Origin of the sequence: Phormidesmis priestleyi BC1401 (assembly GCF_001650195.1) — a bacterium.
Lineage (GTDB): Bacteria > Cyanobacteriota > Cyanobacteriia > Leptolyngbyales > Leptolyngbyaceae > Phormidesmis_A > Phormidesmis_A priestleyi_B.
The window spans coordinates 1-112,647 of record NZ_LXYR01000013.1; the positions used below are offsets into that span (position 1 = coordinate 1).

The 112,647-nt window shown below is 49.1% G+C and carries 99 protein-coding genes, 1 tRNA gene and 3 pseudogenes; 64 read left to right on the forward strand and 39 right to left on the reverse strand.

What is annotated here, in order from left to right; translation table 11 throughout:
• Positions 1 to 339 (forward strand): annotated as a pseudogene (locus A8707_RS29015) (IS110 family transposase); the annotation flags it as partial.
• Positions 340 to 342: 3 nt separating this feature from the next.
• On the opposite strand, the gene A8707_RS26770 reads toward A8707_RS29015, so the two are convergent.
• Positions 343 to 507 (reverse strand): 2Fe-2S iron-sulfur cluster-binding protein, encoded by a 165-nt coding sequence (locus tag A8707_RS26770; protein WP_331711694.1) that lies wholly within the window; start codon positions 505 to 507, stop codon positions 343 to 345.
• A 409-nt stretch (positions 508 to 916) separates the two neighbouring features.
• A complete protein-coding gene (locus A8707_RS09235) occupies positions 917 to 1,504 on the reverse strand; it encodes a hypothetical protein (RefSeq protein ID WP_068816526.1) in 588 nt (195 codons plus the stop codon).
• Between the two features lie 154 nt (positions 1,505 to 1,658).
• Between A8707_RS09235 and A8707_RS09240 the strand changes: the two genes are divergently transcribed.
• The 4 genes from A8707_RS09240 to A8707_RS09255 all read left to right on the forward strand — a co-directional run bounded on the left by A8707_RS09240 (position 1,659) and on the right by A8707_RS09255 (position 6,182).
• Positions 1,659 to 2,687, forward strand: a complete 1,029-nt coding sequence (locus A8707_RS09240) for a LysR family transcriptional regulator (protein ID WP_068816527.1) — start codon at positions 1,659 to 1,661, stop codon at positions 2,685 to 2,687.
• A gap of 72 nt (positions 2,688 to 2,759) precedes the next feature.
• Positions 2,760 to 4,184, forward strand: a complete 1,425-nt coding sequence (locus A8707_RS09245) for a serine/threonine-protein kinase (RefSeq protein WP_068816528.1) — start codon at positions 2,760 to 2,762, stop codon at positions 4,182 to 4,184.
• 130 nt (positions 4,185 to 4,314) lie between these two features.
• Positions 4,315 to 5,724 carry an ABC transporter substrate-binding protein gene (locus A8707_RS09250; RefSeq protein WP_068816529.1) on the forward strand — a complete coding sequence of 470 codons (1,410 nt, stop codon included), beginning with the start codon at positions 4,315 to 4,317 and terminating at the stop codon, positions 5,722 to 5,724.
• Between the two features lie 176 nt (positions 5,725 to 5,900).
• Positions 5,901 to 6,182 carry a hypothetical protein gene (locus tag A8707_RS09255; protein ID WP_068816530.1) on the forward strand — a complete coding sequence of 94 codons (282 nt, stop codon included), beginning with the start codon at positions 5,901 to 5,903 and terminating at the stop codon, positions 6,180 to 6,182.
• Between the two features lie 18 nt (positions 6,183 to 6,200).
• Here A8707_RS09255 and nadA read toward each other — a convergent pair whose 3' ends face one another.
• Positions 6,201 to 7,160 (reverse strand): quinolinate synthase NadA, encoded by a 960-nt coding sequence (gene nadA, locus A8707_RS09260; protein ID WP_068816531.1) that lies wholly within the window; start codon positions 7,158 to 7,160, stop codon positions 6,201 to 6,203.
• 187 nt (positions 7,161 to 7,347) lie between these two features.
• Between nadA and A8707_RS09265 the strand changes: the two genes are divergently transcribed.
• A complete protein-coding gene (locus tag A8707_RS09265; protein ID WP_068816532.1) occupies positions 7,348 to 9,789 on the forward strand; it encodes an endonuclease MutS2 in 2,442 nt (813 codons plus the stop codon).
• 28 nt (positions 9,790 to 9,817) lie between these two features.
• Here the strand turns inward: A8707_RS09265 and ilvN are convergent, their stop codons facing one another.
• Positions 9,818 to 10,336: an acetolactate synthase small subunit gene (ilvN, locus tag A8707_RS09270; RefSeq protein WP_068816533.1), complete on the reverse strand. Its 519-nt coding sequence runs from the start codon at positions 10,334 to 10,336 to the stop codon at positions 9,818 to 9,820.
• Between the two features lie 222 nt (positions 10,337 to 10,558).
• On the opposite strand from ilvN, the gene A8707_RS09275 reads away from it, so the two are divergent.
• Positions 10,559 to 10,930 carry a phospholipid-binding protein gene (locus A8707_RS09275; RefSeq protein ID WP_068816534.1) on the forward strand — a complete coding sequence of 124 codons (372 nt, stop codon included), beginning with the start codon at positions 10,559 to 10,561 and terminating at the stop codon, positions 10,928 to 10,930.
• Positions 10,931 to 10,987: 57 nt separating this feature from the next.
• On the opposite strand, the gene A8707_RS09280 is transcribed toward A8707_RS09275, so the two are convergent.
• From A8707_RS09280 to A8707_RS09320, 9 genes are all read right to left on the reverse strand, one after another.
• Positions 10,988 to 11,626 carry a DUF6391 domain-containing protein gene (locus A8707_RS09280; RefSeq protein WP_068816535.1) on the reverse strand — a complete coding sequence of 213 codons (639 nt, stop codon included), beginning with the start codon at positions 11,624 to 11,626 and terminating at the stop codon, positions 10,988 to 10,990.
• A 105-nt stretch (positions 11,627 to 11,731) separates the two neighbouring features.
• The gene (locus A8707_RS09285) at positions 11,732 to 12,586 is read right to left on the reverse strand and encodes a hypothetical protein (protein ID WP_068816536.1); all 855 of its coding nucleotides are present in this window, start codon (positions 12,584 to 12,586) and stop codon (positions 11,732 to 11,734) included.
• A 238-nt stretch (positions 12,587 to 12,824) separates the two neighbouring features.
• Positions 12,825 to 13,601 (reverse strand): RNA polymerase sigma factor SigF, encoded by a 777-nt coding sequence (locus tag A8707_RS09290; protein ID WP_068816537.1) that lies wholly within the window; start codon positions 13,599 to 13,601, stop codon positions 12,825 to 12,827.
• Between the two features lie 490 nt (positions 13,602 to 14,091).
• A complete protein-coding gene (gene psbO, locus A8707_RS09295) occupies positions 14,092 to 14,919 on the reverse strand; it encodes a photosystem II manganese-stabilizing polypeptide (protein ID WP_068816538.1) in 828 nt (275 codons plus the stop codon).
• Between the two features lie 248 nt (positions 14,920 to 15,167).
• Positions 15,168 to 17,798, reverse strand: a complete 2,631-nt coding sequence (locus A8707_RS09300) for a phospholipid carrier-dependent glycosyltransferase (protein WP_068816539.1) — start codon at positions 17,796 to 17,798, stop codon at positions 15,168 to 15,170.
• Positions 17,770 to 18,240, reverse strand: coding sequence for a GNAT family N-acetyltransferase (locus A8707_RS09305; RefSeq protein WP_068816540.1), 471 nt, complete (start codon positions 18,238 to 18,240; stop codon positions 17,770 to 17,772). Before A8707_RS09305 ends, A8707_RS09300 begins: the two co-directional genes overlap by 29 nt.
• 82 nt (positions 18,241 to 18,322) lie before the next feature.
• Entirely contained in the window at positions 18,323 to 19,936 is a 1,614-nt protein-coding gene (locus A8707_RS09310) for a CocE/NonD family hydrolase (protein WP_068816541.1), read from the reverse strand.
• Positions 19,929 to 20,390 (reverse strand): cupin domain-containing protein, encoded by a 462-nt coding sequence (locus tag A8707_RS09315; protein WP_068816542.1) that lies wholly within the window; start codon positions 20,388 to 20,390, stop codon positions 19,929 to 19,931. The genes A8707_RS09310 and A8707_RS09315 overlap by 8 nt, the downstream gene beginning before the upstream one ends.
• A 92-nt stretch (positions 20,391 to 20,482) precedes the next feature.
• Positions 20,483 to 21,328 (reverse strand): cysteine hydrolase family protein, encoded by an 846-nt coding sequence (locus tag A8707_RS09320; RefSeq protein WP_231947995.1) that lies wholly within the window; start codon positions 21,326 to 21,328, stop codon positions 20,483 to 20,485.
• 340 nt (positions 21,329 to 21,668) lie between these two features.
• On the opposite strand from A8707_RS09320, the gene A8707_RS09330 reads away from it, so the two are divergent.
• Positions 21,669 to 23,867 carry a BamA/TamA family outer membrane protein gene (locus A8707_RS09330; protein WP_068816545.1) on the forward strand — a complete coding sequence of 733 codons (2,199 nt, stop codon included), beginning with the start codon at positions 21,669 to 21,671 and terminating at the stop codon, positions 23,865 to 23,867.
• A gap of 151 nt (positions 23,868 to 24,018) precedes the next feature.
• Here the strand turns inward: A8707_RS09330 and A8707_RS09335 are convergent, their stop codons facing one another.
• Positions 24,019 to 24,429, reverse strand: coding sequence for a GNAT family N-acetyltransferase (locus A8707_RS09335; RefSeq protein WP_068816546.1), 411 nt, complete (start codon positions 24,427 to 24,429; stop codon positions 24,019 to 24,021).
• Between the two features lie 169 nt (positions 24,430 to 24,598).
• On the opposite strand from A8707_RS09335, the gene A8707_RS09340 reads away from it, so the two are divergent.
• From A8707_RS09340 to folE, 8 genes are all read left to right on the forward strand, one after another.
• Positions 24,599 to 25,153 carry a diheme cytochrome C gene (locus A8707_RS09340; RefSeq protein ID WP_068816617.1) on the forward strand — a complete coding sequence of 185 codons (555 nt, stop codon included), beginning with the start codon at positions 24,599 to 24,601 and terminating at the stop codon, positions 25,151 to 25,153.
• A gap of 214 nt (positions 25,154 to 25,367) precedes the next feature.
• The gene (secA, locus tag A8707_RS09345; RefSeq protein WP_068816547.1) at positions 25,368 to 28,172 is read left to right on the forward strand and encodes a preprotein translocase subunit SecA; all 2,805 of its coding nucleotides are present in this window, start codon (positions 25,368 to 25,370) and stop codon (positions 28,170 to 28,172) included.
• A gap of 95 nt (positions 28,173 to 28,267) precedes the next feature.
• Positions 28,268 to 28,486 (forward strand): hypothetical protein, encoded by a 219-nt coding sequence (locus A8707_RS28005; RefSeq protein WP_156518463.1) that lies wholly within the window; start codon positions 28,268 to 28,270, stop codon positions 28,484 to 28,486.
• A gap of 151 nt (positions 28,487 to 28,637) precedes the next feature.
• Positions 28,638 to 29,141, forward strand: coding sequence for a phosphate-starvation-inducible PsiE family protein (locus A8707_RS09350; protein WP_068816548.1), 504 nt, complete (start codon positions 28,638 to 28,640; stop codon positions 29,139 to 29,141).
• A gap of 198 nt (positions 29,142 to 29,339) precedes the next feature.
• A complete protein-coding gene (locus A8707_RS09355) occupies positions 29,340 to 30,551 on the forward strand; it encodes a hypothetical protein (protein WP_231947996.1) in 1,212 nt (403 codons plus the stop codon).
• A 140-nt stretch (positions 30,552 to 30,691) separates the two neighbouring features.
• The gene (locus A8707_RS09360; RefSeq protein WP_068816550.1) at positions 30,692 to 31,672 is read left to right on the forward strand and encodes an acetyl-CoA carboxylase carboxyltransferase subunit alpha; all 981 of its coding nucleotides are present in this window, start codon (positions 30,692 to 30,694) and stop codon (positions 31,670 to 31,672) included.
• A gap of 334 nt (positions 31,673 to 32,006) precedes the next feature.
• Complete coding sequence (locus A8707_RS09365; protein ID WP_068816551.1) at positions 32,007 to 32,732, forward strand: SDR family oxidoreductase; 726 nt, start codon at positions 32,007 to 32,009, stop codon at positions 32,730 to 32,732.
• A gap of 59 nt (positions 32,733 to 32,791) precedes the next feature.
• Positions 32,792 to 33,493 carry a GTP cyclohydrolase I FolE gene (folE, locus tag A8707_RS09370; protein ID WP_068816552.1) on the forward strand — a complete coding sequence of 234 codons (702 nt, stop codon included), beginning with the start codon at positions 32,792 to 32,794 and terminating at the stop codon, positions 33,491 to 33,493.
• Between the two features lie 223 nt (positions 33,494 to 33,716).
• Here the strand turns inward: folE and A8707_RS09375 are convergent, their stop codons facing one another.
• Positions 33,717 to 34,379 carry a phosphoribosylanthranilate isomerase gene (locus tag A8707_RS09375; protein WP_068816553.1) on the reverse strand — a complete coding sequence of 221 codons (663 nt, stop codon included), beginning with the start codon at positions 34,377 to 34,379 and terminating at the stop codon, positions 33,717 to 33,719.
• 123 nt (positions 34,380 to 34,502) lie between these two features.
• On the opposite strand from A8707_RS09375, the gene A8707_RS09380 reads away from it, so the two are divergent.
• From A8707_RS09380 to groL, 5 genes and pseudogenes are all read left to right on the forward strand, one after another.
• Entirely contained in the window at positions 34,503 to 34,781 is a 279-nt protein-coding gene (locus A8707_RS09380; RefSeq protein ID WP_156518465.1) for a photosystem I reaction center subunit PsaK, read from the forward strand.
• Positions 34,733 to 35,950, forward strand: coding sequence for a site-2 protease family protein (locus A8707_RS09385; RefSeq protein ID WP_068816555.1), 1,218 nt, complete (start codon positions 34,733 to 34,735; stop codon positions 35,948 to 35,950). The genes A8707_RS09380 and A8707_RS09385 overlap by 49 nt, the downstream gene beginning before the upstream one ends.
• A 23-nt stretch (positions 35,951 to 35,973) precedes the next feature.
• Positions 35,974 to 36,974: pseudogene (locus A8707_RS09395) on the forward strand (patatin-like phospholipase family protein).
• A gap of 436 nt (positions 36,975 to 37,410) precedes the next feature.
• Entirely contained in the window at positions 37,411 to 37,722 is a 312-nt protein-coding gene (gene groES, locus A8707_RS09400) for a co-chaperone GroES (protein ID WP_068816558.1), read from the forward strand.
• 68 nt (positions 37,723 to 37,790) lie between these two features.
• A complete protein-coding gene (groL, locus tag A8707_RS09405) occupies positions 37,791 to 39,428 on the forward strand; it encodes a chaperonin GroEL (RefSeq protein ID WP_068816559.1) in 1,638 nt (545 codons plus the stop codon).
• Positions 39,429 to 39,708: 280 nt separating this feature from the next.
• On the opposite strand, the gene A8707_RS09410 is transcribed toward groL, so the two are convergent.
• Positions 39,709 to 40,275, reverse strand: coding sequence for a hypothetical protein (locus tag A8707_RS09410; protein WP_068816560.1), 567 nt, complete (start codon positions 40,273 to 40,275; stop codon positions 39,709 to 39,711).
• A 110-nt stretch (positions 40,276 to 40,385) separates the two neighbouring features.
• A complete protein-coding gene (locus tag A8707_RS09415) occupies positions 40,386 to 41,633 on the reverse strand; it encodes a DUF4912 domain-containing protein (RefSeq protein WP_068816561.1) in 1,248 nt (415 codons plus the stop codon).
• 361 nt (positions 41,634 to 41,994) lie between these two features.
• Here A8707_RS09415 and A8707_RS09420 point away from each other — a divergent pair, with 361 nt between their 5' ends.
• Positions 41,995 to 42,783, forward strand: a complete 789-nt coding sequence (locus A8707_RS09420) for an LmeA family phospholipid-binding protein (RefSeq protein ID WP_082906300.1) — start codon at positions 41,995 to 41,997, stop codon at positions 42,781 to 42,783.
• Positions 42,784 to 42,927: 144 nt separating this feature from the next.
• Here A8707_RS09420 and A8707_RS09425 read toward each other — a convergent pair whose 3' ends face one another.
• The 3 genes from A8707_RS09425 to A8707_RS09435 form a co-directional block, all read right to left on the reverse strand.
• Positions 42,928 to 43,797, reverse strand: a complete 870-nt coding sequence (locus A8707_RS09425) for a phosphatidate cytidylyltransferase (RefSeq protein ID WP_068816562.1) — start codon at positions 43,795 to 43,797, stop codon at positions 42,928 to 42,930.
• A 149-nt stretch (positions 43,798 to 43,946) separates the two neighbouring features.
• Positions 43,947 to 44,546 carry a precorrin-6Y C5,15-methyltransferase subunit CbiT gene (gene cbiT / locus A8707_RS09430; protein WP_068816563.1) on the reverse strand — a complete coding sequence of 200 codons (600 nt, stop codon included), beginning with the start codon at positions 44,544 to 44,546 and terminating at the stop codon, positions 43,947 to 43,949.
• A gap of 778 nt (positions 44,547 to 45,324) precedes the next feature.
• The gene (locus A8707_RS09435) at positions 45,325 to 46,791 is read right to left on the reverse strand and encodes an aminotransferase class I/II-fold pyridoxal phosphate-dependent enzyme (RefSeq protein ID WP_082906301.1); all 1,467 of its coding nucleotides are present in this window, start codon (positions 46,789 to 46,791) and stop codon (positions 45,325 to 45,327) included.
• A gap of 38 nt (positions 46,792 to 46,829) precedes the next feature.
• On the opposite strand from A8707_RS09435, the gene A8707_RS29020 reads away from it, so the two are divergent.
• Positions 46,830 to 46,982, forward strand: a complete 153-nt coding sequence (locus A8707_RS29020; RefSeq protein ID WP_197484708.1) for a hypothetical protein — start codon at positions 46,830 to 46,832, stop codon at positions 46,980 to 46,982.
• A gap of 30 nt (positions 46,983 to 47,012) precedes the next feature.
• The gene (gene ychF / locus A8707_RS09440; protein ID WP_068816565.1) at positions 47,013 to 48,104 is read left to right on the forward strand and encodes a redox-regulated ATPase YchF; all 1,092 of its coding nucleotides are present in this window, start codon (positions 47,013 to 47,015) and stop codon (positions 48,102 to 48,104) included.
• Between the two features lie 76 nt (positions 48,105 to 48,180).
• Here the strand turns inward: ychF and A8707_RS28010 are convergent, their stop codons facing one another.
• From A8707_RS28010 to A8707_RS09455, 4 genes are all read right to left on the reverse strand, one after another.
• Positions 48,181 to 48,324 (reverse strand): hypothetical protein, encoded by a 144-nt coding sequence (locus A8707_RS28010; RefSeq protein WP_156518467.1) that lies wholly within the window; start codon positions 48,322 to 48,324, stop codon positions 48,181 to 48,183.
• 157 nt (positions 48,325 to 48,481) lie between these two features.
• Positions 48,482 to 48,841 carry a pentapeptide repeat-containing protein gene (locus A8707_RS09445; RefSeq protein WP_068816566.1) on the reverse strand — a complete coding sequence of 120 codons (360 nt, stop codon included), beginning with the start codon at positions 48,839 to 48,841 and terminating at the stop codon, positions 48,482 to 48,484.
• A 100-nt stretch (positions 48,842 to 48,941) separates the two neighbouring features.
• Positions 48,942 to 49,259 (reverse strand): RNA recognition motif domain-containing protein, encoded by a 318-nt coding sequence (locus tag A8707_RS09450; RefSeq protein ID WP_068816567.1) that lies wholly within the window; start codon positions 49,257 to 49,259, stop codon positions 48,942 to 48,944.
• Between the two features lie 245 nt (positions 49,260 to 49,504).
• The gene (locus A8707_RS09455; protein ID WP_068816568.1) at positions 49,505 to 49,795 is read right to left on the reverse strand and encodes a YkvA family protein; all 291 of its coding nucleotides are present in this window, start codon (positions 49,793 to 49,795) and stop codon (positions 49,505 to 49,507) included.
• A 110-nt stretch (positions 49,796 to 49,905) separates the two neighbouring features.
• On the opposite strand from A8707_RS09455, the gene A8707_RS09460 reads away from it, so the two are divergent.
• Together A8707_RS09460 and A8707_RS09465 are read left to right on the forward strand one after the other, a co-directional pair.
• Positions 49,906 to 51,093 (forward strand): anion transporter, encoded by a 1,188-nt coding sequence (locus A8707_RS09460; RefSeq protein ID WP_068816569.1) that lies wholly within the window; start codon positions 49,906 to 49,908, stop codon positions 51,091 to 51,093.
• 96 nt (positions 51,094 to 51,189) lie between these two features.
• The gene (locus A8707_RS09465; RefSeq protein WP_068816570.1) at positions 51,190 to 52,059 is read left to right on the forward strand and encodes a 6-carboxytetrahydropterin synthase; all 870 of its coding nucleotides are present in this window, start codon (positions 51,190 to 51,192) and stop codon (positions 52,057 to 52,059) included.
• Positions 52,060 to 52,277: 218 nt separating this feature from the next.
• Here the strand turns inward: A8707_RS09465 and A8707_RS09470 are convergent, their stop codons facing one another.
• The gene (locus tag A8707_RS09470) at positions 52,278 to 53,195 is read right to left on the reverse strand and encodes a class I SAM-dependent methyltransferase (protein ID WP_068816571.1); all 918 of its coding nucleotides are present in this window, start codon (positions 53,193 to 53,195) and stop codon (positions 52,278 to 52,280) included.
• Between the two features lie 208 nt (positions 53,196 to 53,403).
• On the opposite strand from A8707_RS09470, the gene lexA reads away from it, so the two are divergent.
• On the forward strand, positions 53,404 to 54,027 hold the full coding sequence (gene lexA / locus A8707_RS09475; RefSeq protein WP_331711695.1) for a transcriptional repressor LexA: 624 nt from the start codon (positions 53,404 to 53,406) through the stop codon (positions 54,025 to 54,027).
• Positions 54,028 to 54,087: 60 nt separating this feature from the next.
• Here lexA and A8707_RS09480 read toward each other — a convergent pair whose 3' ends face one another.
• The 6 genes from A8707_RS09480 to A8707_RS09505 form a co-directional block, all read right to left on the reverse strand.
• Positions 54,088 to 55,263, reverse strand: a complete 1,176-nt coding sequence (locus tag A8707_RS09480; RefSeq protein WP_068816572.1) for an alpha/beta fold hydrolase — start codon at positions 55,261 to 55,263, stop codon at positions 54,088 to 54,090.
• A gap of 12 nt (positions 55,264 to 55,275) precedes the next feature.
• Positions 55,276 to 55,848, reverse strand: a complete 573-nt coding sequence (locus tag A8707_RS09485) for a DUF924 family protein (protein ID WP_068816573.1) — start codon at positions 55,846 to 55,848, stop codon at positions 55,276 to 55,278.
• Positions 55,849 to 55,999: 151 nt separating this feature from the next.
• Positions 56,000 to 56,485, reverse strand: coding sequence for an allophycocyanin subunit alpha-B (locus tag A8707_RS09490; protein ID WP_068816574.1), 486 nt, complete (start codon positions 56,483 to 56,485; stop codon positions 56,000 to 56,002).
• Between the two features lie 171 nt (positions 56,486 to 56,656).
• Positions 56,657 to 58,066 (reverse strand): class II fumarate hydratase, encoded by a 1,410-nt coding sequence (gene fumC / locus A8707_RS09495; RefSeq protein ID WP_231947997.1) that lies wholly within the window; start codon positions 58,064 to 58,066, stop codon positions 56,657 to 56,659.
• Between the two features lie 67 nt (positions 58,067 to 58,133).
• Positions 58,134 to 58,709, reverse strand: coding sequence for a Uma2 family endonuclease (locus A8707_RS09500; protein WP_068816621.1), 576 nt, complete (start codon positions 58,707 to 58,709; stop codon positions 58,134 to 58,136).
• 177 nt (positions 58,710 to 58,886) lie between these two features.
• Positions 58,887 to 61,010 carry a S8 family serine peptidase gene (locus tag A8707_RS09505; RefSeq protein ID WP_082906302.1) on the reverse strand — a complete coding sequence of 708 codons (2,124 nt, stop codon included), beginning with the start codon at positions 61,008 to 61,010 and terminating at the stop codon, positions 58,887 to 58,889.
• Positions 61,011 to 61,207: 197 nt separating this feature from the next.
• Between A8707_RS09505 and A8707_RS09510 the strand changes: the two genes are divergently transcribed.
• The gene (locus A8707_RS09510; protein ID WP_068816575.1) at positions 61,208 to 61,792 is read left to right on the forward strand and encodes a hypothetical protein; all 585 of its coding nucleotides are present in this window, start codon (positions 61,208 to 61,210) and stop codon (positions 61,790 to 61,792) included.
• A 38-nt stretch (positions 61,793 to 61,830) separates the two neighbouring features.
• Here the strand turns inward: A8707_RS09510 and A8707_RS09515 are convergent, their stop codons facing one another.
• Positions 61,831 to 62,718, reverse strand: coding sequence for an alpha/beta fold hydrolase (locus A8707_RS09515; protein ID WP_068816576.1), 888 nt, complete (start codon positions 62,716 to 62,718; stop codon positions 61,831 to 61,833).
• A gap of 106 nt (positions 62,719 to 62,824) precedes the next feature.
• Between A8707_RS09515 and A8707_RS09520 the strand changes: the two genes are divergently transcribed.
• Positions 62,825 to 63,490: a CIA30 family protein gene (locus tag A8707_RS09520; RefSeq protein WP_068816577.1), complete on the forward strand. Its 666-nt coding sequence runs from the start codon at positions 62,825 to 62,827 to the stop codon at positions 63,488 to 63,490.
• Here the strand turns inward: A8707_RS09520 and A8707_RS09525 are convergent.
• Positions 63,480 to 64,283 (reverse strand): hypothetical protein, encoded by an 804-nt coding sequence (locus tag A8707_RS09525; protein WP_068816578.1) that lies wholly within the window; start codon positions 64,281 to 64,283, stop codon positions 63,480 to 63,482. The two genes, A8707_RS09520 and A8707_RS09525, sit on opposite strands and share 11 nt — an antisense overlap.
• A 178-nt stretch (positions 64,284 to 64,461) precedes the next feature.
• Here A8707_RS09525 and A8707_RS09530 point away from each other — a divergent pair, with 178 nt between their 5' ends.
• The 5 genes from A8707_RS09530 (at position 64,462) to A8707_RS09550 (ending at position 69,090) form a co-directional block, all read left to right on the forward strand.
• Positions 64,462 to 65,751, forward strand: a complete 1,290-nt coding sequence (locus A8707_RS09530) for a DNA methyltransferase (protein ID WP_231947998.1) — start codon at positions 64,462 to 64,464, stop codon at positions 65,749 to 65,751.
• Positions 65,752 to 65,814: 63 nt separating this feature from the next.
• Positions 65,815 to 67,299: a S10 family peptidase gene (locus A8707_RS09535; protein ID WP_068816579.1), complete on the forward strand. Its 1,485-nt coding sequence runs from the start codon at positions 65,815 to 65,817 to the stop codon at positions 67,297 to 67,299.
• Between the two features lie 84 nt (positions 67,300 to 67,383).
• Complete coding sequence (locus A8707_RS09540; protein WP_068816580.1) at positions 67,384 to 67,647, forward strand: hypothetical protein; 264 nt, start codon at positions 67,384 to 67,386, stop codon at positions 67,645 to 67,647.
• Between the two features lie 312 nt (positions 67,648 to 67,959).
• Positions 67,960 to 68,032 (forward strand) — tRNA-Thr (locus A8707_RS09545).
• A gap of 134 nt (positions 68,033 to 68,166) precedes the next feature.
• Complete coding sequence (locus A8707_RS09550) at positions 68,167 to 69,090, forward strand: lysophospholipid acyltransferase family protein (RefSeq protein WP_068816581.1); 924 nt, start codon at positions 68,167 to 68,169, stop codon at positions 69,088 to 69,090.
• 184 nt (positions 69,091 to 69,274) lie between these two features.
• Here A8707_RS09550 and A8707_RS09555 read toward each other — a convergent pair whose 3' ends face one another.
• Positions 69,275 to 69,619 (reverse strand): hypothetical protein, encoded by a 345-nt coding sequence (locus tag A8707_RS09555; RefSeq protein WP_197484709.1) that lies wholly within the window; start codon positions 69,617 to 69,619, stop codon positions 69,275 to 69,277.
• Positions 69,620 to 69,767: 148 nt separating this feature from the next.
• Here A8707_RS09555 and A8707_RS29630 point away from each other — a divergent pair, with 148 nt between their 5' ends.
• The gene (locus tag A8707_RS29630) at positions 69,768 to 69,995 is read left to right on the forward strand and encodes a hypothetical protein (RefSeq protein ID WP_068816583.1); all 228 of its coding nucleotides are present in this window, start codon (positions 69,768 to 69,770) and stop codon (positions 69,993 to 69,995) included.
• A 95-nt stretch (positions 69,996 to 70,090) separates the two neighbouring features.
• On the opposite strand, the gene A8707_RS09565 is transcribed toward A8707_RS29630, so the two are convergent.
• Complete coding sequence (locus A8707_RS09565; protein WP_068816584.1) at positions 70,091 to 70,909, reverse strand: SDR family NAD(P)-dependent oxidoreductase; 819 nt, start codon at positions 70,907 to 70,909, stop codon at positions 70,091 to 70,093.
• Between the two features lie 676 nt (positions 70,910 to 71,585).
• On the opposite strand from A8707_RS09565, the gene A8707_RS09570 reads away from it, so the two are divergent.
• From A8707_RS09570 to A8707_RS29025, 4 genes are all read left to right on the forward strand, one after another.
• Entirely contained in the window at positions 71,586 to 72,761 is a 1,176-nt protein-coding gene (locus A8707_RS09570; RefSeq protein ID WP_068816585.1) for a BMP family ABC transporter substrate-binding protein, read from the forward strand.
• Between the two features lie 53 nt (positions 72,762 to 72,814).
• Positions 72,815 to 73,264, forward strand: a complete 450-nt coding sequence (locus A8707_RS09575; protein ID WP_068816586.1) for a GlcG/HbpS family heme-binding protein — start codon at positions 72,815 to 72,817, stop codon at positions 73,262 to 73,264.
• A gap of 286 nt (positions 73,265 to 73,550) precedes the next feature.
• Positions 73,551 to 75,284: a PAS domain-containing sensor histidine kinase gene (locus tag A8707_RS09580; RefSeq protein ID WP_068816587.1), complete on the forward strand. Its 1,734-nt coding sequence runs from the start codon at positions 73,551 to 73,553 to the stop codon at positions 75,282 to 75,284.
• Positions 75,285 to 75,467: 183 nt separating this feature from the next.
• Positions 75,468 to 75,677 (forward strand): alpha/beta fold hydrolase, encoded by a 210-nt coding sequence (locus tag A8707_RS29025; RefSeq protein WP_068816588.1) that lies wholly within the window; start codon positions 75,468 to 75,470, stop codon positions 75,675 to 75,677.
• Positions 75,678 to 76,141: 464 nt separating this feature from the next.
• Here the strand turns inward: A8707_RS29025 and A8707_RS09590 are convergent, their stop codons facing one another.
• Together A8707_RS09590 and A8707_RS09595 are read right to left on the reverse strand one after the other, a co-directional pair.
• The gene (locus tag A8707_RS09590) at positions 76,142 to 76,981 is read right to left on the reverse strand and encodes a PIG-L deacetylase family protein (RefSeq protein ID WP_068816589.1); all 840 of its coding nucleotides are present in this window, start codon (positions 76,979 to 76,981) and stop codon (positions 76,142 to 76,144) included.
• Between the two features lies 1 nt (position 76,982).
• Positions 76,983 to 77,912 (reverse strand): glycosyltransferase family 2 protein, encoded by a 930-nt coding sequence (locus A8707_RS09595; RefSeq protein WP_068816590.1) that lies wholly within the window; start codon positions 77,910 to 77,912, stop codon positions 76,983 to 76,985.
• 1,808 nt (positions 77,913 to 79,720) lie between these two features.
• Between A8707_RS09595 and A8707_RS09605 the strand changes: the two genes are divergently transcribed.
• The 25 genes from A8707_RS09605 to A8707_RS09725 all read left to right on the forward strand — a co-directional run bounded on the left by A8707_RS09605 (position 79,721) and on the right by A8707_RS09725 (position 111,005).
• On the forward strand, positions 79,721 to 80,617 hold the full coding sequence (locus A8707_RS09605; RefSeq protein WP_197484710.1) for an exostosin domain-containing protein: 897 nt from the start codon (positions 79,721 to 79,723) through the stop codon (positions 80,615 to 80,617).
• Positions 80,618 to 80,713: 96 nt separating this feature from the next.
• Positions 80,714 to 81,649, forward strand: a complete 936-nt coding sequence (locus tag A8707_RS09610; RefSeq protein WP_068816593.1) for a glycosyltransferase family 2 protein — start codon at positions 80,714 to 80,716, stop codon at positions 81,647 to 81,649.
• Entirely contained in the window at positions 81,615 to 82,667 is a 1,053-nt protein-coding gene (locus A8707_RS09615; RefSeq protein WP_082906304.1) for a glycosyltransferase family 2 protein, read from the forward strand. Before A8707_RS09610 ends, A8707_RS09615 begins: the two co-directional genes overlap by 35 nt.
• Positions 82,668 to 83,466: 799 nt before the next feature.
• The gene (locus A8707_RS09620; protein WP_068816594.1) at positions 83,467 to 84,348 is read left to right on the forward strand and encodes a glycosyltransferase family 2 protein; all 882 of its coding nucleotides are present in this window, start codon (positions 83,467 to 83,469) and stop codon (positions 84,346 to 84,348) included.
• A gap of 36 nt (positions 84,349 to 84,384) precedes the next feature.
• Entirely contained in the window at positions 84,385 to 85,296 is a 912-nt protein-coding gene (locus tag A8707_RS09625; RefSeq protein WP_068816595.1) for a glycosyltransferase family 2 protein, read from the forward strand.
• 111 nt (positions 85,297 to 85,407) lie between these two features.
• On the forward strand, positions 85,408 to 86,385 hold the full coding sequence (locus tag A8707_RS09630; protein ID WP_068816596.1) for a glycosyltransferase: 978 nt from the start codon (positions 85,408 to 85,410) through the stop codon (positions 86,383 to 86,385).
• A gap of 80 nt (positions 86,386 to 86,465) precedes the next feature.
• Positions 86,466 to 87,479 (forward strand): glycosyltransferase family 2 protein, encoded by a 1,014-nt coding sequence (locus tag A8707_RS09635; RefSeq protein ID WP_068816597.1) that lies wholly within the window; start codon positions 86,466 to 86,468, stop codon positions 87,477 to 87,479.
• Between the two features lie 158 nt (positions 87,480 to 87,637).
• Positions 87,638 to 88,885 carry a glycosyltransferase family 4 protein gene (locus A8707_RS09640; protein WP_068816598.1) on the forward strand — a complete coding sequence of 416 codons (1,248 nt, stop codon included), beginning with the start codon at positions 87,638 to 87,640 and terminating at the stop codon, positions 88,883 to 88,885.
• Positions 88,886 to 88,980: 95 nt separating this feature from the next.
• Positions 88,981 to 90,072, forward strand: coding sequence for a DUF6625 family protein (locus A8707_RS09645; RefSeq protein WP_068816599.1), 1,092 nt, complete (start codon positions 88,981 to 88,983; stop codon positions 90,070 to 90,072).
• A gap of 183 nt (positions 90,073 to 90,255) precedes the next feature.
• Positions 90,256 to 91,230, forward strand: coding sequence for a glycosyltransferase family 47 protein (locus A8707_RS09650; RefSeq protein WP_068816600.1), 975 nt, complete (start codon positions 90,256 to 90,258; stop codon positions 91,228 to 91,230).
• Between the two features lie 78 nt (positions 91,231 to 91,308).
• Positions 91,309 to 92,199 carry a glycosyltransferase family 8 protein gene (locus tag A8707_RS09655; protein WP_068816601.1) on the forward strand — a complete coding sequence of 297 codons (891 nt, stop codon included), beginning with the start codon at positions 91,309 to 91,311 and terminating at the stop codon, positions 92,197 to 92,199.
• A 72-nt stretch (positions 92,200 to 92,271) separates the two neighbouring features.
• Entirely contained in the window at positions 92,272 to 94,131 is a 1,860-nt protein-coding gene (locus tag A8707_RS09660; RefSeq protein WP_068816602.1) for an ABC transporter ATP-binding protein, read from the forward strand.
• Between the two features lie 37 nt (positions 94,132 to 94,168).
• Entirely contained in the window at positions 94,169 to 95,551 is a 1,383-nt protein-coding gene (locus A8707_RS09665; RefSeq protein ID WP_068816603.1) for a hypothetical protein, read from the forward strand.
• A gap of 202 nt (positions 95,552 to 95,753) precedes the next feature.
• The gene (locus tag A8707_RS09670) at positions 95,754 to 96,941 is read left to right on the forward strand and encodes a glycosyltransferase family protein (protein ID WP_082906308.1); all 1,188 of its coding nucleotides are present in this window, start codon (positions 95,754 to 95,756) and stop codon (positions 96,939 to 96,941) included.
• Positions 96,942 to 97,012: 71 nt separating this feature from the next.
• Positions 97,013 to 97,897: a hypothetical protein gene (locus tag A8707_RS09675; RefSeq protein ID WP_068816604.1), complete on the forward strand. Its 885-nt coding sequence runs from the start codon at positions 97,013 to 97,015 to the stop codon at positions 97,895 to 97,897.
• Between the two features lie 164 nt (positions 97,898 to 98,061).
• Positions 98,062 to 99,117, forward strand: coding sequence for an NAD-dependent epimerase/dehydratase family protein (locus A8707_RS09680; RefSeq protein ID WP_068816605.1), 1,056 nt, complete (start codon positions 98,062 to 98,064; stop codon positions 99,115 to 99,117).
• On the forward strand, positions 99,118 to 100,647 hold the full coding sequence (locus A8707_RS09685; protein ID WP_068816606.1) for a GMC oxidoreductase: 1,530 nt from the start codon (positions 99,118 to 99,120) through the stop codon (positions 100,645 to 100,647).
• 22 nt (positions 100,648 to 100,669) lie between these two features.
• Complete coding sequence (locus A8707_RS09690; protein WP_068816607.1) at positions 100,670 to 101,668, forward strand: DUF6625 family protein; 999 nt, start codon at positions 100,670 to 100,672, stop codon at positions 101,666 to 101,668.
• Positions 101,669 to 101,693: 25 nt separating this feature from the next.
• On the forward strand, positions 101,694 to 102,644 hold the full coding sequence (locus A8707_RS09695; RefSeq protein ID WP_068816608.1) for a glycosyltransferase: 951 nt from the start codon (positions 101,694 to 101,696) through the stop codon (positions 102,642 to 102,644).
• A 59-nt stretch (positions 102,645 to 102,703) separates the two neighbouring features.
• Positions 102,704 to 103,912, forward strand: a complete 1,209-nt coding sequence (locus tag A8707_RS09700) for a glycosyltransferase family 4 protein (protein ID WP_068816609.1) — start codon at positions 102,704 to 102,706, stop codon at positions 103,910 to 103,912.
• Between the two features lie 399 nt (positions 103,913 to 104,311).
• Entirely contained in the window at positions 104,312 to 105,592 is a 1,281-nt protein-coding gene (locus A8707_RS09705) for a glycosyltransferase family 4 protein (RefSeq protein WP_068816610.1), read from the forward strand.
• A 133-nt stretch (positions 105,593 to 105,725) separates the two neighbouring features.
• The gene (locus A8707_RS09710) at positions 105,726 to 107,855 is read left to right on the forward strand and encodes a GumC family protein (protein ID WP_068816611.1); all 2,130 of its coding nucleotides are present in this window, start codon (positions 105,726 to 105,728) and stop codon (positions 107,853 to 107,855) included.
• A gap of 34 nt (positions 107,856 to 107,889) precedes the next feature.
• The gene (locus A8707_RS09715) at positions 107,890 to 109,071 is read left to right on the forward strand and encodes an SLBB domain-containing protein (RefSeq protein ID WP_082906309.1); all 1,182 of its coding nucleotides are present in this window, start codon (positions 107,890 to 107,892) and stop codon (positions 109,069 to 109,071) included.
• A gap of 36 nt (positions 109,072 to 109,107) precedes the next feature.
• Positions 109,108 to 109,536, forward strand: a complete 429-nt coding sequence (locus A8707_RS09720; RefSeq protein WP_068816613.1) for a hypothetical protein — start codon at positions 109,108 to 109,110, stop codon at positions 109,534 to 109,536.
• A gap of 59 nt (positions 109,537 to 109,595) precedes the next feature.
• Positions 109,596 to 111,005 (forward strand): O-antigen ligase family protein, encoded by a 1,410-nt coding sequence (locus tag A8707_RS09725; RefSeq protein ID WP_068816614.1) that lies wholly within the window; start codon positions 109,596 to 109,598, stop codon positions 111,003 to 111,005.
• Positions 111,006 to 111,013: 8 nt separating this feature from the next.
• On the opposite strand, the gene A8707_RS09730 is transcribed toward A8707_RS09725, so the two are convergent.
• Both A8707_RS09730 and A8707_RS28020 read right to left on the reverse strand, forming a co-directional pair.
• On the reverse strand, positions 111,014 to 111,238 hold the full coding sequence (locus A8707_RS09730) for a transposase (RefSeq protein WP_068816615.1): 225 nt from the start codon (positions 111,236 to 111,238) through the stop codon (positions 111,014 to 111,016).
• Positions 111,239 to 111,266: 28 nt separating this feature from the next.
• Positions 111,267 to 112,491, reverse strand: a pseudogene (locus A8707_RS28020) (IS630 family transposase).
• Positions 112,492 to 112,647: the final 156 nt, after the last annotated feature.

Genomic DNA, 112,647 nt, shown 5'->3' on the forward strand with positions numbered 1-112,647 from the left:
AAGCGGAAAAGCTCTAAAACTCGGCAAGTGGCTAATCGGGTCGCTACCGCGCTCCGCATCGCAGCCCAAACGCTCTGTCGTTCCCATTCTGCCCTAGGCGCTTTCCATCGTCGAATGCAAGCTCGGATGGGCACCCCCAAGGCCATTACCGCAACGGCGCACAAACTGGCACGGATTTTCTATCACCTCTGGACATCGAACCAATCCTATGTCGATCCGGGCATGGACGCAGCCCAGCAGAAGTATCAAGAACGGATCGTTAAAAACCTGAAGAAAAAGGCGCTAACTCTGGGGTTTGACCTTGTTCCTAAATCCACTGCTCCGGAGTGTGTTTCTTAGGAGTTAGCGAGAATTTGTCTTGCAGGAAGTAATCACTTCTAAAGTGCGTTGCTGTCGCCGATTAACCGTCGACAGCGACTCCATGCCGCTTTGAACGTAAACGTGGCAGGTGGCACACATTCCACGTCCGCCACATTCTCTCAGCACGTCTAAGTCTTTGTTGATCAAGTATGGAGAGGAGATTTCCGTTGGTCTCGACGGAGGTTTCTTGAGCGATCGGTTCGAGTCTGACAGTTTTAGCCATGATGATTTCTATCTAAGTAGGTGAAACATTAGGGGAGCAGCAGCGCGATTTGCTGAGGATTGAGCGCTTTTTGCTCCACGATCACGGCAAAGTCGCGCACCACTTGCGAACAGCGTCGAATAAATCCCGTTATCCAGTCTCGAATCCACTGCTGTTGTTCAGTGCTGAGAGAGATATCGGTTCCTAAAAGTAGACAGACTTAATTAAACATAAAATGCCGGAGATGCCCTCACCCCAGCCCTCTCCCGCAGGAGAGGGAGCCAGAATCTAGTTCCTCTTCTCCTTGAGGAGAAGGGGTTAGGGGATAAGGGTCTTCAGTTTAATTGTGCCTACCTACTTACTAGAGAAACTGATGTGAGCCGCTCGATCGATCTGAAATTGCTGCAACCACTCCTGATCAGGACGGGTGGACTTGAGATAATTGACGATGACCGGAATCCCCAAATATTGAGTGGTGAACCTGCTGAGGTGGTTAAGGGCAGCTAAAAGATCTTGAAGCGTTGCAGATGGGGGCTGAGGTTTGGGTTTCTCGATCGGTTCGTCAGGAGTTTGACTGACGGTGAGCGTTCTCAGAGTGGCGATCACGCCCTCAAAATCGGCTTGAATTGCCTCTCGAACGAATTCAATCTTTTGCAAGTAATCTGAATAATCTAAAGTTTGACGAGCTAAAACCAGAAGAACTCGCCCAAACACTATTTTATAAATGTAAACCTGATAGGCTGAAAATTGAAATTCAAACGATTCAAAGCCTTCGGGGATCGTTTCAATCACTTGAAGAACGCCTTGAGAAAGGGCTTCCTTTTGCTGAAGATTAAATGCTCGATCGAGGTCAGCAAAAAACGGTTGCGATTGCCCATCTATTAGGGCAACGCTCACGATTCCTGGTAGATTCAGAAAGTCTTCGATTCCCTCCTGTTTCATAGATTCTTTAAGTTACGTTTCTCTACAATCCGCGTCACATCTTGCATTTAAGGAGATTCTATAAATCGGTAATGGTTTCTGTTGCCCCTTTAATCGGTTGCCCTCCTGCGTTGATGTTTACTCGAAGCTCCTTACACAGTTTAGGTTTAGCCGTATGTCTGACCTTCCGTTTACTTTGGATCAGTTACGCATTCTCAAAGCGATCGCCAGCGAGGGCAGCTTTAAGCGTGCGGCTGATAGCCTCTATGTGTCGCAGCCTGCCGTGAGTTTGCAGGTGCAAAATCTTGAGCGACAGTTAGATGTGCCGTTGTTCGATCGGGGCGGACGACGGGCGCAATTGACAGAAGCCGGACATCTGCTCCTCAACTATGGCGAGAAGATTCTCACCCTCTGTCAAGAGACATGCAGAGCGGTAGAAGATTTGCAAAACCTCCAGGGTGGCTCTCTAATTATCGGCGCAAGCCAGACGACAGGAACCTATTTACTCCCCCGAATGATTGGGATGTTCCGACAACAATATCCCGACGTGGCGGTGCAGTTGCATGTGCATTCCACACGGCGAACGTCTTGGAGTGTGGCAAACGGGCAAATCGATTTGGCGATTATCGGCGGCGAGATTTCCCCCGAACTGCAAGATTCTTTAGAGATCATTCCCTATGCCGAAGACGAACTCGCACTGATTCTCCCCACCTTGCATCCGTTAGCGCGGACTGAAGTGATTCAAAAAGATGATTTGTATCGGCTGCAATTCATCGCGCTTGACTCTCAATCGACGATTCGGAAGGTGATTGATCAGGTTCTGGCTCGCTGTGGGATTGAAACCCGTCGCCTCAAAATCGAGATGGAACTGAACTCGATCGAAGCCATCAAAAATGCAGTGCAGGCTGGGTTGGGCGCATCTTTTGTGTCGGTCTCCGCGATCGAGAAGGAGTTGCAAATGGGACTGCTGCATCGTGCCAGGATCAATGATGTGGTGGTGAAACGGATGTTATCGGTAATTATCAATCCCAATCGCTATCGATCGAAGGCAGCCGAGGCGTTTTGTCGAGAAATTTTGCCCCGATTTACCAATCAGCCCGTCAGCTTTGAGCGTAAACAGGCACCAAACGCTGTAGAGCCACAAAACCTGAGAGCCATGCTGCACGCGTCAAATCTCAGTCGAGTTGCCCCCGACGGTGATTAGAGATCTCAAAAAATCGCCTGAGACGGGCGATCATAGGCTAATTTAAACGTTAAACGCCCCTCGATCGTCTGTATGCAGCTTTATTGCACCCGTCCGGGTTGCTCAAAACCGACTAACTTCTTCAACGATCTCGATCATCTCACCACGCTAAAAACAGTCAAGCAAAAGTTTTGCACTAACTGCGGCATGTCGCTGATTTTGGCTGACCGATATCTGACGACAAAACTGCTTGGTCAAGGAGGCTTTGGAGCCGCATTTTTGGCGCGCGATCGCTATACTCCCGGTTTGCGGCAGTGTGTGGTCAAGCAGTTTCAGCCGTCGGGTCGGCTCACGCCTAATCAGTTGCAGATGGCTCAAGATCTGTTTGAGCGAGAAGCAGAAGCGCTTGAGCAGTTGGGCAGAGAGCATTCTCAAATTCCTGATTTGTTTGCCTTTTTCGAGCTGTCGATTCCTAGCCCTCATCAGGCGACCGAGGATAAATTCTTTTACCTCGTTCAAGAGTTTATTGATGGTGAGACGTTAGAAGAAAGGCTAATTCGGCAGGGCAAATTTTCTGAGTCTAACGTGCTGGACGTGCTGAGAGAAACGCTGAAGATCTTGCAGTTTGTTCATGAAAACGGCTCGATCCATCGCGATATCAAGCCATCTAACATCATGTGGAACCTCAACGGACGGCTTTATTTACTTGATTTTGGTGCGGTAAAATATGCTACCACCGCAGGCGGCTCGAAAGCATCCACGAGCATTTATTCTTTAGGATTTGCCCCACCAGAGCAGGTGTCGGGCGATGAAGTCTATCCCTCTACCGATTTGTATGCGCTGGCAGTCACTTGCATTATGCTGCTAACTGGAAAGCAGCCTCCAGAGCTATTTAATGCCTACAACAATTCTTGGAAATGGCAGAGCTTTGTGCAGACGAGCCAACAGCTTGCTGATGTGCTCGATAAAATGCTGCTGCCTGTTCCCGATCAGCGATTCCAGTCTGCCATAGACGTATTAGAGGCACTTGTCGTTCGCCCACAGCGACCCCAACCGCCACCTCAGCCAGCGCCTTTACCCACTCCCACTACGTCTCTACCTGCTGCGGTCTCAAAGTCTCAGCAGATTCCACAACGGGCATCGGTGCATCCGTTTTCGATTTTAGAGCTATTGGGAGCCGCCGCATTTACGGGCTGCGAAGGGGCATTGTTAGCGATCGCGCTATTTAGCCTCCCGATTCCCGCCCCGATCAGTGCAGGGCTTTGGCTGGCGCTCTCGATCGGGCTGGTGGTCGTTCAGTCTCGCCGCATTATCGAGAAAGTTGACCTGGTAATTTTGGCAGGCATCACGTTTGCAGTGATTGGATTCCTCCCTGCACTTCATGCAGTGGTGGCGGGGCTGGCTTTAGGGAACGGATTCTTAGCGGTTGCAGTGCTAGCGGTTTCTGGAGGACTGAGTGCGATCGCGGTGACGGCTCTGTTTCGCTTAATCTACAAACTACTCGCTAGATTTTTTTGAAGCCGACAGAATTCGGTAAATAGTCTTGAGGAATTTACGCTTAAGCCCGTGAAGCCTTAATCTATAGGCAATTGATTGGCGATATTGCATTTGTGGCTGAAAATCGTGTAGGTTGCTAACCTCTTTGCTTATGTCTCAAAAAAACGAAACTCCAGTTCTTGTTCTTTCGCTTCTGATCACGGCTGGATTGCTGGGAGCAGGTTTTTGGCTGTTGATGCCACGATCGCCCATTTCATTCAATAATCCGATCGCTAGCCAGATGGGTTCGACAAGCGATCGCCTTAGTCAGGGTGAACGAATTTTAGTTCCGGTCGAAAGTAGGGCGGATAATCCCGCGTTTGCTCAAGCAAAGCAGGCAGGGGTGGCAGCGATGGCGGCTCAACAATATGGTCAAGCTGTGACCCAGTTTGAGTCAGCGCTGCAAACGTCTCGCAATTCGCCCGAAACGCTGCTCTATCTCAATAACGCTCGGATTGGAACGAACAAATCCTATACGATCGCTGTTGCCGTTCCGGTGAGCGCTGACCCCAACGGGAGTTTAGAGATTTTGCGCGGAGTGGCTCAGGCACAAAGCGAGGTGAATCAGGCAGGAGGTGTAAAAGGGGTGCCGTTAAAAGTGGCGATCGTCAGCGATGACAATAATCCTGAGATCGCCCAACAAATGGCGAACATCTTGGTGCAAAAGCCCGAAGTGCTGGGAGTCGTGGGACACTATGCCAGTGATGTTACTCTTGCCGCCGCGAGTGTCTACAATACGGGAGGGCTGGTGTGCATCTCTCCAATCAGCACCACCGTCAAGCTCTCTGGCTTCGGGAAATATATTTTTCGCACGGTGCCAAGCGACTATATCGCGGCGGGAGCTTTGGCAGACTACACCGTCAAAACGTTACAGCAGAAGAACATAGCGGTGTTTTTCAATTCTCAAAGCGCTTATAGTCAATCGCTCAAATCGGAATTCAGTCGAGCGATCGCGTTAGCCGGGGGGCAGGTGTCAGGTGAATATGATCTGTCGGCTCCTGATTTTAGCGCGGCGACAGCCGTTGATCGATCGCTGAAACAAGGCGTAAAAGCGCTAATGCTGGCACCTAATACGGGCACGCTTGACAAGGCGCTTCAGGTCGTTCAGGTCAATCAGCGTCGGATGAGTCTGCTGGCAGGGGATGATGTCTATGCGCCCAAAACCTTGGAGGTCGGTGGACAGCAAGCCGTCGATATGGTGATCTCAGTGCCGTGGCATATTAATGGCAATCCTAGTTCTGTCTTTGCAGGAAAGTCTCGATCGCTGTGGGGCGGCGATGTCAACTGGCGGACGGCGATCTCTTACGATGCGGTGCAGGCTTTGGCGGCAGCCCTTCAGCGTGACCCAACTCGATCTGGAGTTCAGCAAGCGCTGCTGTCTCCAGATTTTTCGGCGACGGGTGCGGCAGAGACGGTGCGATTTTTGCCATCGGGCGATCGTAATGTAGGAATTCAGCTTGTGAAAGTGTCACGGGGCGATCGGTTTGGTTCAGGCTTCGATTTTGTTCCGATTCAACGATGAGAATTTTCTGGCGTTGCTGAATGACACTATGATTTCGCTAGATTCTGGACAGAGCGGCTCTCAGAAATTGTTTCATAGCCAGATTCAGCAACGCTTAAATTGTCTCGACGACTCAGGCGCTGTAAAAACTCGCCAACACGCCCGGCGGAATTTATTTTGCGTCTGCGCCCGAATTGGTGCCTCAGTGCACCGTTGAACCGTTGGAGATCGGGCAAACGGCAGATAAGCTAGTGACTCCTTATCAAGAGCCTTTAGTTAATCAGTGCCCAGCGCGACGCAATCAGTTAAATATTCAGGCGTTTCAGGATGACAGCTACCCGATTATCCACAATTTATTTGTGGTGGTGAAGCAAAACGGAGGCACCGAACAACAGGCAGGAGAAGCCTACGCAAATTTGCTGCTGTCAGATCAGGGGCAGGACGCGATCGCGAAGGCAGGGTTTGTAAGAGTTCGGTGAGGTTGCATAAAATGGAGGTCAAACGCTCATCTCTAGCATTCGTTGAATGGGACGTAGGGCAGCGAGACGAGTGTGTTCGGGCAACGTGATTTCTGGCGATCGTGTCTTCATTGCCAAATACAGCTTTTCTAACGTGTTGAGCCGCATGTGAGGGCATTCGTTGCACGCACAGTTTTGCATCGGCGGAGCGGGGATGAAGGTCTTGTTCGGTGCAGCTTTCTCCATTTGGTGAAGAATTCCTGCTTCGGTTGCTACGATAAAAGCCTGACTCGAACTTTTCTGGCAATAGTTCAGCAAAGCCGTTGTAGAACCGATGTAGTCTGCGTGGCGCAACACCGCGGGTTCACATTCTGGGTGAGCAATCACTTCCGCGTTGGGATGCTGAACTTTAAGCTGCACCAGCTTCTTCTCAGAGAAGGTTTCGTGTACCATGCAGCTTCCTTGCCAAAGCACCATCTCTCGCCCGGTTTGCTCCATTACATATTTGCCGAGGTTGCGATCGGGCGCAAAAATAATCGGCTGCTCGGCGGGGATTTGACGCACGATCGACACAGCGTTCGCGCTGGTGCAAATGATGTCACTCATTGCCTTGATGTCTGCTGTGCAATTTATGTAAGAAATTACCAAATGGTCGGGGTGATTTGTCTTAAATTGAGCAAACGCATCGGGCGGACAGCTATCGGCTAGAGAGCAACCCGCCTCTAAATCTGGCAGCAACACCAGCTTATTAGGGTTGAGAATCTTCGCCGTTTCTGCCATGAAATGCACGCCTGCAAAGACAATTACGTCTGCCTCAGTCTTCGCGGCTTGTTGCGAAAGCCCCAAAGAGTCACCCAAATAATCGGCAATGTCTTGAATATCAGGATCTTGATAGTAGTGCGCCAAAACTACTGCATTGAGTTCGCGCTTGAGATCGGCGATCGCGCCAAACAAATCACGAGGCAAGCCAATCTTGGGAGAAGAAAGAGTAGTAAACACAGTGGCAGCCCGAAAACGACGAATCTCTATTCTAATACTTATAGTTTAATCTACCAAAAATATAAAGGTAAGTTTTAGCAGAATCTACTACTTAAAAAATCAGATCTATCCATTGTCGGATTCCTCCCTCAATCTTCCTCCCGCAGCCTTCTAGAATGAGATCAGTAGCCTTTACAGATTTTAAGCTTTGATCCAATCGGAGACGTTAGAACTATTGGAGTGGTCGCGCCTTTGTCAGCATTTAGCGACCTTTGCCGCCACAAAACTCGGTGCGATCGCCGCTCGTCGGCTCAAAATTCCGGCTCGTCAGCAAGACACTTTGACGCTGTTAGCGCAAACTCAAGAAGTCTATAGCTTAGAGAGTCGTCTGCCCAGTGGGTTGCGCTTTGATGGCATTGATGACATTGGCGAAGCGCTCGAACGTGCCGCCCTGCAAGGAATTTTGTCAGGAGCCGAACTGCTGGCGATCGCCAAAACCTTATCCGGTGCTAGAACACTGCGACGCACGATCGACAACCAGGACGAGATTCCTGTCTTAAGTGCCCTCGTGTCTGAGCTGCGAACCTATCCTGACCTTGAGCAAGAGATTTATCGCTGCATCAATGATGACAGCAAGGTGAGTGAGCGGGCGAGTCCTAAACTGGCTGAGATTCGGGCAAAGCAAAAGCAACTGCGCGATCGGGTCTACGATGTCTTGCAGCGATTGATTCAGCGTCAGGCAAATGCGATGCAAGAGCAGCTAATCACGCAGCGAGACGGGCGATATGTTGTTCCGGTGAAGGCACCTCAAAAAGATGCGGTTCCTGGCATCGTTCACGACACGTCGGTGAGTGGAGCAACGCTTTATATTGAGCCAAATTCGACGGTGCAGTTTAATAATCAACTTCGCCAATTACAGCGTCAAGAACAAGTTGAGGAAGAAGCCGTTCGACGAGTTTTGACCGAACAGGTGTCTGCGGTCAACGAGGATCTAGAACGACTGCTTGTAATCTGCACTACCCTGGATTTGGCGACAGCTCGTGCGCGCTACAGCCTTTGGCTGGAAGCCAATCCGCCGCGATTTATCAATTACGTCGCGACAGAAAACGCGGCTTCAGAACCCGTTACCCTGCGTCAACTGCGCCATCCGCTTTTGGTTTGGCAACAGCAGCACGAACAGGGTCGATCGGTGGTTCCGATCGACCTTTTGATCCAGCCTCATATTAAAGTGGTGGCGATCACAGGTCCTAACACAGGCGGAAAAACCGTTACGCTCAAAACGTTTGCTCTAGCGATTTTGATGGCAAAAGTCGGGCTATTTATTCCGGCTCGTGAGCCTGTAGAATTACCGTGGTTTGACCAAATTCTTGCCGATATTGGCGACGAACAATCCCTAGAGCAAAGCCTCTCCACATTTTCGGGTCACATCCGGCGGATTAGTCGCATTCTGGATGCGCTGACCATCGATTCGGACTCACTGAAGTCAGAAGATTCTGATACAAAATTCGCCTCAAATTCTCTGGTTCTATTAGATGAAGTCGGAGCCGGAACTGACCCGACGGAGGGCAGCGCTCTGGCGATCGCTCTTCTCAAATATCTCGCCGAACACGCGGCACTGACGATCGCCACGACTCACTTCGGCGAACTCAAGGCGCTGAAATATGAAGACGATCGCTTTGAGAATGCCTCGGTTGAGTTTGATGATGTCTCGTTGTCTCCCACCTATCGCCTGCTGTGGGGCATTCCTGGACGATCGAATGCGCTGACGATCGCCCGCCGCCTCGGACTCAACGAAGACGTGATTCAACGCGCTCAAGAACAGGTGGGTGGCGCGTCTGAAGATGTCAACCAGGTGATTGCCGGATTAGAATCTCAGCGGCGACGACAGGAAACCAAAGCCCAAGAAGCGGCAAAAATCTTAGAGAGCGCCGAGCAGTTGTATCGGCAAGTCTCCGAAAAAGCAGCCAATCTACATGAACGGGAGCGATCGCTGCAACAGGCGCAAGAAAAAGCCGTTCAGGAGGCGATCACGCAGGCAAAAGCTGAAATCGCGACGGTGATTCGCCAATTGCAAAAGGGCAATGTCACTGCTCAAGATGCCCAGCAAGCCACCGATGCCCTAAACCGCATTGCTGAAAAACAGCTTCCGTCTCGTCAGCCTGCCAAACCTAAACCGGGATTTCGTCCGCAGGTGGGCGATAAAGTCCGCATTCCTCGATTGGGGCAAACTGCCGAAGTGATTAACGTCTCAGACGATGAAGAACTGGTCGTGCGGTTTGGTTTGATGAAGATGACCGTTCCTATGCAAGACGTTGAATCGTTGACGGGCGAGAAACCTGCCAAACGAGAGCGTAAACCGGACGATCGCCGTTCCGAGGAAAAAACTCCGCCGCCTTCTCCTGCTCCCGTTATTCGCACGTCGCGCAACACCGTTGACATTCGCGGCAATCGCGTTGCCGATGCCGAAATTTTGCTCGATCGAGCCATTTCGGAAGTCGGTGGAGCGATTTGGATTATTCACGGTCATGGCACAGGTAAACTGCGGCAGGGCGTTCATGCGTTTTTGCAGCAGCATCCGCGCATTCAGCGATTTGAGTTGGCTCCTCCTGAAGATGGCGGATCTGGAGTGACGATCGCGTATCCGATTTAATCAATCACGGGTTCTACAGCCATCTGCATCAGACCTTGGCTTCCAGCAGTTTGAGAAACTCAGTGTTAACGCCTGACTCGCGGGTCAGCGCGATTTTTCCGGTGCGGGCGATTTCACGAATCCCAAACTTGTTGAGCACTTGAACGATCGCCACCATCTTGCCTGGGTCGCCCACCACTTCTAATGTCAGTGAGTCTTCTGACACATCGACCACGCGGGCGCGAAAAATCTGAGCCAATTCGACAATCTCAGATCGACTCGTGCTTCCAGCATTCACTTTTAGCAACATCAACTCCCGCTCCACGCATGGAACTTCGGTGATGTCTTGCACCTTGATTACGTTGATTAGCTTATAGAGTTGTTTGGTCAACTGCTCAATGCTGCGATCGTCTCCTGGTACCACCATCGTGATCCGCGAAACGCCCATCTGCTCTGCTGGACCGACCGCCAGACTTTCGATATTAAACCCCCGACGGGCAAATAAGCCCGCAATCCGAGTCAAAACCCCGGCTTCGTCTTCAACCAAAACAGAAAGGGTGTGCTTCATCACCGTGTTTTTCGATAGAAAAATTGCATTTTCTCATTCTATCGCGCAACCTCACGAATACCGGGAACGAGTTGCGATCGAGCGCCCTGACTAACAAATGTGTTTAGCCAAACCGCCTGATATCCTTTCTACCAGATATTATTCTCGCTATGGGTAGATGCGCTTTAATGATCTAGCCACTTTAATCAAGCTGTGTAGACTTTACGTGGAGCAAAGGCTTTTATGGGTTGGTTACAAAGACTATTTGGGCAGGAAAAACCCCAAGACCCTCAGCAGGCAATCAGTGGACAAGCAGTGGCTCAAGCCCCGATGAGTGTTCCTGCGGATGCCCCGGCTGCCGAAGAAATTCCGATCGAGCGAGTGGGCTTAAATGGCGAATATGATCAAAGCGGACTCGCAAAACGAGTGGCTCTAGCATTTGACCAAGATTCTGAGGTCGCCGACGTTGATCATGTCTACGTAGCGCAGACGGGCAGCACGGTTGTTCTCAAGGGCACAGCCCCTAGTCAAGAGATCTTAAACAAGCTGATCACGATCGCCAATAACGTCAACGGCGCGTCGGCAGTCGATGCCGACCAGGTTGAAATTGGTTAATTGATTCAATTTTTCTAAAAATCATCGGTGTAGCCTGTCCGATCGGGCTACATTTTTTTACTCGATCCACTGCACTTGCACAAAATGAGCAGAACGACCCCAAGCATCTTGCACAACAGAAATATCCTGCACTTCTAGGTTAAATGGAATTGCAGTCGTGATATATTGCTGAACCACTCGACCCAAGTCGGGTGTGAGTTGAGCGGCTGCGGTAGCGGCAACCCCGAAGCCAAGAAGTTGCTCGATCGGTCCTTTAGGCAACAGCATAAATGCCCCCCACGCTAGCCCTGCTGTCAAAACTATCTCTACTGATAAATTGGTGCCACAGCGAGGATGAACGGCTAGGTTCCATTCGCTTTTAATTCGTCTGAGCGCCTCACTCACAGCACGGCTGACCTCCGACGTTTTCACCTGACCATAGAGATAAAATCCTTGCTCGGTAGACAATCCACCTAGCCCATCGCTGTTTTTGGATGCCTGATTACGGTTGTCTCCAGAAATTGAGGCATGAGCCGCGCCGCTCAAAATCCAGACCGTCGCGTGCTCTAACCCATGCACCTGTCGCAGTGTCAAAACTTCCTTTAGCCTTGGAATAAACCCAATCTGTCTGAGTAGGTCAGTATCTTGATTGGGTTGAGGAGCCGGAAATGCAGCACTCCAGACGTTAGAATTTGCTTCGTAATCTGTGGTCGTCATAGCATAGCTCCACTGTAGATAGACCCAGCAGCTAAAGTAACTCTTTAACTCTAGCGTCTACCTAGTTCAGAGGAGATGAGACTGCTGTAAATCGCATGGGGGAGTCTAACCGCGAAACTGAAAGGTCGGTGCTGCCATCGCCGTCGGTGAGCCGCTTGCCACAGAGGGCTTATCCCCCACTGCTCTTGATACCTCAACGCCGTTTTGTTCTAGAATCACGATCGGGTCAGAGCCACCGTTAACCTCGATTCGCTTGACCAAAATCTGCCCATTTGAGAGACGCTGACCTGCCCTGACATAGCGGGTGGTTGCCTCGTTAGGCGCTTTGACGATCGCTTCTGCAACGCCACCGACCACGATAACGCCAGAAACTTCTACGGCTCTAGCCAGAGTTGGTTCCGGCAGTGGCGGCAGTGCCGCGATCGTCGGTATAGAAGGTCTAAATGCAGTTGTGGGAATGGATGAGCGAGACGCTGCTCTCTGCGAATTACTCGATTGAGACGCTGCTCTCTGCGAAGTTCTGGATTGAGGAGCTTGGGAACCTTGAGATGCTTGAGGAGAACTTGGAGGTTGAGGCAGTCCTGTGCGCTCCCCTGTTCCCGTTCCTGATCCAGTTGCATTGGGGTCTCTTGGTGTGCCAGAATTTCCGGCAGGAGTTCTAAAAGTGATTAATGGAGCCAGATTCGCGAAGGGATCAGTCTGACTTTTTTTGACGTTAATTTCAGACTGAACTTGACGTGCCCGCTCATCAGGGTCAGTCAGTTGCAGCAGACCGGGAATTCGAGTGGTGGCTAAATTTGCTTTTTTGTCGCCATTCTTCTCAGAGACCAAAGGCTTTGAGAAAGGCTGCGCCGCAACAGGAGAAGGACTTGCAGGAGGATTACTCGATTGCTCTGAGGCACAACCGCCTACTAAGATAGCGAACATTCCTACACAAGCAATCAAAGACTTTTTCTGCATTTTCTCTCCTCCAAAACTCCATACCAAAATGTTTCTAGCTCTTCAAGCTGAAGAGAATTAAGTCGATCGCTTCTTAGAGATAATTTGCGCTCTCGAAGGCTTCTTCATTCGACTTTGAACAAGAGAACCTTTGAATATGTTCAGTATGCCCTAAACTTTCGGTGATCGACATACTTTGTTTTAGACAAAAGAGCCGATCACTCGAGAGAATGGGAGAGGCTGCTAACAAAATCTATCTTTAGTCTTCGCTTCCAACCATCAACATTTGCAGAGATTCTAAGCCTTTCTTTACTCGTCGGGAGACTGTAACCGCACTGATGCCCATACGTTCTGCTGTTTCTTTCTGAGTCAAATCGTGCAAAAAGACAAATTCTAGAACTTGTCGAGTTCTCGTTTCTAATTGAACTAGCGCCTGCTGTAAACGAATTTGATCTTCTTGAGCAAGCTGGAAACTCCGGTATTGGTGATCGGGCACCAAGTCTCCGATCGTCGCGCTGCCGTTATCTTCATCTCGAATTGGCGCATCTAAACTCAGAAGCGCACGGTTTTGACACGCCACTTTAATTTCTTGCCACTCGCTTTGAGAGATTTCTAAAACGGCTGCCACCTCTGCATCGGTAGGATTGCGCTGAGCCGTCGCTTGCAAGTCGCGAATCACCCAAACCGATTGACGTTGCAGCGCTTGCCACCGTCGAGGAATGCGCATTGAGGGGCTTTTATCACGCAAATAATGCTGAATTTCGCCTCGAATATAGGGAACCGCGAACGAGCTAAAGGCGTGACCTTTAGACATATCAAATCGCTCGATCGCCCGAATCAACCCAATGCAGCCAACTTGCAGCAAGTCTTCATAATTTTCTGTGCATTGGTGAATCCAATGATGAGCCTCCTTTCTAACCAGTCCAAAATTTAGCTCGACAAGCTGATTGCGGGTCTGTGAAGACGGAGACTTCTGGTAGTCCCGCAAGAGTTGTAAGCTTTCACTCCTCAGTTCATGGGCGATGAGAGTTGACATGACGAAGTTCAGTGGGTAGAGCGGGTCAATAAATACGTCAGACTCAGTTCTGAGGGTTTTTCAGAAACTACTGTCATTGTTAACGCCACTTTCAGAAGGCTACAGGAATTTGGAATCGTTGAAAAGATCTCACTGAATGTAGTAATAAACCTTCAAGTTCTCTATCTAGCGGACGGAGATTGATCACTCATTTCCTAATACGCATCTTTTGAAGTGCTGGATTAAACCTATTCTCTACATCTAATTACTTACCACGGCATTTCCACTGAATCTAGTTCTAGCAGTTTTTTTGCTTCGATATTAATCCCGATATCCCTAAACAAAAATTTTCTTTTCTCGGACACGTAGTGATTTTTTTAACTATTAAAAATGCTTCAGAAAAGACCTGTTTTCAATAAAAAAGGGGCATTAGCCCCTTAAATTAGTCATTTTGTTAAGTCAGATAAAACTCAGGGGCTTCATAGAAGCTTTACAGAGTCTGATCAAGGAATTATGTGTTTGGTGCAACCCGTGCATAGAAAAGCCCGCGAATTTTGACTTCACTCGGCTCACGAGACCCCATATCTGTATCTGAGGGCTGTAAGCTCTCAAAGGTACCTGCAACTTCACCCGTTGTGCTGTCAATTTTGGCAACGCTAAGAGCAATTTTGCCTTTAGCCAACTGAAATTGCTTGACGTTTTCCTTTCGCAGTTTTTCACTGTCTGCCTGACCTGGCAATGCTACTGCGTTGTCATAACCCGTAGTCAGACCGCGACCTTTCGGATCTAAGAAGTTAGCAGTCCGGTAGGACGGAACGCGGAACTCCCCGATTAAATCTGTCGAGGTGCTGATACTGCTTTGACCAGGCTGGCTGTTGGCAACAAGTCCTTTAATAGTGAATAGAAAGGGAATCCGTTCGCCACCCGGTAGCTGAACGGTGGTTGCTTGAAAGTCAAGTCCGTCTTCTTCTTTAAAGGTCAAGCTGCCGTCTGCATTTGCAGTCAGAGAGCCTGAGACCGCGTCGATCGAAGACGTGTAGCGAGTCATGAGCTTAGTGGGCACAAACTCGGCTTCTTTGCGTTTGTTGCTTGATTCTCCCTTCACAAAGAAGGCAGTCGGCTGCAAGCAAAGGCTATTGATGGAATAGGATTTACCGTTCTCAATGGGGATAATGCCACGAGACGTTTCTTCAATTTGGGGGCAACTGTTGGCTAAACCAGTTCCTCTAACTTGGTCGTAGGTCATGGCTTCAGTGCTGCTGGCGGGAGCCTCACTGCAAGCGGTTAACACACTCATGCATAGTGCCAAAAGTGTGACGATTAAAGCGCGATAGCTCATGGTCAACCTCAAAGTCAATCTAAAAAACCCTGCCAGCGCAATTCAGGTCGATCGCAGTGGCAGATCGCTTTGGGCGTTTACTACCACAACCGTCAAGAAGACGCGCTGAACTGCTGCCAGGTCGAATCGAAATTTCTATAATTTCTGGAGTGGTTTGGGCGGAACCTCTCAGAGTATTTTACAGACTTTGGTCAACATTTCAATATCATCTCGCGAAGAAAGTCGATCGCACCAAGCGTCAATGGAGATTATCCAGAACTCAGCATTCCATTGAGTCGTTCAAATGCCTTTACTTCCTGCCAAGCTTGCACCACATTGCCCTGCATAAGAGCGGCAACTCCATTAAGAGCGTGTAGTTCTGGCAGATTGGGGTTGAGTGCTAATGCAGATTGCAGAGCAGTTTGAGCCGCCTTAGGGCGGAAGTCGTAAAGATTTACAAAGGCAAGATAGGCGTAGGCATGAGGATTTTTTGAGTCGAGTTGAGTGACTCGTTGGAATGCAGCGATCGCTCGATTGACTTTGCGGCTCAACACGTCGGCTAATGCCAGATTATAAGCAAACGCAAGGTTATTCGGCTCTTGCTGAAGTCGATAATCTGACGCTTGACGCGCCTGAATGACATAGTTTTGAGTCGGATCATATTGATTGATGCGGCTGATTTGCTCAAAGATGTTACTTAAAGAACTGATTCCTCTGGGCATCATGGCAGAGAGCGATCGCAGCCTCGTAACCCGATCAATGGACGCATTTGGAATCGCGATCGCCTGGGCATCAATTTTTAACCGCACCTCTGGCAGCGGAATTCTGTAAGTCTCGCCTGTTTGCTGATTGAGATAGGTTGCCGCTAGAGTATAGATTCCTGTGGCATTGGCGGGGGGCAACATGGCAAGTCGTTCAACAATTTGAAACTGAGCCGTGTCTTCTGCTGCGCCGGGTTGCAGCATTCCTAACGCGATCGCGTGGTCGTGCAGCCAGCGATTTTCGGCTCCGCTATCGGCTCGGCTCCAAGTGAGAAGCACCACGCCCGATCGCAACTGCTGCCAAGAGCCAGACCAGCGATAAGTGACAGGCAACGGTTTTCCCGGTGCTGCTTTATTGGGAACTCGCACCTGCTCCAAGCGAACGGGCTGACCGTGTGCTCCCAGTGATTGAACTTGCACGGTGGGAACCTGACGACGATAGAGGTCAAGGGTGCCTTGGTCGGGGAGTGTCCAGGTTTTCTTGAGCTGAAGATCTGGATCTTGGACGATCGTTCGCATTAACGCTGTTTGAGCCGCCGCTTGACGAATTGAACCCTGATCGCCGCTTTTGGTCACAAACCAGGAGAGCGATCGAGCATCTTGTTCGACTTGCTTTAATGTTGTGCCGACTTGCCGCCCATAAACCTGAAAGTTTCGCAGCGCTCCAAAGTAGTTGAGATTATGTTGATTAAAGCTAGAAAGAGACGGCAGCACTCCCAGCGTGGTGATGAGATAAGGATCGGTGCGAATCACTTCACTAATTACGTCTGCGTGATGCCAGTCTTCTGCTAGCATTGCTCGATGAGAATCGTGGCTTGACAACGCTTTTGGAACCCACTCGATCGGCATTAAGCTCAAGACCATCAGCAGCGTTGATAGCCCAACGGCACCCCAGCGAAACCCACGCAGCCGATCGGGAAATAGCACTAATCCCTGCGCTAACAGCACCGCAAACACAGGCAACAACGGCGTTATGTAACGATCGTCTTTGTTGACATTGAGCGAACTTAGTAGATAACCGCCTATCAAAAATATCGCTAACCACCTCAACGATCGCCACCAGTTGCGATAGGTGGCTTGCCGATAGCCTTTTCTTCGCAATCCACCATAGTCTATTTTTTGCCGTAGCCGACCGCTTGAGACAAACCATTCTCCTCGAATCACCGAGCGTTTCCAATACAGCACTAGCCCGACTAATCCTAGTAGCAGCAATGGATAAGACACGAGAGAGGGCAGCAGTTTGAGGTAAAAAATCCAGGCATCGATCGTGGTGAGTGGCGGATCTCCTTCAGCGATCGCAGAGTCGATCGTGGCGCGTTTACCTGACGTTAAGATCAATAGCCAGTTAATGCGATACCACGGGAGGCAGATTGAGAGCGCGGTCGCTAAACTTAACAGCAGTTGAATCAGCTTTATCCACGCTTTCTGCCAAAGAAAGGTGACGAATAACCAAATAATCGGTACGGTTAAAAATAATAGTGTGGTTTGCTTAGTTAATAATGATAAGCCAAACGAGACTCCGAATGCGACTGACCACAGCCAGGAACGAATCCAAGGAGGCGTGAATGAACGAAAGTCGGAATCATTTTCGGATTTGACAGAACGCTGATCGGATAGGATTGAGGCTCGATCGCTGATTGCCCACATCGTCAGAGTAAAAACGCTTAACGTGATCATGGCGACTAACGGATAGTCGATCAAAAAGTCTAAGCGAATTTTATAGAGTTCTGGAAACAGCAGACAAAGGACGGTTGCCCATAAACCGACTTGGACATCAAATAGACGTGCGCCTAATCCATAAACTGAGCCAAGCAAGATCGCTCCATAAAACAGATTGACGATCGTAGACTGCTCGACTCCAGCGCCAAAAATTGCCAGAAACGGGGTCGTCGAGATGTAGACCAACGGCGGAATTTTGGAGGATAGCGTCCAAAACGTTGCCCACCAGTCTTGAGAAAACCACTCAGGAGACTGCAAGACTCGCCAGTAGTTCAGCGCTCCGGTAAGATAGTCGGCTTGGTCCCAGCCGGGAACGGATTGATCGATCGCAAACCAGACTCGATCGATCACGGCTCCAGTGAGCCAGATCAGCCCCAAAATCGGCAATCCTTTAATCCAATCTGGTTTCGTTGCGCCCACTGGTTAACCCTAATCGTTTACTCATTTTCAGGTGAGGAATGCCCGCTTCTTGAAAGCGATCGCCCTCGACCTCAAATCCCAGTGCTTGATAAAACTCTTTTACAGCCTCCTGTGCATGAATACGGATTTCTGGAATATCTTTTTTACTTAAGAACTCGATCGCGGCATTCATAATTTGCTGCCCCACTCCCTGTTTTCGAGCATCCGCTAAAACGGCAAGGCGTTCTATCTTTGCCATCGATTGATTAACAAAGCGAATCCGAGCCGTTCCCACCGGGCGATCGTTCAAATAAGCTAAAAATTGCACCGCTTCTTCATCTTTTCCATCAAATTCTAAGGTTTCATCGATTCCCTGTTCTTGCTGAAACACCGCAGCCCGAATCGTGCGAATGGGTTCCCAATCGTCGGGCAGTTGGGCGATTTTGACAGTCAGTTGCTTCATGGCGATCGAGTCACAACTTTTTTACAGTGTGTCAGCATCCGTGAGTTCTGCCAATCGTAGTCGAGATTTCTCCTGCGAGGCTCTAGGTTAAGACGGGTAATAAAATCTGAGAACTGCCTGTTTGTAAGGTCACGGTGATGATTTGAGCCTCGATCGCCCGTCCTTCTCCTGGCATTTCGGTTCCCAGATTGACGGGATAGGCAGGAAAACAGGCTCCACTGACACTCAATCGAATCGCACTTCCTTCTTGAATTTGAATGCAAATCGGTTGAAGAACGATTCTCAAGGGCGGATCACTAGAATCGACTCGTAGATAGCCTTGAGTGAAGTTATAAACTCCTCCATTAGGGCGAACTTCGGACAGCACTGCCGACAGATCAAAACTGGGTGTATCAGCCGTGCAGTCAAGCTCTACGATGACATTTCCAAGCAAATGCAGCGCCTCAGATAACGGTTTAGACGTGTAGGTGAGAACATCACTGCGGCAATCGAGAGAGGCACGATCGAACGAGCCAGACGGCGCAGAAGCGTGACCTCCCAACGCGGGGACAGGTCGCCAAGGATCATGAACTAAGACATCTACAGAGGAAGAACCCCGATCGGGTGTGAGCATCCCATCAGAATCGCGGATGCTGGCGAGTCCATTGCTGCTAAGAAAATAGGGCGTTCTGGGGAGATTGGGAAATTCGTCGAACGATCGCCATTCATTACTTCCCAGTTCAAATAATTTGACGGGAGGTTCATCCAGCAATCCGGTGTCAATGCCTTTGAGAAACTGGTCAAACCAGCGAATCTGAGCGCGATCGCACACACTTGCGGCTTCTGAACCATAGTCAACAGCACCGACTTTTCGCCCCCACGGCAAATGCGCCCACGCCCCGACTAGCAGATGTTGGCGATGTTGGCTTTGACTCATCGCTTGATATAAATTCAAGGTGCCGCGCATAAATGTGTCAAACCAGCCGCCAATGTGCAGCATCGGCAGATCAAACTCTTGGAGATACGTTTTAGGAGATAGCCGTTGCCAATAAGGATCAGAGGCGGGACGATCGAGCCAGTCGTGATAGAACGAATCGGCTGCCCACTCGCTCATGATTTTGGGACGGGCGGGAATGGCATCGTGCAGAGGCAAATTTCGTGCCGCATTCGAGAGTGTCAGAAATGCCGCTTCGTCGCCCTTGAGTCGTGCCGTTTCTGCCGCGATCTGAATCGCCCATCCCAAATTTGCTTGGAGACAAAACGCGCCGCCTTCATACGCCCACTCGTGATAGAGGTCATAGCCCAACATAGCAGGGCACAGTGCCTTGAGCGCAGCAGGACGCTTCACCGCTGCATAGAGTTGAGTCATTCCTTGATACGAAAACCCATACATCCCAACCACGCCACTGCTGCCCGGAAGCGTCGCCGCCCAATTCACCGTGTCATAACCGTCTTCAATCTCATTCTCAAACAGCCGAAATTCTCCTTCAGAGGTGCCCCGACCGCGCACATCCTGGATAACGACAATGTAGCCGTGAGCCGCATACCAAATCGGATGGGCATAAACGATCGTAGAGGCGATCGCGCGTCCATAAGGTTGCCGCATCAGCAGCACCGGAAACGTGCCGTCTGCTTTGGGATAATAAACGTCCGCATCGAGCCGCGCCCCGTCGCGAGTGTGCATCGAGTGAGCTTGTTTTGGCAACACCTCAAACATGAGACAACTTAGGAATGGGAGTGCGCTGCAAGACCGCCATATCTTCGTCGTCTAGCTCAACCGGAACGCCACTGCGAATCAGTTCGGCAAAGTCTTCGTTTGGCACCATAAAACAGAGGGCATAAAGACGCTCAGAGCCAGTGTTTCTGACTTCATGAATGCCCGTCGGCGGCACGAGCAGACTGTCACCTGCCTGAATCGGCTCTTCTTTGCCATCGCAAATCGCGATGCCCTGCCCTTTGAGCACGAAAAACATCTCGATCGCCATTTGGTGACGATTGGGCGGCGTTTTGCCCCCGATGTCAAAAATCTCGACGCAAAACGTCATTGAGAAATTCGCGATCGCTGGGTCGAAGACGATCGCCAATCGGTTTGAGTCGTGAGGGCTAATGCGATAAGCCTGATAGTCTCGCGGAGACTTGACTACGGCGATTACACAACTGTCATCAAGCATGAGATCCTCCAGAAGCGGCAAATAGTCCGATTTCACCCTCTTATAGCCAACTTATCCGCCACGTCTGATACAAACTGCACGAATCTTGAGAATTAGAACGGCTCGATCGCCGTCAAAATCGCCTGAGATTTGGTCACAAATCCAAAGCATTGTTTCACGTTATACAAAGTGGCTTGCCAACAAAATTCGGGTGAAGTCGTCGCGGTGCAGTCTTTGATCAAGAGACAGTCATAGCCTAGAAAGTTCGCGTCTTGAAGAGTTGCCATCACGCACTGATCGGCATTGACTCCGGCAAAAAAGAGCGTCGTTTTGCCCAAATTGCGGAGAATGCTGTCAAGCGGCGTGTCCCAAAAGCCACTCATGCGGTACTTATCGATGTGAATATCTTTGGAGGTCTGCTCTAGCTCATCGACGATCGCCGCTGCCCAACTTCCTGCCGTCAGCACCGGAGCCTGATTTTTGGGCAACGGGTCGCCTAACCCAATCCCTGCCCCGGTTGGATTGTAGACGTGTCTAGAAGCCGCGCTAATGTTCAGCAAATCAGGACGGTTGCCCCAGTTCACCCAAATAATCGGCACTTGCTGACTTCGCAGCGCGGGCAGGAATTTTTGGAGCGGCGCGATCGGCTCTCGTGCCGGAATAACATCGACTCCAATGTGCGCCAGCCAGCCGTCGGGATGACAAAAATCATTCTGCATATCGATAATCAGAATCGCGGTTTTTGCCAAGTCGAGGCGCAGCGTTTTGGTGTCGGTGGCAACGACGATCGGCTTTGGTTCTAACGGCGGACGGGTAATATCGGCGGTTGCTGCATCGACTGCCCAAGCGTTGGGGGCAACTCCTAGCGGTTTGAGAGATGGGTTCATGGGGGTGATTGAGAAAGAATTGGAAGCGGCGATCGGGGCTTGGGGGAACTCCGATTGGGGATCACTCTTCATGGATTACTACAGATGTCTTGTTCGTGCTGTTCATGAAATTACGAATTTAGACCAAATTTATGAATGAATGCGATAGATGGTTGGTTTACCCGATGGCGGGGAGACGTTCCACCGAAAAGCCTCTACAGGGTTTTGGGGTTGTGATGGGATTGGTTGCAACGGGCGACTTGCTGGTATCAAGAGATCTATTGTTTGATTCTGCTCTGACTAATTTTTTTGAGACAAACTCTTTTAAGTAATTTGATTAATTTTTAGAGCAGAGTCCTGCGTTTAATCCTTAAATTCACGTCCAAATCATCCATTTCAGACTATAAATATCTCACTTCGACTCTTCACCCTTATGCGCCTCTCGACCGTCACAGTCTGCACTCTCGCCGCTCTTTCTACTTGGGATGTCTCCCAAAACGCGAATGCGGCTATTCCAGAAGCTCCCTCTATTGAGAAAGCTGCCGATGTGGTGGTGGCGACTGACGCGATCGAGCCTACACCCATTCAAACGGTCGCTCCTCCTGAAACAATTGTCTCTCAGCAATTTTCATCCTCTTCAAAGCCAACGGTGACGATCGAAGACACGTCTCGCTATTATCAAGACTATCAGCCTGCTGCACCGACCGTAGAATCTGCACAGCCGACTGCGATCGCGCCGACAGCTTCGGTTAAGCCAACCCTACCCGCCTCAATCAATCAACCTGTCTGGGTGATTCCTCAAAAGAATCTGACTCCGCCGACGGTGACTCCACCTGCGGTTTCGACTCCTAAACTGATCGCCAATCCGTCACCGCTCTCGTCGGATTTGGTAGTGACGGCAACCGACGTGCAAATCGTCGGCGCAGCAGACCCCGAACTTCAGCAGATTATCCGTCGCGCCATTCGCACGCAATTGGGGGGAGGCACGAGTAAAAGTCAGCTTCAAGAAGATGTCGCGGCGATTTTAGAAACGGGGTTATTCAGCACTGCCAGCGTCGCCAGTCGCGAAAATCCGAATGGGTTGAGCGTCACCTTTCAAGTGCAGCCGATCGTGGTGCGATCCGTGCGATTAGTTAACGCTCAAGCATTGCCTCTTACGGTGGTCAACGACATCTTCCGATCGCAGATTGGCACGATCGCCAGTCCTTCGGCTCTCAATCAAGGTGTGCGACAAATCAATCAGTGGTATGCCCAAAATAATTACAACCTGGCAAGAGTTATCGCCTTGCAACCCAGTCGAGACGGAGTGTTGACGATCGAGGTGGCTGAAGGAGTGATCGGTGATGTGCAGATTCGCTTTACCGATGATCAGGGCAAACTGGTGGATGACAAAGGCAACCCGATTCGCGGCAGAACTCAAGAGAGTTTTATCAAACAGCAGGTGCAAATCAAGCCAGGACAGGTGTTTCAAGAAGATCTGGCGCGACAAGACCTGCAAAGATTGGTTCAAACCGGGTTATTCACGAATGCTCGTGTCGGTTTAGAAGGCGATGCAAAACGCACGATCGTGGTCTACAACCTCGCCGAAGCCCGCACTCGTGCTATCAACGCAACGGGCGGCTACAACACAGACTTGGGGCTGTATGGCGGACTCAACTATCAAGACCGCAACATCGCAGGAATTGGACAACAACTCAGCACCAATGTCTTGATCGGCACGAAAGACGCTCAATTTGACGGGCGATTTGTCAGCCCCTATCGCGTTAACGAGCCGGACAAACTCGGCTATAGCGTCGATGCCTTCCGGCGAAGAGGGCTGTCTCGCGTGTTTGACGACAACGTGAAATTGGCGAACGACGATCGAGTTCGAGAAGGGCGATTTGGCGGAGGCGTTTCGGTCAACCGCCCAATTGATCAAGACTGGAACGGGTCGCTAGGGTTGAACTATAACCGAGTCAGCCTCCGCGATGCGAGTGGCAATGTGGTGAGGCGCGATCGCAACGGCAATCCGCTCTCGTTTAGCGGCACGGGCATTGATGATCTGGTATCGCTCAACTTCAACGCGATTCGCGACAAGCGAGATAACGTGATCGACCCCACCAGCGGCTCTTTCTTGAGTTTGAGCACCGAGCAATTTTTGCCGATCGGCAGTGGCAGCATTCTCGCCAATCGCATTCAGGCAAACTACACGCAATATGTGCCCGTCAATATTCTGAACACGCTGCAAACCAAGAACGAGCCAGAAACGCTTGCTCTTAATTTGCAGGGCGGCACCACGATCGGAGATTTGCCTCCCTACAACGCCTATTCACTGGGCGGACCGAACTCGGTTCGAGGCTACGATGCTGGCGATGTGGGCATTTCTCGAAGCTATGTCTTAGCATCAGCAGAATATCGGTTTCCGATCTACAGCATCATTGGAGGGGCGGTGTTTGCCGATTTTGCCTCCGATTTAGGATCGAGTGCATCAGTCTTAGGGCAACCTGGGATCGAGCGCGGCAGACCCGGATCAGGGTTTGGCATCGGTGCAGGTGTGCGGCTCAAATCACCCCTAGGAATCATCCGCGCCGATTTTGGATTAAACGATCAGGGTGATAGCCGCGTCCAATTTGGTTTTGGGCAAAAATTTTAACCCACGATGCCGTAGAGACGTTTCGGTGGAACGTCTCTCCTCCAGACGAGCGTGCCATGACCCACCATCCATCACATTCAAAAATCAAATAGTTGGCACAGAAAATCTATTCAACTTCGATCGAGCGCCCCACCCCCAACGGCTCGATCGGTTAATTCAACAACACCATCGTCGTAGTAGAATTGACTTCAAATCCAATCTTTTCGTAGAATGACTGTTGATGAGTCGTCATTAAATAGACTCGCTCGACTCGACTCATGTGAGGGTGACTCAGCACCGTCTCGACTAATTTGCGTCCCAACCCTGCCCCTTGATAGTCGGGGTGAATCACCACATCCCAAATCGTGGCTCGATAGATGCCGTCAGAAGTCGCTCTCGCAAACCCGACTAATCGATCGCCGTCCCACGCCGAGATTACCGGATTGCTGTGACGAATTGCGAGCGCTAACTCCTCCGATCTGCGATCAGTTGCCCAAAATGCTGCCCGTTGAAACAAGTCTTGAAGCTGCGAAAGCTCGATCTGCTGTGGGCGATCGCAAAGCTGAATCTGATGACAATCCATTCCTAACCTTATACTCTGAGCACTGGCGATTTCAATTATTCTGATTGAGGTTGGTCGTCCAGCAAAATACTGACGCGCCTCTTTTCCTGAACAGAGAAACATCCAGATGAAATAGTGAGTCTAGATGGCAACGAAGTCTGTAGCGTTTATGTCCAAATGGTTGAAACCGATGCTCCAATTCCCTCGTCGTAGCAAAATCAACGCCTCTAAACTCCGCAAGCGCCGACGTTCTCCGATCGTGCTGGTCTTGCTGCTGTTGGGCTGGAGCCTATGTTTAGGATTGGGGTTAGCACAGGCGATCGAAGCTCCGAAACCCTCAGCCGTGGTGGGCACCGTGGATGTGGTGCCCGATCGCTATAAGCTTGGACAAGAGCTTTATCTAGAAAACTGTGCAACCTGCCATATTGGGGTGCCTCCAGCGGTTTTGCCGTCTCAAACTTGGCTTAATTTGCTCCAAGACTCACAGCATTATGGCGTTGAGATCACGCCCCTCATTGACCCTCCGCGTTACCTAGTGTGGAACTATCTGCAAACCTTCTCTCGCCAGGTCGCAGCAGATGAAAAAATCCCTTACCGCGTGTCTGAGTCTCAATATTTCAAAGTGCTGCACCCCAAAGTAGAGTTACCCCGTAAGTTAAATCTTTCGAGTTGTGTCACCTGTCACCCTGGGGCGAGTCAATTTAACTTCCGCAGTCTGACGGCTGAATGGGAGAATTCTCCTTAAAAAAGGAGATGGGAGGCGTTTCAAACTGAGGCAGAGGCTGTAGATTGTTTGTACGATCGAAAGTACGGGTTTCCCCTTTACTCCTCACCCTTCACCCGTTCTCTCAGAGTGATAGGATTGACATACGCTAAATTTGCTGGCTTTGCAGTGGCTTGATGCTCACTCAAACGGCTAAAAATCCCAAAAGTTTCAAAAACGTCTTATCCCTCCTGACATGCTTAAAACTCTGCTGGGCGACCCCAACGCACGAAAGCTCAAAAAATATCAACCCTACATCACTGAGATCAAACTCTTAGAAGATGAAATCCAGGCACTCTCAGACGAGGCGTTGACCGCAAAAACCACAGAATTTAGGCAACGGCTTGCCAAGGCAAAAAACGACAACGAGCAGAAGCAAATTCTAGATGATTTGCTGCCCGAAGCGTTTGCGGTCGTGCGAGAAGCGAGTCGCCGCGTGCTAGGAATGCGTCACTTTGATGTGCAGCTTTTGGGTGGCATGGTGCTCAACAATGGTCAAATCGCCGAGATGAAAACGGGAGAGGGCAAAACCCTCGTTTCGACGCTGCCTGCCTACCTGAATGCGCTCTCAGGGAAGGGCGTTCACGTCGTCACGGTTAATGATTATCTCGCGCGACGCGATGCCGAATGGATGGGTCAAGTTCACCGCTTTTTGGGCTTAAGCGTCGGGCTGATTCAGCAAAACATGAGTCCTGCTGAACGTCAGAAGAACTACGCCTGTGACATCACCTACGCGACGAACAGTGAGCTAGGGTTCGACTACCTGCGCGACAATATGGCAACCTCAATGGAAGAGGTCGTGCAGCGTCCATTTAACTACTGTGTGATTGACGAAGTAGACTCGGTGCTGATTGATGAAGCCCGAACTCCGTTAATTATTTCGGGGCAGGTTGAGCGACCGACTGAGAAATATTTGCAAGCCTCGACGATCGCCAGTGCACTCAAACCCGATGAACACTACGAGGTAGATGAAAAACAGCGCAATATTCTGCTGACTGATGAGGGCTTCATCGAAGCCGAGAACCTTCTAGAAGTCAAGGATCTGTTTAACCCAGAAGACCCGTGGGCGCACTATGTTTTCAACGCGATTAAAGGCAAAGAACTGTTTATCAAAGACGTAAACTACATCGTTCGCAACGACGAAGTGGTGATTGTCGATGAGTTTACGGGTCGGGTGATGCCGGGTCGTCGCTGGAGTGATGGCTTGCACCAGGCGATCGAGGCTAAAGAACACGTCGAGATCCAAAACGAGACGCAAACACTGGCGACGATTACCTACCAAAACTTCTTCCTGCTCTATCCCAAACTTGCCGGAATGACGGGCACCGCCAAGACTGAAGAAGCTGAGTTTGAGAAAATTTACAAGCTCGAAGTCACGATTATCCCAACGAACCGCACGACCAAGCGGAGAGACGTATCGGACGTAGTGTATAAAGCCGAAGACGCTAAGTGGAACGCGATCGCCGAAGAGTGTGCTGAGATGCACCGCGATGGTCGTCCGGTTTTAGTCGGCACCACGAGCGTTGAGAAGTCAGAACTGCTCTCAGGCTTGCTGGCAGATCAGGGCGTTCCTCACAACTTGCTGAACGCAAAACCAGAAAACGTCGAGCGAGAGTCTGAGATTATCGCCCAAGCCGGACGGAAGGGCAAAGTCACGATCGCCACCAACATGGCAGGGCGCGGCACTGACATTATTCTCGGCGGCAACTCCGACTATATGGCGCGGCTGAAGATTCGTGAATATTTTATGCCCAAAATCGTCCAGCCCGAAGATGAAGATCAGTTCGGCGGCAGAGGCTTTGGCGATGCGCGCGGCGGCGGACAGGGCTTTGGCGCGGGTCAAAAGATCAAGACTTGGAAGGTCAAATCTGACATCTATCCCACCAATTTGTCTCGTGAAACTGAGCAACTGCTCAAAGATGCCGTTACTACCGCCGTCAGGCAATATGGCGAACGCAGCCTGCCCGAATTGGAAGCAGAAGACAAGATCGCAACGGCGGCAGAAAAAGCGCCAACCAGCGATCCGGTGATTCAACAACTGCGAGAAGTCTATCGGCTGATTCGTCAAGAATACGATGAGTTTACCGAGCGCGAACATGAAGAAGTCGTTGGCTTCGGAGGCTTACACGTCATCGGCACCGAGCGTCACGAGTCACGCCGCATCGACAACCAACTGCGCGGACGGGCAGGGCGACAAGGCGACCCCGGTTCGACAAAATTCTTCCTCAGTCTGCAAGATAACCTGCTGCGGATTTTTGGCGGCGATCGAGTCGCAGGCTTAATGAATGCCTTTCGGGTTGAAGAAGATATGCCGATCGAGTCCGGGATGTTGACCCGATCGCTCGAAGGTGCTCAAAAGAAAGTTGAGACCTATTACTACGACATTCGCAAGCAGGTGTTTGAGTATGACGAAGTGATGAATAATCAGCGTCGTGCCATTTACGCCGAGCGTCGTCGAGTGCTAGAGGGGCAAGACCTCAAAGAGCAGGTCGTCAAATATGCCGAGCAAACAATGGATGACATTGTGGCGGCTTACATCAACGTTGATCTGCCGCCCGAAGAGTGGGAACTCGACAAGCTAGTGGGCAAGGTCAAAGAGTTTGTCTATCTGCTGGCTGACCTGGAGCCAAATCAGTTAGAAGACATGACGATCGGAGAAATCAAAACCTTCCTGCATGAACAGGCACGAATTGCTTACGACTTGAAGGAAGCCGAGGTCGACCAACTCCAACCTGGCTTAATGCGTCAAGCCGAACGCTTCTTCATTCTCAACCGCATTGATACGCTTTGGAGGGAACACCTTCAGCAAATGGATGCGCTGCGTGAGTCGGTTGGTCTGCGGGGCTATGGACAGAAAGATCCGCTGATCGAATATAAGAGCGAAGGCTATGAACTGTTCTTGGAAATGATGATCAACATCCGTCGAGACGTTGTGTACTCGCTGTTCCAGTTCCAGCCGCAAGCGCAAGCGCAGGTTGAGACCGCTTCTGAAATGATTTAGAGGGTTCCAAGCAGAATTAGTTATACGGGGTGGGCAAAAATGTCTGCCCCATTTTTATATTCAATCTACGCCAAGAGCATCATGCCAATTTCATTTTGAATACGGCAAATAACAAATCTACCCAACGCTGTAGAGACGTTCCGGTGGAACGTCTTGCCGATTTTGCCATGACCGATGATGGATCGCATTCAAAAATTGTGCGGTTACCCGATGGCGTGGAGACGGTTCACCGAAACGTCTCTACAGCAATTTTGCGACGATCGACGATCTGGTCGCGTTCAAAAATCAAATGGGTGCAAATCGCGGTTGTTTAGGTCAGGGCATCTTCGAGGCGAAGAAGATATTAATCAGTCATAAATACTCTCTGTCGATAGAAACTATCAAATAGACTGATGACTTAGGTCTTGTGCAATAAGTTGATCTCATCGTTAAATAGAGATGTCCAGAGATCGAGACTTTTCTCTTATGCAGAATTCAAATTCATCACCTTCCTGGATCAAGACGCTGAACCGGAGCCATCTGGTTCGAGCGTTAGAAACCGTTCAGGATGGAATTGTCATCTCGCTGTGCATCGGACTGTTTTGCGTCATGGTGATTCAGCTTAGAGAGATGTTTATTTCTCTGCTGCCTCCTCTCAACTTTCGAGAAGTCACCGCAGACATTTTGTTTTCGCTGATTTTGGTTGAGCTATTTCGACTGCTGATTATTTATCTGCAAGAACAGCGAGTCTCGATCGGTGTTGCGGTCGAAGTAGCGATCGTCTCTGTGTTGCGAGAAGTGATCGTGCGTGGAGTCTTAGAAGTCGAATGGACTCAAGTATTGGCGACCTGTGCGTTTTTGCTAGTGATGGCAGTGTTGCTCATCGTGCGCGTCTGGCTTCCGCCCACCTTTAGCGGTGTTGACCCCGAACGACGAATTACTGAAAACTATCAGGTCAATAAAGAAAAAATCACGATGAACGGGCATTAGTCACGCAAACGGGTGAGTAGATCCATCTGTTTTCATTTTTGCGGCTCTCTGTAGACTGGTGGGCTATATTAGATTGCTGATCGGGTTTTACCTGTAATGAACTTCAGCTTCCTACTTTCTGCTGGTTTTTATTTAATTGTTTGCTCGATCGGAACTCTAGCTATGTTCCATCCCACGATTTTTAGTGGGTTTTCTAGAATGCAAAGCTATCCTGCCGACAGCCGATTAAATAATTACATTTTAGAGCATTCTTTTCAGTTTATTTTTAACCCAAATTACCCAAAAGATTTTTGGTCAGCGACCTTTTTCTATCCCCTAAAAAATACGATCGCGCTGACAGAAAATCTGCTAGGAACCAGTCCGCTCTACTGGCTATTTAGACTCTTTAATTCCCCTGAGACATCCTTTCAAGTTTGGACGATCGCCGTTACGATTCTGAATTTTTTCTCTCTAGTTTTTCTGTTACGTCAGTTAAAAGTAAATCCAATTCTCTCGGCATTGGGCGGCTTTGTCTTCGCTTTTGGGATGCCCAGAATCGGACAGCTTAACCACGAACAGTTACTCGTGCAGTTTTGGACTTCGATCGCGTTTCTGTTTCTATGGAATTTTTTTCGCCGCCCGATGATCCGATCACTTGGACTATTTTCTCTATTCATTTACCTACAGGTGCTTTCAGGAATTTATTTAGGCTGGCTATTCCTATTCAGCGTGTTGATAATGATTCCGGTCAGCCTTTACTTTGACCCGTTTTCAAGACTTCGCTTATTCAAGTTCGTTAAACAATATTGGAAGGCTTGTTTAGGCACTTTTTTAGTGTGGTTATTATTCGCAGTTTTACTATTTTTGCCGTATCTAAAAGTTAGTCATACTTTCGGAGTTCGCTCGTTTGCAGAAGTGGCAACAATGCTGCCTCGCTTGTCTTCCTGGTTTTTTCCTCCTGCCGGAACTCTGTGGGATTTTCTCCGACCTGAAATTCCTGAAGACCTGCCAATGCCGTGGGAGCATCAGCTATTTATCGGGATAATATTCAGTCTATTAACGGGATTCTCTGTCTACTGTTTGCGCTTTCAAGCAAACGCAATTAGTTGTGAACGATCGCTACTGATTAAAGTGTGTCTCACGACTGCGATGTGGATTGGCATGAAATCGAGTGTTCCTGTGATTAATGGGCGATCGGGTTTTCTACCACAAAATTATCCCAATCCTTACGCGCCGCCCAAAATTGCTGAGTTGATTCAGTGGCTGGGCGATCGCTATCAAGGAACACTTTGTTTCGTGTCTGATAAAACAGCAACGCCAAGTCTGGGTCTAGAAACAATGCGATCGTCTACGATTTCATCCGATCGCTTTACCCTTTCTAGAATTAATTTGCCCGTTCCAAAACCAGCTAAATTAAAAATTGGGCTGTGATCTTCCTGAGTTTATCGGTAGGCTGAAGCTTAACCGCTCTTCGCACGAAAAACGCCCTTCCCTGAGTGCGATACTAGAGACCTTCACGCTTTTGTTGAGCAGCCCAACTCTATTCACCCCCCACAAAGCGATTCTCAGCTATGCCGACCCTCGATCGCAAACCCATTCTCCTCGATTTTGAAAAGCCTCTCGCAGAGCTAGAATCTCGCATCGGTCAAATTCGTGAACTTGCGGAAGAAAATGACGTAGATGTGACGGAGCAGATTCGTCACCTTGAGGCTAAGGCTGTGCAGCTTCGTCAAGAGATTTTTAGCAGTTTATCGGCAGCCCAGCGATTGCAGGTGGCAAGGCATCCTCGACGACCCAGCACGTTTGACTATATCCAAGCCATCAGCGACGAATGGATGGAGCTGCACGGCGATCGCGGCGGCTATGATGATCCCGCTGTCGTAGGCGGCGTAGCTCGTCTTGACGGGCGACCTGTGATGATGTTGGGGCAACAAAAGGGGCGCGACACCAAAGACAACATTACGCGCAACTTTGGCATGGCATCGCCAAGCGGATACCGAAAAGCGATGCGGCTGATGGAACACGCCAACCGCTTCTCAATGCCTATCTTGACGTTTATCGACACCCCTGGAGCCTATGCAGGGCTGAGTGCCGAAGAACTTGGACAAGGCGAAGCGATCGCTTACAACCTGCGAGAAATGTTTCGGCTTGATGTGCCGATTATCTGCACGGTGATTGGCGAAGGCGGCTCTGGCGGAGCGTTGGGGATTGGGGTGGGCGATCGCTTGATGATGTTTGAACATTCAGTCTATACAGTTGCCACGCCTGAAGCCTGTGCTGCGATTCTCTGGCGCGATATGTCAAAAGCTCATCAAGCGGCTGAAGCGCTAAAAATCACCGCTGCCGACTTGAAAGGCTTAGGAATTCTCGACGAACTGCTCACCGAACCGATCGGAGGTGCCCATTCTGACCCCCTAAAAGCGGCTGAAATTCTCAAAAAAGCGCTTCTCAGAAATCTGAGCGAGTTGGATCAGATGACGGGTCAACAGCGTCGCGAGCTTCGCTATCAAAAGTTCCGCAGCATTGGCGTGTTTGCCGAAGTGACCGCTTAGTAACAGAGTGACGCTGAGAGAAAACTTTCTTTTTGCGTTACTATATCTAAGCGTAATAATTGTTTACAATTCCCTAGGTTCATCGGTCTTCACTAGAACTAACGGTTTAGCGCTATTGCGGATTATGATCGAGGTGGCAACTGAGTTTTTCAAATAGCTGTAGAAATGCAGTCTTGAGTAACGCCCGGAAAGTTTTTTGTTCATATCTCGTGTCTTGTGGTGCTCCCGTATCCCGATTCATGCAATGGTTTGCGCCTCCTCCGTAAACTGGTTGTCTGAAATTAGCGGCTGATGTCTGGAACGCCTGCTCACCTTTGAGTTAACCGAATATTGCATGACCCTCAATTTAGAACGACGCGCTTTAATCACGGGCGCGAGCAGCGGAATTGGCAAAGCAACTGCCCTCGCGTTTGCTGAAGCTGGAATTCATCTGGCACTGGTGAGCCGCTCTCAACCTCAGCTAGAAGCCGTAGCAGACACTGCACGTCAGTTTGGTGTCAAGGTGCAGACCTATCCGATCGACCTCTCGATCGTTCAGTCTGTGCGACCTCAAATTGAGGCGATCGCGTCCGAGTTCAGTCCGCTTACGATTCTCGTCAACAATGCTGGCATGGGCTATACAGGCTCTTTGATGGATATGTCGTTGACCGACTGGCAGCGCGTCATGGATTTGAACGTCACCAGCGTTTTGCAGTGCATTCAGGGGGTGTTGCCGGGAATGCGTGAGCGAAAGAACGGGACGATTATTAACGTTGCCTCGATCGCTGCGCATCAAACTTTTCCCGACTGGGGCGCTTATTGCGTGAGCAAGTTTGGTTTATTGGCGTTGTCAAAAACGCTGGCGGCAGAGGAGCGTGCCAACGGCGTTCGGGTAGTTACCGTGTCTCCTGGCTCGGTCAACACGCCCATTTGGGACACTGACACTGTAAACGCTGACTTCGATCGCTCCCTGATGTTGACTCCCGAAACGGTTGCTCAGTCAATTCTCTATGCAACACTTGTGCCCCATCAAGCCGTCGTCGAAGAACTGATTTTAATGCCCAACGCGGGCGCTTTTTAAGCCGCGAGTCGGTTATGGGCGTGGTTTGTTCTTTCGTTCACACACTATCTGGATTCATTATGACTATTGCTTCCCCAAACGGTTCTAACACGCCTGATTCGTCTTCTAAAACTGCGAAGAGCATGGAGCCGAGACCCGATCGCAACACGCACAACGGGCAAGAAGCCAAAGTGCCTTGTTCTGCTCAAGTTAGCCAAGATGAAATGATGGAGGCAGTGCGAACGATGCTGCTGGGCGTGGGTGAAGACCCTGAGCGAGAAGGATTGCTCAAAACGCCAAAACGAGTGGCGGAGGCGATGCGATTCTTGACCAGTGGCTATGACACATCGCTAGAAGATCTCGTCAATGGTGCCATTTTTGATGAAGGGCACAACGAGATGGTGCTGGTTCGCGATATCAATGCGTTTAGTTTGTGTGAGCATCACATGCTGCCGTTTATGGGTCGAGTGCATGTTGCCTACATCCCAAACCAAAAAGTGGTGGGGTTGAGCAAGCTAGCTCGAATTGTCGAGATGTATTCGCGCCGTTTGCAGGTGCAGGAGCGGTTAACTCGTCAAATTGCCGAGGCGGTGAAAGAGATTTTGGAGCCGAGAGGGGTTGCTGTTGTGATGGAAGCGAGTCACATGTGCATGGTCATGCGCGGGGTGCAAAAGCCAGGTTCCTGGACGGTTACAAGTGCGATGGTGGGCGTTTTTCAAGAAGATCATAAAACCCGTGAAGAGTTTCTTAATCTGATTCGTCACCAGCCCTCTTTTTGGTAGAAGAATGATTATTCGATCGGTGTAAAAATCATCCGAAACATCATGAATTTACCCAATGCTGTAGAGACGTTCCACCGGAACGTCTTTTTTTCCAACGTTGCGATCTACCGATAACCGATCGTATTCAAAAATGACGCGGTTACCCGATGTCGTCGAGACGTTCCACCGAAACGTCTCGACCCGATTTTGTCATGACCGATCGCATTCAAAAATAAAATTGGCACTACAAACTGTCGCGACGGTTTAATCGCTCGAATAACCTTGCAACTTGCTCCAGGTTTTTGTCGCCTGGGGCTTTTTCAACGCCGCTAGACAGATCAATTCCATCGGGGTCGATGATTTGTAGCGCAGCCAATATATTGTCCGAGTTAAGTCCGCCTGCTAAAAACCAGGGACAACTGGGGCGGAATCTTTGCAGATTTGACCAATCCAACGTTTCGCCCGTGCCGCCTGGAAGATCGGGATGATAAGCATCAAGTAAAAGGGCATCAACCCAATTTTGATAAACGTCTGCCTGACTTAATGCTTCAGGAACCCTAATTCGTAACGCTTTGATGATTTCAACATCGGGAAGCGCGCTCCGCAGTTTGTCACAAAATTCGGGTGACTCAGCGCCGTGAAGCTGGACGCTGTTGAGGTGGGCGATCGCGACCGTTTCACAAATTTCTGGCAGCGATGCGTTTAGAAACACCCCCACTCGATCGACGAGTTTCCCCGTCGTCAACTCTCTCGGTAGCCGATCTACAATGGCGCGAATCTGCTGGGGTGACACATAGCGAGGCGTATTTGCGACACAGATAAACCCCAATGCGGTTGCACCAAGGTGAGCGATCGCGTGTCCCTGCTCTGTCTGTGTGATGCCGCAAATTTTGATTCGTAAACTCATTCGTTGATCTTAAGTAAGTTTAAGTTTTAAATCAGAATCCTCTCAAACTTCAAACCTCGGAACTCAAGAGCCTGTGATCACTGAGCATTTGTGCTTGTTCATTTAGAACTAGGAGAAAAATCCTTGATCTACTCTACTTTACTGGGGGTTGCGGCGATGGCACGCACGATCGAATGGTCGCCGCTGGTGGGCTTAACGATGAGTCTTTGCTGTTTATTTGCGGTGACGATCGGACGAACCGCCATCAAAAATCGCGGCACCGAACCCAAACTTCCCGTTAACCTCTCCCATCTCAACTATCCTGGAGGAAGAGCCTTACATTTTTGGGGCTTCGATGAGTTAGGACACCTTTCATGCAGTCAAGCTGGCGCGCGGGTTCCTTATTTGGAATTCCTCTATTAATCGATCCGTCTTGGTTTTTTGTGCTGGCTCTGATTACCCTGTCAGACGGCTCAGTGTTTCAGCAAAATCATCCTGAGTGGGGAACGACGATCGCGTGGGGCACTGGGCTACTGATGGCATTGCTGTTGTTTGCCTCCGTGCTACTGCATGAGCTAGGTCATAGCTTGGTCGCAAAAATACAGGGCATTCAGGTCAAGTCGATTACGCTGTTCTTTTTTGGCGGCGTTGCAGCGATCGAGCAAGAACCCAAAACTCCTGGCAAAGCGTTTCAGGTCGCGATCGCGGGTCCGCTTGTCAGTCTCAGCCTATTTGTCCTGTTGAGCCTGCTGACCGTGGTTCTCCCGGTCAATAGCCCCGTGGAGGTGCTGACTCAGCGACTCGCAGCCATCAATTTAGTCTTGACGCTGTTTAACCTGATTCCGGGGTTGCCCCTGGATGGTGGACTGGTTTTGAAATCGATCGTCTGGAAGATCACCGGAAGTCACTCAAAAGGCGTTCACTGGGCGGCTAGATCGGGCAAAACGCTGGGCGGTTTAGCGATCGCGTTCGGAATTTTGGGCGTGTTTGGACGAGTGATTCCAACCTTTACGGGGCTTTATATGGCGCTAATTGGTTGGTTTATTTTGCGAAATGCCACCGCTTACGATCGTCTCACCGATCTGCAAGAAGTTCTTCTCAACCTCAAAGCTGACGACGCGATGACCCGTGAGTTTCGAGTGGTGGAGGCTAAATTAACGCTGCGTCAGTTTGCCGACGATTATTTGCTGAGTGCGACTCGTGCCCCAATTTATTTTGCGGCATCCGATGGGCGCTATCGCGGCATGGTCGAAGCTGATGCCCTGCAGGCGATCGAGCGTAGCCAGTGGGAAACACAAACTCTATCCAGCATTGTGAAACCGTTGTCTGAGATTCCCTCAGTTCAAGAAGCAGCGTCTTTAGTCGATGTGATCTACTTAATGGAAACGAAAGCGCTTCCTCGTGTGACAGTGTTGTCACCTGCCGGGGCGATCTCAGGCGTAATCGATCGGGGAGATGTGGTGCGATCGCTCTCCAAAAAGATGAATTTGCCAATCTCTGACGCGGCGATTAAGCAAATTAAAGAAGAAGGAGCTTATCCGCTAGGGTTGCAGTTAGGCGAAGTCGCGAAGGCAGCGGTAGACTTCAGGTAGATAGAAAGACAGGAGAAAATAACATGGTGGCTCCTAAGACTTATCGAATTCTTGCGCTCAGTGGAGGTGGAGTGCGAGGCTTGGTAACAGCCGTTTGGCTAAACCGTCTTGAGCAGAAACTGGGTGCCCCGATCGGTCAATTTTTTGATCTGATTGCAGGCACGTCTGCCGGATCACTGACCGCTTGCGCCTTGGCATCTGGCATGAGAACCGAGGCGATCATAAGTCTCTACCGCGATCGCTCTCAAGATATTTTCCGCTCCCACCTGCCCGACTGTGGAGTCGGTGGTTGCGGTTTTTTAGCCAGGGATTTGATGCGCCTCGCTATGATGCAAAAGGATTGGAATCGGTGTTGAGAGGCGTTTTTGGCGATCGGCGATTTGGAGAGTTGCAGGTGCCGACGCTGATCACAAGCTATAACCTGGAAAGTCGCGAGGCATTGGTGTTTAAAACGATGAAAACGTCCAATGACCCCGCAAACGACACCTACACAAAATATAATCACATTCCCATCTGGGAAATTTGTAAAGCATCGTCATCGGCTCCCGTCTATTTTCCGGCTCATTTGACTGAGATTGAGGGGCGACGGGTGCCGCTGATCGATGGCGGTGTGGTGGCAAATAATCCGACTGCGTGCGCGATCGCTGAGGCGGTGAGAATTAATGACTCTCAGCCCGACGCGCTCAAAATTGGACTCGATCAATTCATCGTTGCCTCGTTTGGCACGGGTGAACCCACTCGCTTGATTAGTCTGCAAAACTCCCAAACGTGGGGAGCCTTGGCATGGGTGTTGCCGTTAATTGATGTTTTGTTTGATGGCTCTGCCGATTCTGTAGACTACATTGCCCGTCAGATTCTAAGCGAGACAAAATACTTTCGATTTCAGACTCCGTTAGATAAAGCATTCGATAGCATCGATCGCTCTGACTCAGAGAATTTGAATGCACTAATTCGAGTCGCTCAAGATTATTTAGCGAGAGAGGGAGATGCGTTGCTCGATAAGCTGGTTGCCGCAATTCAATAGTCTGGACAAAACTGGGACAGTGCTGAATAAAATTAATTACCCTCCCCCGCAGGAGAAGGGCGCTAGAAATCTTGTTCCCTCTCCTGCGGGAGAGGGCTAGGGTGAGGGCGACTTCATTGGGTCACAGCCAGATTCAGCAACACCAAAATTAACATCAGTTCGGAAACCCGTACACCCAACAAAGTTGCATCTAGTGCGAACCTCCGCTAAATTAGCACTCAGGAGCCGAGAGTGCTAACTCAGGCGCAAAGTCTTGTAGACTGAAGCAGTAAGGAAGAATGAGGGACAAATTAGATTTGTCGCTCATGACTGATTAGCAGGATTGAGTTTCTCAGGACAAATCGAAAAAGAATTCGTGACAGCCCTTTGGTTTCCTCCCTCATCCTTCTTCCTGATCCTTTTCCTGTTCCTCATCTAGATAGTTTGGAGAATTTTTATGGCAGCCGTATCCCTAAGCGTGTCCACAGTTCAACCCTTGGGCGATCGCGTCTTTGTTAAAGTCAGCGCCGCTGAAGAAAAGACCGCAGGGGGCATCTTTCTGCCCGACAACGCAAAAGAAAAGCCCCAAGTTGGCGAGATCGCAGCGATCGGACCTGGCAAGCGCAACGACGATGGTTCTCGTCAAGACCCAGAAGTCAAAATTGGTGACAAAGTTCTCTACTCAAAATATGCAGGCACCGACATCAAACTCGGCTCTGAAGAGTATGTTTTGTTGTCTGAGAAAGACATCTTAGCGATCGTTCAGTAGGTCTCACGTCGAGTCCTCACGTCTGAATTCAATCGGTTTATCCTTTCCCCACACCTTGGATTATCATCATGGCAAAGCGCATTATTTACAACGAAAACGCCCGTCGTGCTCTAGAGCGCGGCATGGATATTTTGGCTGAAGCGGTGGCAGTCACCCTCGGTCCTAAAGGTCGCAACGTGGTGCTAGAGAAGAAGTTTGGCGCACCCCAAATCGTCAATGATGGCGTGACGATCGCAAAAGAGATCGAACTCGAAGACCACGTCGAAAACACTGGCGTTGCCCTAATTCGTCAAGCGGCATCTAGAACCAATGACGCGGCTGGAGACGGCACCACCACGGCAACCGTCTTGGCTCACGCGATGGTCAAAGAAGGTTTAAAAAACGTTGCCGCAGGTGCAAACGCGATCGCCCTCAAGCGCGGCATCGACAAAGGCATTGGCTTCCTAGTCGAAAAGATTGCGGCACACGCCCGTCCGGTTGAAGATTCCAAATCGATCGCGCAAGTTGCCGCTATCTCTGCGGGTAACGATGATGAAGTCGGTCAAATGATCGCCAACGCGATGGATAAAGTCGGCAAAGAGGGAGTCATCTCTCTTGAAGAAGGCAAGTCGATGACCACCGAGCTGGAAATCACTGAAGGGATGCGCTTTGACAAAGGCTACATCTCGCCTTACTTTGCGACCGACATGGAACGCATGGAAGCGGTGTTTGAAACCCCCTACATCTTGATCACCGATAAGAAAATCAACTTGGTGCAAGACCTCGTGCCCGTGCTAGAGCAAGTGGCTCGTGCAGGTCGTCCGTTTGTGATCATCGCAGAAGATATTGAGAAAGAAGCGCTTGCAACGTTGGTTGTGAACCGTCTGCGCGGCGTTCTCAACGTGGCAGCAGTCAAGGCTCCTGGCTTTGGCGATCGTCGTAAAGCCATGCTTGAAGACATCGCAGTGCTGACGGGTGGACAACTGATCACCGAAGATGCAGGTCTCAAGCTTGATGCTGTCAAGCTTGAAATGCTGGGTCAAGCACGTCGCATCACGATCACCAAAGACAGCACCACGATTGTGGCTGAAGGCAACGAGTCTCAGGTCAAGTCTCGCGTTGAGCAAATCCGTCGTCAAATGGACGAAACCGAGTCTTCTTACGACAAAGAAAAGCTGCAAGAGCGTCTTGCTAAACTCGCGGGGGGCGTTGCAGTCGTCAAAGTCGGCGCAGCAACCGAAACCGAAATGAAGGATCGCAAACTGCGCCTAGAGGATGCGATCAACGCAACCAAAGCCGCCGTTGAAGAAGGCATCGTTCCGGGTGGTGGCACGACCTTGGCTCACCTGTCTCCCGAATTAGAGAAGTGGGCACACGAAAACCTGAAGGGTGAAGAACTCACAGGTGCGCTGATTGTCGGACGTGCGTTAGCGGCTCCCCTAAAGCGGATCGCTGAAAACGCAGGTCAAAACGGTGCAGTCATCGCTGAAAAAGTTCGTGAGAAAGAGTTCAACGTGGGCTTCAACGCGGCAACCAACGAATATGTTGATATGTTCGAGGCTGGCATTGTTGACCCTGCAAAAGTGACTCGTTCTGCGTTGCAAAATGCGGCTTCGATCGCGGGCATGGTGCTAACCACTGAGTGCATTGTGGTTGACAAGCCTGAGCCTAAAGACGGCGCACCTGCGGGTGGCGGCGGCATGGGCGGCGGCGACTTCGACTACTAATCGCGCGCTGGGGACATTCGTTATATAATGTTCCCTTCTAAGAATCGTTAGCGGGGCGATCGTTCTCAAAAGAGAGCGATCGCCCTTTTGTTTAATGTCGATTTTATACATGCAATAGTTCTTGCGTTTACCCGATGGCGTGGAGACGTTCCATCGAAACGTTTCTACCAAGTACCGCGTTCAATATTAGAACGTGGCTCGATCGTGGATTTACCCAATCCCCGTAGAGACGTTTCGGTGGAACGTCTCATTTCCGTTTCGGTGGAATTTCTCATGTTCGTCAAGGTTCTACCTCTGACCAAAGGCGCTCTAACTGGCGTTGCCATGCGGCTAAGACTTCTTCTCGCGATCGCGTTCCCATTTCCATTTCGCCCATCATGCCTTCTTGATAGAAGCGATCGAGGGTTTGCATCGTCAATTCTAGCGATTGCCCCTGACGTTTTGCAGCTTGAATAATTTGACGAATTCGCTTTTCAGCAAAGGTGTTGAACCCGTCGTTAATGCCTAATTCATTTAGAGCAAGCAATCGTTGAATCGCGGCGGTGAAATCAGCGATCGTTAACCCTACCAAACCGTGCTGAAAGACTCCCCACAACACGTCTTGATGCAGCGCATAGCGAACTTCTTGAGTCGTATCGAAGTTGGCTTCTAAGAATTCTTCTAGATAGGGTTGGGCTTCTTGCACCGGGGCGATCGGCACCAAAATTCTTAGCCAAGACTGATCATCTGAAAGCAACACCAACAGCCGAAAAGATTCAGTCTCTACCTGATAAGAATTAGTATCTAAGGTCTGAACCGATGCGCCAAATGAATCAGTCAATGTCTTGGCGATTTCTTCTGTAATCATGGTTTCTATAAAGTAGCTCCCTTCACCCTACACCGTGAGTACGTCCGAAAAAAATCCCCCGATCGACAGGCGATCGAGGGAAAACTAGGGAGATTATCGGGATGAAACGCTTAGACGAGCCATTCTTGAACGGCTTCCTCTTTAGTGTTGGTGCGACGGCTAGGAGTTTCGCGCTTAAAGTTCATATGGACTTCGCGAGTCTGTTCGCCATCGACTGCCACTGCCATAATTGGGTAGTCAATCACTCCGTCTTGAAATGACATCTGAAACCGGAAGGTGCCATCAGGATTGAGCTTAATAGGCTGTCCTCCGATCGTCACCGTTGCATCGGGTTCGGTTGCGCCATAAACAATCAGTTCGGCATCCGCGACTAACCAAAACTGACGTGGACGAATCGGAGGTGCCGACGCGCCGAAGCCGATCCCCGACATGCCGACTCCTGACATCGTTAAGCCCGATGTCGTCGGAACTGCCCACATTCCTACACCAGACGGGAAGACATATGAGCTAATCGCCTCTTCGTGAATAGGGGCTTGCTGCATCGAGCCGTAAAGTGAACCTGCGATACGCTGTGCCTCGGCGGTGTCTGCCATGCCAAAGATTTGGTCGTGGATGGGGTTGCCCGTGCCGCCATTGAGGGCAGTCGTCGTCGCTGCCATGCGCTGACTGGGAGGAACCAATTCCAAAACGGTTTGACCGCGCAGGTCTTCCTCCCAAGAGACGGTGACGAAGTGGTCTTCAACCCAGTCAGACGGGTAGACCGGAGGAACGCGAACTGGGGCAGACCGCGCCAACACGAGCCAGCGACCATCTGCACATCGATAGCCCATCTCAACCGTGTAGTCACGATCGCTGACGGGGATCGGCAAATACCATTCCCGCGCCAACTCATCGCAGGGATATTCTTGAACGCTGTGGGGACTTTGATAGTCGATGCTGATGTCGGTCACATCATAGAGGCGCAGCGCTAACTGTTGCCCCCCTTGACGACGCAAATCTTCTTTGTGCTCGTTGGGCACATCCCAGTAGGTATATGCCCACTGGGGATCGCGCGGCATAATCACGACGCGGCTTTCACCATAGCCTTCGGGAAGTTCAGCAAGGTCTGCGTCTACTGCTGCCAGTACATCACCAGTCAGATCGCTCTGTCCAACATCAAATTTTGCTGCTTCCACTTCTTCTTGTGCCTCAGGTTTACGGGTTTGGTTGGCTGAGAGTCGGTTGCGTTGGATCACTTCGATCGCTGCTAAAAGCTGGTCTTTTCGCATCCGGCTATAGCGAGACACGCCATATTCACTCGCGACGCGTCGCAGTTGCCGAAGAGTCATTTCGTTTAACGGAGGACGTTCGGTTGCCATAAAAACAAGCTCCAATCATGCAAACGGATTCTTTCTGAATAGCGAAATTGTTTAAGTTTATTTTTGTTAACAATGGGGGATCGCTTGCCCTTCTAAATGTTGCAGAAAGGACATCTTTTGGTCAAGGATTGAAACGGTTGAATTTATTGACGATCAACGAAGTTATAAGCAATTCGGGGATCATAATGTCACAAAACAATGACATTTGTTTTGGTCGGGGATCGAATTATTCAAGGTTTAGAGTACAAAGATCCCGAAAGAAATCTAAATGTCACCTTTTCTTGACTTAAGCGCACAGGGTGAATAATCAGGAACTCGATCGTTTCCTGTAGACTGCTGTAAAGTCCGATTTCCGGTGTGTATGGATTCTTCTAAGTCTGATGTCTGGGATAGCGATGCTGAGACGCGAGAAAGTCGGCCCGATCGCTTATCAAAACACGGTTTGATTCGTAAGGGATTAGCCCCGGCTGTGGGGTTATGGCTACGATCGCAAGTCGAGCACATCAAAGATCTGGAGGTTGAAATTGAAGCGGGCGATCGTCAGATTCTGTCAGGCTGCATTCCGCAGGTCAGAATTTCTGCGCGAAAAGCGGTCTATCAAGGGCTGCACCTGAGCCAGGTTCGAGTGATTGGGCAAAATATTCGCATCAATTTGGGGCAAGTCTTGAGAGGAAAGCCGCTACGAGTGCTAGAACCGATTCGCGTCGAGGGAACGGTTCTGCTGCAACAAGCTGACCTGAACGCGTCTCTCACAGCGCCTTTGCTGGCAAATGGCGTAACCGAGTTTTTGTTGACGCTCTTGAGCGCGAGCGACCTGGGCGAATTGCCGTCGGAATCCGATCCCCGGCTGAATTTACAACATCTTCAAATCATATTAGATGAGGGTTTAGTGACATTAAGTGCGTCGCTGATTTCAGTAACTGGTGATGCAACGGCGATCGCTATCCGAACTGGGTTTGAGTTAGCCAGCCCTCACGAGCTAAGGCTGGTCAATCCTCAGTGGCTGCCCCACGCCACCGCCAAGCGCTGCTTGCCCTTGAGCGACCTCAACGGCTACACGTTTGACCTGGGAGCAGATACCCAGATTGAGCGACTCAATTTAGAACTGGGACAGATTACCTGTCATGCCAAGCTGTTGGTGAGTCCTTAAACTTCTTGCAGTCCGAAGCTGCCCTCATCCCCCAACCCCTTCTCCCAAGCTGGGAGAAGGGGAGCCAGATTTCAAAGTCCCTCTCCCAAGTTTGGGAGAGGGATTTAGGGTGAGGGGCAGGGACTTTTGCAAGAGGTCTCTTGATTATTTGGGCAATAACGGCAGTACGAGCGTCACAAAGTAATAGACAAGCGGAGCCGTAAACACATAGCTGTCTGCCCGATCGAGAATTCCCCCATGACCCGGAATTAGCTGTCCCGAATCTTTGACTCCGGCATCGCGCTTCATCATCGACTCGGTTAAATCGCCCAGCAGACTGGCAACGCCGATCAGCAGACCGAGGGCAACTCCGGCGATCGGCCACCCTGACCAATTGAGATACCACGAGCCAAGAACGGCAACCGCGACACTCGCCGCCACCCCAAACACGGCACCTTCAACCGTTTTTTTGGGGCTGATGTCTGAGAGCCGAGTTCGCCCGATCCAGCGTCCGATCGTGTAAGCGCCAATATCCGCTGCCCAAATGCAGAGAAAGGCTAGTAGCGTATTGGTCAGCCCGATCGGAAGCTGATCTAAGCCTTGCCAGGAAGTGGTCCAAAAGCCGTTGAAGGGCAGATTGCTGACTTCGGCTTGACCTAAAAATCGCAGACGAATCCAATAACTGGGCAGATAGCCGCCGTAAAATAAGCCCATGATCGAAGCCGAGATGTCGGCGATCGTGGCAAATTTGGGCTGAAACAGCAGATAAAAACAGATGAACGTCCCGGCGACGGGAAAAATCGCATCTGCCATCGGGGGCGAAATGTTAGACACCACTAACAGAATTTGACTCACTACCAGCGTTGTTTTCCCGGCTGGGGCAAACCCTTTAGCGCGGGCAAGCTGAAAATATTCCATCTGCCCCAAGTAGACAATGATGCAAAAACCAGCCGTAAAGTACCATCCGCCCAGCAACATCATGCCTAGCGCAAGGGCGATCGCGACAATTCCACTACCGATTCGAGACCAAGGCATAGCACTAATGTTGGATGAAGATGACTCAGTGGAGCGGTTTAGAAATGCGTCTTCTCAGCCCTCGATCGCGTCAGGCAAAGGTTAAGAAAGTTAAGCCGTGCTTTGCAACACTTTAACGGAGAACGGGCGGCGGGTGAAGGATTTTTGGGTCAGAGCTTTTCGCCGCTCAACACAAAAATCGGATCGACTGCCGCAAAAATTTGATTGGTGCCGCGTGTCTCAAGACGGTTGACGGCAGATTGCACCACTTCAATATTACGGGCTTGAAGCTCGGCAAGACTCTCTGAAATTTGATAGAGCGTTTCTAAACTGGTAGCCGTTGCCACCACTCGCCCCTGAGGTTGCAGGTGTTGCCAGACTTCTTTGAGGATGGCTTTCACCGATCGTCCGCCTTCGATGCAAACCCGATCGGGGCGAGGCGCTAATCCCTTCAGACAGTCTGGGGCACTGCCCTCAATGATTTCGACGTTTTTGACTCCAAAGCGATCGCAGTTGCGACGAATCAAACTGGCGACTTCTTCATCGCGCTCGATCGCAATTATTCGTCCTCCCGGACACAGTAAGCCTGCCTCAACGGGAATCGTCCCAGTCCCTGCGCCGATGTCCCATAGCACCGAATCGCTTTTTAGCCGCAGATGAGAAAGCAGCAATAACCGAACTTCTCGCTGACTCATCGGAATTCCGGGCAAACTCTCAAACAAGTCGTCGGGAATGCCGGGAGTCACGTAAGACCAGAGAGGAGACGGCATAAGCGGGAGGAATGGAGAGTGATGAGTTCATCCTAATTCTGACGCGAATTCGTCGAGTTCACGTTAATAGACTCGCGGTTCACTCGATCGGGCTTCGACTTTGCTTAGTTCTCAATGGGTCGATCGTGGGTTGAGCGAAGCTGACACTCACAGACGACGCAGCGAGGAATTCTGGCGTGGCTGAATTGTGCATCGAGTGCGGGTACAACTGCCTGGGAGTCGCTCCTAGCGTAACCCAAATTCCACGGAGATTCTTCGAGGAGATGAAATGGTAACTGACTCACCTCCTCGAAGTCGTTCGAGAGTCTCTAAGAGTCGTTGATGAGTTTCTGGGAGTCGTTCATGAGTTTCTGTGAGTTGTTTCTGAGTCTCTAAGAGTCGTTGATGAGTTTCTGGGAGTCGTTCACGAGTCTCTGGAAGTTGTTCACGAGTCTCTGGGAGTTGTTCACGAGTCTTTAGAAGTCGTTGATGAGTCTCTGGAAGTCGTTGATGAGTCTTTTAGAGTCGTTCACGAATCTCTCGATCGAGCTTATTGATCTGCCGATGAACTACGCCAAAGGCAGTTGAGGCAATTCCGGCATTGCTGAATCGATCTATGGAGCACAGATTCTACCCTCACCCTAGCCCTCTCCCTAATGGAGAGGGGACAGGAATTCTGGCTCCCTTCTCCCTAGGGAGAAGGGTTGGCGAGGGCTTGCCCCACTTCGTGAGGAGGGCATTTCATATCTGCATTCAGCAACGCCGCGATTCCTACCTAGATTCGGCGATGCTGGAATCCTCAGGCGCGTTTGATGACTTGCAGCGTTTCTAAAGTGGAGTCTGCACAGCCGCTAATCATGCCACCAGCCGCGAGAATTTGTTGCAGATTGGCGATCGCATCCTCTGTGATCTGCTCTCCGGGCAGCAAAACGGGGATTCCAGGAGGATAGGGGCAGACTAGCTCGGCGCTGATGCGATTGACAGTTTGAGCGATCGGAAGAGTTTCGCTAGGTGCGAAGAAAGCTTGACGAGGCGTGAGGAGCGACTGAGGCGTAAGACATTCAAATCGTCTGAATTGCGGAATCGCTGGTCTGGGTTCTTTCGCGAGAATTGTGAAAGCTTGCACTAAGCGATCAATATCTGCTTGAGTGTTTCCTAAACTGGTGATGAAGGTCAAATGCTGCAAGGACGGTAACTCAGCCGTTACGCCTAGCGTTTGGTGCAGAATCTCATCTGCGGTGAAGCCGTCGATCCCTAGCTCAGAAACGGTGACGGTGAGACGGGTGCGATCGAATGCCCAACATCCAGGAGACTGCTCAGGGTTTAGCGTCGAGAGATTGGGGATTTGGTTGATGCGCGATCGTGCCTGATCCGCCAATCGCAGCGTCTGCTCCATCAGTGCCGCTCCTTGCGTTGCCATTTGCTGACGCGCCGCATCCAGCGATGCCAACAGCAGATAGCTTGGGCTTGTGGATTGAACAAGCTGGAGCGCTTTGCTGACTCGATCGCGATCAATTCGGTGACCTTGGCAGTGCAGCATCGCGGCTTGAGTCATCGCAGACAGGGTTTTGTGAATCGATTGCACCGTCAGATCAACCCCCGCCGACAGCGCAGAATCGGGCAAATCAGGGTGAAAGGCAAAATGGGCACCGTGCGCTTCATCGACCAGCAGAGGAATAGTGTGCTGATGGGCAAGGTCAGCGATCGCCCCCACATTTCCACAAACCCCGTAATAAGTTGGGTAGACCATCATTACCGCTTTGCTGTCTGGATGCTGCTTGAGAGCCTCCTCAACCGCTTCGGGAGTGACGCTATGTGCTATCTGTCGGTCAGCATCATACTCAGGAGTAACGAAGATTGGAACGGCACCCGACAAAATCAGCCCTGAAATCGCAGATTGATGCACGTTGCGCGGCAGAATGATTTTGTCTCCCGGTTCGCAGACTGCCAAAATTGAGGCGATGATTCCGCAGGTTGAGCCGTTGACCAAAAACCAAGTTTGATCAGCACCAAATGCTTCTGCTGCCAGATCTTGGGCTGCTTTGATCGCCGTTTGAGGAGCAAATAAATTATCGAGTTCGGGCAATTCTGGGAGATCCGATCGCCACACCTCTGCCCCAAACAAATCGGATAGAATCCCTGGTGTTCCTTGCCCTCGCTTGTGTCCAGGCGTATAAAAAGCAGCATTTGGGCTTTGAGCGCAATTCTCTAAAACGTCAAGCAACGGAGTCGCCATTTGGGAAGATGAAATATCTAAAGGTGTCATCTACGTTGGGAAGGTCAAATTATTCGTTAGGATATTCTATGGTCTACCCCACTCCCGAACCTCCGTTTCCTCAACCTGTGCCGAATCCCGTTCCCGAACCAATTCCTAGTCCCGTTCCTGAACCGATTCCTAGCCCTGTGCCCGAACCTGTTCCTGCACCGATTTCTCAGACCATCCCAGGACCCGTATAACCGTTTTCTCGCTTACCTTCATAACTCAATATGCTAACAGCCGGGATTGTTGGACTTCCCAACGTTGGAAAATCGACTTTATTTAATGCGCTTGTTGCTAATGCCAAGGCAACTGCCGCCAACTTTCCCTTTTGCACGATCGAGCCAAATGTCGGCATCGTCTCAGTGCCCGATGAGCGTCTCAAGGCGTTAGCCACGATTTCTAGCTCGATCGATATTTTGCCTGCCCGCGTAGAGTTTGTCGATATTGCTGGCTTGGTCAAAGGTGCCAGCAAAGGTGAAGGGTTGGGCAACCAATTCTTAGCCAACATTCGCGAAGTGGATGCGATCGTCCATGTCGTGCGCTGTTTTGAAGATGACGATATCATTCACGTCTCTGGGGCGGTCGATCCCGTCAGCGACATTGAGGTGATTAACTTAGAACTGATCCTTGCAGATTTGGGACAGATTGAAAAACGCGTCGATCGTGCCCGCAAACAGTCTCGCACCAGCAAAGAAGCGCAAGTCGAAGTGACTGCTCTAGAAAAACTCATCCCGGTGCTAAACGCGGGTCAGCCTGCTCGTCAAGTCACGCTCACCGAAGAAGAAGAACTCTTGCTCAAACCGTTAGGGCTGCTCACCCGCAAGCCGATTATCTTTGCCGCTAACGTAGCAGAAGATGACTTGGCAACTGGAAACGCCTTTGTCGAACAAGTGCGAAACCTGGCAGAGCAGGAAAAAGCTCAAGTCGTGGTCGTCTCAGCCCAAGTCGAAGCCGAATTAGTCGAGCTGAGTGAGGACGATCGGTTAGATTTTCTTGCCTCTCTCGGCGTTGAAGAAGGCGGCTTAAAATCTCTGATTCGCGCTACCTATGAGCTTTTGGGGCTGCGAACCTACTTCACGACTGGACCGAAAGAAACCCGTGCCTGGACAATCCACGCTGGAATGACGGCTCCTCAAGCGGCAGGGGTCATCCATACTGATTTTGAGCGGGGGTTCATTCGCGCTGAGACTGTGGCTTATAAAGATCTAACCACCACTGGATCGATGGGCGCTGCCAAGGAGAAAGGCTTAGTTCGCAGTGAAGGAAAGGAATATGTCGTTCAGGAAGGCGATGTAATGCTGTTCCGATTCAACGTTTAGTTTATAAAACGCAAAGGGACGCTCTAATGAGAACGTCCCTACAAATCGTTGTTGAATATTTAACTCGACAATCTGCTTAAACTGGTGATGGCAGATATTGAGATGATCGCCCTAAGAACTTCCAAAAGCCCATTGCGATCGTCTGATTAAAGTCTAAATCTCGAACATCAGGTTGATGATGAGCAAACGCTTCCAGACTCTCATACACCAAGCTTGCCACTACGATAGCTGTCTCAGACGCTTGCAGCGTTGGGTGAAAGTTGGCTCTACAGGGTCATCTGAGATTATCACTAAGCATAGCTAGCGCACTGCAAGCCTCTCAATACTGTAGTGTGAGAAAAGCTTTTGTGACTGACCCCAGCCAAGGCTTATAGCCCCTAAACCGAATCTGGGACGGTCGGCGTTTGACGAACCATATTTGCGGCTTCGGCGGCGATCGTCGTTCTGACACGAGCCTGACCAATCTCTGCATCTGCCAAGCTGGTCTGGCTTAAGTCAGCGTTAAGCAAATTTGCTTTGGTCAGATTGGTTTGGGTTAAGACCGCTCCTGTCAAAATCGCGTCGCTCAAGTTGGCATGGCTTAAATTAGTTCTGGTCAGATTTGCCTTTGTTAAGTTAGCACCGCTGAGATTAACGCCGCTGAGATTGATGTTTCTCAGATTAGCTGCCATCAGATTAAGATTTCTAAAGTCTCTCTGCCCTGCCGCATATCGGCTCAAGAACTCTTTCGTATTCATGTTTTTTGAGGAATGTAGGACGGCAGATTTTGATGTTCTAACAAAAAGGGCAGACTATCTCGTCTGCCCTCAAGAGTTAAGAGCGAACGGCTCTTGTCAATTAATAACGGCGTGAACCGCGATTTTGATTTGACCAACCGCCGCCGCCGCCACCGCCACCTGACGAACCTCTTTCTTCACGGGGCTTTGCTTTATTGACTTTGAGGTCACGACCCATCCATTCAGCACCGTCTAATGCTTCGATCGCAGCGGTTTCTTCTGCATCGGTTCCCATTTCGACAAAGGCAAATCCGCGTAACCGACCTGTTTCCCGATCTGTTGGCAACTGAACGCGCTTAACGCTGCCATACTCTGCAAATGTCTGTGTTAAGTCATCCTGAGTGACTTCATAAGACAGGTTGCCTACGTAAATCGACATAAAATATCTCCAGAATCAGAAGTTGTAGCGAGTTAGATTCGGAGAAACGCTTGTGAGAACGAATTACACAGCCGAAAATAATCTTTGCTGAACTAAGCCTAACACACGACTCAGATACGCTCTCGTCAATAGAACGTTCTGTAACATTTGAATGAGTCTAAATTTTCGCTTGATCGTACATTAAAAAGTGGCTCATAATCAGACGTTCTGCTAATCACAAACCACTTTCAAATTGACTGTTCAGGTTACCTAACTGACGTTGCATTCACATCCACCGTCTCAGCCGATGCCACCGTTGTATCTGCCGCTACATTTTTGTTTTTCTGAGCTTTGACTCGATCGAGCAACATTCCAGATAATTCGGCAACCAGCAGGGTGACAACGATGCCATCATCAATCTGTCCGATCAGAGGAATGAAGTCGGGTAACAGGTCGATCGGGCTGATCAGATAAAGCAGCGTGCCGACAATAATGACCCAGCGATATTTTGAGTTGCGGATGAGGTTGCGATACCAGTCGTAAAATGGAACTTTCATAGGTGTTTCCTTAGCCTTCAGGTTTAATTGTGTTTGATTATGCCCTAGATGTCTGGTGTGGAAAACTATCAAGAGAAGTGAGGCAGACCGTATGGAGAGAAGGCTAAGGGATGATTTTCTTAAAGTATGTGACGATCGCTCTCACTTATTTTGGGTTGGCGTTGGGCTATCTGCCAGGGTTGCGGATGAATCGAGCCACGATTGCTCTGGTCGGTTCTGCCTTTGTGATTGCTTTGGGGGTTTTGAGTCTTAAAGATGCTTGGGATGCGATCGATCCCACAACGATCGTGTTTCTATTCAGCATGATGATTGTCAACGCAAGTCTTTCTTATTCGGGATTTTTTCGAGTTGCGTTGATGGGGCTGTTGAGCGTTACGCAGAGTCCGTTTGGGTTACTGGTGATGTTGACGTTTGGCAGTGGAATTCTGTCGGCGATTTTTTTGAATGACACGATCGCCCTGATCTTGACACCTCTGATCCTCAACTTGTCAAAGACTCTCCGCCTCAATCCGATCCCCTATTTGCTGGCAATGGCGGGCGCGACCAATATCGGGTCGGTCGCCACGTTGAGCGGCAATCCACAAAATATTCTCATTGGGTCATTTTCAGGAATTGGGTATCTGGAATTTGCTAGGGTATTGGCTCCGATCGCGCTGATCGGTTTGATGATTCAAATCGCGTTGTTGTGGGTGTTGTATCCAGCCGTGAGATCAACACTTCCTCAAGAGCGATTTACTTTACCGGACAATCGAATTTATAGACCGTTGTTTGTGAAGACGATCGTGATCACGACAGGATTGCTGATTGCGTTTGTAGTCGGATTACCCCTCGCTGAATCGGCTCTTATGGCAGCAAGTCTGCTGCTGATTACTCGACGCATTAAACCCAATCGTCTCTTGCGAGAAGTCGATTGGAACTTGCTGCTGATGTTTTCAGGGTTGTTTATTCTCACGAAAGCCACGCAGCAGTTAAACTTGTTGGAGCCGTTTACAAGAGCGATCGGGTCTTCTGCGGGTCTTCTCAGCGTCACGGCAATTCTTTCTAACCTCGTTTCAAACGTCCCTGCGGTGCTGCTGCTTCAGCCTTTGATTGCTCACGACGACACTCAATCCTGGCTGCTCTTATCTGCCGGATCGACCCTTGCCGGAAATCTAACCATTTTTGGATCAGTTGCTAATCTGATCACCGTTGAAGCTGCCGCTAAACTGGGATACCGATTATCGTTCTTTGAACATTTGCGCTTTGGCTTGCCTGTGACAGGGATGACCTTAGCGATCGCTTATTTCTGGCTTGGCTAAAAACTCAGCGACTCTGAAATCTTTGATTCAATTCGGTATCCTAAAGAAAGTGTAAGTTTATGAAACTTAATACCTACAATCTTCCCTGACCAATTTATGAAATGCATCATCGATCGCCGTGCTCAATTCTCGGCTAGTCATCGCTATTGGCTGCCCCAACTGAGCGAAGCCGAAAACGTTGAGCGGTTTGGTGCCTGCGCTCGCCCGATGGGGCACGGACACAACTATGTTCTCTATGTCTCGATGTTGGGTGACTTAGACGAATATGGCATGGTGCTTAACTTGTCGGATGTCAAGCACGTCATCAAAAAAGAAGTCACTAGCCAGCTTGATTTTTCGTTTCTCAACGAGGCGTGGGCAGACTTTCAGCAGGCTCTTCCCACGACCGAGAATATCGCACGGGTGATTTGGCAACGCCTCGAATCTCATCTGCCGATCGTCAACATTCGCCTCTATGAACACCCCGAACTCTGGGCTGATTACCAAGGAAATTCTATGGAAGCTTTTCTCACCGTCAGTACACATTTCAGCGCGGCTCATCGTCTGGCTCGCCCTGACCTCAGCTTTGAGAAGAACTGCGAGATTTATGGCAAGTGTGCCCGTCCGAATGGTCATGGTCACAACTATCATCTAGAAGTGACGATTAAAGGTGAAATCGATCCCCAAACGGGAATGTTAGCGGATTTAGTAGCATTTGAGACAGCGATAGAGGATCGTGTCGTTGAACCATTCGATCACACTTTTTTGAACAAAGATATTCCCTATTTTGAAAAAGTCGTGCCCACGGCTGAAAACATTGCGGTTCACATCCGAGATCTGCTGGAAAATCCCATTCGTGACATTGGCGCACAGCTTTATAAAGTCAAACTGATCGAAAGTCCCAACAATTCCTGTGAGGTTTACGGGGCGGGTGTGTCAGATGCGATCGCGATGATGATGCGCGAACCGAAAATGGCGATCGTTTAAAATCATCAAAAATTATGTGGCGCGACGTGCAAAGACTGCCCTCATCCCAACCCTTCTCCCCAGGGAGAAGGGCTTTCGGACAGTTCCCGGTGGAGAAGGGCTTTGGGAAAGTTCCGGTTCCCTCTCCCGCAGGAGAGGGCTAGGGTGAGGGCAGTCTTTGCCGACGTTTTAGGAAAGTCGCGCACTGGTTGTGCACGGCGGATATTTTATCTGCCCTGTTATTTCGCTTGAGCGACGATCGTGCGGTGACGTGGAGTGTTACCCACTAGAGTCGGCTGAGTGAACCCTGCTTGAACGATCGCCCCTTCTAAATCGAACGAAAAGTAATCATCCATATACGGCTCAGTGCTTTTGAGCAGCGTCAAAATGTAGGGCGGCATCTTGGCATAAATTTCGGATTTAGGATTCATATCCATGATTGCCAGATGTCCGCCGGGACGCAGTAATCGCTTTGCCTCCTGCAAAATCTCGATCGCTGCCCCTCTCGGCAACTCGTGAAACATCAAACACGCCGACACTAAATCAAATGAGGCAGACGGCAAACCTGTCGATTCAGCAGCGGCGTGAACCCAAGTCGGCGAGTTTTGGTCTGAGTGTTGGGTTTGGTAGTCGGCAACCGCCAAAAAATAGGGCGACAAATCGGCTCCGGTAATCTTGGCGTTGGGAAACGTCTTTTGTAGCGCAAAGGTGCTCATGCCAACGCTACAGCCCAAGTCCACAATATCATCCGGGGCTGTAAGCAGTTGAGCTTTCAACACGTCATGATAGCTTTGTCGGAGTCGAGAATCGCCTGCTGCTCCCGCATCTTTCCAAATTCGGGCATGAACGGCGTGAGCGGCAACTTCGACTTCAGCAGCAGGCTCCCAGCCGAGATTTCCTTCGTTGTAGGCGTGGAAGGGACGCAGATAATAATCGGGATAGACTAAATCAGGATTGTTGACCCGATTAAATTCGATCGTCCAATCTCGCGATCGCAGCTTTTCTGCATCCTGAAGCCAGTTCACGCCGATCGATTCTGCCCGCTTAATCATCATTTGACGCGCTTGATATTTCGCCAAATTAAAGAGCGGTTTAATGGCGAGAATGCCATTCACAACGCGAGAGGCGAGACGAGGAGTGGTTTCAACAGCAGTCATAAGTCACCGATCTAGAACAGCGTTTTATCAACACACTTATTATTGCAAACGAACTGCACTGAGAACGATCGCAATCTTTTTTTGAGCACAAGACAAATGTTAGAATTAATGATACAAGTGTTCTTGAAAATATTTTGCTTAAATCACTGGACGATTGTACTAATACGTGATACAAATGTTCTAAAAGTTCTGTAATTTGTACTATATTATGCTGGAATCACTCACTGAAGCCCAACGGCAACTCTACGACTGGTTAGCTGAATACATTCATCAACATCAGCATTCTCCCTCGATTCGACAGATGATGGCAGCGATGAATCTCAAGTCGCCAGCCCCCGTCCAGAGCCGACTAGAGCATCTGCGAAACAAAGGCTACATCTCTTGGACAGAAGGACAGGCTCGCACGATTCGGCTCCTGCACCCAGAACCCAAAGGAGTGCCGATTTTGGGCGCGATCGCGGCAACGAGTCTGGTTGAAAACTTTTCTGACACCGAAGTCGAGCATCTCGATCTCTCTAGCCTGTTACTCAAACCCCAGCACTTTGCCTTAAAAGTGCGAGGACACAGCATGATTGATGCGCTGATTGACGATGGCGATGTTGTGATTATGCAGCCCGTGCCCGACCCGAAGATTTTGAAGAACAACGCGATCGTCGCGGCGCGAGTCGAAGGCAAAACAACCCTCAAATATTTCCAGCGAAAAGGCAGCAAGGTGATTCTGCAACCCGGCAACCCCAATCGAGAACTTTACCCTGTCACCGAAGTTCCGGCGGCTCAAGTAGATGTTCAAGGCGTGCTGGTGGGCGTTTGGCGAGGATACGGGACGTTGTAGAAGATTGAATCTAGTAGAGGCGTTCCATAGAGTCTCTACTAGATTCAGAAATCTGTAGTCTTAAACAGACGGAACGATCGGAAGATCTGCATCTTGCTCTAGGCTTTTGAGGTTAACCGCGCTTGCTCTGCCTGTCGTCAAGAAGCGAAACGTCTCTTGATAGAGGCTTTGCCAAAAGCGGTTACTCATGTTCTGGCTTACTTCAGTCGGGTCAATCATCGGGTGAGGCACGAGATCTTGTGCTTCATAAAGGTAGAAGGCGTTGCCGTGATCATCGCCGCCGATCTGCTGATAGAAATCTTTATTGGTTTGGATATCTGCCGCATCTTCGTTTTCAGTCAGCACTAAAAATGTAGGCACCTCTTTCAGCACCTGGATACTTTTCTCGCTTAAAACGACGCTGCTGCCAAAGCGATCGACGGCAGTCAACGCCCCGACGGGAAACCGCAGATTGGCATCCCAACCTGACTCGCTGATGTCGAGCGGACCTGCCAAATTCACATATTGTCTGCGCTCTTCGCCATAGATTTTGAGCAACGGAGCATACGCCACCACTCGCTGGACTCGATCGGGTCGAGCCGATGCCAATGCGACCGCGACCGCGCCACCGACTGACAGTCCCACGGTGTAGAGGTCACCGGGCATCGCATCCAATTCGGTTAATCGCGATTCAGCGTCTGTGAGATAGCGATCGTGAGATGAAATGAAGTACTTGTCAAAGTCAGGATCGTCAGCCGTCTCTAGAGATTTTACGATGTCTGGCAATCGTGGTTCAAGCGTCATTAGACGGGCGATCAGCGCCATTTGCTGCAATCGATTGGGTCGAGAAAAGCTATTCGGATTTTCTGCCAAATTCTTAAAGTAGTTGCTTAAAATCGGGTCTTCCTGGACTCTTTTCTTAAGCGGCTCTGCATATTGCGGCTTGAGATCAACCTGACACCAGTTTTTAGCCGGATTGATCAGGGTGTGCCCTGCGATCGAAGGCTGATAAACGTTAAACCCATTGCGAAACAGATAATCCGCAAGTCTCCACATCTGATGGGGCTTGGCGCTAAAGCCGTGAAAGAGCATCACCGTGCCCTGAATTGCTTCTCCTGGCTCGTGAAACAGATAATAGGGATATGCCCCCACCCGGCGATCGGGGTTGGCATCTACAGTCTGAATATAGATGTCGATCGCCTGCCGAGTCTGAGCAATCTGGTCGGCGGTTGGGGTAATCGAGAGTGATCTATTCATCGGTTTTAGGGGTTAAAAAGATGAGCCTGGCTGAGTGAGAAATTCGGCTTCTTCGGGCGTGGAGGTGCGTCCGAGAATCTGATTGCGATGGGGGAAGCGTCCGAACCGCTGGACGATGGCTTGATGTCTCAGGGCAAAATCGTAGGTGTCACACAAATCGGCATCGTCGCTGAAATGGTGAAAGAGAGTCACCGCCTGATGTTGATGCTCTAAGTTTTCGCTGTGCTCTAAGGGAAAGTAGAGAAACTGGCGCTGAACGGTCAGCAGTTGCTGATCGAATCTCTGAGCAATGGCGTGTTGTGCCACAGAAAGCGCTTTGGGATCGGTGGCGAACGATCGCGGCTGACCCCGAAACAGATTCCTTGGAAACTGATCGAGTAGAAGGGCAAGCCCCAAACAGCCTTGAGGTGAGTCCATCCACCGATCGAGGTGATCGGCAGCGGCTTGCTCATAGTCAGGTTGGAACTGCCGCACCGTTTCGTCAAACGCCGGATCTTTGGTAAACCAAGCCTTGCGGGGCTTCAACCGTGAGATATCCTGCACGTCACCAAACCAGAAGGTTAGAATTTTGTCGAGTTGAGTCATCACAGCTTAGAAATCAATCTGGACTTCTCTATTTTCGGAAATTTATCAATAAAAAGTTTCCCCACCATCGAGCAAGTTCTGACCGTTTGAGAGCCAGAAACTCCCCTCGATCGTGGGGAAGTCAATACTATTCAGGATTTGAGGTCGATGTCTAAGACATCCCTTGAACGAGGTAGTCAAAGTAGGGAGCGACTTCTGCCCCGTCTTCAGTGCTTAACAGCGCGAGAGAGGCATCTTTGAGGCAGCGCATCGCTTCTGCCATGCCCGGAACAGGCACGCCCAAAGCGTTATACATTTCTCTTGCACCGATCAGACCGATTTTTTCGATCGGGTCTTTATCACCCGCCAATACCCCATAGGTGACTAGGCGGAGATACCAGCCATAGTCGCGCAGACAGAGGGCGCGTTCGCGGTTGCCGTAGGCGTTGCCGCCGGGGGCGATAAAGTCAGGGCGCTTTTTCCAAAGGTTCTTGCTGGCTTGCTCTACGATCTTTTTCTCATTGGCTGAGAGAGCTTCGACGATGCGGGTTCGCTGCGCTCCGGTTTGAAAAAATTCTTTTATGCCTTTCAACTCGCCGCTCGTAGGATAACGGAGTTCGTCGTCGGCTTGTAGGATGACTTGGCTAACTACGCTCATAATGATTGATTATTGCGGTATCTCAGAATTCATTTCTTAGTGTACCGAGTTTTGGTGCCGGAAAGGAAGAGGAATCTCTCATTAGTCTTGACAAAACGTAATGTTCGACTTGGAGGCGCGGTGAAGACAGCTGAACCGTGTCAGGGTCAAATTAAAAAATAACTCAGAGGTTCAAGATGGGCTGATCATTTGTTCGGGTCGCACGATCGAGTCAAATTCTTCGCCCGTAAAATAGCCCAATTCGACGCAAGCTGCTCTTAGAGTCGTGTTGTCTTGATAGGCTTTTTTGGCAACTTGAGCCGAGGCATCGTAGCCAATTTTTGGATTCAGCGCCGTCACTAACATTAATGAGTTATTGAGAAAATAGTCAATGCGATCGCGATTGGGTTGAATCCCAACGACCATGTGATCGGTAAACGAACTACACGCATCCGATAATAACCGAATAGAATGTAAAAGATTGTGAATCATAACGGGTTTGAAGACGTTGAGTTCAAAATTGCCTTGACTTCCGGCAAATCCGATCGTGGCATCATTCCCCATCACCTGCACACACACCATCGTCATCGCTTCACACTGGGTTGGGTTAACCTTTCCCGGCATAATTGACGACCCTGGCTCGTTAGCAGGCAAAATTAATTCTCCCAATCCACAGCGCGGACCGGAACCCATCCAGCGCAGATCATTAGCGATTTTCATCAAGCTACACGCTAGCGCTTTGAGTGCGCCACTGGTTGACACGATCGCGTCATGGGCTGCCAATGCTGCAAATTTATTGGGCGCACTGATAAACGGAAGTCCGGTTAGTTGAGCAATTTCTGCCGCCGATCGCTCTGCGAATTCAGGGTGAGTGTTGAGACCTGTGCCGACGGCGGTTCCCCCGATCGCTAACTCATATAATTCGGGCAGGGTCGCCTGGATGCGCTGTAAGCTCCGATCGAGTTGGGCGACATAGCCAGAGAATTCTTGACCTAACGTGAGCGGAACGGCATCCATCAAGTGAGTTCGACCAATTTTAATGATGTCTTCAAACTCATTTGATTTGATAGATAACGCATCTCGCAATGTCTTCACAGTCGGAATCAGACGCTGATGGATTACTTCTGAAGCTGCAATGTGCATCGCCGTTGGGAACGTATCATTAGACGACTGCGACATATTGACGTGATCATTGGGATGAACGGGAGTTTTACTACCTAACACGCCGTTTTCAAGCTCGATCGCGCGATTAGAAATCACCTCATTGGCATTCATATTTGTTTGAGTGCCGCTCCCTGTCTGCCACACACTTAACGGAAAATGATCGTCTAACCGTCCAGCAATCACTTCGTCAGCCGCCCGGACAATCAGTTGGGCTGTGTCATCTGGCAGTTTGCCCAAGGTTTGATTGACGGTCGCGGCGGCTCGTTTGAGAATGCCAAATGCTCGAATTAATTCTCTGGGCATCGTGTCATGCCCGATCGCAAAATAAATCAGCGATCGCTGCGTCTGTGCGCCCCAATAGCGATCGGTTTGAACGGCGATCGTGCCCATACTATCTGTCTCAGTCCGAGTTTCGCCAGCCATCAATTCGTCTCTCATTCTTCATTTCTCATCCTACTGCCTTGTCCAATCCCGTTGCAGTATGAGAATAAAAACACAAATAGCTTTAAGGTTCAACATTCTCATAAAGGTCTGCCAGCGCAATCTCAACCCCAACCGTCGCCAGCGAAACCTTTGCCTCCAAACCGTTGTACTCCGTAAATAGCCATTGATTTGCACGTTGTTTCACATACTGCTCCAAATGCGGCTGGTACTGATCGATCAATAGATACTCCTGAAACGTCGCGATCGTCCGATATGCCGCAAACTTCTCATCTCGATCGTAAGCTTTAGTTGAATCAGACAGCACTTCCACAATCAAAATCGGGTTTGTAACCGTATCTTTCCGTCCTGGCTGTAGCTCGACAGGTTTTGGCACAATCATGGCATCCGGGTAAGTATAAATATTGCGCTCAGGAATCCAGAGTCGCTGATCCGCGATGAAAACGCTGTAGGCTTTCCCCCTAAGTGCAAACCATAACAGCCCGTTAAGAGCAACAGCAATCTGATTGTGATCAGGAGTTCCACCAGGCATGAGTGCAATTTCTCCGTTGCGGTATTCATTGCGAGTTTCTGATTCAACCTCCAGAGTCAGATATTCGTCAGGGGTATAGGTTTTAGTGGGCAAGGATATGATCGTCATGGTTAATCTCTCTTGATTTAGAATTAGTTGACTTAGAACCAAACACTCAACTAATTCTTTAAAGTCTGACTCAATTTCAAAGATCCTCGTCAATAGGCGGCACTTCTCGATCAATTTTTCTGAATCGAAATAGAGCCATACGAGGCTCGATCGAGGATTTCACTTAAACTATAGTCTTTAAGCGCCCAGCGTTAATTTCCACCAATTTAGCGTTCCTATATCATTTGCGATCTGATCTACGACGCGTAGCTGCCAGCGTCCTTGAGTCTGTTGCCCCAAAAATTTTTTCAGCGTTGGCGTAGTTTGCAGCGAGTAGATTATTTGCAGTTTTGTTCTTCGTCCCAATGTGCGACCCTGCAGCATCACCACGCTGCCAGAAGGCGACACTAAACTCACTTCTAAATCACCTAAATAAGTGTGATCAATATCCAACGCCACTTGTATATCTCGCACGATCGCACTGTCTGCAATTTGAATCACGCTGACGATTCCTTGAGGATTGTTGTCAGGAATCGCAACACTCACATTGTTTTGCACAGGAATCGATCGCGATGATGCCGCAATCATTGCCTGTCGTTGAACTGCCGCCTGAACTGCCTTTGCCGCATTGACTTTGCCATAGCCAAACCAATCACAGCGTCCATTTGACTCATAGGTGCCTTTGCGTAGACCCAACTGTGGATCGGCATCATTATCGACAATCTTGTCGGCGGTTTGCTGCAAAATTTGGCGCACGTCTTGAGCCGTGAGATCAGGATTTGCCGACAGCACTAATGCCGCAACTCCAGCGACGAGAGGCGTTGCGCTCGACGTGCCGCCAAAATCTGAAGTGAAGCTACTGGCATCATATCCAGCCGCGCCGACCCGATCGGTTGTAAACACCCCCAAACCCTGAAGCTGAACTCTGACTTGCGGCGGCGTTGCCACATAGCCCAAGTCGGGCAATCCTACTCCGGGCGGCGCATTATTGCTCGGCGCACACACTGCAATTTCTCCGCCCCAGTTGCTGTAGGCGGCTTTTTTGCTCAGACTCGTGCAGGCGGAAATCGCCAGCACATCGGGATGAACGGTAAACCCGCCTAACCACTGCGTTGCACCGCTGATCGCATTGCGCTCCCAGCCCGACTCGTTGATCGTGCCGTTGGTCGGACGGTTGGCATTTCCAGCCGCAAACACAATTACACAGCCTTTGCCGTTGCGTCCCTCAGTGGCAGCGCGAGTCAGAGCCGCCCGCTGCCGCAGCGATAGCGGAAAATAAACGGCACTCGGACCCCAGCTACAGGAAATCACCGCCGCACCTTTGGTCATCGCCCAGCCAAACAGAGACTCGATCGCGTCGTCATCCAGGAAGCCCGTCGTCCGAATGGGCATTAGCGCACAGCCAGGAGCCGCCCCCACCACCCCAAATCCATTCTCTTCGGCAACGGCGACTCCAGCGCAAGAGGTGCCGTGATCTTCTCCGGCTTCATCGGGTTCCGGGTCAAAATCGTCGCCTTTAAAGTCTCTCGGAGCGACGATTTTACCGACTCCTTGAAAATCGGGATGATTGAGATCCATGCCATCGTCCATGACGGCAACCACGATCGAGCGACTGCCCCGCGTCACATCCCAGGCTTGTTCGGCAAACACGTGGGAACCTGACGCTAATCCGGCTCCTCCGGTGTGGTTGAGGTGCCACTGTTTACCATAGAGCGGATCTTTGGGACGATAGTGCGACTCGGTTTTGACGATTATGTTGGGCTCTGCGGTCATCACATCGGTGCGAGCGATCAGCCGATTCGTGATCTTCATCGGGTTCTCGGTGGCGGCGGCGGTGAGTTCAAACACAAAGGCGTTGCTGACTCCGACGATCGGCTTCACCTGTCTTAGCCCCAGCTCAGAGGTGATAGCGGCGATCGTCTCGGCGCTGACCGTCGGCGTAAACTGAATCGTGATCTGATTCGTCAAATAAATTCGCGACGCTGGACTATTTTTGACCTGATAGACATGGCTGGCATATTCGACATTGGTGTCTTGACGAACCTCGTTTAGCACCTGGTCTTTGTCTTTTTGGGCAGGATCGACCACAAATTCTGTCAACTCAGGCGGAGCGATGCCAGGGGCGATCGTCGCCGGAAATTGATTTGCCAAGTCTCTCGCTTGCTGACCTGACCCAGCGTGGACTGTGAAGCGATCTTCCACCTTTTCTAGCAGCAACTCTTCTCCCCCACGCTGAAGAATTTTGCCCCGGTTTCCTTCAGAGACACTGGCATTAGCGGGACTATTTTGAGCAGAATTCGGCAAGTTGGAGGGGTTCGTCATAGATGCCTCATCAATCTGACTGCAATTTAACTCACTCGGAACTTATTTAGGAGATTTTCGTCGAGACAATCCAACTAGGGATTTGAAACTGCTGGATTGTTGTCATTAACGGCGATCGTACTGTGAAACAGTCGCGTAGTGATAAGATAACCAGAGTCTAAAACTGTCCTCTTTCCTGTCACTATAAAAGGTCATTCATGGTAGCTGCTGGAACTGTTCGCCGCCTTTGTCTCCCAGGATTGATTTCGCTGTCAGTTCTGGCAAGTTTAACTTTGACCAGAGCCGTAAGTGCCCAAACTCCTGCACCTTCGTCTCCTCCTGGCACCATTCAACCTGATAACGATTCTGTCCGCGTCCAAAACGATAGCCTTCTCAGCGCTCAGGGTGGGCAACGGCTGATGGATGAGGCGAACAAAGCTGTCAATAGCCAAAATTATCCGTTAGCAACCAAAAAACTGCAAGAAGCGCGTCAGGTATTTAACCAGCTTTCAAATTTCTATCAACAATTGGCGACCAGCTTCTCTGGAATCGATAATCGGGTGGCAGACAGCCAGCGCAAAAAAGCCCTTGAAGCGGCTCAAATGCGCGATCAGTCTACTTATCAACTGGCGCTCGTGCATCGGGCACAAAATCAGCCAGAATTAGCGGTGCCTCTCCTGGTTCAGATTATCGGTAGTCAACAGCCGACTCGCGATTTGGGGCAAAAATCCTACCAGCAGCTTCTAGAGCTTGGCTTTGTGGATGCACCGTTTCCTAACCGGGCGACTCAGCCTACCAAGTAGCGATCGAGCAATCTCGTAGAGGCATGACTTCTGCGAGATTAGCCAAAATTCTTTAACCAACGTCCCAGCAAGCCAGTCACGACTCCCGGCTGTTCGAGATGTGCTAGCACTCCAGCCTGGGGTAAAACCTGAAATTCTCGCACTGCCTGCGGGTTTAGTTGCGCCAATCGCTGCCCCAATGCCGCGTTGGTGAACTGTGCCGACTCGCCCCACAAAATCGACGTGGGCACTGTCAACTGAGACAAATATAGAGACAAATCAAAATAGAGATCGCCTCGCAAAAATGCCAATGCAGAATATTCAGCGTTGGGCTGTTGGGCAGAGTCTAAATAAGCGGCAACCATTTCATCGGTGATGCGTGTCCGATCGGCAAACAAAAACTGCTCCAAAAAGTTGCGAACGGCAATCTCATTCGTCGCCCCGATCGTATAGATGAAGCGATCGAGAATCGGCGTATTAATAATTTGTAGAGGAATTCGTCGCCCTGCTCCTTGCCCAAAATCATCAAATCCCGATGGGCAGACGAGATAGAGTGATCGGAAAAGCTCTGGTTTTTGCACCGCGAGACGAATCGCGATCGCACCCGTCAGCGAAGATGCCACCACTGTTACAGGCGAAGATGAGACTTGCTGAATCAGTTCGGCGATCGTGACCAAATAATCTTCAACTCGATAGTCTCGCGTTGGGTGAGCAGAGTTGCCCCAGCCAATCAAATCGGGTGCGATGATGCGATGCGTATCGGCAAATGCCGCATACACTTTTGACCATTCGTAGGCAGACGAGCCGCCCCCAAAACTGTGAAGAAACAGGATGGTCGGCTGTGAATCGTCGATCGTCCACGGTGCCCCAACTGACGTGTAGTAGGCGATCGTGCCCAGCGAAGTCTGAATAAATTTTTGACCAAAACCCGGTGGCTGAAATCCCATGCTGCTCTAATCACACTCTGCATCTGGAGGTTAACGCAGTTTTGCAGCAGAATGTCGTCGCCAGATTCGTTAAGCTGAAGATCGTCTAGTGCGTGAGGATAAGCAAATGGCTCAATGGGATGCAGGTCGATTTGTGCAAACCCTGGCATACTTTGAGGTGATTCCTTTTGTAAGCTGGCTTCAGAAAATGGTTCAAGGTAGCACGCCTTCTCAGCCGATCGGTAATCCGTCAGACTTGTTTGACTTTAGCAATCCGTCGGGCACGATTAGTTTGTGGGGAGCTTTAGATGATGTCGTGATGGGCGGCGTGAGCGCGAGTTCGTTTCAGCAGATCGATCGGGCAGCGCTGTTTACGGGCAATGTCTCGACTGAAAATTCGGGTGGGTTTGCCTCAGTTCGGACTCGCAATTTTGAGCCGCCTGCCAATCTCTCAGACTACGACGGGATAGAACTGCGTGTCAAAGGCGATGGCAATCGCTACAAGTTCATCGCCCGTGACGATGAAAAGTGGGACAGCATCGCCTACACCTATTCGTTTGACACCGTGGCGGATGAGTGGATCACTGTCAAAGCCCCGTTTTCAGAATTGGTTCCGGCATTTCGGGCAAAAACGCTGAAGGATGCCAGCCCGATCGCGGCTCAACATCTGCGATCGCTGCAACTGATGCTGAGTAAATTTGAGTATGACGGGGCACTCAATCCCAAATTTACTCCTGGCACATTTCGGTTGTATGTCTCAACGATTAGAGCTTATCGCGGCTCTAGCGTTTAGCACGATTTGAGCGACCCACTTCTTGAGTTACTGCGTCTGCTAGCCCAGATTCTTGAAAACAGATCGCAAACATCTGTACAGAGTCGAGGTTTGGGGCAAGTTTTTTGGCTTGCGTAGTGCTCATTCCGGGCGCTGCACAAAAATTTTCAGCGATGACACCATACTCATCCGGCATTCCTAAGAGGTTTTCAAACTTAGTGGAATTTTGGAGAAATGGACGCGATCGCTGCAAAATTCGATCCGTCAAAAAGCTTGCAGATTGGGTAGAGTCTTTGGGCAAAAGACCTGGTTTAACGACTGCGATAGTGACAAAACCCTGTACTGCTTGTCTGAGTTTGCCACTCGTCTCAAAAGAGTTCATGAAGGCAGTGAGCAATTCAGGCTTGTAGTTAGGACTCGATTTCACCCCCGCTTGAAACCCTAAAAGAACACCAGCAGTTTCAAAGTCTGTCAACGTGTTGACGTAGGTTGTGAATTTCACCGGAGATTTGTGCCAACCGTTACCGCAGATGATAGAGCCATCCCGGTCTGCCCCTGCGGCTAGATTGACCCCTCCCTGTTTTACGCAAGAATTAAGAGTGGTTCTAATGTCTGACGAAAACATTCGATCTAATTTCTGTTCTGCTGAAAGCGCTGATGACTGAACGGGCTTTGCGATCGCGACACGTCCTAGAAACGAGATGCCCGACAGCGACCCTAATACTAGGGCTAGAAACAACTTCAGGGGCAGGCTTGCCGATCGAGCAACCCCGATCGAACTCACTTTTTGCTGGACTATGATTGAGAAATCCATAACGTAAAATGCAGTGAAATAACGATACTCGTTCGTATCATACTGAGTAACGTATAGAACGTGCTTGCGTGTTGCTGCCTAAGTGATCAGCGACGATCGCGCCCTCTATCGCTTGCATCCATACACTTGCTCTCAGTAAAATGCCAGTGCTACTCTTGCCAAAACTTCTGCCGTTCCCTTGCAATATATTCAGCCGCTCATTCCCCATCTCAAACTAGAGTCTAACAATTCAGAACTCAATCACCTTCGCGTTGAAGACCAAACCGCCCATAGTTGGTATCGGTTTATTTTGTCGTTTCCACCGCATTTAGTGCAAGATTATTTGGAGAAGTTTGGGGTCGATGAATCGCAGCAAGTTCTCGATCCGTTTTGTGGAACAGGCACAACCGTTGTTGAATGTAAAAAACGAGGCGTTCCCAGTATGGGCGTTGAGGCAAACCCGATGGCATGGTTTGCCGGAACGGTGAAACTCGATTGGAGCGTTGACCCCGATGAGTTGCTGCGCCATGCCCATCAAATTGCTGAAGCGACTGAAACGATTCTCGATCGAGCCGACGACCCTCTGCAAACTCTGTCCGACGATCGCTTTAAACTGCTGCTCAAAAACTCGATTAGTCCTTTGCCGCTCCACAAATCATTGGTGCTTTTAGAGCAAATTAAACAGCACTCCGAGTCGCCTTATTATCATCACGAACGGTTGGCATTGGCGAAAGCGTTAGTATTCTCAATTAGTAATCTGCACTTTGGTCCAGAAGTGGGCGTTAGCAAAGCTAAAACCGATGCTCAAGTGGTGGATTCTTGGCTAGAGGGAATTGAGACCATTGCCCATGATCTCCGCCATCTCAAAACTCTGCCAGACGCACCCGCGATCGTGCATCATGCCGATTCTCGTCAACTTGTTCACGTCTTAAAACCTAACTCGATCGACATCGTAATCACCTCTCCGCCCTACCCCAACGAGAAAGACTATACGCGCACGACCCGGTTAGAATCGGTGATTTTAGGATTTATCAACGACAAAGCAGAACTGCGAACCCTCAAAAAAGGCTTGATGCGATCGAATTCTCGCAGTGTCTATGCAGCCGATGACGACGATCGCTGGGTTGCCGATCATGTCGAAATTCAGCGCATCGCCAACGAAATCGAAGCCAAACGCATCGAACTCGGCAAAACGAGCGGCTTTGAGCGCATGTATGCCAGAGCAACGCGGCTTTATTTTGGCGGCATGGCAAGACATCTGGCAGATTTGCGGCACATCTTGCGTCCGGGTGCCCAGCTTGCTTATGTGGTGGGCGATCAAGCGTCCTATCTCCGCGTCATGATTCGTACCGGAGCCCTGTTGGCAGATATTGCCAAATCGCTCGGCTATGAAGTCGTCAGCATCGACTTATTTCGGACTCGATCGGCAACGGCAACTAAAGAACAGTTGCGTGAAGAAGTCGTCGTTTTGCGTTGGTCAGGTCATTAAGAAATCTCTAAGCGCAGTTTCCGATAAAATTCAGGAGCTACATTTCTTACGAGATTTCCTCTGATGTCTGATACGCCTAGTTCACCCGTCACCCGCAAATCGAGTCAAACCGAACACACCCTCGCGCTTTCTGATCAACTGATTCGCTACACTGCCTCTGCCGAGTGGCAGACCCTGTTTGATCAAGAAAAGCCGATCGCTGAAATGTTTCACGTTGCCTATCTCGCTGAGACAGACGACCTACCAACCCGTCCAATCACGTTTGTGTTTAACGGTGGACCGGGAGCCGCCTCTGCCTACTTGCACATGGGAGCGTTAGGTCCAAAGCGCATCCAGTTTGGCGAGAATGGCAGGTTGCCCAAGCCACCAGTTCGGTTAGTCGATAATCTTGAAAGCTGGTTGAGCTTTACCGATCTCGTGTTTATTGACCCGATCGGCACAGGCTTCAGCCGCAGTTTACCCAAAGATAAAGACGCATCTGATAAGCCAGGTGAAAAACCCAATCAGGAGCCGCCCAAAGAAACCGAATTTTGGGAAGTCGATCGAGACTTAAAATCCCTCGGCGAATTCATTCAACGGTTTCTGTCTCGCCACAAACGCTGGCTGTCTCCAGTCCTGATTGCGGGTGAAAGCTACGGCGGGTTCCGAGTTGCAAGGCTTGCCCGAAAACTTCAGCAAGACTTTGGCGTGGGGCTTTCGGGCGCGATCTTGATTTCTCCAGCGTTAGAGTTTAGTTTATTGGGCGGAAACGACTACACGCTTACTTCTTGGGCGACACTGCTGCCTTCTTTAGCGGCGGCGGCGGCTCATCACGGTCGCGCTCGGTGGGTCGGTGAACCTGGAGATCTGTCCGCTCAAACCGCTGCCGCAGAGCGCTTTGCTCGTAGAACTCTGATTCCATTTCTGGCGATCGGCGATCACAGCACTCCCGATGAGCGTCACACCGTTTACCAGCAGTTAGCCGATTTGATTGGTTTACCGCTTGCCCTGATCGAGAGACAAGCCGGACGAGTCGGCATTGAAGTATTTGCGAGAGAACTGCTCCGCGATCAGCAGCGCGTTGTCGGACTCTATGACGCATCGATTACGGCGATCGATCCTTTCCCCAATCGCACCACTTATCAAGGCATCGACCCGACCCTCGACGGACTCGATCGCTTATTTACTGGAGCGATTAACAGCCAGTTGCGCGACACCTTGGGCGTTGAAACTGACCTGTCTTATCACCTGCTCAACCTCGAAGTCTTTAAAGCGTGGAAGTTTGACTTAAAAGGGGAATTAGACCTCGGCTCGATCGACGATTTGCGAGTCGGAATGACGCTCAACCCCTATATGCGTGTCTATATCACCCACGGACTCTTTGATCTCGTCACGCCCTATTTCGCCTCGAATCACCTAGCCGATTTGATGAAACTTGACCCTGAGATTCGACCCAATCTCAAACTGACTCATTATCAAGGTGGGCATATGTTTTACGCCTGGGATCAATCCCGTCAAAGCTGGTTTGCTGAGATGAAATCCTTCTATCGGAATGCGACAGCCCCTTGACACCCTGACCTAAATGCAGAGTCCTCACTGTGAAGAATGCGTTACATTACGATATATAACTTCACAGTGAGAAGGATCTCAGCAATGATTCCCGATTTGATGGAAGCGACTCGTGATTATTGGCGAGAATTAGACAAACTCGAAGTGGCTTACCAGCAAGGCGACGTATCGATCGCTGAAGTCAACGCCAGAGTCAAGAAACTAATGACCGACCTGAGTCGATCGCGCCGCGAGTCTTTCGCCTATTTGTTTAGCGGAATTCGTCGCCTGTGGAACGAGCAGCGAGAGGCGATCGTTGGGATTGCAGGTCTGGGTGTTTTAACTTACGGTTGGCTACTCGTTCGTTAAATAGAATGTTTATACTACACAATATGGTTCTAAGTTCGGGTGACAGCGAGTAATCCTAGATGGCAGACAAAGGACTTTGTAATCAACACGTTACTGTCCAGCTTTGCAGAGCCGATATCCTTACTCAATGTAAGAGCAATGTTCAGAAAATCTCGGTGACGCAAAAGGTTAGGCACACGTATGTAATGCTAAGAACTCGGATCAAACGGCTAGCTCGAAAAACGAGTTGCTTGTTAAAACCGCAGTGATTTCATGTGATCCAAGCTGTAGTCTCGCAGGGCATCGGACAAAATCTGATATATTGATAGCGTTGCTGGTGTAGCTCAGTTGGTAGAGCAGCTGATTTGTAATCAGCCGGTCGCAAGTTCGAGTCTTGTCACCAGCTCTTCTATGTGCCAGGTGTGGACGTTGAAGACTAACAGGATCAGGGGCACAGCCTTATTCTCGAAGTAGAAGCGAGGAGTATCTGTGCGAGATGTGCTCTAAGAAGCCAGTTATGACCCTTTCGCTTTATAGTGGGTGGCTGACTCTTTTAAAGCGTCGATGAAAAGTTACCGGAATAGCACAAGTCGGTTTGATGGGTGGTCACTAGATGGACGGGAACCGAGCGTCATCCAAGCGCTTCTGCCCTGGGGAGATTGGCTCTATCGTCACTATTTTCGGGTGACGACCGACGGCTGGCATCATCTCCCTTCCTCCGGAAAGCTGTTAATTGTCGGGTCTCATAATGGTGGCATGATCGCCCCTGACACTTTGATGTTTATGGTGGACTGGTTCCACCGCTTTGGCTCAGAGCGATTAGTGTATGGGCTGATGCACCCCAACGTCTGGATGGTTCCTGGGTATTCTAAATTGACGGTGCAGTTGGGAGCAATTAGAGCGCACCCTCACACGGCAACGGCTGCTCTACGACGAGGTGCGGCAGTTCTTGTTTACCCTGGCGGCGCTGAAGATTTGTGGAGACCGCACCACGATCGGCACCGCATTCATTTTGCAGGGCGGAAAGGGTTTATTAAACTGGCACTGCGCGAAGGGGTGCCCATTGTCCCCGCTATCTCAATGGGTGCTCATGAGACGCTGATCATCTTGGCGAATCTTTACCCGCAGTTGCGACAACTGCATGAGTGGGGAATGCCCTGGCTGTTGGGGATTGACCCGATTGTCTTTCCCATTTACCTGGGATTGCCGTGGGGGTTGGCAGTGGGTCCGTTGCCCAACATCCCGTTGCCTATGCAGATTCACACTCGGATCTGTGCGCCGATCGTGTTTGAGCGATCGGGTCGGGCAGCAGCCAGCGATCGGGCTTATGTAGATGCTTGCTACGATCGAGTGGGTATGCAGATGCAACAGGAACTCGATCGGCTCGTGCAAGGGCTAGATGGTCTTGCTTCTGCGGGCAATGGAGTCGAGTCATTAGCTCCTGTTCCTCGACAGGCTCGCTAGTATGCAGTTTGAGAAAGCTCTGATCTGCTTGTGAAACTGTTTTTGATACGAGCTTGAAATCAGTTGCTGGGTGGATATTGGGATCAACAGGTGAGTGGAAGAGTTTTCTGAACAGAAGGTTGGAGACTCGATCGAAGATGCCTGTAGTTCCCATTCGAGTCAGTTGCGTTAGCTCAGTGGTCACTTATCGCGGATGCCCAACCCTTTCAAGAGAGTCAGGAGTCCAATTTTCGTAGTAGCGCGTGTTGGCAAGCAGATCGGACGCTTGTTTGAGCTTTTCGATGCTTTGAATGGTTACATTTGCGTACGGTTCTCGTCGAGTCTTAACCCCCTGAATGTTGAATGGATCATCAGGATGTCCACCTAATGCTGTCAGATGAAGTGCCTGGATCTGCTGATCCAATCGCTCTACAAAGGCAAGCAACTGATCGAGTTCCATTGCTTGGGGATGGGAATGAATCATGAACAGGACTTGATGCTTTTTAGACTGCACAAATTGCGCGATCGCGATCGTCAGAGGAGAAGCCATGTCTAAGTCAGCCGGAGTAAACCCATACACAAAAAAGCGAATCTGATCGTTGAGCCGAGCTTGTTTCGCAAAGGGACAGATTAGTAAGTTTCCAAATACTGGATGGGGTTACTCTAAGGTGTCACGCAAATACTGAGTCATTTCTGCAATGACTCTTAGTTCTTCAGATCTCTCAACCAAAATCGATTTCTCCACCGACGAGTTTTTGCTTGACAAAAAGGTAGCCGCAATCTCAGGAAAGCCACAATCTCTCTGGAGACAGAGCAGATCGAGTCGTCATACTCCTAATCTCACGCTCGAGGTTCTGTCCCATCGCTATTTGTTTTCTAAAAAGGGCACGAGCGATCGCTGTGTTGTTTTTAATGTGGAAGCATAGTTAAGAATTAGTTATTCGTTTTTCAAACTATAAAGTACATCATTTTAGAAATGTGGAGAATAGCCCCCTGGCTCAGGAGGCTATCGTAGACTGCTTTAACGTGAATTTGCCCCAGCCGCTTTAAGCCTTGCAAGGATTTGACGCTCCTCAGACGGAGCCGCCAGTCTTGAAACTTTCTCCATCAGCCAAGGTGCAAAACGGTTTCCCCAGACTGCTAGATGACTTTGCCATCCCACCAAGATCTCTGGCGATTCCTTTTGTAGCCCCATCACCAACGATCGAGCCACCTTTTGCGGAGTGGTCGGTGCAACCCATCGAAACCACTGAAAGTTTTTCACCATATCTGTATCGGTCAGAGAGGGTAAAAGGGCAATCACTTGAATATTGTGATCCGATAGCTCACTTCGCAAAGCTTGGGTAAAGCCCAAAATCGCAAACTTAGTTGCCGAATAGGTTGCCATCGTAGGAGCCGCAATCTTCCCCATCAGGCTAGATACATTAATAATCGTTCCTTGTCGCTGCACTGCCATGCGTCTCGCAATCAGCCGCGTCATGGTGTACATGCCCATCAGATTGATCGCCATCTCTTCTTGAATGTCGGGCAAGTGAGACTGCAAAAAGGGAACTTGATGAGCGACTCCGGCACAGTTCACCAAGAGATGAATTGGTCCATAATCTCGCCAAGCTTGAGCGATTTTAATATTCACCTCGACTGGTTGCGTCAAGTCCACTGCTAAAGGAACTGCTTCGGCACCGAGAGCCGCGATTTCGACAGCGACTTCAACCAAGCGTGAATGAGTTCTTGCCACTAAGATAATTTTCTGTGCGCCCTGCTGGGCAAATTCTAGGGCGATCGCTCGTCCAATGCCACGAGATGCGCCTGTGACAAGGATCGTTTTTCCTTGAATATTCATGGTGAAGCCTCCAATAGTAAGGGTTTATCTCTGCGCTGAAAAAGGGGGCAAATAAACCTGGGATCTGGATTTGTGGGGGGCTTAAGCTCGATGTAAATGATCGGTCGATCGTCAACGTATAACGCTGTCTGGGTCTTCCGTCTAGTTGAGATGAGGGGTGGGATATAGAATTCCTCAAGACGAAAAACAATCGGTCTTTGTTGACCCGCATACCCTAGCAACCCAATCAAGCACTTGCAACACTTATTAACGAAAAGTCTAGATTGTGACATTTCGAGATATATCTCTCAGAAAGACCGTTTTCTTGAAAGGGTATCGAGTTTGCTGCTTTCGTTTTGACTCTCGCTGCTCCCCCGCGACTAAGGGACATGAGCCTGACCCGGCAGAAAATGAGAAACCTTCAAATCCATTAGGCTTTCTGAGTGGAGTCCTTTTACTCAGAGACCTGCATTGAGCAAGGGCTTAGGATGACGAAATCATCAGAGGGTTTGTTGAGACGTAACTGATCAAAAAGGTGACACGCTTCCGTTTGACATCTGTAGCGGCTTTTGAAAAAGAACTCAAATACCGCGATCGACGGAGATTCACTGCTACAAAACGCTGTTAAGTGGGTATACTCTGTCAGCTTCGTGCTCTGAGCGTATGGAGATGTTGACATAACTTGGAAAGTAATACTATGACCACCCGCCCTTCGTTTAATCGCCGTCAAGTGATTCGTGGACTGATCGCAACCGGAGCCTTTGGGGTGACTTCCCGGCTTTGGACGGGCTGCACCTCAACTCCCAATTCAGTTAAATCAACGCCTGTAGAAAAAACTCTCACAATGGGGTTCATCTACGTCGGACCTAAAGATGACTATGGCTACAACCAATCTCATGCCCAAGGTAAAGCAGATGCCTCAAGGCTGAGTGGTGTCAAAACCGTAGAAGAAGCCAGTGTTCCCGAAACCACTGCTGTAGAAGAAACAATGCGGAACATGATTCAACAAGATGGCGTACAAGTATTGTTCCCCACTTCTTACGGTTACTACGATCCGCATATTCTTAAACTCGCGAAAGAGTTTCCAGATGTGCAGTTTTTTCATCCAGGAGCACTTTATAAAGACGGCATTCATCCTAAAAATGTTGGCTCTTATCTGGGCTATTTGACTGAGCCTGCTTATCTTGCTGGAATTGTGGCTGCTCACACCTCTAAGACTGGAAAACTGGGTTTTGTTGTGCCTAAACCCATCTCGATCGTGCTGCGTGAAGTCAATGCTTTTGCCCTCGGAGCGCGGAGCGTCAAGCCTGATTTAAAGGTGCAAACAATCTTCACGGGAGACTGGTCACTTCCGGTGCGCGAAGCAGAAGCAACCAATAGTTTAATTGATCAAGGTGCGGATGTGATTATCAGTCGCGTTGACAATTTGAAAGTTGTCATGACGACCGCTGAGAAGCGAGGAGTTTACTCGTGTGGCTACCACATTAACCAGTCGAGTCTAGCGCCAAAGGGATATCTGACTGGGGTTGAGTGGAATTGGTCAAAGATTTACTCAAATTATGCTGAGATGATTCGCAGTGGCAAAACGCTGACCAATGGCGGCATTCCGCACATGATTCGAGGAGGATTGAAAGAAGAGTTTTGTAAACTCTCGCCCTATGGTAGTGCGGTGAGCGCAGAGGCTCAAAAAGCTTCTGAAGCGGCTAAAGCAAAGCTGTTGGATGGCAGCCTGGTGATCTTTAAAGGAGAACTCAAAGATAACAAAGGTAATGTTGTGATTCCGGCAGGGCAACAATATGCGCTACAAGACCCGAAACTAGAAACGATCGATTGGCTGGTTGAAGGCGTGATGGGCGATGCTCTTTCAACTTAGAGTAGCCAGTTTCAGCGTATAGTCTGTAAAATGTGCGGCTGGAGGAAGTCAAAATGTACGTCTGTAGTGTTACGGAGTTGTCTACTCAGGGAGCTAGAATGGTGCTGCAAGGCGCGATCGAGAAAGCTGAACAAATGGGCGTGCCTCAGTGCGTGGCGATCGTAGACAAAGGGGGCAACCTGCTTGTCTTTGAGCGGATGCAGGGAGCCAAAATTCTCAGTCAATTTTCTGCGATTCAGAAAGCAGTCACGGCGGCTTCATCCCAGTCTGCAACCGGACAGCTACCGTCAGAGTTGGCGTTTGGCATTGCGCTAGCCACCGGAAGCCGCTTTGCTGCGATCGCGGGTGGTCTACCGATCGAGATCAACGGGGACGTGATTGGGGCGATCGGCGTGGGTTCGGGGAACGATGAGGAAGACATTGAAGTGGCTGAGGCAGGAATTGCTGCACTCAAAGCGGCGATGACTGCGAAGCACAACTCCGAAGGAAACGCGAGTCATTAGCTAGTCTGAAATCGTGGCGGCACGGTTCGAGTTCTGAACTCTGTGAAATTACCGTAGCCGCTATCCTTACGAGACGTTCATAATTGGGCGTTGCTGAATGCAGATATGAAATGCCCTCCTCACGACGTGGTGCGAAGCCCTCGCCAACCCTTCTCCTCAGAGAGAAGAGAGCCAGAACTCTGGTCCCCTCTGCTTTTGGGAGAGGCTAGGGTGGGGGTAAAATCTGTGCTTTATAGATCGATTCAGCAACGCCCATAATTGTCTATCTATTCGTAAAATTACTGCGATGAGTCTTGGTCAGCCCCGAACTACTGAATCTTTAGCATCTTTCTCCAACCAGACGCAAGACACTTCACTAGGACTCATTTTAGATACGATTCCACAGTATATTTTTTGGAAGGATTTAAACTCTGTCTATCTCGGTTGCAATCAACGATGGGCAGAGTTTGTCGGATTGGTTGACCCAAAGGAAATTGTCGGCAAAACCGACGACGATCTCCCTTGGTTACCGGGAGAAGCGGCAGTTTACCGAGAGCGCGATCGTCAACTTATTGTTACTCGCCAGTCTCAGCGACGGGTGCTGATATCTCTCTGGAAAGCGAATGGAGAGCAGGTTTGGTTTGAGGCGAGCAACGTTCCGCTTCTCCATGAAGATCACGTTACTGGCATTCTTTATACCTTTGAGCGCACGACGGAGATGGAACATCAAGCGGAAACTTTAAGAAAAAGCGCTGAACTATTGCAGTTAGTTCTCGATAATATTCCTCAGGCGATTTTCTGGAAGGACAGAAACTCAACTTACTTGGGCTGTAACAAAAACTGGGCACAAGCAGCAGGGATTCAGAATTTAGCAGAGGTTGTTGGCAAAACTGATTTTGAATTACTTTGGACCCCTGAAGAATCGGCGCTCTACTATGAGCAAGATCAATCTGTAATGGATACTGACACCCCAGTGTTGCACCTAATCGAGCATCGCTTGGAGGCACATGGACGACAAGTGTGGATTAATGTCAACAAGATTCCGATTCACGATACTGACGGTAAAGTCATTGGCGTATTAGGCACGATCGAAGATATTAGCGATCGCAAACATGCAGAAATTGCGCTTCAGCAATCAGAAGCTCACCTACGTCAACAAGCGCAGCAGCTCGAACAAATGCTTCAGCAGTTGCGATCAGCTCAAGCGCAGCTAATCCAAACCGAGAAGATGTCTAGCTTGGGGCAGTTGGTCGCAGGTATTGCTCACGAAATTAACAATCCGGTTAACTTTATTCACGGCAATATCGCACCTGCTACCGAATATGCTGAAGATTTGCTGCGTTTAGTTCATTTATATCATCATCATTATCCTAATCCTCATCCTGATATTGCTGCTGAGTCAGAAGCGATCGAGTTAGAGTTTCTCATGCTCGATTTGCCCAAGCTTTTAGAATCGATGAAAGTTGGAACAGCGCGAATCAAGCAAATTGTTTTATCGTTGCGAAATTTTTCACGTATGGATGAAGCAGACATGAAAGCTGTCAACATTCATGATGGAATTGAAAGTACGCTGCTGATTCTGCAACATCGTCTTAAAGATAAACTCGGTCAAGGTGGAATTCAAGTTGTGAAAGAGTATGGCAATTTGCCTCAGGTAGAGTGTTACGCTGGACAACTGAACCAGGTATTTATGAACATTATTGCGAACGCGATCGAGGCGCTAGAAGAACGCGATCACCATCATTCTAAAGAGTTGTGCCAGCGTCCTAAGTTGATTACCATTCGCACAGAATGTTTATCAGAGTCTCGCGTTGTTATTCGGATTCAAGATAACGGATTTGGAATGCCTGCGTCAGTTCAGCAACGGCTGTTTGATCCCTTTTTCACGACTAAACCAGTAGGTCAAGGAACTGGGCTGGGGCTTTCTATCAGCTATCAAATTGTGGTGGAGAAACATCAAGGTGTTTTGAAGTGCTTTTCAGAGCCAGGACAAGGCAGCGAGTTCTGGATCGAAATTCCGACTCGCCAACAGCAGCTTTGAAGAACTAGTACCAGAAATTTAGCGATCCCTACCTTCCACTTCAACGTCTGACCCGATGGCAGTGAGATTCAAGTTGAGTCTTGTGGATCAGATAGCGCTCCAACTCTGATTTTGACTCATGGCTGAGAACCCTACAGTAATGCTTGGTGCTACGCTAAAAAACAGCTTACCGATCAGTTTCGGGTGATTGTTTGGGATCTATCTGGTTTAGGTAAATCCAGGAAGCCGACAAACCGAGACTATTCTCTAGAGAATGCCAGTGACCTGAATGCAGTGTTAGCGATCGCGAGAGATCAGCCTGTCATTCTACTAGAGAATAGTATGAGAGCTATGCTGCTGCTGACCTTCGCTCGATTTTTCCAGAACAACTGGGGCAGCAAGCAGCAGGTCTAGTCCTTGTATACGGCACGTATACCAATCTCCTTGAAACCGCCATTCTTAGCAAACTGTTGCGGGCACTGCAAAAGCCCTTGTTAGAACCCTTGTTCTACTGGTCGATCGCACGATCGCCCCTGTTGTGGCTTTTAAGTTGGCTCAATTATTTGAATGGTTCAACGTTGCTGACCACTAAAATTTCTGAATCCACGGGCACAGAAACATGGGGACAGCTTAATTTCTCTAGTTTGAGAAGTCATTCGGGCATCTCATCATTCCTGCTTGAGTTTGAGAAGGTGAGTTGTTTGGGGCTTCACTCAAATAATGTATTAACCCAACGAAACGCTGAAACAGTTCTTTGATAGCTCAATCGATCGAGAAGAAGGTATCACGAGACTGAAACACGGGTGAACAAAAACAGAGATGACATTTCACCCCGCAATGAAGGAGGATGCAATTGAGGGATAGAGACAATTTACCCCTTAATCAATCCAGGCTGTATCGCCCAAAGTGAAAAATATTTCGTACTTCAACTCGAAAGCTTTCCTGAATCTAGCTGGAAGAGAACTTTTGGAGCTAAATTCAGTAACGGTTGAATACTGGGATTCGTAACAGGCGAATGCCTTTCTCTTTTTTTCAAGAACTTGCGAGATCTCTAACCGACAGATTCTCTCTAGGTCTGGGATGAACGGTACTCTAACATCAAGGAGTGGACCACTCCAGAAACGCCAGATCGGGTATTGAAGCACCAGGGGTCGCAGGGATGTCGATTTGAGCGCCGAGTGTACTAGGTCGAAAGTGACCTCATGATCGGGAGTATTATCTAGTTGGTGAGGAACCAGAACCTCTTGCGGTCTATAGCGCTCTAACAGTTCGATGATTTGAGCCAACAGGTTATTGCGGTCGCTTCCCATCACGGATGACAACCGACCGTCTGGCTGTTTGAGAAAGTGGATTTGTGTCTTTGGGATACCCAATATATCCATTGCACGTTTGGCTTCTCCTTCTCTGCGTTCTGCCAATGCATTTGCAGCCGCCGAAGGTAAAGGACCAAAACAAGCCGAACCGTCAGTGAGGATGACAACTTCGACCTGTGCCCCAAGGTTGTGTTTAAGAGCGATGAAACCGCCACAGCCGAGTGTTTCGTCATCAGCATGAGGCGCGAAGACCAAAGCTCTGTTTTGACTCGGCTTGAAAAGTGCGCCTTGCTCCTGCAACTTATTCCTCAAGATGCGATGTCGAATAACCCGCAGGCTTTCTTTGAAACCAGCGATCGACGCGTAATTTTGCAAGGTGAGTGAGCTATGAATGATTTCTTTCATATCAGCGCAACAAGCTTGGCGAAAGCAACCCCTGATGAACCCTCTTTGCTCTCAGTGTTCCTATAAAGTACTGCCAGAGTACTACCAACCACATAAGCTCTTGAAACAAGCTCTTTTCTTCAGCTCTGAAAAAGAGAAGTAAGCGTCCGAGTGCTATCCAAGGCAGCACCAAAAATCCTAAGATAAACTTTAGAGAGTATTTCCACACCGATGGAATGGGTGCTAGGTGGGGGTAGCGCAGCGTTAGAAAAAACCACCCATAGGCATCGCGCTCCAAAACGTTGAAGAAACTGCGGAAATCAGTGTGATAGTTGTGGTAAACAAGACCTTTTTCACCTTCCAGAAATGTCTGGGTGTATTTACCAGAGTCGAGCAATCTCCAACTCATGTCAACATCTGATCCAGAGAAGGTATCCTCATCAAATAACCCAAGATTGTCAAAGACCTCTTTCCTATACATGACGTTGCCAGTCACCGTGAAAGAGGCGACCTTCTTGCTTCCACGATTGTGATTAGGACTTTTCAAAACTCGAAACATGAAATAGTCAATGTGGTTACTGAGACGCTTAGGGGTGAACGAACCTGCTACAGCGCCAACGGCATCTGAGGTGAAGCCACTATATAAGTCCCGAAGCCATTGCTGGCTGACGATGCAGTCAGCATCGGTCAGAGCGATGAATTCTCCCTTCGCTTGTTTGATAGCGCGGTTACGCGCTGGGTATGGACCGGGTTTGGATTCTTCCAAGACTAAGATTGGATAGGAAGACATTATTTCCCGGCTACGATCTGTAGAGCCGTTGTCGCAACAGATGATCTCGTACTGCTCTTGAGGCCAATCAAGCACCATTAACGAGTCAAGCAATTCCTCAATTTCTTCCTGCTCATTGTAGACAGGCACGACAACGGAAATAAATGGCAGATTAGTGTCCATAGAAAAACCCTGGTTAAATAAGAGAAATTCAGAATTTGCTAAAGTGTATCTCTGTATCTCTACCTCAAAGCCTAACTTGTTCAGTTACTTGACTTTTTTCGGCTCTCACGCTGATTCCTGGAGCTACAACACCATTAGATTCACCATATTTTCCTGTCAATTTGTGAGTCCTAAGCCCACGAACACAGATTTGAACTAAGTTATTCCGTTTCAGCCGATTAGTTCTGCTTAACAATGAAGCTTAATCTGAGACCAAAACTAAGGGTTGTAGACTTTAAGAGTTTTGGATTTACAGTTGTGGTCATAAGCCGAACCGTATTCATAAAATTTCCGGCAGACCTCCTCAATATTTAGAGGGTCAGTCAGACAAGAGCTTGAAACTGCAACGTTCACGCTAACGAGTGAGTTTATACGCTCTCTTTAAGATGCTTTGCGACGATTTGACCCATAGAATTCTACCATAAACTCAGTTCTTTTGTGAAGTCTCCTCCGTCGCTATAAATTTTTGTGCCGCTTCCCGGTTTTGGGCACTGGTTACCTTTTCCAAAAGCTCTAAGTATGAAAAAGGAACTATAAAGATCCATAAGATCGAAGTGATTGTAATTACCCTTAGTCCCCACTGTCTTTCTAACCTCGTTACCTCAACATTTTTTTCAAAGACAGTGGTACATGCTCGATTTAGAAGAATCATTACGATCGCATAATATCCAATGAACAGGATGAGCACTATCAGCATGTTTATGAGATTGAGAAGATGGATTATCCACTCGTTTCTGTGGGGGCGCTACAGAGTGTTGGAGTTTTTGACTGCTAAAGTCGCCTAGGGTAAAAGCGATCGCTCAGGTCCATTCCTCTTCTATTGCTTTTCTTGAAGCAGCTTCCAAAGTCCGCACGTAGGGGTCAATAAACCTCCTTAATTCAGTTGCCTTCACAGGTGAATCTATCATGTTCACAGTGAACATAACTAGAGATAGCCCTGAAACTTCATGGAAAAATTATGCAGTTTGATCGGGTGCGAGTTGCAACAAATTTGCAATCTGCAACGATTGGCTGATCAAAGAGCCTCATTCTCTGCTTTTCTGCTGTTTTGGGTGGATCTAGATCAACGCCTATTACAAAAACAGTGTTTGAAGATAGTGTAAATTGTAACTTGATCTCATGACCGTTATAATACTGAGTGTTATGATGCAAGTACCGAAAGTAAGCGGAAGTTGCTAAATCATTTAAGTATATACTCTAATGAACTCACCGCTAGGCTCATGACTTGCGCGGGACTCAAATGTTGCACAGACGTTTTTAAAGCCTTTATTGTAAACCGCCCTCTGGTCGCTTCCAGAACCTAGCCACTTAGGTTGAATACTGCGTAATCTGATGTCGATTAACTCTTATTAGGAGCGAACGTTGACGGTCATTGTGATCTCAGCTTCTCCAAGCTAACCTCTATCCCTACGTCCTTTTTTAGGTCGGCAACAGAGGTGAAACGGTAGAGAAAGAGTTACTAAATGGATCTGAGAGAGTTGAGCAAAGTGCTTTATTTACTTCCGGAATAAGAACCATGAGGAAATCCCAGCAAACCTAAGATGATAAACGTCTACAGCGTAAAGGAAACCCGTGCTTCGAGACAATTGCACATTCACTCAGATCAAAACTATCTGCCCAATACTCTGCCACACATTGCTTTCCTATACGCATTCTGGGGCAGAAATTCTGAGGATATATCTAATCCCAATAGCTGTCGTTACGATCAGTATGCAGAGACAGGTTCCCTTCTATTTAAAATCTCTCAGATAGAAGACGCTGATCTTGCCTTGCTCCCCTTCAATTGGTCACATATTGCGGCTCATCCAGGCGCTCTTGAGATCGCGAAGCAACTCTCCCAGAAGGCAGCACAGCAAAACATTCCCCTAGCTGTCTTTTACCTAGATGATGCAACAACTCCAGTGGAGTTGGACAATACCTTAGTGTTTCGCACGTCCGTTAATCGCTCGACGCGTCAACAGAACGAGGTTGTTATCCCGGCTTGGAGCGAAGACTTTGTTGAACACTACTGTCAGGGACAGGTGCAACTCCGAACAAAATCCACTCAGCCGATCGTAGGTTACTGTGGCTATACTTCACTCGTAAAGCCTAGAAATGCACTTGCCCATCGCCTGCGGTTGCAGCTTGGTGCGATTCCAGGGGCTGCTTCCCTTGCTGCAAAAGCTGGAATTAACCTGGTTAAGCATCGTTTACCCTGGCTGTATGGTTCCCGCATTCGATCGCAGGCATTGTTCATTTTGGCTAAAAGTCAAGACGTGCAGTGTAACTTCCTAATTCGGGATGTGCTTCATCACACTGAGAAGCTGACCTTATCTCAGCGGGAACAGTTTGTTGATAATATGCTGAACAGCGACTACATTCTCTGCACGAGAGGCGGCGGTAACTTTTCCTATCGTCTTTATGAAACGCTGAGCTGCGGACGCATTCCTGTATTGATCAATACCGATTGTGAACTGCCGTTTGAGGATTGGATCGATTGGAAGCAATACTGTGTCTGGGTTGAAGAAGAAGACTTACCGCACATTGGGACGCGCATTCGCGAATTCCACGATCGGCTCACCGCGCAGCAGTTTCAGGATCTACAGATGAAATGCCGAAACCTTTGGCTTGAATGGCTTTCTCCTCAAGGCTTTTTTACAAACTTCCATCGCTACTTCGAGCCATGATGCTCGATTTAGCGGCTGATGGTCGGAAGGGGAGGCGAGCTAGCTTTGCACCGATCGAAGTTATTTAGTTCACGAGCCTTAGCGACTCTACAAATCATGAACACCGAATTGCCGATGGTTTCTGTCGTTATCCCGGTCTATAACGAGGAAAAGGAACTTTCAACTTTGTTAGATTCGCTGATGGCACTGAACTGGCAGCGCGATCGCCTAGAAATTTTGTGTGTGGACAACAATTCAACCGACAGCACTCTGGAGATTCTGCGATCCTACCCGGTCACTGTGCTGGAGGAGCCAATACCGGGTCCTTATGCTGCTCGTAATACTGCGATTCGTCAGGCGAAAGGAGAATTTATTGCGCTAACCGATGCAGATTGTGTGGTGAGTCAAAATTGGCTACTGGAGCTGTGGCAAGCCTTCGACCAACCGACCGTAGGAGCCGTGGGCGGGAGTTTAGTTCCCCGCACGATTAGCAACTCTGTCGATTACTTTGAGGGGTGCGTGTTCAAAAGCCCCAATCATAGCCAAGGGAGCGATTGCATCAAGCCTTATGTGGTGACCGCCAACGTGATGTATCGCAAGGCAGTCTTTGACGAATTGGGACTGTTTGATCAAGAAAACTTTTCTGGTCCAGACGTAGAGATGAGTTGGCGAGTCGTACGATCGGGACGATATACCCTGAAGATTTGCGACGAGAACCAAGCGGTGGTGCAGCATTCCTACCGGACAAAGCTGAAGGACTTTACCTATGTGCTAGAGCGGGATGCCTACGGATGGTACTTCCTATCCTCAAACCATCCTCAAATGGCTCCGGTGCCAAATCCTACAAAATACTTCCTCAAGTTTTTGATTGGGCTGGCGATTTATCCTTGGACGACGATCGCGCGATTGCTGGTTGCCCCAATTCGGCGATCGCCCACCTGGGAACTTCCCCAAGACTTGCTCCGGCTCGCGGTGCTGTGGCACCACTTTGTCGGAACTCGGACCGCAAAGCTTGCCCATGAAGGACGACAACCGCCGCGAGTGCTTCGTTAGATCTCCTCACCCGATCGCAGATCTAGAAAAGCGACTCCATCACCAACCAGCCGCCCAGCAGAGTCAGAAGATGAGCACCCATTCAGTTTCCGTTGTCATCCCGGCTTACAATACAGTAGCATTTCTCTCCCAAGCCGTTGAGAGCGTTCTGGATCAGACCTTTACAGATTTTGAAATTATTATTGTTGCCGACCTCAGATCTGACGATATTGTGCAATGGGTTAAGCAAATTGCCGCTCCTCAGATCAGACTTATTTCTCAAGAAAATCAAGGGCGGTCAGTTGCCTTCAATCACGGGATCAAGCTCAGTCAAGGCGAATACGTTGCATTTTTAGATGCAGATGATCTTTGGGAATCAACCAAACTAGAAAAGCAGCTTGCGCTGTTTGCGCGTGACCCTAAACTGGGATTAGTCGATACCTGGATGTTTCTCGTCGATGAGCAAGAGACCGTGCTTTCCCAATCCACAACCTCCTTTGCTGGCGATGTTTGGCTGGAGATGCTAAAGGCGAATTTGATTGCTTGCGGCAGTTCTCCACTGGTTCGTCGCCAGTGTTTTGACAAAGTTGGATGGTTTGAGGATATTCAAGGGTTTGAAGACTGGCATCTGTGGACGCGGATTGCTGCTCACTATCCTTTTGACGTGGTAGAAGAACCGCTCGTTCATCATCGACAGCAGTCTGACAGCACAGCTCGAAGCCTTGACTTGATGATTTCTAATAGGACCCAGGCGATCGAAGATCTCTACCAATCTGTTCCGTCTGACCTGTTATGGAAAAAGCGTCAATCGTATGGCTGTGCCTATCTTGATACTGCCCTTTTAGCCTATCGAAGTGAGCGCTACCGTCAGGCGATCAGCTTCTTCTGGCGGGCATTTCAAAGCTACCCTCGATTTTGCCTGACGAAGGCGCACCTAAAAGTGCTGGTGAAATCACTGCTGTATCTCTGGTTGGGGACTCAGCGATCGGCGCAATTTAAGAACGTCGCTCAAATCTTGCTAGATTCTCCTGAAGAGTGACGAATACGGCAAAGCAGAAGATTGATATCATCGTTGTAGATGCTTATGGTGAAAGCAGCAGAGAGATTAACGGCACGAGGAGTTTAGGCTCTGCGTCTCAATGCAGGTAAAAATTCTTAAGAAGAAAAAGCCCTTAAACGGTTCCCGGCACCCGGCGAAATGAAGCAACCTCTATTTTAGAAGGCGTATTGTGAAGGGTCTATAAAAGTTGGCTGAGGGTGGTGTCCGTAATAATTCTCAGTGATACTATGAGGCTACTGAAAGCCACGTAGAAAGGGCGTAAGTAGTTTCCGACCATTATTTAGAGGTGTTCGATCGAAAAAACGACTTGTTTGAGTACGCCTGATTCATTTACTGAATTCAGCGGCTTAACCCCTTGGCTGAGAGCCACATTCTAAATCGGTTCCATTCATCGTGATCTGGGATGGGCATTTCTAGAAAGTTAGATTGCCATTCACCAGATTTAGGAGTGAACTTTGATGGTCATTTTGATCTCAGTTTCTCCAACGAAGCCTCTACGCTGATGTTCTATTTTAGAGCATTCATTGAGGTGGAATGATAGAGAAAGTGCGACGAAATTATTTTAGGAGTACTTGAGTGAAGCGACTCGTCTTTTTGCAGAGTTTACAGCCGCAAAGAGATTGCAGCAAGCAGGGAATGACACTCACTAACAGCGCAAGGCAAAATCTGGGGTCAAGGCAATTATGCAGTCTTTCAGGTTGCCAGCCAGCGTAGTGAAAAACATTGCTCTCGATATTAGCTTTGTCGTTCCGTCTGACATTTTTACAAGAAACTTATCATGAGTCATATTCATGCCATCTGCTTAGTCAAAAACGAAGGCGATGTGATTTCCCAGACCCTGCAGTTTGCGAGCAAGTTCTGCCACAAAATCTATGTTTTTGATACGGGCAGCACCGATGATAGCTGGGAGCAGATTAAAAAATCAGCCAGTCAGGTCGTTGTGCCTTTCCGTCACGAAGCCGTGCCTTTTTATGATGGGCTGCGTGCCCAAGTATTTAATGCAGTGCGCGATCGCTTTGAACCAGGAGACTGGCTTTATATTCTGGATGCCGATGAGTTTCTCGCAGCAGATCCGCGCCAAGCCATTCGCATTGCTGAGCAAGAAGATGTTCAACAAATCAACACGATTCAATATAACTTTCACTTTACCGAGCTAGATTGGCAAAAATACCAGAAGGGTTTAGACTCGCGAGATACCTCGATTCGTGGACGACGACGCTACTACCGCTTCACTAACTTCGAGCAGCGCTTATTTCGGATTGATGCAGACTTAACCTGGTCTGAAACGGTCGATGCCGACAACCCACACGGGGCTATGATTCCGCGAGGACAGCAGAAACTCAAAAAGTGTTCCTACAAGCTTCCTAATTGCCATTACCAATACCGCGATCCCGAACAGATTCAACTCCGTCTAGAGACTCGTCGAGCTGCCCGCGAAAGCAACATACACAACTTTATTCACTATCAGTCGCTCGATTCTGACATGAACTGGCAGCGCTACATTTTTCCGAGTCAGCAGTTGAACTATTACAACAACGATGGCGTTTTCGAGATTCAGTTCGCCGAGCGGTTCAGCATCTTTCGAGAGACGCTTGGAAAGCGGGATTTCTTTCGCTTTGATTTTCTTGCTCAAGCCCAAGGCAGAAACAACCCGATTTAGCAGATCATGCTTAACTCTTCTATTGACAATATCGCTATGCCTAGCTTCAGTATTATTATTCCTGTCTACAATGCAGGTGCCTACATTGAATCCTCGTTGGCTTCGGTGTTTGCTCAAACTTACTGTGATTTTGAAGTGATTATTGTGGATGATGGCTCTACTGACGATACCGTCGATCGTGTCAACACATTCTCTCACCACGCCGCACTGCGGTACGTTTACCAAGCCAATGCGGGACCGGCTGCGGCTCGAAACACGGGCTTAGATCTGGCGCGTGGACAGTTCATCGCGTTTCTAGATTCAGATGACTTGTGGCATCCGCGCAAGCTTGAAGCCCATTGGCAGCGAATGCAGAATGCTCCCAGTTTAGGCATGAGTTTTGACTGGTTTGAGGTGTTTTATGAGCGCCCCGAAGCCAATCGTCTCTCGCCTTGGTTTGCGCCTCCGAGTAAAGTGACCCTAGGCTGGCAAGACTTTCTGCTTCGCAACTGGACGGGAACCAGCAGCACTGTTGTGGTTCGGGCTGAGTGTCTGAAAGGTCAGCTAAGATTCGATGCCAGGTTTCGCACAGGTGAAGACTACCAGCTTTGGATCGCGATCGCGCAAGCAGGGTGGGAGATTGGCTTCATCCCAGAGGCGCTGACGCTCTATCGCAAACGCCCTAGCAGTCTGACGGTTGACTATTTGCAGATCGCACTTGATGAACTGCTGGTGATGGAGCAAGGAGTGCAGGTCACCGATGAGATTACTAAAGCCGCTATCAAGGTAGCGACAACTCGCCGACAGGTCGATGTCGCTTGGGCTTACTTCCGATCAGGGCAAAAGCGAATGGCTTACCAGTCTCTCAAACACAGTTATCAGGCGATTCCACAATTTGTTGCCGAGCGACTGAGACGGAAGTGGCTCCATCGTTCCAGTTCGCCTCAACTTTCTTCAGAAGCCCTATGAATTCTTCCCTATCTTCAGTTTCTGATCGATCGTGTAGGGTTCCCGTGAACCACGATCGTGTCCGCTTGCGTCAACCCGTTTGTTTCCACCCCTTGCTCTGGAGTTTGTGAAGTGACTCAAAGTCGTTTGTCGGAACCTGCAACCGGAGTCAACTTAATACCCGCGATCGCAGTGATTGTTTGCACCTACAATCGCGCCGATCGCCTACTGTTGGCGTTAGAGGCTTTGACTCAGCAGACGCTGCCCAGTTCGGCGTTTGAAGTGCTGGTCGTAGACAACTGCTCTACCGACAACACCCCTGCTGTCTGTAAAGTGTTCCAAGAGCGATTCGACAACTTTAGATATGTCCATGAGCCGATTCAAGGGCTATCAAAAGCGCGCAACACAGGCTGGCAAGTCTCTCAAAGTCTCTATATTGCTTACTTAGATGATGATGCCATTCCTTGCACAGAATGGGTTGAGGCAATTTTGAATGTGTTTGAGACGGTGCGACCTAAACCTGCTAGCATCGGCGGTCCAATCTATCCACTCTGGGAGATTCCTCGACCCGACTGGATTACTCCTGGTATGGAAACACTGTTTACGATGCTGGATGGCGGCGATACTCCTCGCTGGTTTGACGAAAACGAGTATCCGTGGGGAGCAAATGTGATCTACCGCCGCGATGCCCTAGAAGAAGTCGGTGGCTTCTGCGAACAACTGGGGCGCAAAGGGCAAAGTTTGCTCTCAGGGGAAGAGACCCTGCTGAATGCCACCTTAAAAGCTCAGGGGGAAGGATTCTACTATAGCCCTCAAGCCTCTGTGTCACACTGGGTTCCCAAAGAGCGGATCACCCCAGATTGGTTAGTGCAGCGCAGTTACTGGCAAGGCTATTCGGTCGCTTTAGTCGATAGCATTGTGGGCAAATCGTCGCTGTACCAGCGATTGAGTAGCACCTGGGGTTTACTAAAACGCCTCTTTGACCTAAACCCACTCCTTCTCCAAGTTTTGTCTCAAACTAAATCCTGTTTGCAGATTGGATTTTTGGCGCAGGCAAAACTCATGCTCTCGTGGCAGTGGGGATACTTCTCTAGAGTTTGGTTTGGCTAGCGGATAACACTGGTCGAGTTTAGCGATCGTGAAAACCACGATCGCCGCCTGTTTGTACTCCTTCTAAAGCAATCTCAATTATGGGAAAACCAACGATCGTCTGTCTTACGCCTGTCAGAAATGAAGCCTGGATTCTGGATCGATTCTTGCAGTGTGCCAGCCTCTGGGCAGACCACATTATCATCGCTGACCAATCGACGGATAACACCGCTGAGATTGCCCGCCGCTACCCTAAAGTAACCGTGGTTCACAACCCTGCAACAGGCTACAACGAAGCGGAACGCCAAAAGCTAATCTTGGAAGCCGCTCGCCAAATTCCTGAACCCCGGCTCCTAATCACGCTGGATGCCGATGAAGCGTTTACTGCCAACTTTATGACTAGCCCGGAGTGGCAGACGCTGCTCAATGCTCCGGTAGGAACTGCTGTTCGCTTTAAGTGGGTTAACTTAATCGATGACCTAGAGCATTATTGGACGGCTCCTTGGGACTATGCCTGGGGCTTCATGGATGACGGCAGCGAGCCAACTTGGAGCACCCTGCACACCACGCGAATCCCGGCTCCGTTGAACGCTCCAGATATTGTGATGCGGGATATCAAAGTGATGCACTACGCCTTTACTGATCCAGTGCGTCGGGAGAGTAAGTGGCGCTGGTATCAGTGCTTTGAGCGGATTGTGAACCCCCACCGCACCCCGATCGACCTGTATCGGCAGTACCACGAAGCCGATAGTCTAGCACCCGATCAAATTCGCCCCATTCCTAACCATTGGATGCAGGGTTATGTCGATCGGGGGATCGATATGACGAGTATCCATCGTCCTCACCGCCCCTGGTGGGACAAAGAGTTGGTGGATATGCTCGATAAGTATGGTCCGGCTCACTTCCGCCGCCAAAATATTTGGAACGTCGATTGGGACGCGGTTCATCGAGAAATCTATGGCAAGGACGCGTCTCGATCGCTGAGTGACCCCCGCAGTAAGCTCGATAAATGGGTGCATCGCTGGCTACAAGCTTCTCAAGCTTATTATCAGCCCTACAACCGAACGCTTGACATTCGCATCATTGAGAAGGTTTTACATCTCCTTGGCTGGTAGGTTGTCAACCCTGCACACCCCTGTATGGCGATCCTATTTGAGTGGTCAGATTCGGAAATAGAGTAACAGCCTTGCTTCTCACGTCTGATTGAGAATTACTGTATTTCAGTTCTCAATGCTCAGATCTATCGTCGTTTTCTGGAGATTGAGTTGTCGCCATGAAGGTCTTAATCGCTCTCCCAGTCGAGCATAAAACTTATCGCTCAATTGATGACATTATCAAAGGTCACGCTCCAGTTAACGGGACTGATGGTTCATTCATTCGGCTAGCGGGTTTGTTGACGGAAGCCGGGATTGAGGTCTGCCTGAGTACGGCTTCTCCTGTCTCTGCTTGTCAATTTAGATCGATTAACCACCGTGATGTCAAAGCAGAAGAGTTTGACCACTTGATTGTTCACCAAGAGCACTGGAATGGAACATCATTAACATTCGGCAATCACGTCTTAGCAAAAACCTATCTCTGGTTACATTTGGAGGTCAACAAGGGTTTGGTCTATACGTTCTTACAGAACGGTGGGCATCGGGTGATTTGTCCCTCGCAGTATTTGGCTAAGTGGTATCGTATGTTACCAAAATGGCAGAACAAAGTCGTTGTGATTCCTAACCTTCACTGCCCCATTTTTCGCCCAATACTCGCTAGTGAATCTGAGGAATCGACTCTCAGACTACTGTTTATTGGAGCCTTGGGTCTGGGTAAAGGATTGATTGAGCTAACTCAGATTTGGTCTTATCTTGCTCAACGTCAAGTTGCGTTAGAGTTTGCGATCGCTGGCAGCATCAGCTTATATCAAGACGATCTGGCAGGTGAGGCAGGGCTTGCCGAGCCAACTTTAGAAAATACGGTGATTTTGCCCTGGCTAAAATCTTTACCCAAAGACTATCAGCCAAAATTCTTGGGATCGCTGTCTCCCAAACAACTTCAGATCGAAATTGCTAAATCTTGGGCAGTCATTGTCAACCCTTCTCCGGTTCATCCTGAAACGTTTTGTATTTCTGCGGTTGAGGCTGAAGCCTGCGATCGTACCGTTTTCTCAGTTCGGGCTGGAGCGCTGCCAGAAACGGTCTATCACGATAAGTTCAATTCTCTTGGAGAAGGTGACGCTGTGGAATCCGTGTGCGAACGAATTATTGAAGGCTTATCTCATCCAGAGCAGGTGGCTGAAAACGGCAAGCTCGCAGGCAACTATGTTCGACGCAGGTTCGACAACCAAGTGATTTCTACAATGTGGATAGCGATGCTCAATGGACAACCCATCAACTCAGGACTTCCAAAATTTGGGGACAGTTTTCAAGGAGTCGTGCGCGATGTGATTCGTTGGAGCAGGATGTGGAAGGTTATTAACGGCTACAAGGATGCAGAATATCAAATAATGACGGCTCTTAGAAGAGTGAAAGGTTCGGCATAACGCCTTTTTACTGGAAACGTCAGCTCTTGACTATCCGCTGTATTCAGGTCTTTGAGATCTCTTATCCAATCAAATAAGTACTCCCTTTTATCTTTATGAACAAAATTGCGCTTGTTAACTGTTACATGGGCACCCTTCCCAACTACTTTCAACTCTTTTTAGATTCTGCTGTTCGCAACCCAGACATAGATTTCTATATTTTTAATGATGAAACCGAGAAAATCAATGTTTCTCACAATGTAAAAATCATACCTTTATCACTGGGCGAATTTAATAAACTAGCATCCTCAAAGTTAGAGCTTTCAATTGGAGTAACCCATAACCATGGCTATAAGCTCTGTGATTTAAAACCAGCCTATGGTGTTATTTTTGAAGATTATCTAAGAGGTTACGATTTTTGGGGGTATTGTGACATAGACATTATTTGGGGCAAAGTAACCAATTTTGTTACGCCAGAAGTTCTTTCTAGCCACGACGTAATAACTGTTGAAAAAACTCATTTAGCAGGACATTTCACTTTATTTCGGAACAGTGGAATAACCATTGATTTGTTCCGACAAACAGAAGATTACAAAAAGGTTTTTGCCGACATCAATCGTGCCTATTGGTTTGATGAAAGCTGCAAACGATTTGGAAGATATTACCCTATACAGGAATTAATAGATTCTGCACAGACGGTGAGTATGTACGATATCGTGATGGAACTCAGCCAAAAGAAGCAGTTAAGGCTGTTCATGAAGTATGTTATTCGCGAATATCCTGATCCATTTAGATTTGTTTACCGCAATGGAATACTTGAGGATTCTAATGTTTATCTTGGACTTGATGAGAACGGTCATGGCTACTTCAAGGAGCTTGATACAAAAGAACAATTTATGTATTTTCATCTCTATCATGTTAAGAGCGATTGGAGGTTCTACATCTCGCAACTCGATCGCTTACCATCTGAATTTCATGTCACGTCCGCAGGAATTATCCCTGGCGCACCAAACGATCTGATTTCAGTTAACAAGTGGAGAATTCAAAAGATTCTGTTTAGTGGCGCATTTCTAGCTCAAAGTTTAAGTGAGATGGGGTTGTTCTCATTTCTCAAACGACTTACATCTAAATTGAATAAGAGAGTGACAAAAGGCGAACCCCTGCGATTGCGAGAGATATGTCGCACTGGATCACACTACCCTTCATAGCCTTATTATCACAATTTATTATTGCTATGAAAAATTGAGTTAGTCGCTGCCGACATTTTATGTCTAAAAAAGTTGAGAAGATGGTTCTGTTGTCAACTCTGGTGCACTTGGAGAGTTTTCTCTAGGATGCTTTCTCTAAGTATCGCTACCATTTCCCTGAGTGCAAACTTAAATGATAGAGAAATGATTAACTTAATTTGGTGGAAGCTTGAGCCTGTTTCTTCTTACGAATACGACTGGCTCAATTTATTGCTATCTGACTTCAAAGTAAATCACATTGTTGACTTTAAGAATAAGGTCTGCGTCGATAATGCAATAATTGTCGCAAACCTAAGTCAATCGTTCTTTAAAGGTCATGAGGCGCGCAAAAGTTATCTCGAAGAACGTCAGCAATTCTACAACTATGTCAAACGCTTCAAATCGGCTGGCATGAAGGTGGGCTTATTTCATCTAGGCGATGAGTTCTACAGAGAGTCTACAAGCTTTTATCAGGATCTAGATTTCGTATTCAGACAATACTATAGAGCAGAGGATCATCAGAAATTTAGTCACTGTCACTACCTTCCAATCGGTTACAAATCTGGATTCTGCCAGGAAATCGTGGCTCGACCCATCGCTGAAAGACAGTATTTATGGTCTTTTGCAGGTCATTTAAAGGGAACTCGATTTGAAATGCTACGATCTGCGAAAAAGATTACAGGTGGCAAATCTCATACGACTCACCAGTGGAATGATCCCAACGGACTCAACACCCAGCAATATGCTGACTTATTAAGCGACTCAAAGTTTTCCCTGTCTCCAATGGGAAACTATTCGGTCGATTGCTTTCGAGTGTATGAATCTTTAGAGGCAGGAGCCATTCCGATTATCGAAGCCAAAGGGATGCGGCAAGCTTTGGCGGTTCTATTTAATCCTCAACTGATCGTCAAATATGGAAGTCGCGATCGCAACTTTTGGTTGAGAAACTATTGCTATTGGGAACGAGCGTTTCCTACAGATTTCCCCTGTCCTTTAATCTATGACTGGAGAGATCTAGAAGCGGTGATTAACTCGATCGACATAGAGCATTTGTCTGAAGAAATACAGCAATGGTGGAAGGAATACAAAGATTCTTTGCTCCAGCTAGTGCGATTGACCATTAAGGAGGCTTTTTTCTAACAACAGAAGCTGCAGTTGCTAAAAACGACATTTGCTTACCACAGTAGCTAATTCCCACTAACTCAGAGAAACTTAAACATGACAAACATTGTTCTAGCAACTGATGCTAACAATCTATGGGGTGTTGCCGTTACAGTCCGTTCTGTCCTAGAAAGCTGTAGTACTATTTGCAACGTTTATGTCATTTGTGTTGATGTAAAGCCCAGCGATCGTGAACTCCTGCGTGACTCTTGGAGAACTCCAAACGTTGGAGAGATAGAATTTATCTCCTTTGACAAAGATAAACTTGCTCACTTTCGCAGTACGCTTTACCTGAAAAGCAAAGTATCGAATGCTCGCTTGTTTATTGCTGATTGCCTTCCAAACCTTTCCCGTTGTATCTATTTGGATACAGACTTGATCGCTTTTTCGGATTTCAAAACGCTCTATGACACTGATTTGTTGGGCAACATAGCAGGCTGTGTTCTTGACAGCGCAGCTTCTGACCCCAATCAAGCAGCGCGTCTAAAGGACGATTTGAAGTTGAGAAGCCCATCGCTGTACTTTAATGCAGGTGTGATATTGATCGACCTCGTTGCTTGGAGGAGAAATCAAGTTACACAAAAAGCCGTCCAAGTTAGCACCGAGATGTATGATGCGCTCGCCGCCTTAGACCAAGACATATTGAACATCGTGTTGCAAGATCACTGGCTCAGCTTAGACCCGAAGTGGAACACGTTGAAGTTTTTAGCGCCCAAAAACTTCAGTGATGGAATCGTTCATTTGTGTGGAAGAGTAAAGCCTTGGCATCCTGACTATCAGGATAATTTCAAGAACGAATTCTTTGAAATTCTTGACCGAACGAAGTTCTCTGGCAAAAGACCCAGTAGCTTAATGGGGCTAGGAACACTTTATAAAAAGATCTCTCGTTCCGTTCCTACTCTGGAGATGATTCAAGGCAAACTTCGGAGATTTTACAGTAGCATCTAGCGGCAAATTAGCCGTTGAGAGAGTGCTACTGGTGTAATAGGTTTTCTGCTGAACAAATTTTTGAGAGACACTGTGAAACGGAAACATCTTCGGTCGAGTCGCCCAGGGCAAGCAGATCAAAAACAATCGAGCGATCGCTGGCAGAATGTAAGACAGCTCATGCGAATTGGGAGAGAGGTGCCCCGCAAGCCTCTCTACTTTGGCATCGCCTCAATGATTTTGGCCGCGCTGTTAGATGGGGCAGGAATTGGTTTAACCATTCCTTTCCTTCAGTTGCTGCTCAATGACGGTTCCAGCTTTCACCTGCCTGCCCTTCCGTTTTTACCCAATGCAGGACTGTGGCTAGCTCAGCAGCCAAAAGGGATTCTTCTCGCTTTCTTTAGTCTAATCCTATTGGCTTCTGTGGCGCTCAAGAGCGTCTTTGGCTATTTTGCTGAGGACGGCACAACCACTTACACGCAGAATATCATTGCCCTCTTCCGAAAGCGGCTCTATGAGAAATACCTCCATGCGCCAATTGCCTTCTTTGACAACGAAAAGATGGGCACGTTGTCGAATATGTTGGGAGAGGTCAACAACATCAGTATTCTGCTGAGTTGGGTCATTGGTCTTTTGATCAGTGTTACGATCCTGACCGCTTACATCGCAACAATGGTGCTGGTGTCTTGGCAACTAACCCTTCTCATTATCCTGCTGATCGGTGCGGTTGGGGTTGGGCTGACTCAAATGCTGACCAAGCTCAAGCCGTTGGGGAGAGCTGAGTATGAAGCTAGAGAGGCGCTGCATATCCGATTTCTCGACACGCTATCTGGTGTCCGAATTGTTCAGTCCTACGCAACTCAAGATTTTGAACTAAAGCGCTTTAGTCACCTCTGTGATGTGGTTAGAGATAGAGCCCTTTTGTCTTCTAAAAAGATGAGGCTGATTGATCCCCTGACGGAGCTTGCCACAATGGGCGTGGCGCTGCTCATTCTGGTACTCAGCTACAACTTGTTAATTACCAAAGGACTGTTGGGAACCTCAGAACTGCTCGCATTCATGCTGGCACTGATCAAGATTTTACCTGTGACCAAGCGCATCAATGCGGGTCGAGGGGCAATTCAACAATATTCGCCTTCGCTAGCTGTGGTGGTTAACACCTTATCATCTCAGAGGTCAGCAGCGCCCTTGTCAGGCACCCATCAGCTTGCCCACCTAAAAAAGGGCATCACCTTTCGGAATGTCAACTTCGCCTACAACGATCGCTCAAACGTTCTCGAAGATTTCAATCTAGAGATCCCCTGTGGAAAAACAGTTGCCTTAGTCGGTTCTTCTGGAGCCGGAAAGTCAACAGTAGCCGTGCTTGTGCCGCGATTTTATGATGTGACGAGCGGCTCGATCGAGATCGATGGTCAAGATATCCGTGACTATGATCTAAACTCCTTGAGACAGCGCGTCGGAACGGTTAGCCAAGACACCTATATCTTCAACACTTCAATCCGTGAGAATATCGCTTACGGTTTAGAGGATGTGAGCTATGAGCGTGTTGTAGAAGCTGCCCGTTTAGCCAATGCGGATGAATTTATCCAACAGCTACCCAACGACTACGACACACTGGTGGGCGATCGCGGGGTACAGCTATCGGGTGGGCAACGTCAGCGACTCTCGATCGCACGAGCTATCCTACGCGATCCTGACATTCTGATTTTGGACGAAGCAACGAGCGCTCTCGACTCTCAGTCTGAGCGGTTGGTGCAGGAGGCACTAGAGCGACTGCGCCAGAATCGCACCGTCCTCGTGATTGCCCATCGCCTATCGACTATTCGCAGCGCCGACTGCATTGTGGTCATGGAGAAAGGTCGAATTATCGAGTCTGGTAGACACGAGCATCTCCTCAAGAACAAAGGCACCTATTGGTCGTTCCACAACGTGCAGTCTGTGGCTGTAAGTTGATGAGACACCAATCTCCTGACCCAATCGAGCATCCATTATGCAATCTTTGAAGCGGCTGAAGCGAACTGCCTTAGGGCTGGTGTTGCTCGCACTGATATCGATGGCTGGCAGTTGTACGATCGGCAAAAGTGGTGATACAACCGCCGAGGCGACGAGTCACCCTATTCAAGTAGGAGGATCAACGATCGACCAAAGTACGATCGTAGCCACTCGACCTACAAGCATCTCCCCGCTATCGTTTAGTGCAGAACTGAGCCAATATGCTGCCCATCCAACCGCTCGTTCACGCACCGTAGACGAGATCTACAGTCGCACTGCAACCTCTGGGATTAATCTGCCGCCCGGTTATGTGGCAAAGCGCAAAGAGATCATTCAGATGTATCAGGCATCTGGAATTGATCTCTCTCTAGACAAGGAGGAATTACGCAAACTTAGACCTAAAAAATGGTCAAAAAGTACGCCTCAGCCGCTTAACGGCAGCTACGCCCAGCCCTACTCGATCGACGCGCCGTTTTACCATAAAATCCCCTCGAAGTTGCCTCGTGTTCAATTGCCGATCGGCTATGTTCAGAGCGGTCATATTTCAACGTTAGGGTCTTCTGGAGATGGGTCTGATGGCTTTGGAATTGGACTCGTGATTTCTAAGGCGACAGACCCCGTTCGACAGCTATCGCTTGCGAATGGAGCCTACGCAAAAAAGGGAGAGTGCCCCCAGCACAACCCATTCAAGGGCTACAATAGCTCAACGCATATTCGCAATAGCGCCAATGTCCGGCTAGGGGGAAGCGGAGAGGGTGTCCCTTACGATTCTTCAGATAAAACAGTGATCTGGCTCGACAGTTCAGACAACACGACTGTTGCAACCTGGGTTTCGTTGCCTGACTGCGATCGACCCGATTTAGGCACAAAGCTTGGAGATTGGTCTGGGGAGGCGGTCACCTCAAAAGAAACATTGCCCAACCTGGGAGATCAGGGAGGAATCAACGCGGCAGCGAAGTCAGATTTAGTGGCGTTGATTCGTCCGGGGGAAGCGATCGACCCCAATAAACCGATTCCTCATGCACTGAGTGGACCCGTTAAAAACGCCTGGAAAGCGATCGTTTATCCGGCAAACAATGTCGATAACTCGATCGACCAAAATAACCGAGGACTGCTCGGATACGGTTTTTTAGTTCAGCTTGACCCCAACTTCGATTTGACAAAAATCAAGCTATCGCTACCTGCGCGTCGGATTTTAGAAGCCATTCAAACCTACGGCTGGTATATGGATGATACTGGAGTGCGAGATTTTGATATTAAAGGAAATTTCAGTGGTGCAGAGTTTGCTCCCTTTGGTGGAGTGGACGCAGTTGACGCTGAGATCTTGACCGTTCTGAAAACCCAGAAGCTTTTTGTAGTTCCTCCTCTGGTCAAGCGATAAACGGCGTTGCTGAATCGATCTCTGAAGCACAGATTTTACCCTCACCCTAGCCCTCTCCCAAAAGGAGAGGGGACAAGAGTTCTGGCTCCCTTCTCCTTTTGGGAGAAGGGCTGGGGAAGAGGGCATTTCATATCTGCATTCAGCAACGCCCGATAAACAACCTTCCGAGTCATCTTCAGCCCGTTTTTTAGGAGGCTTAACCATGCAATATCAAGAAATTAAAGAATGGATCAAGCAGAGCAACCTCGCCTGGCTTGTGAAGTATTTAAAAGGATTTCTGGAGCTAAAAGACAGAATCCTGGAGCTAAAAAACAGGTTGTCTGCTAAGACTTGGGCAGATCAGTCGATCGTCTATTTCGCGGGTCACACTACGTATGAGTGGTCCCCAGAGAGTCTCAAAACTGGAATTGGAGGGTCTGAAACTGCGATCATTAACCTGGTGAAAGAGTGGAGCAAGCTGGGTTACTCAGTGACAGTTTACGGCAACTTTGGCGAAAAAGCTGGCGTATACGATGGAGCAACTTATCGGCACTATACTGAGTTCAATCGCTTTGACACGTTTGACACGTTGATTCTTTGGCGACGGTTAGATTCTCTAAACTTTTCTTACAAAGCGAATCGAGTCTGGTATGACGTGCATGACGTGCTTTATAAGCACCAGTTCAATGAGCAGAATTTGAAAAATATAGACACAATCTTTTTCAAATCGACCTATCAGCGAGGACTGCTTCCCCAGGTTCAAGACGGTCAGTTTGTCATTATTCCGAATGGCGTGAATCTTTCAATTCTTGACATTGATGTAACTCATAAAGATCCCTACAAACTCGTCTATGCGTCCAACTACCAGCGCGGACTTGAACTGATGCTGACTCGTGGATGGCACATCATTAAACGGGAGATCCCAGAAGCTGTCTTGCATATTTACTATGGATGGAATTTCACCGATTTGATGTATGGCGATGACCCAGAGTATCAACGCTGGAAGGACAACATGATTCAGTTGATGAAACAGCCTGGCATTGTCGAGCATGGCAAAGTGGGTCAGGACGTTTTGCTCGCAGAAAAAGCGAACGCAGCCATCCACTATTACGCAACTAACTTTGAAGAAATGGATTCGGTTTCTGTCAAGGAATCGGCGATCTTAGGCTGTTTGCCTGTGACGACTGACTATGGAGGTTTAGCAGAGAAAGGTTACTGTCTCAGGCTCCCTGGAGATCCGAATGATCCAAAGATTCAAGAAGCAGTGGCGGGCAAAGTCGTAGAGCTGTTAAAAGACCCGGTAAAGCTGGAAGAATTGAGCCAGAATTCTAGACAAATCGCGGGAACTGAGACGTGGAATAACATTGCCCAACTTTGGCTCGACCAGATGACGCAATCAAGACACCGATGAATGCGGAATGGGGCACGTTCTAGTAGAAGTAAAGGAAGCGTCTTGACACACTGTTGTATAGAGCACACAAAATGAAGAAAGCTATTGTTACGTTGGCGATCGGGAAACCTTATGAGGCGATGTTCAACAAACATTGCCAGCCCTTATGGTCTTTGTATGCAGAAAAACATGGGTTTGACCTGATTGTGATTACAGACGCTTTAGATGACTCTCCAAGAGCAAAATCGAGAACTCCGGCATGGCAAAAATGCTTAATCTTCTCAGACCCAAGAGTTCAACAATACGATCGAGTGGTTTGGGTGGATACTGACATCTTGATCAATCCAAACAGTCCTGATGTCACGTTTGGAGTGCCCCTTGAAAAGATTGGGGTAGTTGATGAAGCGGCAACGCCTCACAAAGATGACCTCAAGCTTTACCTAGAGAGGTTTTATCAATACTTATATCCTGGCAAAAGCAGTGTCGCCGTTGACCCCGCAAAAGCTCCCAACCAAGCAATGACAGAGTATTTAAAGTATGCGTTCAATCCTTCAGCCTACTACAATGACTTTGGGCTTGATGGCAACTTTGAATCTATTGTGCAAACGGGTGTGATGGTGTTGTCACCTAGCCACCATCGAGAACTGCTAGAGTCTGTGTATTACAACTATGAAGATAAAGGTCCAGAGTGGAACTATGAGCAAAGACCTTTGGGCTACGAAATCCTGAAGCAGAAGAAAGAATTCTGGATGCCGACAAAATTCAATATGACTTGGGTGATTCTCAAAGCGCTCCAATACCCGTTTTTAGATTCACCATCGACTTTGACAGAAAGGTTACTTACAAAAGTGGGAATTGATTTCAGGGCTTCGCTGATTTCGGAATGTATGACCGCAACATTCTTGAATAATTATTTTCTCCACTACGCAGGCGGCAAAGGGAGCGATATGCAATACGTCAATGCGCCCAATCAGTAACCCGAACTCAGGTTATTTAATTCCAACTCCTAATTATCAATACTCCGGACATTTTTTGAGGCAGAGGCTGAAACCCGCATTCCACCGTTGGTATTTGCCTCAGTGATGATGCTGAAACCCGCATTCCACCATTGGCGATTTAAAATTGTCCGGACTGTTGAATTATGACTGCATCAAAGATTTTCGTCACGGGTGCTAGTGGATTTATCGGTCAAGCGCTTGTTGTAAAACTCCTTGAGCAAGGACATCATATTCTCGCGGCTGATGATTCTCGGTCTGCAATTGATTCACCTGATCAAGCCAGTGTTTCTGATCTGAAACTAGACCGACTCGATCGAGCAGCATTGCTGCCACACCTTTCGGGCTGTGACTGCGTAGTGAATCTTGCCCATCCTCATCAAGGGACTCTGCAAGAGCAATTTAGGAGTGCGATCGAGTCTACCCAAACGCTCCTTCAAGCTTGTGCAGCAGCCCAAGTAAAGAAGTTTGTTCACATCAGTTCAACGTCTGTTTATGGCGATCCGCCTCCTTCTCGTATCATTACCGAAGAGTCGCCTTGTCTTGCCTCGCTCAGACCTCAGACCTCCATTCAGCAAGCGCTCGAACATCTCGTTCTACAAACAGAAGCAGGAGATACTGAGGTCGTTGTGCTTCAGCTTGGTCGGGTGTATGGTCCTGGAAAAGGAGGGGAGACGGCTCGAACGCTAGACCAAATGAAAACCGCTTTCATGGCGATCGCGAGATATGGAACAGGTTACTGTAATCCGATTTATATCGATGATGTGGTGACGGCAATAATTCGAGCCTGCGAGGGTTCAAATCTTCACGGGCAGCGCTTCATTGTCAGTCACGATCAGCCTGTTCTCTGGAAAGAGTTGCTCTGTGGTTATGAATCTATCTTGGGAACAAAAAGCTTAATTCATCTGCCGATCGATTATCAATGCGAACCTCAAGACTCGATTCCCTTTTTTAGAGAAGCCGTCTCAAAGATGCTTAAGAAAAAAAAAGTAATGGAAGGAACCAGCGCGATCGCAAAAAAAATCTACGGGAAGTCGATTTATTATCCTTCTGCCGATGAGTTTCGCTCGCTGGTCGCTCAACCGATTTTTTCTAATCAAAAATCCCGCGATCGCCTAGACTTTCAGCCTCAGATATCTCTGCAAACTGGAATCGAGAGAATCCGCGAATGGTGGGGTCAAAACCTCCCAGAGACGGTGTAAATGTCTATACCATTCATATCAGATGACCAAATTGTTATCGTTGGAAGCGGTCCGACGGGCACCGTTGCGGCTTGGACTCTGGTCAAGGCTGGCTTTAAAGTCACCCTACTAGAATCGGGATGCAGTTTCCCCAAGAGTCTACATCTGCGCGTCAGAGATCGAGAAATTCGCCGTCCATATGCCTTAGAGCTTAGAGATCATGTCGCCTATCCGCAATTTGAGAATTTAGACGACCCTCTGACTCGATGGTTTAAGGCACACTTACTAGGAGGGCTTGGGAGTTTTTGGGGCGGCGTGGTTTTGCGGTTTGCCCCAGAAGATTTCACGGAGGGGGAATCTATTTCAGAGCGGTATCGCTGGCCCATTGGGTATGCGGATCTTGAGCCTTGTTACAGCCGCGTCGAACACCTGATTGGGGTCAGCGGCGGCAAAGTTTCCGTGCCTGTTCTGCCAGCCTGTCACGTTAACCACACTCTTGAGGTGCCCCCAGAATTTTCTGACCTTGCGGCAGCGGCTCAGAAACTAGACCGATGGCTGCTGCCTGCCAATCATGTTTATGGCAAATCAACCCTATTCAGTCAAATTCCTTCTCCCGCTAACATTGGTGTTCGCCTGCTGGGTCAACTGCGACGACACAAAAACTTTCGGCTGATTAGCAACGCCCATGTGACTCAACTGCATCTGCATCAGACCAAGGCGTTGGTGGCAGGCGTTGAGTATCTCGATCGACAAAGCGGCGAACTCTGCTTTCAATCTGGCAGGGCTGTGATGCTGGCAGCAGGACAATTAGGGTCAACTCAGATTTTGTTGAACTGTAGCAATGGGATTATCAATGCTGATGGTTTGATTGGTCGATATCTTCATGACAATATGTATGCAGCTTATACTTATCAGATCGATCGCCCCCCTCTAAAGGAGTCTTTAGTTTCATACCTGACTCGCCCAGACTACTCAAAAGCAAAGCCTTTACAGACGACTGGTTTTCAGGTTTATGCGGGGGCACTCAACCAGAAACCGCTGGCTAATTCCAAGCTGCGATCGAATCTAGGATTGGGTTCTCCACCGCCGCAAGATGAAGGAGTTCCCCTTTTATTTGCCTGCTTTGGCACTCAAATCCCCCATGATTCTCGCTGTGTTTCTCTGCATCCCCACGCTAAAGATGAATATGGGCTGCCGCTCCTTAGAATCAGCACTCGTCACGACTCAGATGACATTGCCACACTTGATGAAGGTCGGCGTGCGGTTGAAGCGCTAATGGAGATAGCAGGCTGGCAGTTTTCATCTAAAAGCAGTGCGATCGAGCCGCCCGGAACGTCTGTCCACTTTGGCGGAACGGTCAGAATGCACACTGACCCCAAGCTTGGAGTTGTGAATGCAGTGAACGCCATGCACGAGATTCCGAATCTTTTTGTCATTGACGCGAGTTGTTTCACGACATCTGTTGAGAAGAATCCGACCCTGACAGCGATGGCGATCGCAATGCGAGCCGCCGACTTGTTGAGTCAAAACAGTCGATCTCTAGGTCACTAACTTAACGGAGGAAAATTAGGCTATGAGTCGAATTGCGCTAGTTATTTTTTATGCAGGTCCTTTACCTGATTATTTCCGATATTTCTCTGAATCACTGGCTCGTAACCAAGATATCGACCTTGATGTTTATCTTTTTAACGATCATCTATCTCAACCCAATTTGTCTGGAAACCTGAAAACAATTCCTCTGACATTGAGCCAGTTTAATCACCTTGCATCTGAGAAATTAGAGATTCCAATCAATGTGAATTGGGGATATAAACTCAGCGAGTTTAGACCTGCATTTGGGGTAATTTTTGAAGACTATCTGAAAGATTACGACTTCTGGGGATATTGCGATCTCGACATCATTCTGGGAAAAATTAGTCACTTTCTGACTGAGGAAATCCTAGCAACTTACGATGTGATCACTGCCTCTGAAATCCAGCTAGTAGGTCACTTTGTCCTGTTCCGCAACAATCCTACCGTCACAAACTTATTTCGCGAAACCGAAGATTACATCACAATGTTTACTGATAATGAGCAGTACCATAACTTTGATGAATCCTGTAGGAGATTCTACGGCAGACCGCTTTCTTTTGATGATCTGAAAGAAACCTCTCAACTTGCTTCCATCTATGACCTTGTGATGAATTCTAAGGAGAAATATAATCTCAAAATTTATATGAATTCAATGTGTCGAGAGGAACCGCCATTTAACTTTACCTATCGAGATGGCGTGTTTTTTGACTCCATTACTCAAAAAGAGTTTCTATATTTCCACTTGGTTAAAGCAAAGTTGTTTTACTTATTTCATTTCTATCTACCGTCGATGCCGCATTTGCCTGCTAAATTTAGCATCGTGACTGGTGGAATTATTCCCGATGATTCAGGTAACGCTCTGAGAAAATTGACCTGGCGTATGCAGCGATCGCAGTTCATTCTGGGTTATTTCCTCAAAAAAATTTGGAGCAAACTCAAGTTTGAGCCGAGACAAACGCTACCCGGATGGGAGCGTAAAGAATTGAAAAGTGACGGATAACAATCAATTAGAAAAAGTAACTTGTATGGAATTTCCTATCTCTGTGATCATTTGCAGTCACAATCCCACCCCTGCTTATCTGAGCCGAGTCCTAGATGCGCTCAAATCGCAAACATTACCTGCTGACCAATGGGAACTTTTGTTGGTGGACAACGCAAGTCAAGACCCTTTGGATGGGAGAATTGACCTCAGTTGGCATCCTCATGCTCGTCACATTGTTGAATCAAAGCTAGGACTGGTCAATGCTCGTTTGCGTGGGCTAAAAGAAATCAAGGGTAAGCTCTGCGTCTTTGTCGATGACGACAACGTTCTCGACTCAGATTATCTGCAAGTTGCCCTTGAGATTTGTCAAACTTGCCCAATGATCGGTGCTTGGAGCGGTCAGATCGTCCCCGATTTTATTGGCGGCACCCCTGAAGAATGGACTCGCCCGATGTGGAATCTGTTGGCACTCGATCAGTTTGACAAAGATGTCTGGTCAAACATCGACACGGTAGAAACTATGCCCGTTGGAGCGGGGATGTGTATTCGCAGAGAAGTCGGACAAATGTATGTCAACCTGCTTGAAACCGACGACCGCCGATTGCTGCTAGGTCGTCGAGGCAGCACAGGCAAGATTCTGGCAAGCAACGAAGACACCGACATGGCTTTATCGGCTCTCGATATTGGTTTAGGAATTGGAAAGTTTGCCCGATTGAAGCTGATTCACATTATTCCTGCTAGTCGGCTCACCGAAGAGTATCTGCTCAAAATCCTGAAAGGGATTGTATACTCCATGAAAATCATGCACTACTTGAGAGGCGTTCCCGAAGTGACAGAAGCGCTTTCTTGGAAACGCAGAGTGCGGATCTGGGTTTACAACACTTTTAGCATGACTCCATTAGAGCGCAAGTGTATGCTGGCGACTAAAGAAGCACAAGACCTTGCAGATCGGCAGATTCACGCCCTGAGCAGTGGGTCTTCTGCTATGAACTAATTCTCGATCGCAGGATCGATCGAGGTTCTCATTCATGATGATGATTCGGTTAAAGACTTATGCGTAGACCGATTTTGACGGTGTTTTACCAGTTTGACCCGTGGAGCAATAGCTTAGGGGGCATCCAGACAATCATTCGTTCTTTCGTTAAATACGCGCCTGACACCTTCGAGATACGGCTCGTCGGAACGCAAGTTGAAGAACGGATTCAACCTGGGCAGTGGCAAGAGAGAGAACTGGCAGGGCGCAAAATTCAGTTTATGCCTTTATTTACGCAGCCCAAAGAGAATCGTAAAAGTTTGATCCCAGACTCTGTTCGCTATACGGCTGGTTTGCTGCGTCAGTGTTTGGCATCAGATTTTATGCACTTTCATCGTCTAGAACCCACTCTAGCAACCCGCAACTGGGTCGGAGATAAAACCTTGTTTATCCACAATGATATTCAGCAACAGGTTCAGTCTTCCGATCGCAAAGGCAGCATTCTCTGGCAATATCTTCCCGCCGCTTACTTTGCGATCGAGCGTCAGGTCGTCTCCCAATTCACCGAGATTCTCTCCTGCAACACGGCTTCAGCAACCTTTTATAAGCAGCGCTATCCAGCCTGCGCCGATCGGGTTCGCTATCTCCGTAACACCGTTGATGATGACGTGTTCTTTCCGCTCTCACCCGGTGAGCGAGAACACGCTCGGCAGGAATTTGCGCGATCGCAGAAGCTAGACAGCAAAACTCGCTTCGTTCTGTTTGCGGGTAGGCTTCACCCTCAAAAAGATCCGCTCTTGCTCGTGCGGGCGATCGCCGCCTTAGACGATCCCACCACTCACCTGCTCATTGCAGGCGAAGGCGATCTTGCAGACGCGATCAGATCTGAAATTGCTCAGCTTGAACTTGACGATCGCGTCACCCTATTGGGGGCACTACCGCAGAGCGAAATGGCAAAGCTACAGCGTCTTGTCAGCGTTTTTGTGCTTTCGAGTGCCTATGAAGGTCTGCCTGTTACCGTTTTAGAGGCGCTGGCAAGTGGTACGCCCGTCGTCACGACTCGCTGCGGCGAAACGCCCAACTTGCTCGATCGCCAAAGCGGGGTCGTGTGTGACGATCGCACGGCTGCTGGACTCGCTGCTGCCATTCAGCAGGTATTAGCTTCCCCCCCAGACTTTCCATCACAAGCCTGCGTAGACTGTGCAGAGCCTTATCGAGCGCGCACCGTGGTTAAAAGCATCTGTGATGGCATGATGCAGCGATGGAATCAGCAACAGCCCCCAGCATAGCGACTCAAGCAGCTACGACGATGCACCTTCTTTTGAGTGAGAGCATCTTTAAAGCGGACTGAGATCTGATCAAATTCCATCAAGCTGAAAACTTCAAGGCATGTTCATCGAGCATTGCCTGTTGTGTTGTGCTGCTCGGCTGACCGCCCACTGATCAGACATTTCATGATTAGACCTCTTGCACGGATACTCTGCCCCTAGCCCTCTCCCCAGGGAGAGGGAACAAGCGGTTCTAGCTCCCTTCTCCCCAGGGAGAAGGGTTGGCGAGGGCTTCGACCCACTTCGTGAGGAGGGCAAAGGATTTACGCAGGGGGTCTATTCTTCCTCCAATCCTGAGGTTGCAGTATTCAGCATCTATCAAATTATTTCAGATTGACTCTTTAATTTAAGGAAACCAGAATGAAAATTGCAGTGATCGGTGCGAAAGGATTGCCCCCAGAACAAGGCGGAATTGAACATCATTGTGCAGAGATTTATCCGCGTATGGTCGAGCAGGGTCACTCGGTAGACCTCTTTGCCCGATCGTTCTATACCAATATGCCTGCATGGAGTCGGCACGACTATAAGGGCGTTCAAGTGACCTCGCTTCCCTGCCTCAAAAGAGGCGGCGCAGATGTCATCGTGAGTTCAGCTTTAGGTTCAATGCTCACTGCGGGTAAGTATGATGTTATCCACTTCCACGCTCTAGGTCCTGCGTTGTTTAGCTGGGTTCCTCGAATGATTTCTCCTGCCAAAATCGTAGTTACCTGCCACGGCTTAGACTGGCAACGGGCGAAATGGGGCAAATTCGCCAAACTGTCGATCTTACTGGGTGAACAATTTGCGGCTTCTTGCGCTCATGAAATCGTGGTCGTGTCAGAAGCTCTGCGACCTTACTTTCTCAAAACCTATGGGCGAGACTCGACCTATATTCCTAATGCTCCAGCGACGTATGCCAAATCTGATCCAACCTTCACCTGGGGCACGTCACTTGGGTTAGAGCAGGGACGCTACCTCGTATTCTTGGGCAGACTGGTTCCTGAAAAATGTCCAGATCTCTTAATCCAAGCCTTTCAAGCGCTTCAACCCCAAGGATGGAAACTGGTTTTGGTCGGTGGCGATGATGCCCCAGAATTTAAAGAACGCCTGTTAAGCTTGGCGGATGACAACCCTAACATTCTCTTTACAGGCCAACTCTTGCGCGATCGTCTCGCTGAAATTGTCAGAGGTGCAGGAATGTGTGTGATGCCCTCGAACATCGAAGGATTACCAATGGCGATGTTAGAGGCGATGGCAGAAGGAGTGCCCATTATTGCCAGCAACATTCCGCCGCATCAGCAGCTTTTAGGCGAAAATCGGGGTGTGCTTTTTCGGAAAGGAGACCTGAAGGGATGCATTCAGAAGCTAGAGTGGGCAATTTCGCACATGGATGCACTCAAACCGATCGCTGAACGAGCAAAATCCTACGTGAAATCTACCTTCAATTGGGATCACATCACGACCCAATTCTTAGATTTGTATGAAGCTAGCGTAGACCAATCTCAAATTTCTGTTAAAGAATCTGTGTCGATCCATCCCAATTTAGGTACATCCGCTATGCTTGACGAAGTTGTCACCTACGCGAAATACCTAGATAAAGACATTGCTCTCACACCTGATCAAACCCCCACCCCAATTGAAGCAAAAACCTCTCATCCCTAAAAGTCGCTCTCTTTCTACAGATTAGCCAACCTGGGAGAACCATGCCTAAATACGAAAAGATACTCAGACTTGAGACTTTATTGAGATTACTGGGCTGGCACAACCACTACCCTCTCGTCACAGGATAGATTTCATGAATGAGATGCCTGCAATCGCACCAGTAATCAAACGCAATTTTTGGAATGCCCTGCTGGCTTTTACAGCAGTGGTGGGTGGCTCATATGCCTACCTCAAGATGACCCCTCCAGTCTACGAGGGGTCAGTCCGATTAATTTTAGACGATCAACGGTTGAGTGTTTCTGAGCTAGGTCAAGCGATCGCGGCAAACCCAACCCCTGGAAATGCCAATCCGATCGCCACCCAAGCTGAACTGATTGCCTCAGAGCGGGTTCTTAAACAAGCCGCCCTTTTGCTCTCTACCTCTGGACTCGACGAAAAAGCTCCTGAACCGGGCGAAATCGCGTCTGCTCTTAAAGTCAAGATTGTTCCGGCGACCAACATTTTGGAGGTGTACTACACCAATCGCAATCCAAAAGTCGTAGCAGCCGTGCTGAGCGCTATTTCACAAGCAACAGTGCAAGAAAGCGGAGAATCGATTCGTCAGCAGGCTTCCTCAGTGAGACAGTTTGTAGAAGCGAGAGTTCCACGTCAACAAGAAATGTTAGAAAGGGCGGAACTGGCAGAAAGTCAGTTTAAAGAAGCCAATGGAATTGTTGCGCTAGACGAGCAAGACAAAAATTTGGTCAACAGCTTATCAGTCGTAGAAGACCAAGCACGAACTTTATCTGCCCAATTGTCAGAGGCTCAGAAAAAGAATGGGCAGCTACAGGGCATTATTGGGGTGAACAATGTTGAGACCGCATACATCACATCTCGCGCTGGGCAGGATGAAGAGCTGAAAGCACTGAGGGGCAAACTCACAGACTTAGAAGCTCAAGTGATTGATGCCCGCTCTCGACTGGGCGACCAAAACCCAGAGTTGCTGGCTTTAGTGCAGAAGCGAGATGAAACTCGCGCTTTTTATTCTCAAAGCCTTGTTCGGGTTGTTCCAAATTCATCGTCTGTTTCCTCTAAAAGTTTAGCAACCGACGATTTGAGTCGCGGCTTAATTGCCACCTATATTACAGGTGCAGTCGAGCAAAATGCGCTGCTTGAAAAGCTAAGAGCGCTGCGGGGTCAGCAAGAACCTTTGCGAGCGCGTCTTGCCTCACTGCCTGCAAAGCAGCGTGTGCTTTCAAGCCTCGATCGCAAGCGTGAGCAAGAAGCCCTGACGCTGAAAATGCTTCAAAGCAAGCTCGAAGAAGCTCGTATTGCAGAAGCGCAATTGATCAGTAATGTTCGGGTGATTGGACAGGCTTCTGTTCCGAGCACCCCTGCAAACCCTAAACCCGCTGTTGCCCTAATCTTAGGATTAGCCGCAGGTCTAGCATCTGCGACTGGAGTGATTTTGCTGGGTGAACTGTTAAACACCAAAGTCGGCAGTTCCTCTGAGATCGAAGATCAACTGAAGTTACCTGTGTTGGGAATTCTTCCTAGACGATTGCCGCTGCAACCGAGTCAATTAAATGGATTTCTGAACAATTCAGCCGCAGTCGAACCTTACCGCCGAATCCTCAAAACGCTCGAACTCAGCAATAAAGACTCTTTAAAGTCAATTCTTGTCAGCAGTAGCACTGCGGGCGAAGGAAAATCGAGCGTCGCGGCTCATCTAGCGATCGTTGCAGCGATGATGTCTCGCCGCACACTCTTAATTGATGCCGATCTGAGTCATCCTTTACAGCACCACTTCTTTGGCTTATCTCAACAACCCGGTCTCACCGATGTCGTGAGTGAAAGCGCCCCGCTGAACTCGGTCGTGCAGCCGACGACGATCGCGAATTTGAGTGTGTTAACCCAAGGGCAATGGCTCAATCGTCCTGCTCAAGTTCTAGAAGCCGACGCAATGAAAGCTTTAATGCAGACGGTGGCGAACGACTATGACTTGGTTATCATCGACACCTCTCCGGTCGCCCGTTTCGCAGATGCTATGACCCTGAGTGAATACACTGACGGAGTGGTGTTGGTCGTGCGCCCAGAGTTCACGCCCAAAGCAGCCGCCCTTCAGTCGATCGCAGACTTGGAGAGAAGCGGTGCTAAAATCTTGGGCGCGATCGTTAACCCAACGCCTGATCCACTGCGCGTCGATCGCTCCCCCTCTAGCCCATCCCCTGAATCAGCAGACAAACTACTTCCGCATCCAAGTTCTCTACCCTCTTCTGTTTAATCGTGTCTCAAATCAATCGCAGGTTAGTCGAACGATGAGAAAATCTTCCGTCTTACTCTATGCTCCTTTAGTGATGGCGATCGCGGTTGGAGCGCCTTCTAGTTTCGTCCTAGCTCAAACTCAGGACGGGATTCTAACCGATACTCAGACGACGACTCCCCTCAAACCTGGAGACCAGCTTCGTCTGACTGTGGCTGGATTCCCGGATCTCTCGAATGAACAACTGATTTTGTCGGATGGAACCATTCAGTTGCCGATGGTCGGTGTGCTCAGGGTTTCTAGACTGACTCCTATTCAAGCGGCTGCTTTGATTAAAACGTCACTACAGCCCTATGTTCGTCGTCCCCAAGTTGCGCTATCTCTCGTGAGCCCTAGTCCGCTTCGGGTGAGTGTAACAGGCGAAGTGTTGCAGCCTGGACCTCGGTTGATCAATCCGTTTGTTCAGCAAAATCAGCAAAACCGAGGAGCGGGTAATGCTGCTCAAAGCAGTAGCCCCGTCACCGTAAGCGATGTGCTGATTTTAGCGGGTGGAATTACACCCGATGCAGATCTGAGAAACATCATGATTCGCCGCATTGTCGCGAGTGATCCCACTGCTGTCAATTCAGCCGCAGTGCCGCAAGCTTTACCGATGCTCTCAGCGCGCAACAGCCTTCCCACACTTTCTCCCGGAACAGCTTTCCCTCCTTCTCCAGGGGCTTCCCTCTCTGCTCCTTCAGTGCCTACGTACACCATGATCCCTACTGAAATTAAAGTAGACTTGTGGGAAGCAGTGAAGAGCGGAAATTTGAGTGCAGATGCCCGAATCTATGATGGTGATGAGATTATAGTCCCGCGTGCTAAAGCAAATGATGCTGAGCAACAAGCACTACTAACGTCCACAATCGCGCCGACCAAAATTACGGTTCAGGTGACAGGAGAAGTAAATCGACCCGGACAGGTTGATGTTTCACCCACGGCGAGAGTGATTGACTCGATCGCGGCAGCCGGAGGAACGACCGACAAAGCGAACAAACGTACAGTTGAACTTTTCCGAATGTCTCCTCAAGGGCAACTAGAACGTCAGACCTTTGATCTTGATAAACCGTCTATTTCTCTTAGAAATGGAGATTTACTCGTGGTTCAGAAAACTGGCTCTAGTAAGTTCATCGATACGTTAGGTCGGATATTCCTACCTATCTACCCACTGACTACGATTCTTAATTTGTTTAGGTAAGTAATTAGACCAATCGATTCGCGAGGTAGGTTTAAAGTGCAGCAAAGGTGTAACCGAAACCGAAAACGGTCTAAAAGACGAGCCATCTATTGCCCGATCGACCACCATTATCTAGACAGCGCCAGCGCAAAATACACGCTATTTGCTGACGACTCTAAGCAACTGCAACAGCGCGGAGTCAGCCGAAAAAATGCGCTACTGTTGATGGCTAATCAATGCACTGTTGCGCTAGACGGAGAGTGGATAGAGGCTTTCTGGTGCCCAGAGTGTCAGAAAACTCAGTGGTATCACGTCCGCAAAACAGGTGATCGCTCTTATGAAATCTCCCGTGCACCTCAAGAGCTTTGGCAGCAAGCACAAGGCGTTCTACATCCAGACGGCAACCCTTCAGTTGGTGAGTTTACCCGGCGACAGTCTCGACTACCAAGCTGCAATGGCTTCAAAGACTTCAAATTTGTCAGCTAGTAGATTGCGGCTGACGGTTAGGTCGAGACTTCGCTTCTGTTCGCGAGTAAGGAAACATCATGGCGTATCTAGGATATCTGGTCGGCATCATCGGAACATTGATGGGAATTGCGATCGGGCTGATGACTGGAGCAAATCCGCTCTATGCAGGTTTGATGCTGCTAGTTCCTGCCGCAACCGTCTTTTTCTTTAAGAACGTCGAATTTTCCATTCTGGCACTACTCATTCTCAGAAGTGCGCTTGACCCGTTTTCCGATCGAGGAATACCAGGTGCATTTGCGATCGCGTTTTCTGCCTTGACCCTGATCTACATCACGGTTCAACTTCTGTGCAAGCGACCAGTTCAGATGGATGCTTTTGGATGGTTTTTTATAGGATGGATTTTGATTCAGGGAATTTGGGTTGTTTTGCTTCCCCTCAATGGTTTGGGACTGGGGAGCGAACAGATACCCGCCGCGCTACCTGCCGCAGTTCGAGAGTGGGTGAGAATCTCTTCTTGGCTGATGGCATATCTGCTTGTGTTCCAGATGAAAGGGCGGCTGCGCCCAGAGCAGGTGGCTAGTGGTCTCTTGCTTGCTTTAGTGATTCCTGTCTCAACTGCTTTCCTGCAAATGGTTGTTCCGGGTCACTTGCTGCCGTCATTTTTGGCTGTAAACGTAAACCAGGACGGTTTTCGGATCAATGGCACGCTAGGTGTTGCAAACACGTTTGTCACCTTTTTAATTCTCTTCATTGGTTTAACCTATTGGAAGATTAGCACGGTCAAAAATCGCCTGCCCTGGTTTTGTCTATTAGGTGCTCTTGTCCTCTGCTTAGTTACGACAAAAGTGCTGGTTGGCATTGTCATGCTGGTTGTGCTGATTGCGGCTCTGGTATTGCCCCGTCTGAGCTTTGGAAATTTAATTGGGGCTGCTCTGATATTAACCTTAATGATTGGATTGTTTGGAAGTACGGAGTATGGCATGGAACGTCTGAGTTCGGTGAGCCAAACGCCGCTCCTAAATCCTGATATCGACGTATCGCGTGCGATCTTACTGGCATCTTATGATCAAAACAGCTTCAACTGGCGTGTTGCCCAATGGAGTGCATTGATGGGAAATTGGAGCAACGCTCCTATTTTGGGTCATGGGCTGCAAACGACGAATTTTTTCAGTCCAATGTTTGCCTGGGCGCACAATGACTATGTTCGAGTGCTGGTCGAAGAAGGAATTGTAGGGATAATCCTGTTCCTTTTGTTTTTGGGAGTTCAACTAATCCGTTTAGTTCGTCTGATTCGTTCTCCCTTCACGGGGCGATCGCAGAAAAGCTTCTGTTCTGTTTTGGTTGCGTTTCTACTCTCAGCGATGGTTGGAATGCTGACCGAAAATATCTGGAGTCACACAGCACTGTTCTTTTACTGGTTTTCTTTGTTTGCGATCGTTGATTGGAAGTGGGGCGAGGAAGATGGAGTTCTGCTACAAAAAATTTGAGATACCTCCTAAGAAACACACTCCGGAGCAGTGGATTTAGGAACAAGGTCAAACCCCAGAGTTAGCGCCTTTTTCTTCAGGTTTTTAACGATCCGTTCTTGATACTTCTGCTGGGCTGCGTCCATGCCCGGATCGACATAGGATTGGTTCGATGTCCAGAGGTGATAGAAAATCCGTGCCAGTTTGTGCGCCGTTGCGGTAATGACCTTGGGGGTGCCCATCCGAGCTTGCATTCGACGATGGAAAGCGCCTAGTAGACAGTCAATCTGAAATTGCAGGGTAGAGTCGCTTCAACTTGATGCGGGCATCTTGGGTGGTGAAGCGCCAATCGACTGGGCAAGGGTGAGCATTGCGTGCGTGTTCCCAAGCCGCGACTTCCTGCGCCAACGTCTGTTGGTCAGGAATGCGGCGGTCAAGGCACTGACGCGAGAGGACACTGAGTTCAATCTCTGCCAGATTCAACCAACTACCGTGCTTGGGGGTGTAGTGAAACTGCAAGCGGTCGAGAATACGACGAGCTTCAGGGGGTGGAAAAGCTTTGTAAAGGGAGGCTTTAACATGAGTGTTGAGATTGTCTTGCACCACCCGCACGGCAATGGCATTTGGGAAAGCGACATCGACGAGATATAGCCATCGCCACTTTGCTTAGGACATTTTTGGTAGTGTGCTTCGCGTGCTGCCAAAATGTCCCTGTCCTAACCTATGTGGCGGTAGCTATACTTCATTTGATGAGCGTAATCGAGACAGGTGCGCTGATTCGTGACGCTCACATGCCGCCACCCGTGCAGCGGTGCAAAGCACATAAACAGATTGGCAGTGCCATTGCGCTCATACTCCGAGTCATAGCGTTCTGGGTGTCCGGGTTCTGCCGCTATGGGAGTGCGCGTTTCCTTGACCAGTTGTTTAGAGGCTTCATCAAAGCACACCAACGGGTAGCGAGGGTTGTCAAAGCTGGTGTAGAGTTGCAGCACGTCTTCCATCTGGCAAACGAACTCGGCGCTTTGCTCAGGGGGAATCACCCAGCAGTCCTTCTGCCACGGCTTTAGCTCGTTTTTTTCAGCGTTTGGCGCACCGTTTCGTGGGAGATGGTTTCGACAATCTCCAAGGCGACTAATCGGTCTCTGAGCAATCGCAGCGTCCATCGGGCACGACCTTCGGGGGCAGGACTACAGGTTAGAGCAACTAAGTGGGCTTCTTGTTCTCCATCGAGTAGTCGGGTTCTCGCGCGAGGTCGTTGCTTCAAGCACGCGGCAATCCCCTCTTCAACACAGCGTTGCCGGACTCGCTCAATCGTTGCCACACTCACCTTTAGCGCCGCACTGATCTCGCTATCGACCCATCCCCCCTCGGCGCTGGCAATGTCCGCTTGCAGCAGAATGCGAGCGTGGGTTATGGCGTAAGCAGCGGCTTTTCCGGTACGGCTGAACTGAAGAAGCTCCCAGCGTTCGGCGGGACTGAGCGAGACAATATATTTCTTCTGAGGCATGGCAATCAGGTAGTGACTTTCTTCCCCTAGAAATCCCTCAATCTACCTCTGACTGACTACTAGGGCAGAATGGGAACGACAGAGCGTTTGGGCTGCGATGCGGAGCGCGGTAGCGACCCGATTAGCCACTTGCCGAGTTTTAGAGCTTTTCCGCTT

Coding starts and splice junctions, on each gene's coding strand:
- A8707_RS09235 (WP_068816526.1), bottom strand. CDS start 1,504: ATGAAACAGGAGGGAATCGAAGACTTTCTGAATCTACCAGGAATCGTG.
- A8707_RS09240 (WP_068816527.1), top strand. CDS start 1,659: ATGTCTGACCTTCCGTTTACTTTGGATCAGTTACGCATTCTCAAAGCG.
- A8707_RS09245 (WP_068816528.1), top strand. CDS start 2,760: ATGCAGCTTTATTGCACCCGTCCGGGTTGCTCAAAACCGACTAACTTC.
- A8707_RS09250 (WP_068816529.1), top strand. CDS start 4,315: ATGTCTCAAAAAAACGAAACTCCAGTTCTTGTTCTTTCGCTTCTGATC.
- ilvN (WP_068816533.1), bottom strand. CDS start 10,336: ATGAAGCACACCCTTTCTGTTTTGGTTGAAGACGAAGCCGGGGTTTTG.
- A8707_RS09275 (WP_068816534.1), top strand. CDS start 10,559: ATGGGTTGGTTACAAAGACTATTTGGGCAGGAAAAACCCCAAGACCCT.
- A8707_RS09280 (WP_068816535.1), bottom strand. CDS start 11,626: ATGACGACCACAGATTACGAAGCAAATTCTAACGTCTGGAGTGCTGCA.
- A8707_RS09285 (WP_068816536.1), bottom strand. CDS start 12,586: ATGCAGAAAAAGTCTTTGATTGCTTGTGTAGGAATGTTCGCTATCTTA.
- A8707_RS09290 (WP_068816537.1), bottom strand. CDS start 13,601: ATGTCAACTCTCATCGCCCATGAACTGAGGAGTGAAAGCTTACAACTC.
- psbO (WP_068816538.1), bottom strand. CDS start 14,919: ATGAGCTATCGCGCTTTAATCGTCACACTTTTGGCACTATGCATGAGT.
- A8707_RS09305 (WP_068816540.1), bottom strand. CDS start 18,240: ATGAAGCAACTGACTGTCAAAATCGCCCAACTGCCCGACGATTGGGAA.
- A8707_RS09310 (WP_068816541.1), bottom strand. CDS start 19,936: ATGTTTGAGGTGTTGCCAAAACAAGCTCACTCGATGCACACTCGCGAC.
- A8707_RS09315 (WP_068816542.1), bottom strand. CDS start 20,390: ATGCTTGATGACAGTTGTGTAATCGCCGTAGTCAAGTCTCCGCGAGAC.
- A8707_RS09320 (WP_231947995.1), bottom strand. CDS start 21,328: ATGAAGAGTGATCCCCAATCGGAGTTCCCCCAAGCCCCGATCGCCGCT.
- A8707_RS09330 (WP_068816545.1), top strand. CDS start 21,669: ATGCGCCTCTCGACCGTCACAGTCTGCACTCTCGCCGCTCTTTCTACT.
- A8707_RS09335 (WP_068816546.1), bottom strand. CDS start 24,429: ATGGATTGTCATCAGATTCAGCTTTGCGATCGCCCACAGCAGATCGAG.
- A8707_RS09340 (WP_068816617.1), top strand. CDS start 24,599: ATGCTCCAATTCCCTCGTCGTAGCAAAATCAACGCCTCTAAACTCCGC.
- secA (WP_068816547.1), top strand. CDS start 25,368: ATGCTTAAAACTCTGCTGGGCGACCCCAACGCACGAAAGCTCAAAAAA.
- A8707_RS09350 (WP_068816548.1), top strand. CDS start 28,638: ATGCAGAATTCAAATTCATCACCTTCCTGGATCAAGACGCTGAACCGG.
- A8707_RS09355 (WP_231947996.1), top strand. CDS start 29,340: ATGCAAAGCTATCCTGCCGACAGCCGATTAAATAATTACATTTTAGAG.
- A8707_RS09360 (WP_068816550.1), top strand. CDS start 30,692: ATGCCGACCCTCGATCGCAAACCCATTCTCCTCGATTTTGAAAAGCCT.
- A8707_RS09365 (WP_068816551.1), top strand. CDS start 32,007: ATGACCCTCAATTTAGAACGACGCGCTTTAATCACGGGCGCGAGCAGC.
- folE (WP_068816552.1), top strand. CDS start 32,792: ATGACTATTGCTTCCCCAAACGGTTCTAACACGCCTGATTCGTCTTCT.
- A8707_RS09375 (WP_068816553.1), bottom strand. CDS start 34,379: ATGAGTTTACGAATCAAAATTTGCGGCATCACACAGACAGAGCAGGGA.
- A8707_RS09385 (WP_068816555.1), top strand. CDS start 34,733: ATGCAGTCAAGCTGGCGCGCGGGTTCCTTATTTGGAATTCCTCTATTA.
- groES (WP_068816558.1), top strand. CDS start 37,411: ATGGCAGCCGTATCCCTAAGCGTGTCCACAGTTCAACCCTTGGGCGAT.
- groL (WP_068816559.1), top strand. CDS start 37,791: ATGGCAAAGCGCATTATTTACAACGAAAACGCCCGTCGTGCTCTAGAG.
- A8707_RS09410 (WP_068816560.1), bottom strand. CDS start 40,275: ATGATTACAGAAGAAATCGCCAAGACATTGACTGATTCATTTGGCGCA.
- A8707_RS09415 (WP_068816561.1), bottom strand. CDS start 41,633: ATGGCAACCGAACGTCCTCCGTTAAACGAAATGACTCTTCGGCAACTG.
- A8707_RS09420 (WP_082906300.1), top strand. CDS start 41,995: ATGGATTCTTCTAAGTCTGATGTCTGGGATAGCGATGCTGAGACGCGA.
- A8707_RS09425 (WP_068816562.1), bottom strand. CDS start 43,797: ATGCCTTGGTCTCGAATCGGTAGTGGAATTGTCGCGATCGCCCTTGCG.
- cbiT (WP_068816563.1), bottom strand. CDS start 44,546: ATGCCGTCTCCTCTCTGGTCTTACGTGACTCCCGGCATTCCCGACGAC.
- A8707_RS09435 (WP_082906301.1), bottom strand. CDS start 46,791: ATGACACCTTTAGATATTTCATCTTCCCAAATGGCGACTCCGTTGCTT.
- A8707_RS29020 (WP_197484708.1), top strand. CDS start 46,830: ATGGTCTACCCCACTCCCGAACCTCCGTTTCCTCAACCTGTGCCGAAT.
- ychF (WP_068816565.1), top strand. CDS start 47,013: ATGCTAACAGCCGGGATTGTTGGACTTCCCAACGTTGGAAAATCGACT.
- A8707_RS09445 (WP_068816566.1), bottom strand. CDS start 48,841: ATGAATACGAAAGAGTTCTTGAGCCGATATGCGGCAGGGCAGAGAGAC.
- A8707_RS09450 (WP_068816567.1), bottom strand. CDS start 49,259: ATGTCGATTTACGTAGGCAACCTGTCTTATGAAGTCACTCAGGATGAC.
- A8707_RS09455 (WP_068816568.1), bottom strand. CDS start 49,795: ATGAAAGTTCCATTTTACGACTGGTATCGCAACCTCATCCGCAACTCA.
- A8707_RS09460 (WP_068816569.1), top strand. CDS start 49,906: ATGATTTTCTTAAAGTATGTGACGATCGCTCTCACTTATTTTGGGTTG.
- A8707_RS09465 (WP_068816570.1), top strand. CDS start 51,190: ATGAAATGCATCATCGATCGCCGTGCTCAATTCTCGGCTAGTCATCGC.
- A8707_RS09470 (WP_068816571.1), bottom strand. CDS start 53,195: ATGACTGCTGTTGAAACCACTCCTCGTCTCGCCTCTCGCGTTGTGAAT.
- lexA (WP_331711695.1), top strand. CDS start 53,404: ATGCTGGAATCACTCACTGAAGCCCAACGGCAACTCTACGACTGGTTA.
- A8707_RS09480 (WP_068816572.1), bottom strand. CDS start 55,263: ATGAATAGATCACTCTCGATTACCCCAACCGCCGACCAGATTGCTCAG.
- A8707_RS09485 (WP_068816573.1), bottom strand. CDS start 55,848: ATGACTCAACTCGACAAAATTCTAACCTTCTGGTTTGGTGACGTGCAG.
- A8707_RS09490 (WP_068816574.1), bottom strand. CDS start 56,485: ATGAGCGTAGTTAGCCAAGTCATCCTACAAGCCGACGACGAACTCCGT.
- fumC (WP_231947997.1), bottom strand. CDS start 58,066: ATGAGAGACGAATTGATGGCTGGCGAAACTCGGACTGAGACAGATAGT.
- A8707_RS09500 (WP_068816621.1), bottom strand. CDS start 58,709: ATGACGATCATATCCTTGCCCACTAAAACCTATACCCCTGACGAATAT.
- A8707_RS09505 (WP_082906302.1), bottom strand. CDS start 61,010: ATGACGAACCCCTCCAACTTGCCGAATTCTGCTCAAAATAGTCCCGCT.
- A8707_RS09510 (WP_068816575.1), top strand. CDS start 61,208: ATGGTAGCTGCTGGAACTGTTCGCCGCCTTTGTCTCCCAGGATTGATT.
- A8707_RS09515 (WP_068816576.1), bottom strand. CDS start 62,718: ATGGGATTTCAGCCACCGGGTTTTGGTCAAAAATTTATTCAGACTTCG.
- A8707_RS09520 (WP_068816577.1), top strand. CDS start 62,825: ATGGCTCAATGGGATGCAGGTCGATTTGTGCAAACCCTGGCATACTTT.
- A8707_RS09525 (WP_068816578.1), bottom strand. CDS start 64,283: ATGGATTTCTCAATCATAGTCCAGCAAAAAGTGAGTTCGATCGGGGTT.
- A8707_RS09535 (WP_068816579.1), top strand. CDS start 65,815: ATGTCTGATACGCCTAGTTCACCCGTCACCCGCAAATCGAGTCAAACC.
- A8707_RS09540 (WP_068816580.1), top strand. CDS start 67,384: ATGATTCCCGATTTGATGGAAGCGACTCGTGATTATTGGCGAGAATTA.
- A8707_RS09555 (WP_197484709.1), bottom strand. CDS start 69,619: ATGGCTTCTCCTCTGACGATCGCGATCGCGCAATTTGTGCAGTCTAAA.
- A8707_RS29630 (WP_068816583.1), top strand. CDS start 69,768: ATGACTCTTAGTTCTTCAGATCTCTCAACCAAAATCGATTTCTCCACC.
- A8707_RS09565 (WP_068816584.1), bottom strand. CDS start 70,909: ATGAATATTCAAGGAAAAACGATCCTTGTCACAGGCGCATCTCGTGGC.
- A8707_RS09570 (WP_068816585.1), top strand. CDS start 71,586: ATGACCACCCGCCCTTCGTTTAATCGCCGTCAAGTGATTCGTGGACTG.
- A8707_RS09575 (WP_068816586.1), top strand. CDS start 72,815: ATGTACGTCTGTAGTGTTACGGAGTTGTCTACTCAGGGAGCTAGAATG.
- A8707_RS09580 (WP_068816587.1), top strand. CDS start 73,551: ATGAGTCTTGGTCAGCCCCGAACTACTGAATCTTTAGCATCTTTCTCC.
- A8707_RS09590 (WP_068816589.1), bottom strand. CDS start 76,981: ATGAAAGAAATCATTCATAGCTCACTCACCTTGCAAAATTACGCGTCG.
- A8707_RS09595 (WP_068816590.1), bottom strand. CDS start 77,912: ATGGACACTAATCTGCCATTTATTTCCGTTGTCGTGCCTGTCTACAAT.
- A8707_RS09610 (WP_068816593.1), top strand. CDS start 80,714: ATGAACACCGAATTGCCGATGGTTTCTGTCGTTATCCCGGTCTATAAC.
- A8707_RS09615 (WP_082906304.1), top strand. CDS start 81,615: ATGAAGGACGACAACCGCCGCGAGTGCTTCGTTAGATCTCCTCACCCG.
- A8707_RS09620 (WP_068816594.1), top strand. CDS start 83,467: ATGAGTCATATTCATGCCATCTGCTTAGTCAAAAACGAAGGCGATGTG.
- A8707_RS09625 (WP_068816595.1), top strand. CDS start 84,385: ATGCCTAGCTTCAGTATTATTATTCCTGTCTACAATGCAGGTGCCTAC.
- A8707_RS09635 (WP_068816597.1), top strand. CDS start 86,466: ATGGGAAAACCAACGATCGTCTGTCTTACGCCTGTCAGAAATGAAGCC.
- A8707_RS09640 (WP_068816598.1), top strand. CDS start 87,638: ATGAAGGTCTTAATCGCTCTCCCAGTCGAGCATAAAACTTATCGCTCA.
- A8707_RS09645 (WP_068816599.1), top strand. CDS start 88,981: ATGAACAAAATTGCGCTTGTTAACTGTTACATGGGCACCCTTCCCAAC.
- A8707_RS09650 (WP_068816600.1), top strand. CDS start 90,256: ATGATTAACTTAATTTGGTGGAAGCTTGAGCCTGTTTCTTCTTACGAA.
- A8707_RS09655 (WP_068816601.1), top strand. CDS start 91,309: ATGACAAACATTGTTCTAGCAACTGATGCTAACAATCTATGGGGTGTT.
- A8707_RS09665 (WP_068816603.1), top strand. CDS start 94,169: ATGCAATCTTTGAAGCGGCTGAAGCGAACTGCCTTAGGGCTGGTGTTG.
- A8707_RS09670 (WP_082906308.1), top strand. CDS start 95,754: ATGCAATATCAAGAAATTAAAGAATGGATCAAGCAGAGCAACCTCGCC.
- A8707_RS09675 (WP_068816604.1), top strand. CDS start 97,013: ATGAAGAAAGCTATTGTTACGTTGGCGATCGGGAAACCTTATGAGGCG.
- A8707_RS09680 (WP_068816605.1), top strand. CDS start 98,062: ATGACTGCATCAAAGATTTTCGTCACGGGTGCTAGTGGATTTATCGGT.
- A8707_RS09685 (WP_068816606.1), top strand. CDS start 99,118: ATGTCTATACCATTCATATCAGATGACCAAATTGTTATCGTTGGAAGC.
- A8707_RS09690 (WP_068816607.1), top strand. CDS start 100,670: ATGAGTCGAATTGCGCTAGTTATTTTTTATGCAGGTCCTTTACCTGAT.
- A8707_RS09695 (WP_068816608.1), top strand. CDS start 101,694: ATGGAATTTCCTATCTCTGTGATCATTTGCAGTCACAATCCCACCCCT.
- A8707_RS09700 (WP_068816609.1), top strand. CDS start 102,704: ATGCGTAGACCGATTTTGACGGTGTTTTACCAGTTTGACCCGTGGAGC.
- A8707_RS09705 (WP_068816610.1), top strand. CDS start 104,312: ATGAAAATTGCAGTGATCGGTGCGAAAGGATTGCCCCCAGAACAAGGC.
- A8707_RS09710 (WP_068816611.1), top strand. CDS start 105,726: ATGAATGAGATGCCTGCAATCGCACCAGTAATCAAACGCAATTTTTGG.
- A8707_RS09715 (WP_082906309.1), top strand. CDS start 107,890: ATGAGAAAATCTTCCGTCTTACTCTATGCTCCTTTAGTGATGGCGATC.
- A8707_RS09725 (WP_068816614.1), top strand. CDS start 109,596: ATGGCGTATCTAGGATATCTGGTCGGCATCATCGGAACATTGATGGGA.
- A8707_RS09730 (WP_068816615.1), bottom strand. CDS start 111,238: ATGCAAGCTCGGATGGGCACCCCCAAGGTCATTACCGCAACGGCGCAC.